The following is a 115,343-nucleotide window of genomic DNA, read 5'->3' on the forward strand; positions in this document are numbered from 1 at the left end:
GGTCGTCGCGGATGCTCTGAGCGGGTCGCGGATGCGCTGAGCGGTGGGCCGGCGGTGGTCGATGACCGCCGCCGGCCAGCACGACTCAGTGACCGCCGCCGGCCAGTACGAAGACGACGGCCACCCAGACGGCGGCGAGGGTGAAGCCCAGCGGGGCGACGTAGCGGCTCATGGACGGCTCCGGGTGGCGGCTGGACGGTCCGCAGGCGGGGGCGGACCGCAGGGGTAGGGACGCGCACACGAAGTCGTGACCGGGCGGCTCCCGGCGACCGTCCGGGATCGGACGGCGCGGCACACGCGCCTCGGCGTGGGCCGAAGCGGTGGGGGAGCGGAGCGGGGTCAGCTCGCCAGACTGAGTCGTGGCTCAGCGGGGCTGACCATCGGCCCGGCCACGACTGGGAGGATCGCTATCTCGCACAGCGATCACCTCCTGAAAGTCGGGCGGGCCGGAACGTCGATGATCGTACACCTGAGGTGACGCCGGGACGTACTCGGCCGACCGGCCGGTGGGCCCTCCACCGCCCGGCTGGCGCCGCTTCCCCGGGCGGCCCGCCGGCTGGCCCGCCCGCACGACCGTGACCAGCACCGCGGCGAGCAGCGGCAGCCAGCAGCAGCGGGCCAGCACCCAGCCCGGGTCGTCCGGCGCGGTGTGCAGCCCCGGCAGGGTCAGCCCACCGCGAGCTGTGAGCACGGTCACCGACACCAGCACCGGCTGATGCCACAGGTAGATGCGGACCGCCGAACGGTTCGCCTCGGTCACCGCCCGGTGCGGCAGCGGCCGGGTCAGCAACCGTTCCAGCGCCGGCCGAGCGAGCAGCGCCAGCCCGACCTGGGCGACCGCCAGGGCCACCGCCAGCAGCGATGGCGGGTTCAGGTTGGACACCCCCGCCCCGGGCACCCCGACCGCGCTCGCCGGGTAGCCCAGCGCCAGCAGTGCCGCCAGCGCGGCCACCCCACCGCCCGCCAGGGTGCCAGCCGCCCGCCGACCGGCCAGCCGCCCATCGGCGTGCGCCACGCCGAGCAGGTACGGCACCGACCAGGCCGCCACCACGGTGACCGGGGGTAACTGGGTGCCAGCCGGCAGCAGGCGCACGACCAGGTCGCCCACCGCGACCACGGCCACCGCCGGGGCGACGCAGCGTCCCAACCCCCATCGACGTACGGCGCCGCGCAGCGGACCTGTCGACGCGACCAGGAGGAGCAGTGGCACCAGGAACCACAGCGGGCTGACCGCGAGCCGCAGCGCGACGGTGAGCGTGTCGTCCGGGGTGCCGACGACGGTGGCGGCGAGCAGCACGGCGGCGCCCACGCCCAGCAGCGCCACCGTGGGCAGCAGCAGCCGGCGCAGTCGACGAGCCAGCCACCCGCCCGCGCCGCCCCGATGGTGGGCCAGCGAGCGGGCCGAGCCGAACCCGGCGGCGAAGAAGAACAACCCGAGCGTCTGCAACACCCAGGTGAACGGGGCCAGACCGGGCAGCGCGGTCAGCGGACTGGCCTGGTGCAGCCCACCGTCGTCGGCGAGCACCAGCCCGGTAACCAGCCAGTGCCCCAGCACCACCCCGCCGATGGCGTACACCCGCATCGCGTCGATGGCACGGTCGCGGCTCACCGGGCGTCCCCGACCCGGTCGGCGTCGGCGTCGCCCAGGACGACCGCCGCGACCGCGACCAGCGTGGAGCTGCCCGGCGCGAGGTAGTCGTCGTGCCCGGCCACCCCACCCACCGGCAACGCCCGGGCGCCGAACGCCGGGTCGCCCGGGCGGCGGCCGAAGCCGAGGCCGGGCAGTCGCACCGACGGCACCCGACGGATCCAGTCGGTGGGCGCCTCGGCCGCCCAGAACCGCCGCCCGCGCAGATCGTCGGCGTGCTGCACCCCGGCGCCGACGCCGCCGAGGCTGACCACGTCGCCGACCTGGGCCGGGGCGTCCGCCGCTGCCAGCGACACCACCAGCGCCCCGTAGCTGTGCCCGACCAGCGTGATCGTCGCCGCCGGGCTCCGCGCGGCCAGTTCCCGCAGCAGCACGGCCAGTCCGGCGGCGCCGCGCCGGGCGCTGACACCACCGGCGGCGGTCAACACCCCGTCGGGCGGGTCGTAGCCGAGCCAGGCCAGCACCGCGACCCGCGCCGCCGGGTCGACCGCCCGCAACTCCCGATAGAGCTGCCCGGCCTGCACCGCCGGTGCCCGGTGAGCCAGCCCGCCCAACCCCCGGTCGAAGTCGGCCAACGTGCTGCCCACCCCCGGCACCAGCACCGCGATCCGGTCCGCGCCGGCCAGGTCACCGAGCACCTCGACCGCGCGGCCGTCGCCGCGCGGGTCGAACATCAGAAACCGGCGCCCGTCGGCCGCCCAGTCCGCGTACGGGGGGCCGGCCGCGCGCATCGCCGCCGTGGTCCCCGGGTACGCCTCGACCAACCCCGCCGCCGCGACCGGCTCGGGTCGGGTCGGCAGGACCAGGTTCACGCCGAGCAGCGCGGCCAGCGCCACACGGCTGGCACCTCGTCGTCGCATCAGTTCTCCCTCCGGAATGTCGTCCGGAGGGAGAGTGCGCGGGTGGGGGGCGCCCGGTCGTCACCCCGGGGAGCCGTTCGGGGGCTGGCTCCGCGGGGCTACTCGCCGGCGGCCACCAGACCCGTCTCGTAGGCCAGCACGACCGCCTGGGCCCGGTCGCGCAGCCCCAGCTTCGCCAGGATCCGACCGACGTGTGTCTTCACGGTCTGCTCGGCCACCACCAGGTCACCCGCGATCTCCGCGTTGTTGCGGCCCCGAGCGATCAGCCTCAGCACCTCGGTCTCCCGCGGAGTGAGCCCGGCCAGGTCGGTGGGGCGCGGCCGGTGGCGGTCCGGGCGGGCCGCGAACTCGGCGATCAGTCGGCGGGTGACCGCTGGGGCGAGCAGTGCGTCCCCGGCCGCCACCACCCGCACCGCCTGCACCAGGTCGGCCGCCGGGGCGTCCTTGAGCAGGAAGCCACTGGCCCCGGCGCGCAGCGCCTCGTACACGTAGTCGTCCAGGTCGAACGTGGTGAGGATGAGCACCCGGGGTCGCTGCGCCGACCGGTCACCGAGCAGCTTGCGGGTGGCGGCCAGCCCGTCCATGACCGGCATCCGTACGTCCATCAGCACCACGTCCGGGTCGAGCCGGCGGGCGGCGGCCACGGCCTGCGCGCCGTCGGCGGCGTCCCCCACCACCAGCAGGTCCGGTTGGGCGGCGAGCAGCGCACCGAAGCCCTGCCGGACCATCGCCTGGTCGTCGGCGATCAGCACCCGGATCATCCGTTTCCGCCCTCCGTGTCGTACGGCAGTTCGGCCGCCACCGCGTAACCCCCGTCGGGTAGCGGCCCAGCGGTGAACGTACCGCCCAACGAGGTGGCCCGCTCCCGCATGCCGGTGAGCCCATGCCCGGCGCCGACGTCGGTGGTCGGTCGGACGTCGGCCGGGGAGTTTTCGACGCGTACCCCCAGACCGGACGGACCGACGCGGACGGTGACCCGCACCGCGGCCCCGGCCGCGTGTCGGGCCGCGTTGGCCAGGCCCTCCTGCACGATGCGGTACGCGGCCAGCCCGACCGGCGCGGGCACCCGGTCGTCGTCCACCGGCCCGGCGTCCAGCGTCACCGGCAGCCCGGCCCGGCGTGCCGCGTCCACCATCGCGTCCAGGTTGGTCAGATCCGGCTGCGGCGCGGTCTGCGGACCGGTCGACTCGCTGCGCAGCACCCCCAGCAGCCGGCGCATGTCGGTCAGCGCGTCGCGGGCCGAGGCGGCGATGGCGACGAACTCCGCAGCCGCCGGCGCCGGCACCTCGGTCAGCCGGTACGGCGCGGTCTCCGCCTGCACCGCGATCAGCGACATGTGGTGGGCCACCACGTCGTGCAGCTCCCGGGCGATCCGGGTGCGTTCCTCCAGCACCGCGCGGCGCTCCTGCTCGCGTTCGCTCATCTCGGTCTGCGCGGCCAGCGCGTGCCGGGACAGCCGGTTGCGTCGGATCAGGTCGCCGACGATCGCCAGCGCGCCGAGCAGCAGCAGGACGGCGACCAGGTTCTCGGGGTGGACAAAGGTGAGCACCGGCACCGTGCTGATCGTCACCACCCAGGCCAGCACCGGCCGGTCGACCCGCGCGACGACCACCGCCAGCACCGCGATCGACCCGAGCGCCAGCGGTGGGGTCCACGGCCAGGCCTGGTCGGCTGGCGCGTTGAACGTGCAGATCAGCAGGGCCAGCACCGTCAGCCGCCAGGCCAGCAGCGGACGCCGGGGCAGCGCCAGCAGCGGCGCCACGGTCATCGCGGCGAACAGCACCGCGATCGGCATCGGCAGGCCCCACTCGGTCTCCACGGTCAGCGTGATCAGGAAGAGGCCGAGGACGGCGAGCAGACCGACCGGGGCGGCGTAACGGGCCGGCCCGGGCCAACGGGCCAGCAGCGGCCGTTCGGGCCGGGCGTCCGGGCCCCACAGGGTCTGCCGCAAGGCGTGCAGGGCCGCGGCGATCGGTTGCCGGTTCACCACCGGGAGGCTACGGGCCGACCGCCTCGCGAGGCGTGCCACCAGGGGTTGATCCCGGTGTCGTACCCCGGTGTGACGCGACTCCCGTTAGCGCTTACCTGCCGGTAACGCCTAGGCTCCGACGCGTCCGTGCTGACCATTCGCAAGGGGGAACAGTGGCCCGTACCGTGCTGGTGACCGGGGGCAACCGGGGAATCGGCCTGGCCATCGCGCAGGCATTCGCCAAGCAGGGCGACCGGGTGGCGGTCACCCACCGCAGCGGCGAGGCACCGGAAGGGCTGTTCGGCGTGCGGGCCGACGTCACCGACGCGGCCTCGATCGACGCCGCGTTCACCGCCGTCGAGGCCGAGCTGGGGCCGGTCGAGGTGCTGGTCGCCAACGCCGGTATGACCGCCGACACGCTGCTGCTGCGGATGACCGAGGTGCAGTTCACCGACGTGGTGGACACCAACCTCACCGGCGCGTTCCGGGTCGCGAAGCGGGCCTCCGGCAAGATGCTCCGTGCCAAGTGGGGCCGCATGATCTTCATCTCCTCGGTGGTCGGCCTCGCCGGCGGCGCCGGGCAGGTCAACTACGCCGCCAGCAAGGCCGGCCTCGTCGGCGTCGCCCGCTCGATCACCCGTGAGCTGGGCAGCCGCAACATCACCGCGAACGTGGTGGCGCCCGGCTTCATCGACACGGACATGACCGCCGGCCTCACCGACGACCGCAAGGCGGAGATCCTCAAGTCCATCCCGGCCGGCCGGATGGCCAGCCCGGACGAGGTCGCCGCCGTGGTCACCTGGCTGGCCTCCGACAGCGCCGGGTACGTCTCCGGCGCCGTCATCCCGGTCGACGGCGGCCTCGGCATGGGCCACTGATCAGCGCTCTTCGACAACGTACGGAGGAACCCCCGGATGTCCGGACTGCTCGCCGGTAAGCGACTGCTCGTCACCGGTGTCATCACCGACGCCTCGATCGCCTTCTCGGTGGCGAAACTCGCTCAGGAGAACGGCGCGCAGGTCGTGCTCACCGGCTACGGCCGGCTCTCCCTGGTCGAGCGGATCGCCAAGCGGCTGCCCGAGCCGGCCCCGGTCATCGAGCTGGACGTGACCGACCCGGAGCACCTCGCCGGGCTGGCCGACCGGGTGCGCGAGCACGTCGACGGCCTCGACGGTGTCGTGCACTCGATCGGCTTCGCCCCGCAGAGTTGCCTGGGTGGCGGCTTCCTCGACGCACCCTGGGAGGACGTGGCGACCGCCCTGCACGTCTCCACCTTCTCGTACAAGTCGCTGGCCATGGCGGCGCTGCCGCTGATGTCGCCCGGCGGCGCGGTGGTCGGCCTGACCTTCGACGCGACGAAGGCGTGGCCGGTCTACGACTGGATGGGCGTGGCCAAGGCCGGCCTGGAGTCGGCGTCCCGCTACCTGGCGCTGCACCTGGGCAAGCAGGGCATCCGCAGCAACCTGGTCGCCGCCGGGCCGCTGCGCACCATCGCCGCGAAGTCGATCCCCGGGTTCGACCAGTTCGAGGACGCCTGGGCCGAGCGTGCCCCGCTGGGCTGGAGCCTCACCGACCAGGAGCCCGCCGCCCGGGCCTGCCTGGCGCTGCTCTCCGACTGGTTCCCGGCCACCACCGGCGAGATCGTGCACGTCGACGGCGGCTACCACGCCATCGGTTCCTGACGCGCCCGTGGCGACGCCCCCGGCCGCCGGACGCGTGACCCACGCATCCGGACCAGGGGGCGTCGCCGGGTGGTCCCGGCGGACCGGCAAGAATGACCCCATGTCGTACGACGCGGTGGTGCTGGTGTCCTTCGGCGGGCCGGAGCGGCCCGAGGACGTGATGCCGTTCCTGCAGAACGTGACCCGGGGCCGGGGCGTGCCGCCCGAGCGGCTGGCCGAGGTCGCCGAGCACTACCAGCACTTCGGTGGGGTGTCCCCGATCAACCAGCAGTGCCGGGACCTGCTGGCCGCCGTCCGCGCCGACTTCGCCGCGCACGGTCTCGACCTGCCGGTCTACTGGGGCAACCGCAACTGGGATCCGATGCTCGCCGACACCGTGACCCAGATGCGCGACGACGGGGTCACCCGTGCGCTGGCCTTCGTCACCAGCGCCTACGGGGGCTACTCGTCCTGCCGGCAGTACCAGGAGGACATCGCCGCCGCACGGGCCGCGGTCGGCCCGGACGCCCCGGTGATCGAGAAGCTGCGCCAGTTCTGGGACCATCCCGGCTTCGTCGAGCCGCACATCGACGCGGTCCGGGCCGCCCTGGGCCAGCTCGACCCGGCGAAGCGGGACAGCACCCGGCTGGTGTTCACCGCCCACTCCATCCCCACCTCGATGGCGGCCAACGCCGGCCCGCACGGCGGCCGGTACGAGGCGCAGCTGCGCGAGACCGCCCGCCTGGTGGCCGAGGCCGCCGCACCCGACCTGGCGTACGACCTGGTCTGGCAGAGCCGCTCCGGCCCACCCCAGGTGCCGTGGCTGGAACCGGACATCAACGACCACCTGGCCACCCTCGCGCAGGGCGGCACCACCAGCGTGGTGGTCAGCCCGATCGGGTTCGTCTCCGACCACCTGGAGGTCGTGTGGGACCTGGACACCGAGGCGCTGGAGACGGCCAAGCAGCTCGGTCTGGACTTCGTCCGGGCGGCCACCCCGGGCACCGACCCGCGCTTCGTGACCATGGTGCGTGAGCTGGTCACCGAGCGGACCGACCCGGACGGTGCGCAACTGCGCCGCCGCCTGGGCGAACTGCCGATGTGGGACACCTGTCCGACCGTTTGTTGCGTGCCGACCCGCCGCCCCTGACCTCTGAGGATCATCATGCAGGACCGCAAGCCCGTGCAGAGTTGGCTGACCGACATGGACGGCGTGCTGGTGCACGAGGGCCAGCCGGTGCCCGGCGCACCGGAGTTCATCAACCGGATGCGTGCCTCTGGCAAGCCGTTCCTGGTGCTGACCAACAACTCGATCTACACCCCGCGTGACCTGACGGCCCGGCTGAGCCGGATGGGGCTGGACGTGCCGGAGGAGTCGATCTGGTCGTCCGCGCTGGCCACCGGCCAGTTCCTCGCCGACCAGCGGCCGGGTGGCACCGCGTACGTCATCGGGGAGGCCGGGCTGACCACGGCGCTGCACGCCGTCGGCTACGTGCTCACCGACTTCGCCCCGGACTACGTGGTGCTCGGCGAGACCCGCACCTACAGCTTCGAGGCGATCACCAAGGCGGTCCGTCTGATCAACGACGGAGCCCGGTTCATCTGCACCAACCCCGACGTGACCGGCCCGTCCGTGGAGGGCGCCCTGCCCGCCGCCGGCTCGGTCGCCGCCATGATCTCCAAGGCGACCGGGGTGGAGCCGTACTTCGTCGGCAAGCCGAACCCGATGATGATGCGCTCGGCGCTCAACACGATCAATGCGCACTCGGAGAGCACCGCGATGATCGGCGACCGGATGGACACCGACATCCTGTGCGGCCTGGAGGCCGGGCTGGAGACCATCCTGGTGCTCACCGGGATCAGCAGCCGCACCGAGGCGGAGCGGTACCCGTACCGTCCGTCCCGGATCATCAACTCGGTCGCGGACCTGCTCGACGAGATCTGACGCCGTCGGCCTTGGCTCCGTGCTGGCGGCGGAACGCCACGAACGCCCCGCCGAGGAACACGACCTCGACGGCGGCGAGAACCCAACCGACGGCGGTCTCGACCACGGGTGCCTCCGGTCAGGGGCGCAGCGGGGCGTTGCAGGCGGCGACCAGCGCCTGGCGGCAGGCCGTGGTGAGGGGGCGGAGAGCCGCGTCCCGCTGCTGGGCCTCGTAGTTGTTGATCGCGCCCCCCGGCGCCGCGTGCCCGGCCAGCGCGAGCACCCGGTCGAGCACCGCGGCGCGGGCGAAGAGCCGGCGGGCCCGCGGGTCGAAGCCCGGTGGTAGGTCGGTGGCGCCATCCGGGCGGCGCAGAGCGGCCAGCGCGCCGGCCAGCTCGGGCCGCCACTGGGCCACGTCGAGGCGGGTCAGCGCGGCGGTCGTCTCGGCCAGCGCGGCGGCCAACTCGGCCTCTGCCTCGGCGGCGCCGGGCAGCGAGAGTGAGGCGGCGGGCGCGTTGGCCGGCAGCGGGTACACGCGCCAGAGCACCGTCTCGAAACAGTCCCCGGAGCCGGAGGTGTGCATCCGCACCTGGGGGATCAACCCGAGCCCGCCGGCGACCACCGCCTCGCCCGTGACCAGTGCCGCACCGGCGAAGTCGCCAGGGCCGGGCAGCCCTCGGGGATCGCCCGGCGCCGGCAGCACCAGGCGGATGTCGTCCGGGGAGAGCTTGGCCAGGGTGGGCAGCGCGGCACTCAGCGGGACGTCGGTCCAGGTGCCGGGGGCGTCCGCAACGAGGTGCTCCTCGTCGCCGGCGATGGCGTCGGCGACCTCGTCGTACGGCACCAACCCGGCGCGCCACGCGCGCACCCAGGCAACAAACCGGCTCGACCGGCGCGGCGTGAGTGTGGCCGCGCCCGTTGCGGGGGTGGACATGCCGAAAGGGTACGTGGTCACGACCGGCCCTGTCTCGACTGCCGCTCCGGCCGCCCTGCCTGCCCCGAACTGCCCCCTTCGTGCCACTGCCAACAGCCGCCACACCCCCTCACGCCCTCTACGCCCCTGCTCCGTCGATCGTGGAGTGGTGGTGGGCGGTAGCTGCTGATTCGGGCGTTTCGCGGGGCGCCACAACTGCACGATCGACCGGGTCGGGGGGTCGGGGGGGTGGCGGGCGGGTGGGGTTGGCGGTGTGTCGGGGTTGTTGTGGGGGGTGCCGGGTTTAGCGTGATCGACATGGCGGGGCGATACGGCGAGGACGTGTTGGCGGGGGACTGGCGGCGGCGGAAGGTCACGCCCGAGGTGGACGCCGAACCGGATCTCGTGGTGGAGGATGCCGACTCGGGGTTCTGCGGAGCGGTGGTGGGCTTCGAGGCTGGCGCTGTGGTGCTGGAGGATCGGCACGGCCGACGGCGCAACTTCCCGCTACTGCCGGCGGCGTTCCTGCTCGACGGCCGCCCGGTGACGCTGCGCCGCCCGACCCGTGCATCGGTGCCTGCGGCCCGTCGACGGACCGCGTCCGGTTCGGTGGCGGTGGACAACGTCCGCGCCCAGGTGGCCAAGGCCAGCCGGATCTGGGTGGAGGGCATCCACGACGCCGCGCTGGTCGAGCGGATCTGGGGCGACGACCTGCGGATCGAGGGCGTGGTCGTGGAGCCGTTGGACGGCATCGACGACCTCGGCACCGAGGTACGCGACTTCGGGCCCGGCCCGACCCGACGACTCGGCGTGCTCGTCGACCACCTGGTGCCGGGCAGCAAGGAGAGCCGGATCGTGGCCCGGGTGAACTCGCCGTACGTGCTGGTGACCGGGCACCCGTACGTGGATGTCTGGCAGGCGGTCAAGCCGGCGGCGCTGGGCATCGCGGCGTGGCCGGTGGTGCCGCCGGGGCGGCCCTGGAAGGAAGGGGTCTGTGCGGCCCTCGGGGTGGCCGAGCCCGCCGACATGTGGCGGCACATCCTGTCCCGGGTCAACAGCTTCGCCGATGTGGAGACCCCCCTGATCAACGCCATGGAACGCCTCATCGACTTCGTCACCGAAGCCCCCTGACCGCCTGATCCCCCTGATCCGCCCGGCGGCGGGTCAGGGGGCCTCGTCGGGGCTGCGCGTGAAGACGAACGTGGCGATGTCGACCGCCACCGCCCGTCCGCTGTCGTCGCGCAGCACCGACAGGATCTCGCCATTCTCCGGGCCGGAGCGTCCCCGCCAGCGGTCCGTCCCCTCGGCGGCGAACCGGCTCACCCGCTCACCGCGTACGTGGGCCACCAGGTCGCCCGCGTCCCAGCTCAGGTCCAGCGGAGTGCCCATCCACCACCAGCGGCCGGTCAGCTCGGCCAGCTCGGCCGCAGGCGCGGCGCTGGCCGGCCGCCACGGCTGCGGGAACGCCGGCTCGGCGTCCAGCACGGTGGTCAGCAGCCGGCGGCCGAGGCGGGTGATCGGGAAGCCGTACGAGTTGGCGAAGCCGACCACGGCGGTACGGGTGGGCCTGTGCACCGCGAGGGCGGCCACGTAGCCGGGCATCGAGCCGCCGTGCCCGACGTACACGCGCTCGCCGTCCCGGTAGAGCTCCAGCCCCAGGCCGTGCCCGCCGGTCCAGGAGTCGAGATCACTGATCACCACGGGCGCGCACATCTCGGTGAGCGTCCCGGCGGCCAGCACCGACGGATCCGGGTCGGCCAGGAACGCGGCCCACCGGCCCAGGTCCTCGATCGTCGACCAGAGCTGTCCGGCGGGGGCCATCGCACCGGTGTCGGTGCGGGGTTCCTCGCGCAGCGTGTCGTGCCACGGGTGGACGACGTAGCCCCGGGCGTACGGCTCGGTGGCCGCGTACGTGGTGCGCTGCATCCCCAGCGGGCCGAACAGCCGCTCGTTGAGCAGGTCGGCCCAGGGCGTTCCGGTGAGTCGTTCGAGCACCCCGCCGAGCAGCCCGTACGCCAGGTTGGAGTAGTGGTACGTCGTGTGCGGCGGGTAGGCGATCTTGTCGGCGGTCAGCCCGGCGAGCAGAGCGGCCAGGTCGGCACCGGCGGCCCGCTCCCACCAGTCGCCCTCGGGTTCGCGCTGCATGCCGCTGGCGTGCCCGAGCAGTTGGCGCAGGGTCAGCGTGCCGACGCCGGTGCCCGGCAGGTGTTGTTCCAGCGGGTCGTCCAGGGCCAGCCGGCCGGCGTCGCGCATCTGCATGATCAGGGTGGCGGTCATCGTCTTACTGATCGAGCCCAACCGGTACTGCAGGTCGACGTCCGGGCGGGGGTGCTCGCCGGCAGAGGCCAGATGGACCAGCGCCCCGTCGCGAACCACACCCAGCACCAGTGACGGGGCGCGACCGTCGATCTGCGCCTGGGCGACCTGGGCGTCGATCTGTCGGGCGGTCTCGGGCAGCAGGGTCAATGGGATCTCCTCGCTCATCGCCTCGGGCGGGCCACCGGTATGGGCTGTTTCGGCGGGCCAGGTGGGTTTCGCCGAGCCTACTGATCATCACGGGTCGGTCGCGCGTGCATTTGCGTGTCACGATCGTGGTGTGGACGCCGTGGTGTGGATCGTGTTGGGTGTGGTGCTGGTAGTCGCCGAGATCTTCACGACGACGCTCTTTCTGATCATGTTCGGGGCGGGCGCGTTCGCCGCCGCGGGTGCGGCCGCCCTGGGCGCGCCGGTCGCGGTGCAGGCGCTGGTCTTCGCGGTGGTGTCGGCGTTGAGCCTGCTGGTGGTCCGGCCGGTCATCCGGCGGCATCAGCGGACGGCGTTGGACAGCGGCGAGCAGCCGTTCGGTGTGGAGGCGATCGAGGGTTCCACGGCGTTGGTGCTGGAGCGGGTGGACGCCGAGCACGGTCTCGTCAAGATTGATGGCGAGCTGTGGAGCGCCCGGGCGTACGACACGACGCAGACTCACGAGCCCGGTCAACGGGTGCGGGTGATAAAGGTTCGGGGCGCGACCGCCCTGGTCTGGCAGGACGACGTTTCTTCCGCCGGCGAGCTGCCGGAAGCGAGAGGGTGAACGGGATGACGGTCATAGGCGTGCTGGTGATCGCGGTGGCGTTGATCGCTGTCGTGACGCTGGCCAAGGCGGTGCGGATCGTTCCGCAGCAACGCCAGGACGTGGTGGAACGGCTCGGCAAGTACAAGCGCACCCTCAGCCCCGGCCTCAACCTGCTGGTGCCGTTCATCGACGCGGTGCGTACCAAGGTCGACATGCGGGAGCAGGTGGTCAGCTTCCCGCCGCAGCCGGTGATCACCTCGGACAACCTGGTGGTCTCGATCGACACGGTCCTCTACTTCAAGGTGGTCGACTCGGTCCGTGCCACCTACGAGATCTCCAGCTTCCTGCAGGCCATCGAGCAGCTGACCGTCACCACGCTGCGGAACGTGATCGGCTCGCTGGACCTGGAGCGGGCGCTGACCAGCCGGGACGAGATCAACCGGCACCTTTCCGGCGTGCTGGACGAGACCACCGGCCGCTGGGGCATCAAGGTGACCCGGGTCGAGATCAAGGCGATCGAGCCGCCGGCCAGCATCCGTGACTCGATGGAGAAGCAGATGCGCGCCGAGCGGGACCGCCGCGCGGCCATCCTCACCGCGGAGGGGCACAAGCAGTCGCAGATCCTCACCGCCGAGGGTGAGAAGCAGTCGGCGGTGCTGCGGGCCGACGGTGACCGGCAGGCCCGGATTCTGCAGGCCGAGGGTCAGGCGAAGGCGATCCGGACGGTCTTCGACGCGATCCACCAGGCGAACCCGAGCCAGAAGGTGCTCGCCTACCAGTACCTGCAGGCACTGCCGCAGATTGCCCAGGGCAGCGCCAACAAGGTCTGGATCATCCCGGCCGAGCTGACCAAGGCGTTGGAGGGGATGGGTGGCGCGCTGGGTGGTCTGAGCCAGATGGTGGGGGATCTTCCCGCGCCGGAGGCGGCGGACCACGCGAGCCAGGTCGAGCGCGAGGCCGCGGAGGCCGCGCAGGCCGCGGCGGCCGCCGCCCAGCAGATCCACGACGAGGTACGCGTCGCCGAGGCGCAGGCCACCGGTGCGAAGGGGCCGCAGGGCCTGCCCGCGCCGGAGCCGGTCTCCCCGGCCAGCCTGGTCAACGACCCGAGCGACCAGCGCGAACGCGGCTGATCCCGTACACCGGCCGTCCGGCCGGGTAAATACGAAAAAGACTCATGGGGCGCTCCGATGCCTGCCACGATCGGTCCTAGGACGGGTGGTGACCAGGCAATCGGGGCGCCCCGGCGCGTCCCGCACCGCTCGTGGACGAGCGAGGTGACGCATGAAGGATCCGGCGAATCGGATGTGGTCCTCGGCCCCGGTGCCCGGCGCGCACGACCCGGTCGCCCCGCTGGGCTCCCGGCGCAGCGGTGGCGGGTTCGGCGTACTGCCCTTCGTTGGTGAGCCGACCCCGGCCGGCCCGGCGACAAACGCCAGTTGGGCCTGGTCGATACGCCGGTTCGCACGGGCGGCGGTGTGGCTGCTGCCCGCGTACGCCATCCTCTACGGCGCGGTGGCGATGGCCAGCGACGGCGGGGTGGGCAACGACCCCTATCCGGCCGACGGCCGGGCGGCGTACCTGATCGGTTGGGTGGCCGCGGTCTGGCTCGGCCTGCTCGCGCTGCTGGCTCTCACCGGGCTGCTGGCCGCGACGCGCAGCCGACGGATGGCCGCCGCCGGGCTGCTGGTCAGCATCGCCGGCACCGTGCTGATGCTGCCCTTCGCCGGGCTCGCCGAGCAGACGCCGGTCTTCGGCACCACCGCGCGTTCGCTGGTCCTGCTGGGCGCGACCTTCTACAGCGTGGGCTGGTTCCTCACCGGGTGGGCGGTGGCCCGTTCGGGCACGTTCAGCCTCGGCGACGGCGTCATGCTGATCATCGCCGCGCCACTGCTCGGCCTGGGTGGTGCGCTGATCGGCTCGCTGCAGACCTTCGGCGCGATCTTCGTGCTGATCGCCGGCATCGGCATCGGCTACCGCTCCGGCCGCCTGATGCCCCGCGAAACCGCAAGAGACGCCGCCAGCGCCAGCCTCTCCACCCCAAACCCCTGACACCTCACCGGGTGATCAAGAGGTTTGCGTCAGAAACGGCCTCCCTGCTGACGCAAACCTCTTGATCACCGAGCGGGCCGGGGCTGGGTGGGGCCGGGGCCTGGGAGGAGGGCAGCGGGGCTGGGTGGGGGCTGGTGGGGGGCCGTGAAGTTGCTGACAATTGGCCTGCGGGGGTGGTCGGTTGGCGGCTTTCGTGGCAATCCTGGGAAGCATGGCCGCCTCCCGCTCGCCGCTGTCGCGGCTGTTCACCGTGCTGCTCGCCGGCTTGCTGGCCGGGCTCGCCCTGGCAGTCGCCGCACTGCCGGGCAACCTGCTGCTCGGGTTGACCGCCCGCTCCGCGCTCGGGTCGTACGCCGCGTTGCCCGCCTCGCTGCGCACCCCGGCCACCCCGCAGCGCTCGTACCTCTACGCCAACGACGGCAAGACGCTGATCACCACGTTCTACGACGTGAACCGCACCGACGTGCCGTTGTCGGAGATCGCCCCGGTGATGCGGCAGGCGATCGTGGCGGCCGAGGACCGACGCTTCTACGACCATGGCGGCGCCGACCTGCGCGGTCTGGCCCGGGCACTGGTGGCGAACGTCAAGGGCGGCGGCACCGAGCAGGGCGGCTCGACGCTGACCATGCAGTACGTCCGTAACGTCCTCAAGACCGACCCCACCCGCACCGCCGAGGAGCGCGCCGCCGCCACCGACCCCACCGTCGGGCGCAAGATCCAGGAGATCCGGTACGCAGGCGCGCTGGAGAAGAGCCTCGGTAAGGACGAGATCCTCGACCGGTACCTGAACATCGCCTACTTCGGCTCCGGCGCGTACGGGATCGCGGCGGCCAGTCAGCGTTACTTCGGCAAGCCTCCGGCGCAGCTGACCCTCGCCGAGTCGGCCCTGCTCGCCGGCCTGGTGCAGTCCCCGGACGCGTACAGCCCGATCGACGGGAACAAGGACGACGCGCTGGCCCGCCGGTCGTACGTGCTGGACTCGATGGTCGCCACCGGCGCGATCACCGCCGCGCAGGCGGCCCAGGCGAAGACGGAGCCGCTGGCCCTGCACCCCACCACCCAGCCCAACGGCTGCACCGCCGTCTCCCAGGGTCACGACGACTGGGGCTACTTCTGCGACTACCTGCGCCGGTGGTGGGTGACCCAGCCGGCGTTCGGGGCCACGGTCGCCGAGCGCGAGCAGGCTCTGCGCTCGGGTGGTTACACCGTGATCACCTCGCTGGACCCGAAGGTCCAGGCCACCGCGCAGCAGCAGGCCACCAAGGTCTACGGGTACGACAACAAGCGCGCCCTGCCGATCGCGGCGGTCCAGCCGGGCACCGGGCAGGTGCTGGCGATGGCGGTCAACCGGCACTACAGCCTGGCCGGCAACCCGGCGGGGCAGGCCAACTACCCCAACACCGTCAACCCACTGATCTCCGGCGGCGCCAGCGTCGACGGGTACCAGGCGGGTTCGACGTTCAAGCTGTTCACCATGCTCGCCGCGCTCGAGGCGGGCCGCACCCTCTCCACCGGCTTCGACGCGCCCGCCAAACTGCCCACCCGCTACCCCGCCGAGGGCCCTGGCAGCTGTGACGGCCGCTGGTGCCCGGCGAACGCCAACCCGGACTGGATGGACGGGTACCGGATGATGTGGGACGGCTTCGGCCGCTCGGTGAACACCTACTTCGTCTGGTTGGCCGAGCAGGTCGGCCAGGACAAGGTGGTGGAGATGGCGCAGCGGCTCGGCATCACCTTCCGCGCCGACTCGGACGCCGCCTTCGCCAAGGACAACGCCGCGAACTGGGGTTCGTTCACCCTCGGCGTGGCCGCAACCACCCCGCTGGACCTGGCCAACGCGTACGCCACCGTGGCGGCCGAGGGCACCTACTGCACACCGGTGCCGGTGGTCTCGGTGACCGCCGCTAACGGTACGAAGGTGCCGGTCGGGCAGCCGTCCTGCAAGCGCGTCCTCGACGCCGACGTCGCCCGCGCCGCGACCGATGCCGCTCGCTGCCCGGTGGGCCAGCAGTCCGCGTACGGGCAGTGCAACGGCGGCACCGCCACCGGTGTGAACGACATCCTCGACGGCCGGCCGGTGGCCGGTAAGACGGGTAGCTCGGAGCAGAACTCCACCGAGACGTTCGTCGGCTTCACCCCGCAGGTCGCGGTGGCCGGCATCGCCGCCAACCCGGACGACCCGGCCGACGAGGTGGGCTCCGCGGTGCAGGCCAAGGTGATCGACGCGGTCGCCCGGGTCATCGCCACCGCCGTCAAGGGTCAGCCGGAGAAGGCGTTCGTCGCACCCAGCCACGAGCTGGCCGGCGACCCGCACCGCCCGGTGGAGCGCCCCGCCGTCCCGGACCGCGAACAGCCCACCGAGGATCCGCGTTCCCTCCTGCAACGCTGGCTCGACCGCCGCGGCTGACGCGCGCGGCACCCCTCGTACCCCCGCGATCTTGCACTTTGGGTTGTCGATGTGTGCTTCCTTGCCGCTTTCGTCGGGGCAGAAAGTGCAAGATCGCGGGGTAGGGCGGGGTTAGGGGCGGCGGCGACGGGGGCGGTAGCTGGCCATCGTCGCGGGTAGACCGCGCCGGATGATCCCGGCCCAGTCGGTGTCGCCGCGCAGCACCGCCGCCGCGGTCTTGCGGGCCTGCGCGGCGGTGAAGTGCGGCGGCAGCATCAGCTCGGCAGGGTCGACCAGGGCGTTGATGACCACCGGTCGGTCGGCGGCGAGCGCCCGATCCCAGACGTCGGGCACCTGCTCCGGCGAGTCGACCAGCTCGCCGTGCAGCCCGAGCACCTGTGCCCACTGGTGGTAGGCGATGTCCGGCAGCTGCTGGCTGTCCGGAAACATCGGCGTGCCCTCCGTGGAGCGCTGTTCCCAGCTGACGAACGCGAGATCCCGGTTGTTGAGCACCAGCACCACGAATCGCGGGTCGGCCCAGCTGCGCCAGTACTTGGCCACGGTGATCAGCTCGTTGACGCCGTTCATCTGCATGGCGCCGTCGCCGATCAGCGCGACGAGCGGTCGGCCCGGGTGGGCGAACTTGGCGCTCAACGAGTACGGCATCGCGCCGCCCATGGACAGCAGCGTGCCGGACAGGCTGGCCAGCATCCCGGGGCGGACCTGGATGTGGCGGGCGTACCAGGCGGTGGTGGTGCCGCAGTCCACGGCGAGCATCACGTCGTCGGGCAGCCGCTCACTGAGGGTGTGGAAGAGCAGTTGTGGGTTGAGCGGGTCGGCCGTCTGCTCGGCCAGGTCGCGTTGCACAGTGCGCCACGCCGCCGTGGCCTCGGCGACCTCGGCCCGCCAGGCGGTCGGCCCGGGGCCGGGGCCCAGCTCGCGCAGCAGCGCCCGCAGCGTGGGGCGGGCGTCGCCGGTCAGGTTCACCTCGGTCGGGTACCGCAGTCCGAGCTGGGTGCCGTCCACGTCGATCTGCACCGCGCGGGCCTGTCCGGGCTTCGGGTAGAACTCCGAGTACGGCATGTTGCTACCCACGATCAGCAGCCGGTCGCAGCCCGTCATCAGCTGCCAGCTGGGCCGGGTGCCGAGCAGGCCGATCGCACCGGTGACCCAGGGTTCCCGGTGGTCGACGGCGGTGAAGCCGAGCAGTGCGGTGGCGACTCCGGCGCCGAGCCGGTGGGCGATCTCGCGGACCTCGTCCTTCGCGCCGAGCGCGCCCTGCCCGACCAGCATGGCCACCCGCTGCCCACCGCTGAGCACCTCGGCGGCCCGGCGTATCTCCGCCTCCGGCGGCACCGTCGGCGTGCTGCTCGGTACGTTGCTGGTCTGGTAGTAGCCGTGCGCGTGCGGCGGGTCCGGGACGGCCGGCTCGTCCTGCAGATCCAGGGGGAGGATCAGGGCGGTGACGGTACGCCGGGCCAGCGCCGTGCGGCACGCCCGGTCGACCAGGTGGCGTACCTGCGCCGGGTGGTCGAGCTGGGCCAGGAACGCCGCCGCCACGTCCTTGTAGAGGGCGAGCAGGTCGACCTCCTGATAGTAGCCGCCGCCCTCGGCGGTGACCGCGGTGTGCCCGACCAGGGCGACGACCGGCTGATGGTCGAGCTTGGCGTCGTACAGACCGTTGAGCAGGTGGATGGCCCCCGGTCCGCTGGTGACCAGGGCGCAGCCCAGCGGTCCGCCGCCGTACTTGACGTGCGCGGACGCCGCGAAGCCGGCGGTCTCCTCGTGCCGTACCTGGACGAACTGGACCCGCTCGTCGGTGCGTTGCAGCGCGGAGGTGAGACCGTTGATGCCGTCGCCGGGATAGCCGAAGTAGCGGTGCACACCCCAGCTGAACAGCCGGGAGACGATGTGGTCCGCGACGGTCGGGTGCCGGGGTAGGGCGCCTGGTTCGCCCGGTACGGCGTGGTCAGCGCTCACCTGGCTGGTCCTTCCCGTCGGGTCCGGTACGGACCTCGCCATTCCCGTTACTTTCCGGACAAAACACCGCTCGGAAAGATAGTCGGACGGCCCCGGAGCGTGGCTCCGGCCGTCCGGCAGAATCGTCGGGTGCCCGTCCACCAGATCACCGACCCCGACGACGACCGGATCGCCGACTACCGCGCGCTCACCGACGTCGAGCTGCGCACCCGCTGGGAGCCACCGCACGGCCTGTTCATCGCCGAGGGGGAGTTGGTGCTGCGCCGAGCGCTGCGCGCCGGCTACCCGGCCCGGTCGTACCTGGTCGACGCCAAGCGGATCGACCAACTCGCCGACCTGGACACCGGCGACGCGCCGGTCTACGCGGCGACGCAGGACGTGCTGCAACGGGCCACCGGCTTCCACGTACACCGGGGGGTGCTGGCGTCGTTCCACCGCCGGCCGTTGCCGACGGCGGCCGAGGTGCTCGCCGCCGCGCGTCGGGTGGTGATCCTGGAGGACGTCAACAACCACACCAACCTCGGAGCGATCTTCCGGGGCGCCGCCGCCCTTGGCATCGACGCGGTGCTGCTGTCGCCAACCTGTGCCGACCCGCTCTACCGGCGGAGCGTCCGGGTCAGCATGGGGGAGGTCTTCGCGGTGCCGTACGCCAAGCTCGAGCGCTGGCCCGCGGGTTTGGACCAGGTGCGGGAAGCGGGTTTCACCGTGCTCGCCATGACGCCGGCTCCGGACGCCGTACCGATGCAGCGGCTGACCGCGGCGCAGCGGGAGCGGGCCGCGTTGCTCCTGGGCGCCGAGGGGCCCGGCCTCACCGAGGCGGCCCAGTCCGCCAGCGACGTACGGGTGGTGATCCCGATGCGGCGTGGGGTCGACTCGCTGAACGTGGCCGCGGCTGCGGCGGTGGCGTTCTGGGAACTGGGGCGCGACGATCCGCCGTTCGGTGGCGAGTAGATCACTTCCGCTTGCATGGCCATGCGTTCTATTGCATAATTTTCCCCGTGTCCAAGGTTCTCACCTCCCTGCCCACCGGCGAACGTGTCGGCATCGCCTTCTCCGGCGGCCTCGACACCTCAGTCGCGGTCGCGTGGATGCGCGACAAGGGCGCGATTCCCTGCGCCTACACCGCCGACATCGGCCAGTACGACGAGCCCGACATCGCCTCGGTGCCCGGACGTGCGCTCAGCTACGGCGCCGAGGTCGCCCGACTGGTCGACTGCCGGGCCGCCCTGGTCGAGGAGGGTCTGGCCGCATTGACCTGCGGTGCCTTCCACATCCGCACGGGCGGGCGGGCGTACTTCAACACCACCCCGCTGGGCCGGGCCGTGACCGGGACCCTGCTGGTGCGGGCGATGGTCGCCGACGACGTCCAGATCTGGGGCGACGGCTCGACCTTCAAGGGCAACGACATCGAGCGGTTCTACCGGTACGGCCTGCTGGCCAACCCGATGCTGCGCATCTACAAGCCGTGGCTCGACACCGCCTTCGTCACCGAACTGGGTGGGCGTAAGGAAATGTCGGAGTGGCTGCTCGAACGCGGCCTGCCCTACCGGGACAGCACCGAGAAGGCCTACTCCACCGACGCCAACATCTGGGGCGCCACGCACGAGGCGAAGACCCTGGAGCACCTCGACACCGGCATCGAGACGGTCAACCCGATCATGGGAGTCCGGTTCTGGGACCCGTCGGTGGAGATCCCGACCGAGGACGTCACCATCGGCTTCGACCAGGGCCGCCCGGTGACGATCAACGGCAAGGAGTTCGGCAGCTCGGTCGATCTGGTGCTGGAGGCCAACGCCATCGGCGGCCGGCACGGCCTGGGCATGTCGGACCAGATCGAGAACCGGATCATCGAGGCCAAGAGCCGGGGCATCTACGAGGCACCCGGCATGGCACTGCTGCATGCCGCGTACGAACGGCTCGTCAACGCCATCCACAACGAGGACACCCTGGCGAACTACCACAACGAGGGCCGCCGCCTCGGTCGCCTGATGTACGAGGGACGCTGGCTGGACCCGCAGGCGCTGATGCTGCGCGAGTCGTTGCAGCGTTGGGTCGGCACGGCGGTCACCGGCGAGGTGACGTTGCGGCTGCGCCGGGGCGAGGACTACTCGATCCTGGACACCACCGGCCCGGCGTTCAGCTACCACCCCGACAAGCTGTCGATGGAGCGTACCGAGGACTCGGCGTTCGGGCCGTCGGACCGGATCGGCCAGCTCACCATGCGCAACCTGGACATCGCCGACTCGCGGGCGAAGCTGGAGCAGTACGCCTCCCTCGGCCTGGTCGGCGGCGCGGCCCCGCAGCGGATGATCGGCGCCGCGCAGGCAGCCTCGACCGGGCTGATCGGCGCGATGCCACAGGGCGGCGCCGACGCCATCGCCTCCCGAGGCGTCGCCTCCGCCGAGGACGAGGCACTCGACCGCGCCGCGATGGAGTTCGGCGTCGACTGAGCCCGGCTCGCCCGCGTCGCCCCAGCATGTCGAGTTCCGGCGTCACGGACGGTAGCGTGTCGGCCGTGTTCCCTACCGTCCGTGAGGTCCTCGCCCTGGACCCGGTCCGCCACGGCGCGCCGCGCGTGGTCGCCGGAGACGCGGCGCTGGACCGGCCCGTCCGCTGGGTGCACGTCGCCGAGGTGCCGGACATCGCCACCCTGCTCGGCGGCGGCGAGTTGGTGCTCACCACCGGCATCGGCCTGCCCGGGGACGACGCGGGCCTACGCGCGTTCATCGGGGACCTGGCCGACGTCGGAGTCTCCGGGCTCGTGGTCGAGCTGGGCCGCCGCTACGTCAGCGGGGTGCCCCGGGTGATGGTCGCCGCCGCCGAGCGGCGGGGGCTGCCCCTGGTGGAGTTGCGCCGGGCCACCCCGTTCGTACGGATCACCGAGGCGGTGCACGCGCTGATCGTCGACGCGCAGCTCACCGAGCTGCGCGCCACCGAGGAGATCCACCAGCGCTTCAACGACCTGTCCGTCGAGGGTGCCGACGCCGCCGAGGTGATCCGGCAGGCCGCCGAGCTGTCCGGTTGCCCGGTGGTGCTGGAGAACCTGTCCCGGCAGGTGCTCGGGTACGACCCGGCGGGGGAGAGCGCCGAGCTTTTGCTCGACGGTTGGGAGCAGCACTCCCGGCGGATCCGACCGGCCGGGCGGACCGCGTACGACCTGGACAGCGGCTGGCTGGTGACGGTCGTCGGCGCCCGGGGGCAGGACTGGGGGCGGCTGCTGCTGCGTTGGCCCGCCAGCGGGGAGTCACCCATCACCCGGGCCAGCGAGCCGACCGCGGACGCCGGGCCGCCCACCCGGCTCACCATCCTGATCGAGCGGGCCGCGTCCACCCTCGCGCTGGGCCGCCTGATCCGCCGCGACGCCGAGGGGTTGGAGCGGCAGATCCACCGCACTCTGCTCACCGCGCTGCTCGACCACTCCCGACCGGTGGACGAGGTGGCGCTGCGGGCCAAGGCGCTCGGCGTGGTGCTCGACCGCCGGCACCTGGTTGGCGTGATGGTCCGACACCGGGCCGAGGACCCGGTCGGGGAGGGCGGCCCGGAGGCGGGTCAGGCCCGGCTGCGGGACCTGTCCGAGGCGGTCGGCCAGGCGCTGCGGGAGGCGAAGCTGACCGCGCTGACCAGCGCGGTCGACGACAACTCGGTGGGCGTGCTGTTGGCCCTGCCGGACCCGGCCGCCGAGGACCGCGCGCTGTCCGCGTTCGCCAGCGCACTACGTCGGGTACGCCTCGACGCCGGCACGGGCCGGGCAACGTCCGGCGCCGAGGTGTCCCGGGCCGCTTCCGGCACCGACGTTCCTCGGTCGGTGTTCGGCGCGGATGCGTCCCGGCCGGCGTCCGGCGCTGAGGCCGCGCGGCTGACCGCCGGTGCTGATCCGTCCCGAGGCGCGGGCGCTGCCCCGGGTGCGGTGATCGTGGCCGCCGGGTCCGGCGTGGGTAACCTGCGGGAGGCACGACGGTCGCTCGTCGAGGCCCGGCAGATCGCTGAGGCGGCCCGCCGGGACCGGCGGGACCTGCCCATCTTCCGGTTGCCGCACGTCGGCCTCGCCGGGCTGCTGCACCTGCTGCGCGACGAGCCCCGGTTGCAGACCTTCGTGGAGCGCGAACTCGGCGCCCTGCTGGAGTACGACGCCCGGCACCCCCGGGAGCAGTTGCTCGACACTCTGCGCGCGTACCTGGAGCAGGGACGCAACAAGACCGCCGGCGCCGCCGCCGCCCATCTGTCCCGGCCGGCGTTCTACGAGCGCCTGGCCCGCATCGCCCGCATCCTCGACGTCGACCTCGACTCCGTGGAGGCATCCCTGTCCCTCCACGTGGCCCTCCTGGCCCTGGACGCGGTCCGCACCCCCTAACTCCCTCGCCCCTTTCCCATGTTGATCAAGAGATTTGCGTCAGAAATCGCGCTCGTGATGACGCAAACTTCTTGATCAACCAGGGTGGGGGTGGGGTTAGGTGAGGGTGGTTAGGGCTTTGGCGTAGGGCGGGGGGATGTGGTTGGGGCCGCCGGGGGTGAAGACGTCGGAAGTGGCCACCGCGGACCAGGCCGTCGCCGGGACGGCGTCGACCAGGGCTCGGATCACCGGGGCGTCGCGCCACTGGTCCTGCTCGGCGAGCAGGCCGAGGGCCACCACCGACTCCTCGACCTCGCCCACGCACTCGAACGGCTTGTGCCCGTCCACGCCCAGCAGCTCCCGGTAGCCAGGGATCTGCTCCGGGTCGGCGAGCAGGTCGCCGCCGAAGATGTGGGTGACCCGCTCACGCGGCATGAACGGCGCCATGGCCAGGAAGACGAACCGGCACTTCGGGCAGTCACGGCACCAGCGCTCGCTCGCGTCGCGCAGCTTGAACGCGGCGTTGCAACTGGTCACCACGTCGTCGTACCGGGTGAACTCGGCGAACAGCCGGGCGATGTGCAGCTCGGACAGCGAGCGCAGCAGCGAGAAGTACGGCTCGGTCAGGCCGGCGTGCTCGGCCAGCGCCCCCCGCAGCAGCCCCTCCGCCTCGACGCCCTTGGACCACTGGTGGTTGATCTCGTGGCCGTTCCAGACCAGGTTGGGGTCGGACGCCGAGCGCTCGTTGGACATCACCACCGGGCCCAGCCCGTGCAGGACCGCAGTGGCCACCGCGATCAGCGAGTTGATCGCGGTGACCGGGATGTGCCCGTTCAGCGCACCGGCCGCGTTCAGGTCGAACAGCACCGGGTCGATCCGCCGCCGGGCGGCCAGCGGGACCAGCCCGGACGCCTCGTTCACCGAGACGATCACGTGGTTGGGGTTGACCGAGAACGGCACCGGGTCCAGCCCGGCGCGGCGCAGCGCCTCCAGGCTGACGATCGAGTCCTTACCGCCGCCGACCGCGGAGAGGGGGCGACGGTCGGAGTCGTCGTACACGCGTGGTGACTCCGGCGAGCCGGCCGGGACCTCCGGGCGCAGCTCCAGCACGTGCGGCAGTTGGTTGCGGTACGCGTACTCCGCGAGGCCCTTGGTGTAGACGGCCGTGACGTAGTCGACGGTGCCCGCGCCCAGCGGCGCCGGCAGCACGAGCCGGGGCGGTGCGGCGGCCTTGTAGTAGCTGACCCCGGCGACCAGGTGCAGCACCTCCAGCACCCGGCCGAGGGTTGCCACCGTCTCGTCCGAGGGCGGCTCCGCCGGCAGCGGAAGCGTGATCACCTCGGTGAACCGCTGCTCACCGGCCGGGCCGGTCAGGGCGTAGTCGAACAACACCTCACCGGTGGCGAAGTCGATCGAGTAGGACGGGAAGGTGAAGGCGTCCATCCGCCGGAGCTGCTCGTTGGGCACACGCCATACTAGGCCCTGGTTCGTCCGGCCGTGTCCGGACCGGGCCCGCCCTGCCGCCGCCGCGACCCCCGAGGAGAGCCCAGTGCGCCTGTCTGACCTGCGCGGACGTACCGTCGCCGTCTGGGGCACCGGCCGGGAGGGCCGGGCGGCTGTGACCGCGATCGCCGCGCACGGCCCGGCCGAGTTGGTGGCCGTCGACGACAGCGCGAACTTCCTCTCGCTGCCCTGGGACGGCCCGCTGGCCGAGGCGGCTCCGCTGGTCACCGGTGAGGCGGGCTTCGAACGGCTGGCCGCCGCCGACGTGGTGGTCCGTTCGCCGGGCGTGCCGCAGACCCACCCGTGGCTGGTCGAGCTGCGCCGACGCGGTGTGCCGGTGACCCAGGGCACCGCGCTGTGGATGGCCGATCACGCCGCGCGCACCGTCGGGGTCACCGGCAGCAAGGGCAAGAGCACCACCTCCAGCCTGATCAGTCACCTGCTGACCGCGATGGGCCGACCGAACGTCTTCGGCGGCAACATCGGTGTGCCGACCCTGGACCTGCCGGAGGCGGAGCTGTACGTGCTGGAGCTGTCCAGCTACCAGTGCAGCGATCTCACCGACTCGCCGCGGGTGGCCGTGGTCACCGCGCTCTTCCCCGAGCACCTCGACGCGCACGGCGGGGAGCGGGAGTACTACCGGGACAAGCTCAACCTGCTCGCCCACGACCCGCAGACGATCGTGGTCAACGGCGGCGACCCCCGGCTCGCCGCCGAGCTGGGTGAGTTGGCGGCGGTCCGGGCCGGTCGCCCCGACACCACCCACGTCGCTACCGGCGCCGACGGCACCCCCTGGTTCCACCTCGGGGACCAGCCGCTCTTCCCGCGTGCCGTGCTGCCCCTGGTCGGCCGGCACAACGAGGGCAACCTCTGCGTCGCGCTCGCCGTGCTCGACGCGCTCGGTGTGGACGTGGTGGCCGGCAAGGACTCTCTCGCCGTCGCGGTCGCCGAGTTCCAGGGGCTGGCCCACCGGCTCACCGAGATCACCGACCCGTCCGGGCTGACCTTCGTCGACGACACCCTGGCCACCAGCCCGTACGCGGCCATGCACGCCATCGACGCGTACGACGGGCGGCCGTTGACCGTGATCGTCGGCGGCAACGACCGAGGTCTGGACTACACGCCGCTGGCCGAGCACCTGGCGGAGCGGGAGCTGACGGTCATCGGCATTCCGGACAGCGGGACCCGCATCGTCGAGGCGCTCGCCGGCCTGCCCAAGGTGCGTACCGAGCTGGTCGACGACCTGGTGGACGCGGTGCGGCTGTCCCGGGAACTGACCCCGGCCGGTGGGGTGGTGCTGCTGTCCCCGGCCGCGCCGAGCTACGGCCGGTTCCGCAACTTCGAGCACCGCTCCGAGGTGTTCGCCCAGGCCGTCGCCGACACCGCGGGCTGACCCCGGCTCAGCGTAGGTCGTGCAGGGCGCGCATCGAGCGGATCGCCGAGCGGATCTCCTGGAGGTAGCGGCCCGGGGTGAGCGTCTGCTCGGGTAGGACCGCCAGGTCGGCCAGCCCCGGATCCACCCCGACGGTGTCGATGCCGCACCCGTAGGGCAGGGCCAGCGTGCGCAGCGCGTCGCAGTGCTGGAACGGCACGTAGATCGGCGCGGTGACCATCAGCACCTCGTCGCCCGGGGCGAGCTGGACGTGCCCAGCCCAGAACCGTTGCGTGTCGGCGGTGTGCGCCCGTCGCCGATCCGGTTCGCTGGACGGCGCGGCGAGCACCCGTACCGGTGGCAACCCGGCCGGCCGGTAGGTCCGCGACGACCAGGAGTGGTGCGGGTGGCCGGCGTCGACGCCGGCCTGCTCCGCCGGTGCGTCCACCCCGAACACCCGCCGGACCGCCGTGTCGAGCACGTCCACCTCGGTCTCGTCGGCTGGCAGGCCCGCGTCGGCCAGCGTCCGGCGTTCCCAGTCGGACAACGGCCGGAAGCTGCCGAGCACGGCGACCTCGCCGCTCACCGCCAGGCCGGCGCGCAGCAGGTGCGCGGCGTACCCGACGCGGCGTACGCACGCGTGTGCCAGGCCGCCGAGCACCACCAGATGGGCGTACGCCGCCCGGGCCGGCGGCACCGGGTGAACCATGCCGAGCGCGGTGGCCGTGCCGAGCACCAACTCTGCCGTCCCCGGGTCGAGGACCGGTTCCCGGGCGTCCGGGCGTTCCCGCCCCTGCCGGAAGTCCCAGTGTCGGGCCGAGAAGTCGTCCAGCCCGGCGAGCACCGCCGCCAGGTCTCCCACGGGGTGGTCACCGCCGAAGTGCCGGACCAGGCCGCGGAGCGGAGCGGAGTCGACCCAGGCCCAGATCTCCGCCGTGATCTGTTCGGCCACCAGTCCGGTCGGCAGGGCCGCGTCCGCTCCTCGCATCCGCCGGATGCTACCGGGCCGCCACGGCGGTGCCGGCGATGGCGCACTGTGTCTACCCTGGCGGAACGGGCGGATTGGAGGGTCTCGATGACCAATGTGTTGGTCCGTCGACGGTCGAGGGAACGCGGTGGCCGCTCCGACGGCTTCGCCCGTCTGGTGGCGCACACCGATCCGGTGGCGTTGGTCGGCATAACGCTGTCGATCACGCTCAGCGTCATGCTCGATCTCAGCAACGCCGCCTCCGGGGTGGAGTCCCTGCTGGCCGGCCTGATGGGCATCACCATCTCGCTGCTGGTGGACTCGCTGGCCCGCGCGGAGCGCCGCTTCCACCTGCGGACGCTGCTGGACGGCCCGCCCTGGCTGGTGCACGCGGTGCCCGAGGTCGTCACCGGGACCCGGGAGGCCGTCGAGCGGCATCCGGGAACCCGGGTCGCCGAGGAGGCCCGGCGTCGCTTCGAGCGGTTCCGGGCGCAGACCGAGCAGTTGCGCGTTGGGCGGATCATCCGGCCGGGTGACGACTGCCAGGACCTGCTCGGCGGCACGCGGGAGTGTGTGCGGCGGCTGGACGCGGTGACCAACGTGATGCCGAGGGCCAGCGGTGAGCTGAGCTGGTGGCGCAGCGACATCGGTCGGCACTACTGGGCGGCCAATGTCGAGGCGCTGGGCCGCGGCGTACGGATCACCCGGGTCTTCCTGCACGTCGGGCTGACCGACGAGCTGACCGAGCTGGTGCGGGCGCAGCGCCGCGCCGGGGTGCGGGTGGGGCTGCTGCCGTGGGGCGTGGTGGACGCCTCGCGGCACGTCAATCTGACCCTGTGGGACGGCACCGCCTGCTGGGAGGGCGTGATGAGCGCGCACGGTGAGATCACCGAGAACCAGTTCTCGGTCAACCCCCCGGACCTGGCCCGGTTGACCGACGTCTTCGACGTCTGCGTCGAGGCCGCGACCTTCCTCGACTGACCGCGACCGGAGGGCATGCGCGCCGATGACCGTCAGCGGAGTGTTGCTGGTGACGGCGGTGGTGTGGGCGGTCAGCCTGATCCGGTCGGTGCGCCTGCGGGCGTTCGTCTACAGTCTCCCGCTGCCGATGACGTTGGCCCTGGTGAGCACAGGGCACCGGGTGGAGGGCGCGCAACTGCTCGGGGTGCTCGGCCTCAACCTGTTCTTCGTCGTCGTGGCGGTCACCCACCACCGGTTGCGCTGGCCCATCCTGCTCGCCGATGCGGCCGGCATCGCCGGGTACGTGGCGTTCAGCGCGGGCCTGCTGGCCGTGCCGGTGCCGTTCGGGCCGGCGCTGGCCGGCACCGTGGCGCTCTGGGCGCTGGCGATGCTGCTGCTGCGCCGGCAGCACCTCGCCCCGGCGCCGTCGTCGAAGACCGAGTCGCAGCCGGAGACCGACACGCAGGCGGAGGCGGAGGCGGGGCAGCCGACTCGGCTTGCGGCGCCAGTCAAGCTGCTGGTGATCCTGGTCGGCGCGACGCTCACCGGGCTGCTCGGCGAGCTGCTGCGGGCGATGGTCGTGACCTTCCCGTACTCGGGGGTGCTGGTCGCCGTCGAGAGCCGCCGTGACCTGGTGGCGTTCAGCCGGCACTTCGCCCGCAACAGCCTGGCGCTGGCCGGCTTCCTGGCCGGGTACCACTGGTGGCAGGACCACTCGCCGGTCGACGCCTTGGTGGCCGGCTGGGTGGCCTTCGCGGTGCTCGCCGCGGCGCTGCACGCGCCGGCTCCCGGCGGCACGGCCCGACGCCGGGCGGCGCTGCCCGCCGGATGACGCCCCGCCGCTGGGCTGACGCACTGTCAGGAGCAGACGCGCGCTGCGCTACACAGTGGCAGTTGTCGACATCGGCCGCCGGTGGGAGCGTGCGGTATCCATGAATGCCGCTGAAGGGTTGCCATGATGACCGACGACCTGCTGGCCCGGCACCGGGCCGTGCTCCCGTCCTGGATGCCGCTCTACTACACCGAGCCGATCGAGCTGGTCGGCGGCTCCGGCCGCCGGGTCACGGACGCCCAGGGGCGCAGCTACCTGGACTTCTTCGGCGGCGTCCTGACCAACATGATCGGTTACGACATCCCGGAGATCCGGGAGGCGATCGAACGTCAGCTCGCCACCGGCATCGTGCACACCTCGACGCTCTACCTGATCCGCCAGCAGGTGGAGCTGGCCGAGAAGATCGCGAGGCGTTCCGGTATCCCGGACGCCCGGGTGTTCTTCACCAACTCCGGCACGGAGGCGAACGAGGCAGCGCTGCTGGTCGCCACCAACCACCGCCGCTCGCACCAGATCCTGGCCGTGCGCAACAGCTACCACGGCCGGTCGTACGCGGCGATGGGCGTCACCGGCAACCGCAACTGGTCGGCCAGCGGTCTCAACCCGCTCCAGGTGGCCTGGCTGCACTCGGGTGACCGGGTGCGCGGCCTGCTGGCGCGCCTGAGCGACGAGGAGCAGGTCGACGCGGCGGTGGAGGACCTGCGCGAGGTGCTGGCCACCCAGACCGCCGGTGACGTGGCGGCGCTGATCGCCGAGCCGATCCAGGGCGTGGGTGGCTTCGTACACCCACCGGACGGGCTCTTCGCCGGCTGGAAGAAGGTCCTCGACGAGCACGGCATCCTGTTCATCGCCGACGAGGTGCAGACCGGTTGGGGGCGTACCGGGGAGCACTTCTGGGGCTACCAGGCGCACGGGGTCACCCCCGATCTGCTCACCTTCGCCAAGGGCATCGGCAACGGGTTCGCGCTGGCCGGGGTGGTCGGCCGGGCCGAGGTGCTGGAGTCGGTGCCGGCGATCAGCTTCTCCACCTTCGGTGGCAACCCGATCTCCACGGCGGCCGGCAACGCGGTGCTCGACTACCTGGTCGAGCATGACCTCCAGGCGAACGCGGCCCGGGTCGGCGCGATCCTCGCCGACGGCCTGCGGTCCGCCGTGGGTGGTCTCGACTGCGTCGCGGAGGTACGTGGGAAGGGGCTGATGCTCGGCGTCGAGTTCGTCCAGCCGGGCACCACCGAGCCGGATCCGGCGCTGACCAACCGGGTCTTCGAGGCATGCCGGGAGGGCGGTCTGCTCGCCGGCAAGGGCGGCCTGTACGGCAACGTGCTGCGGATGGGTCCACCGTTGACGCTGACCGAGGACGAGGCCCGCGAGGGCCTGGCGATCCTCGTCGACGCGATCCGGTCGGCGGCGGGGGTGGCGGCATGAGCATCGCTCACTTCATCGACGGCAAGCGGGTCGGCGGCACGTCCGAGCGGCGCGGTGACGTGTTCGATCCGGCGACGGGCCGGCGTACCGCGGAGGTGGAGCTGGCCTCGACCGCGGACGTCGACGTCGCGGTGCTGGCCGCCGCCCGCGCCGCGCGGGCCTGGCGGGACGCGTCGCTGGCGAAGCGGTCGGCGGTGTTGTTCGCCTTCCGCGAGCTGGTGCACGCCCGCCGGGACCGGCTCGCCGAGGTGATCACGGCCGAGCACGGCAAGGTGCTCGCCGACGCCGCCGGTGAGGTGCAGCGCGGCCTGGAGGTCATCGAGTACGCCTGCGGCCTGCCGTCGGCGCTGCGCGGCGCGTTCAGCGAGAACGTCTCGACCGAGGTCGACTCGTACACGATCCGGCAGCCGCTCGGGGTCGTCGCGGTGATCTCCCCGTTCAACTTCCCGGTCATGGTGCCGCTGTGGTTCGTGCCGGTCGCGGTGGCGTGCGGCAACGCGGTGGTGCTCAAGCCGAGCGAGAAGGACCCGAGCGCGGCGCTGCTGCTGGCCGAGTGGTTCGCCGAGGCGGGCCTGCCCGACGGGGTGCTCAACGTGGTCAACGGGGACAAGGAGGCGGTCGACGCGCTGCTGGAGCACCCGGAGGTGCGCTCGGTGTCGTTCGTCGGCTCCACCCCGATCGCCCGGTACGTCTACCAGCGTGGAACCGCCGCCGGCAAGCGGGTGCAGGCGCTCGGCGGGGCGAAGAACCACATGGTGGTGCTCCCGGACGCCGATCTGGACCTGGCCGCCGACGCGGCGGTCAACGCCGGGTTCGGTTCGGCGGGGGAGCGGTGCATGGCCATCTCGGTGGTGGTGGCGGTGGAGCCGGTGGCGGACGCGTTGGTCGAGCGGATCGCCGCGCGGATGGCCGGTCTGCGTACCGGGGACGGTCGGCGGGGCTGCGACATGGGTCCGTTGGTCACCGCGGCGCACGCGGCAAAGGTGCGCTCCTATGTGGACGCCGGGGTGGCCGCGGGAGCGGTGCCGGTGGTGGACGGGCGGGACGTGACGCCGGACGGCGACCCGGAGGGTTTCTGGCTGGGCCCGACCCTGTTCGACCGGGTGACCCCGCAGATGTCGATCTACACCGACGAGATCTTCGGGCCGGTGCTCGGTGTGGTTCGGGTCGGTTCGTACGACGAGGCGGTGGAGTTGGTCAACGCCAGTCCGTACGGCAACGGCACGGCGATCTTCACCAACGACGGCGGTGCGGCCCGGCGCTACCAACACGAGGTGGAGGTGGGCATGGTCGGCATCAACGTGCCGATCCCGGTGCCGATGGCGTACCACTCGTTCGGTGGCTGGAAGGCCTCGCTCTTCGGTGACCTGCACGCGCACGGCGAGGATGGGGTGCGCTTCTTCACCCGGGGCAAGGTGGTCACCAGCCGGTGGTTGGACCCCCGGCACGGCGGGGTCAACCTCGGGTTCCCCACCCAGACCTGAGCAGTCGCAGCACGCCCGCCCCGGCCAGGTACGCCAGCAGCGCCGGGACGGGCGTGCCGAGCGGCTCCGAGGCCCCTTTCGGAGTCGTGGAGTTGATCACGAGTGCGGCCACCACGGCGGCGTAGCCGGCCACGCTCAACACCGTGCGGGGAGTGCCGCCCCGGCCGGCCCGGCGTCCGCCGCGGTGCCGGCTGCTGCGGGCCTCCACCGGCCCGAAGATGGCGACCAGCACCGCCAGGACGGCCGTGAGCAGCAGCAGCCAGGGCAACCGCCAGGCCCACCAGGCGGCGGAGTCGACCGTCGGGGTGGGCAGCGTTCCGGTCGCGTCGAGCAGCCCGATCAGCAGGATCGCGGCGGTCAGGTGCCAGAGGAAGGCGGTCAGCACCACCAGGTTGACCCCGATCACCAGCTGCCACGGGCCGGGGCGGCGCAGCAGGCGTTCCGCTGGGCCGCGCAGCAGCAGGATCAGGCCGAGTTGGCCGCTGGCGACGGCCAGCAGCGCGAGGCTGGGCGGCCCGGCGTTGTGCAGCCGCTCGCCGGGCACGTTCAGCATGGAGACCGGCCACGGGCCGGGCACGGTGAGCAGCAGCAACGCGGCCAGCCCGCTGGCCAGGAAGACCAGGCCGGCGCGGCGGGAGGTGGGCAGCCGGCGCCGGCGTACCCCCCGACGCTCGGGTGTCGGCGGCCCGGCGGGATCGGCCTGGCCGGGAGGCGCCGTGTGCGTGTCGTGCCAGGCGAAGCCGAGCTGGTGGACGGCCAGCCAACCGAACAGGTAGCTGCCGTAGCTCAGCGCCTCCGGCCCGGTCAGTCGGCCGAGGTCGCCGAGTCCGACAAGGGCGACCAGCACCAGCGGGACGGTCAGACCGAAGCGGCGGTGCAGTGCGTACATCGGTGGGGTGAGCACGACCACCGCCAGGTAGGCGGCCAGAAACCAGAGCGGGATGGTGGCGAACCAGAACACCTCGCGGATCCGGGTCGGGTCGGCGCCACCCACCCAGGCGACCGCCGCTGCGGCGGTGAGTACCAGCAGCAGCGTGCTGGTGGGGCGGATCAGCCGGGCACTGCGGTCGATCAGCCAGCCGGCGGGGTCGCCACCGCGGGCCCGCAGCCGGGTCAGTGAGATCGCGTTGGCGTACCCCCCGACCAGGAAGAAGACGGGCATCACCTGGGCCAACCAGGTCAGCGGGTACGCCCACGGCAGGTCGCCGAGCGCGGAACGCCCGGTGGCCTGCCCTCCGGCGTCGCGCCCGATCGCCGTCACGACCCAATGTCCGATAACGACCATGGTGATGGCGAGGGCGCGGAGCAGGTCGACGTACCGCTCCCGCCCTGCCGGGGTGCGCTCGGCGAGTCGGCGCAGACGGCGCATCGCCTCAGGCTAGGCGACCCGAGGGCGGCCGGTGGCGATAACGGTTCGACCGTCAGGACTTGAAGTCCGGGCCGGGCTGTCGTAGAAATTCTTCAGTAACAGCGCATGAACTGAAGAGAATCAACGTGCCTCGCGCGGCGGACGCCTTCCCCCAGAACCGGCGGCCCGCCCGACCCGACCCGAGGAGAGACCCGATGAACAGGCGTGACATCCTGCGGCGCAGTGCCGCGGCCGGCCTGCTGGCCACCCCCGCCGCCGGCCTGCTGACCGGCTGCGCCACCGGCGGTGGCGACGACAAGGGCGACACCGCCGCCTACCAGGGCACCAAGAGCGCGCAGAACCCGCTCGGCGTCAAGGAGGACGCCCCACTCGAGGTGGTGATCTTCGGCGGCGGGTTCGGCGAGGAGTACGCCAAGGCCCACGAGGCCATGTACACCGAGAAGTACCCGAAGGCGAAGGTCAAGCACTCCGCCACGCAGGAGATCAGCAAGACCCTTCAGCCGCGCTTCGTCGACGGCACCCCGCCGGACGTGGTCAACAACTCCGGCGCCGGCCAGATCGACTTCAACGGCCTGGTCAGCCAGAACGCCCTCGCCGACCTTGGCGAGCTGCTCGCCGCGCCGAGCCTCGACGTCCCCGGCAAGACGGTCAAGGACACGCTGCTGCCCGGCGCGGTCGAGGTCGGCTCGTACGACGGCAGGTTCCTGGTGCTGAACTACACCTACACCGCCTACGGCATCTGGTATTCCAGCAAGCTCTTCACCGAGCGCTCCTGGGAGTACGCGAAGACCTGGGACGAGCACATCGCGCTCTGCAAGCGGATCAAGGCCGCCGGCATCGCCCCCTGGACGTACGCCGGCCTGCACCCGCGCTACATGAGCTGGCCCCTGATCGCCACCGCGATCAAGCTCGGTGGCCCGTCGGTGGCGACCGCCATCGACAACCTGGAGCCGAACGCCTGGAAGTCCGACTCGATGAGGACCGCCGCCGACGCGTGGCACCAGATCGTCAAGGACAAGTACATCCTGGACGGCTCGTCCGGTCTGGATCACAAGCAGTCGCAGACCGCGTGGTGTCAGGGCAAGGCCGCGTTCATCTCGTGCGGCTCCTGGCTGGAGAGCGAGCAGAAGGACGTCACCCCGGCCGGGTTCAACATGACCATCGCGCCGACGCCGAGCCTGGGCAGCGGTGACAAGCTGCCGTTCGAGGCGATCCGGGGCACCGCCGGCGAGCCGTTCATGGTGCCGGCCAAGGCCCGCAACGTCGCCGGTGGCCTGGAGTACTTCCGGACCATGCTCTCCCGCAAGGGCGCGCAGGACTTCACGAAGAAGGTCGCCAGCCTCACCGTGGTCGCCGGCGCCACCGAGGGGGTCGAGCTGCCGTACGGGTTGACCACCGTGGTCAAGGCCCTCGACGCGTCCGGCGCCAACGGCTTCAACTGGGTCTACAACAACTTCTACCGCAAGCTGGAGCGCAACCTCGTCGACGCGGCGTGCGGCGAGTTCTTCAGCGGCCGGATCGGCCCCGCGGACTTCCTCGACCAGTGTCAGAAGGGCGCCGACTCGATCGCCCAGGACAGCTCGATCAAGAAGTACAAGCGAGCGGCCTGACGCGCTCGGCCGGTGGGGAAGAGATCCACCCCCACCGGCCGTACCCCAACGGATGAGGTCCTTCTCGTGAAACATGGCAAGTGGCCGCTGATCGTCACCTTCCTGGTGCCGCCGGTGCTGCTCTACGTCGTCTTCGTCGTCTCGCCGTACCTGCAGGCGTTCCAGATCTCCACCACCGACTGGCTCGGCTACTCGGCCGACGCCAACCCGGTGGGCCTGTCGAACTTCAAGACCCTGTGGCACGACGACTACGTGTGGAACGCGCTGAAGAACAACGCGATCCTGTTGGGCCTGGTGCCGGTGTTGACCATCGTGCTCGGGCTATTCTTCGCCACCATGCTCGCCATGGGTGGGCGCAAGGGCCGTGCCGGCGTGACCGGGGTACGCGGCGGGGCGCTCTACCGCACGGTGTACTTCTTCCCGCAGGTGCTCTCCGTGGTGATCATCGCGCTGCTCTGGAAGGAGGTGTACCACCCCAACCAGGGGCTGCTCACCAGCGCCGTACACGCGGTCGGCCTGCCCGCGCCGACCTGGCTCGGCGACCCGGCGACCGCCTTCTGGTGCGTCCTGGCGGTGATGGTCTGGAGCAACGTCGGCTTCTACGTGGTGCTGTTCGGCGCCGCGATGTCGGCCGTGCCGAAGGAGATCTACGAGGCGGTGCTGCTCGACGGCGCGTCCCGGTTCACCACGCTGCGGCGGGTCACCCTCCCGCTGCTCTGGGACACCGTCCAGGTCGCCTGGGTCTATCTGGCCATCTTCGCCCTGGACGGGTTCATCCTCGTGCAGCTGATGACCAACGGTGGGCCGAACTTCTCCACCGACGTGATCGGCGTCCGGATGTACGACACCGCCTTCGGCAGCGAGACCAAGTTCGGCTACGCCTCGGCGATCGGTGTGGTGATGTTCTTCCTGACCCTCTCGGTGGCGGTGCTGTCGCTGCGGGTCGGCCGGCGCGAACGGATCGAGTACTCGTGACCACCATGGATCAGCCCACCCGCACCGTCACCGCGCCGACGACGACCGTCGGTCGGGACCGCCCGGTGCGTCGGGAACTCGGCGTGGCCAACGCCCTCTCGCACGGCTTCCTGCTGCTCTGGGGCCTGCTCACCGTCCTGCCGCTGCTGTGGATGTTCATCAGCTCGTTCAAGACCAACGGCGAGATCCTCGCCGACCCGTGGGGCCTGCCCGGGGCGCTGCACCTGGACAACTGGGCGCGGGCCTGGACCGGCGCGCACATCGGCCGGTACTTCCTCAACAGCCTGGTGGTGGTGACCGGCTCGGTCAGCCTCACCATGCTGATGGGCGCCACCGCCGCGTACGTCTTCGCGCGGTACGAGTTCCGTGGCCGCCAGGTCGTCTACTACCTGTTCGTCGGCGGTCTGATGTTCCCGGTGTTCCTCGCCCTGGTGCCGCTCTTCTTCGTGGTCCGCAACGCCGGCCTCTTCGGCACCTGGACCGGGCTGATCCTGGTGTACGCGGCCTACTCGCTGCCGTTCACGGTGTTCTTCCTGACCGCCTTCTTCCGGACCCTGCCGACCTTGGTGGCGGAGGCCGCGATGGTCGACGGCTGCGGGCACTTCCGGCTCTTCTTCCGGGTCATGCTGCCGATGGCGCGACCGGGATTGATCAGTGTCGCGATCTTCAACTTCCTCAGCCACTGGAACCAGTTCCTGTTGCCGCAGGTGTTGATGCAGGGCGACGACTCCAAGTGGATGCTGGCGCAGGGGCTGTTCGCGCTCTCGGTCAGCCAGGGCTACGCCGGCGACTACGCGCGGCTCTTCGCCGGGCTGAGCATCGCGGTGCTGCCGGTGCTCGCGGTCTACGTGGCCTTCCAGCGGCAGGTGCAGTCCGGCCTGACGGCGGGCCAGCTCAAGTAGCCCGTGGCCACGCGCGGTGGTCAGGGAATGGGGAAGAGGCGGGCGTGCAGGGCGGCCGGGTCGGTGACCTCGGGCAGCTCGCGGGCGGCGAGCCAGGCCGCGGCGGCGGCCCCGTCCCCGGCGGTGCGCAGCGGCGCGTCCGGCCAGTGTCGGGCGATCTCGGTTCGGACGGCGGTGGCCAGCGGGGTGTCCGTGGTGAGTAGCCCGCCGCCGAGCACGATCGGTGTCACCGCGCCGGCGGGGCGGATCCGGCTCACGCTCTCGGCCAGATGCGCGGCGGCCTCGGCGATGAGTGCGACGGCGACGGGTTCACCGTCGTCGGCGGCGGTCACCACCAGCGGCGCCAGCCGGGCCAGATCGATGGGGGCTCGTCGGGTCACGGCCTGGACCGTGGCGTCCACGGTGTCCCGGGGGCGGGCGGCGACCTGGCCGGTGCCGAGCAGCTCGGTGAGCACCGCCGTGGCCAGCCTGCCGGGGGTGTGTCCGGCGTCCAGATCGGCGAGCAGCCGGCGCACCGACTCGCGACCGAGCCAGAAGCCCGAGCCGGCGTCGCCGAGAAGCCAACCGTGCCCGTCGGCGATCCGGTCGAGCCGCAGATCGTGGACCTGGGCGGTGATCGCCCCGGTGCCGGCGATGAGCACCGTTCCGTCCGGGGCGGCGGTGCCGGAGGCGTAGGCGACCAGGGCGTCGCCGTGTACCGCGTACGGGCAGCGCAGGCCGGCGTCGTGCCAGGCCTGGTCGAAGGCGGCCCGCCCGGCCGGGTCGGCGAGCAGCCGGGCCGCCCCGGCCAGCCCGATGGTGCCGGCGACCACCCGCGTCGGGTCGACGTCGGCGAGCGCCCCGCGCAGCGCGGTCAACAGTTCGGTGGCGGCGCGCTCGGCGCCGTGGCTGGTGGGGTTGCCACCGCCGGCCCGGCCGGTGCCGACGCGTTCGCCGGTGAGGGCCAGGGCGGTCGCCCGGGTGGACGTACCGCCGACGTCCAGACCAACCACGACGGTGTCGGGCATCGGCACTGGTCTCCTCGCGATGGGCGGCCATTGGGGCCTGTTCATGCTGGTCGGCGCGGTCGCGCGGAGCAAGGGCCGGCGGGCGCGGCGGGCTGTGCCCCAGGTAACAGTTTGAAAACTTCGCCCACAGTCTTGACACGGAGGGCCGTTCAGTAAGAACTTTTACCACTAACAGTTAACAGTCTTTTCGGAAAGGTGAGGCGACCCATGGTTGATCACGAGGTGGACACCGCCGCGGGGACCGCGGTGGTCGACGCCGACGCGATCGACCGGCGGAACGCCCTCGGATCAGCCTCCGACGGGGTGCTCGCCCGGGTCCGCAACGGGCTCGGCGAACTGACCGGCGCGCTGCGTCGGGTCGCCGAGCACGTGCTGAGCGACCCGGAGGCCGCGGCCCGCTCCACCATCGTCGAGTTGGCCGAGCGCAGCGGCACCTCACCGGCGACCATCACCCGCTTCTGCCGGGCGATGGGCTTCGAGGGGTACGCCGACCTGCGGCTGGGCATCGCCTCCGAGACCGGCCGGGCCCGCTCGGCCGGCTGGACCGTCGATATCGGACGCGAGATCCAGCCGAGCGACCCGCTCGCCCGGGTGCTCGACCAGATCATGGCCGCCGACACCCGGGCCATGCACGACACCGCCTCCCTGCTCGACCTCGCCGAGGTCGAGCGGGCCGCGGTGGCGATCGCCGGTGCCAGCAGGGTGAACATCTTCGGCGCCAGCGGCAGCGCGTTGGTCGGCGAGGAGATGCAGTTCAGCCTGCACCGCATCGGAGTGGCCGCGTGGGCGTGGAACGACGTGCACGAGGGTCTGGCCAGCGCCGCGCTGCTGCGTACCGGAGACGTGGCGCTGGGCATCTCGCACACCGGACAGACCCGCGAGACGATCGAGATGCTCGCCGAGGCGGGCAGCCGGGGCGCCACCACGCTCGCGCTCACCGGCTTCCCCCGCTCACCGTTGGCTGAGCTGGCCGACATCGTGCTGCTCACGGCCAGCCAGGCGACCACCTTCCGGCCGGACGCGCTCTCCGCCCGCCACCCCCAGCTGGTGGTGCTCGACCTGCTCTACATCGCCGTCGCCCAGCGCACGCACGACCGCGCGCACGCGGCCTTCCGGCGTACCGCGCAGGCCGTCGACGGGCACAAGGCAGCGAAGGGAGCCCTCTCATGATCAGCGCCCAGGGGTATGCGGACGCCGTCCGCCCGGTGCTCGACCGGCTGCTCGACTCGGAGGCCGACGGGATCACCCGGGCCGCCGATCTGATCGCCGACAGCCTGCGCGACGGCGGCGTGCTCCAGGCGTTCGGCGCCGGGCACTCCGAGGCGTTCGCCGCCGAGCTGGTCGCCCGGGCCGGCGGGCTGGTCCCCACCAACCGACTCTCGGTGCGGGACCTGGTGATGCACGGCGACGCCCCGCGCGATGTGCTCGCCGACCCGAAACTGGAACGCGACCCCTCCATCGCCCACCAGATCTACGCGCTCGCGGCACCCCAGCCGCGCGACGTGTTCGTGGTGGCGTCCCAATCCGGCATCAACGGCTCGGTGGTCGAGCTGGCGGCGCTGGTCACCGAGCGCGGTCACCCGTTGATCGCGGTCACCTCGGTCGAGCACACCGCACGGGTCGCCCCACGGCACCCGTCCGGGCATCGGCTCGCCGACCTCGCCGACGTCGTGCTGGACAACGGCGCGCCGTACGGCGATGCACTGCTGCCGCTCGAGGGCGGCGGCGCGGTCTGTGCGGTCTCCTCGGTCACCACGGCGCTGCTCGCGCAGCTGCTGACCGCGGAGGTCGTACGACGGTTCCACCAGGCCGGGGAGGTACCCCCTATCTACCTCTCCGCCAACGTCCCCGGCGGGGACGAGCACAACCTCGCCCTCGAGTCGCGGTACGCCGGGCGCCTCCGGCGTACCGCTTGACCCGAATTCCACAAGGAGAGACGACGATGTCGATTACCCCCGAACACCCGGCCGCACTCGACCGTCGCACGGTGCTGCGTCGCGCCGCCGCCGTGGGCATGCTCGCCACTCCGGCCATCGGCCTGCTCGGCGCCTGCGCCACCAGCAGCGGCGACAATGATAACGAGCAGGTCGCCGGCGGCACCAAGAGCGCGAAGAACCCGCTGGGCGTCAAGGAGGACGCCCCGATCGAGGTGATCATCTTCAACGGCGGCTACGGTGAGAAGTACGCCACCGACGTGCACGAGCCGCTGTACAAGACGGCGTTCCCCAAGTCCGAGGTCAAGCACCAGGCGACCCAGGCGGTCTCCACGGTGCTCCAGCCGCGGTTCGCCGGCGGCAACCCGCCGGAGTTCGTCAACAACTCGGGCGAGAAGTTCCTCGACTTCGGTGCGCTCGTCAACGACGGCCAGCTGCAGGACCTCACCGAGCTGTGGGACGCGCCGTCGGTCGACGACCCGAGCAAGAAGGTCCGCGACACCGTCATCCCGGGTGTTGTCGAGCAGGGCATGTTCAACACCGCCGACGGGGGGCGCAAGCCGTTCGTCCTGTACTACGTCTCGACGGTCTACGGCATCTGGTACTCCGGCAAGCTCTTCAAGGACAACGGTTGGACGGCGCCCACCACCTGGGAGCAGTTCAAGGCGCTGTGCGAGCAGATCAAGGCCAAGGGCATCACGCCGTACGGCTATGCCGGGTCGAACGCGGCCTACTACCAGTGGAACGTGATCCTCACGCAGGCCGCGAAGATCGGCGGCACCGATGTCCTGAAGAACATCGACAACCTGGAGGACGGCGCCTGGAAGCAGGACGCTGTCAAGCAGGCTGCGGAGGCGTGGGCCGAGATCGGCGCGAAGTACTCGGACAAGAGCTTCGAGGGGCTCAAGCACACCGACGTGCAGCTGCGGCAGAACCAGGGCAAGCTCGCCTTCTACCCGTCCGGCGACTGGCTGGAGAACGAGCAGAAGAAGGACACGCCGGCGGGCTTCACCTACCAGCTCATGCCGGTGCCCGGCCTCACCGCGTCGGACAAGCTGCCGGCGACCGCTATCCGGGCGGCCGGTGGCGAGGGATACTTCGTCTCGTCCAAGAGCAAGAACCCGCGTGGCGGGATGGAGTACATGCGCCAGATGCTCTCCAAGGCGGGCGCCCGGGGCTTCACCGAGACCGTCGGTGCGGCCACGGTGGTGCCGGCCGGCAGCGAGGGCTTCCAGTTCCCGCCGGGTGTCGCCAGCGCGCAGGCTGCGCTGAAGGCGGCCGGCAAGGACGTGTTCAACATGCTCTTCGACAACTGGTACAAGGAGCTCGACACGGAGGCGCGGACCGCCACCAACGAGCTGATGTTCGGCCGGATCAACGCGGACGCCTTCGTGGAGCGGATCCAGAAGCGCGCCGACGCGATCAAGAAGGACAGCTCCGTCGTCAAGTTCAAGCGCTGATCGGAGCGTAGGGATCATGCGGCACGGCAAGTACCCATTCGTGATCGGGTTCCTGTTCGCCCCGGTCGCGCTGTACGTGACATTCGTGATCTGGCCGTACGCGCAGGCGTTCCAGATCTCGATGACCAACTGGCGGGGGCTGTCCGCCCCGCAGTGGGTGGGCTTCGACAACTACCGGAGGCTGCTCGACGACGGGGCCTTCTGGAAGGCGGTCCAGCACCACGGCGTACTGCTGCTTGCCCTGCCGCTGATCACCATCGCCATCGCGCTGTTCTTCGCCTTCCTGCTCAACGTGGGCGGCAAGAGCAGCGGCGGCCAACGTCAAGGGGTCTGGGGGGCGAAGTTCTACCGGGTGGTGTTCTTCTTCCCCCAGGTCCTGGCGGTGGCGGTCATCGCGGTGCTGTTCCAGACGGTGTACCGGCCGAACGAGTCCGGCCTGATCAACGGTGTGTTGATGAAGTTCGGCCTGGAGCCGATCCTCTTCCTGGTCCGGCCGAACCTGGCCCTGTGGTCGATCATCGGGGTGCTGGTCTGGCAGGCCGTCGGCTTCTACGTGGTGCTCTTCTCGGCCGGGATGGCGTCCATCCCCGGTGAGATCTACGAGGCCGCCGAGATGGACGGGGCGTCGAAGGTGACCCTGTTCTTCCGGGTCACCCTGCCGCTGCTGTGGGACACCCTCCAGGTGGCCTGGGTCTACCTCGGCATCGCGGCGTTCGACTGCTTCGCCATCGTCGCCGTGCTCTCGGTCGACGGTGGCGGCCCGGACGGTGCCACCACGGTGCTGGCGATGGAGATCTACCGCAACGCGTTCGTCTACTCGAAGTACGGCTACGCCTCGGCGATGGGCGTGGCGCTGTTCTTCCTCACCATCACCTTCGCGGCGCTGACGCTGCGGCTCACCAAGCGGGAAAGCGTGGAGTACTGATGAATCCGCAGTCGACGCTGCCGCCGACCCCGGCGGCGCTACCGCCGAAGACCGGTGACCCGTCCGCCCCCGCCGGGCCGGGGCGTAAGGGCCCCCGCTCGGAGGTACGGCTCTTCGCCGGTATGGGGCACGTCGCGCTCGCCGTGTGGGCGGTGATCGTGATCGTGCCGATCCTCTGGACCTTCCTCGCCGCGTTCAAGAACACCAGCGAGATCTTCAGCAGCCCGTGGACGCTCCCGGCCGAGCTGCGCTGGGAGAACTTCGGGCGGGCCTGGACCAAGGCGAACGTCGGCAGGTACTTCCTCAACAGCCTGATCGTGGTGTCGTGCAGCACGTTCCTGACCATGCTGCTCGGCTCGATGGCCGCGTACGTGCTGGCCCGCTACAGGTTCTGGGGCAACCGGGCGGTCTACTTCCTGTTCGTCTCGGGCTTGGCCTTCCCGGTCTTCCTCGCCCTGGTGCCGCTCTTCTTCGTGGTGAAGAACCTGGGTCTGCTGGACACGCACACCGGCGTGGTGCTGGTCTACACCGCGTACTCGTTGCCGTTCACGGTGTTCTTCCTGGCCGCGTTCTTCAAGACGCTGCCGTCGTCGGTGGCGGAGGCGGGGATGATCGACGGTTGCGGGCACACCCGGTTGTTCTTCCAGGTGATGATGCCGATGGCGAAGCCGGGTCTGATCAGCGTCGCGATCTTCAACATCATCGGTCAGTGGGCGCAGTACCAGCTGCCGCTGGTGCTGCTCTCCAACGCCAAGGACAAGTGGGTGCTCACCCAGGGCATCGCCGACATCTCGGTCAACGCGGGCTACGAGGCGGACTGGTCCGGGTTGTTCGCCGCGCTGACCATCGCCATCCTCCCGATGATCATCGTGTACGCGGTGTTCCAACGCCAGATCCAGGCCGGCCTCACCTCCGGTGCGGTGAAGTAGGGCCCGTCACCGCTCGTCGATCTGGGTGTGCCAGGAGTGCCAGAGCGCCGCGTACGCCCCGTCGGCAGCCACGAGCTCGTCGTGGCTGCCGATCTCGGTGATCCGGCCGTCCGCCAGCACGGCGACCCGGTCGGCGTCGTGCGCGGTGTTGAGCCGGTGCGCGATCGCGATGACGGTCCGCCCGACGAGCACGGCGGCCAGCGCCCGTTCGGTCCGACGGGCGGTCGTCGGATCGAGCGCGGCGGTCGCCTCGTCGAGGATCAGCGTGTGCGGGTCGGCGAGCACCAGCCGGGCCAGCGCGAGCTGCTGGGCCTCGGCCGCGCCGAGTTGCCGGGCCCCGTCGCCGAGCTGGGTGTCCAGGTCGTCGGGCAGCTCGGCGTACCAGTCGGCACCCACGGTGACCAGCGCGGAGCGCATCTGCTCGTCGGAGGCGTCGGGCGCGGCGAAGGACAGGTTGTCGCGTACCGAGCCGATGAAGACGTGGTGCTCCTGGGTCACCAGGGCGATCCGGCGACGCCGCTCGGCGGGGTCGAGGTCGGTGACCGGGCGACCGCCGATGCTGACGACGCCCTGCCGCGGTGCGTCGATCCCGGCCAGCAGCCGGGCCAGAGTGGACTTGCCGGCACCCGACGGACCGACGACGGCGAGCCGCTCACCGGGTTGCACCTCCAGATCGATGCCGTGCAGCACGTCCTGCCCGCCGGAGTAGGAGAACCGCGCCCCCCGGACGACCAGCCGCTCGCCGCGTGACGAGGCCGTCGTGCCGGGCGGCTCCGGCGGGACCAGGCCGACGCCGAGCACCCGGGCGTACGACGCGAAGCCGCGCTGCGCCTGCTCCGTCCACTGCAGCAACCGGTCCAACGGGTCGATCGCCTGTTGTAGGTAGAGCGCGGCGGCGACCACCGCGCCGAGCGAGACCAGGTCCCTGGAGAGCAGGTAGCCACCGACGAGCAGGGTCACGGCGATCGGCAGCGGGTAACTGGCCTCGACGACCGAGAAGAACACCGTACGCAGCGCGAGGGTCGCCCGTCGGGCCCACCAGACCCGGGTGATGCGGGCGGTGCCGTGCCGGATCCGGTCGTCGGCCAGCCGTAGCGCCTCCACGGTGCGGGCACCCTCGGCGGTGGTGGTCAGCGTTTCGGTCAGTTCGGCGGCCGCCGCGCCCTCGGTGAGGTACGCGGAGCTGGCCCGCCGCAGGTACCAGCGGGTCACCGCCACGATCGACGGCAGCCCGGCCAGCGCCGCCAGCCCGAGCAGCGGATGCAGCAGGAAGACCGCGCCGAAGAGCAACGTCAACTGCACCGAGGCGATGACGATGGTGGGCACCACGTCCCGGACGGTGGTCCCGACCGTCGCCACGTCGACCGAGCTGCGGGTCGCCAGGTCACCGGAGCCGGCGCGTTCGACGACCGAGACGGGCAGCCCGAGGGTCCGGCGCACGAACTCCTCGCGAAGCTCGGCGACGGCTCGCTCCCCGAACCGGTGGCCGGCGTACTGGGCGTAGCGGGAGAGCAACGCGCTGACCAGGACGCATCCGGCGATCGCCAGCGCCAGTCGGTCCACCGTGGCCACGCCGGCGCCCGCGGTGACCCGGTCGACGATGGTGCCGAGCAGCCAGGGCGGGGCGAGCCCCGCGACCGCGGCGGCGCTGTGCAGCGCCAGCACGAGGCCGACCGCCCGGCGGTGCCGGCTGATCATGTCCCGCAGCGCTCGGCGTACGGTGCGGCGGTCGGCGACAGGCAGCCGGCTCACCGGTACGCCCCCTCGGTGTCGGCGGGCCGCTCGATTCCGGGATCCTCGCTGCCACGGGCCACCAGGTGCCGGTAGCCGGGGTCCTGGTCGAGCAGGTCGGCATGGGTGCCGGTGGCGGTGATGCGGCCCGCGCTCAGGTGCGCGACCAGGTCGGCCCGGCCGAGCAGCAGCGGCGACGTGGCGATCACCAGGGTGGTCCGTCCGGCCCGCGCGGCACGCAGCCGCTCGGCGATCCGCGCCTCGGTGTGCGCGTCCACCGCCGACGTCGGGTCGACGAGGATCAGCACCTCCGGCTCGGCGAGGAGCGCCCGGGCCAGGCGTACCCGTTGGCGCTGACCGCCGGAGAGCGTCCGGGCCCGGGTGTCGAGCGGGGTGTCCAGCCCGGCCGGCAGGGCGTCGACGATGTCCTCCGCCGAGGCGGTCCGCAGCGCCGCGCCGATCCGTTCGTCGTCGGCCCCGGCTTCGGCCGCGTGCAGGACGTCCCGCAGTGTCCCGGCGAAGAGGTACGAGTCGTGGTCGGCGACCAGGATCCGGGCGCGGACCTCGTCCAGGGCGATCCCGGTCAGCGGGACACCGCCCCAGGTGGTGTCGGCGGCGACGTACCGGCCGAGCCGGTCGGCCAGGGCCACGGCGGCTGCCGGGTCGTCTGCGGCCACCCCGGTCAACCGGCCGGCGCGCACGGTCAGCCCGGTCACCGGGTCGTGCAGGTCGGCGGGGCCGGCCGGCGCGGTTACGGCGTCGGGCCGGCGCGTGCCCGGAACCGAGCCCGGCCACCGACGACCCGGGCCGCCGACATCGTCGGGTGTCACGTTGAGCAGGTCGGCGATCCGCCGGGCCGCGACCCGACCCCGGATCAGCTGGTGACTGCCCTCCAGCAGGAACCAGACCGGCACGATCAGGGTCGCCACGTAGCCGTAGACGGCGACCAGTTCGCCGACCGTGACGTCACCGGTCACCGCCATCCGGGCCGTCAGCCACACCACCGCCGCGAGGAACAACCCGGGGATGGCGACCGTCGCCGCGTCGATCCAGCTGATGACCGCGCCGACGCGGTAGCCCTCGGCGCGCAGGTCCTGGGATCGGGCCGCGTACCGCCGAGCGAACAGGTCCCGGCCGCCGACCCCGGCGAGCACCCGCAACCCGGCCACGATGTCGCCGGATCGGGCGGTGAGCGCGCCCTGCTGTCTCCGGTAGATCGACTCCGCTCGTTCGAGTCGGCGCAGCAGTGGCCCGACGACCAGCCCGACCACTGGCACTCCCAGCAGCACACAGAGCGCGAGCATCGGGGAGATCGACCAGAGCACCACGGCGATGACCCCGTACGCGACGACCGCACCGACCCCCGGCCCGGTCAGCGTCAGCACCTGCGCCGCCCAGTCGATGTCGGAGCCGCCGATGGTGGACACCTCGCCCCCGGCGACCCGGCGCGGCAGCACCGCGCCGATCCGGGACAACTGGCGCAGCAGGATTTCCGCCGAGCGGGCCTTGGCGTCTTCCCGGATGAAGGTCATCGTGCGGTGCCGCATGATGCCCAGGAATGACAGTGCCACGCCCGCGACGACGATCGCCGCGACCCAGAACGCCAGGGCCCGGGTGTCGCGTGCGCGCAGGCCGTCGTCGACGGCGCGGGCGATCAGGTAGGGCCGGGCCGACAGCCCGACCATCCAGGCCGTCCCGAGCAGGCTGCCGCGCAGCACCCGCCAGGGTTGGCAGCGGACCAGCCACCACAGGTATCGCATCGGACCGCGAGTGTCCGGAGTGCCAGGATCGGGATGCGGGATCTGCGGAGGCACCCCGGTCACGCTACCGGCCGGCTCCGACACCCCACCGACCGGACGAACGTAAGGTGCGCCTCCTTTCCTGTCGGAGGGGAGAGGCAGAATCACGTTCGTGCTGGTGGCGGTGGTGTCCGACGAGCGGGGCGGGGGAGTGCTGTGCCCGCTGGACGCCATCGGTCGGCCGGTCGGCCCGACCGAGACCGTCGCCGATCTGGTCGCCGCGGTCGCCGCGCGCGAGGCCGCGGAGCACCCGCGCTGGGTCTGGTCGACCGCCGCCTCCGTCTACCCGGCGCTGCTGCGCGCCGGCGTCCGGGTCGACCGGTGCCACGACGTGGAGTTGACCGAGGCGCTGCTGCTCGGGCACGCCGGCCGCTGGGGCGAGCCCCGCTCGCTGGCCGCCGCCTGGGCCCGGTTGACCGGCGCGGCGGTGCCGCCGGACCCGCCGCCGCGCGCCGCCGCGCCACCCGGGCACGGCCAGGGCGCGCTCTTCGACACGCTGCCCGGCCCGCCGGGCCCGGGCATCGAGGCCCTGACCCAGGTATACGCCGACCAGCTCGCCCGCATCGCCACCACCGAGCATCCGGGCCGGTTCCGGTTGCTGGTGGCCGCCGAGTCGGCGGGCGCGCTGATCGCGGTGGAGATGGGTGCCGCCGGGCTGCCCTGGCGTGCCGACGTACACGACGAGATCCTCACCGAGCTGCTCGGCGAGGCGTCCCCGGTCGGTGGGCCGCCGCGCCGACTCGCCGAGTTGGCCGCCCGGATCGCCGATGCCTTCGGTGTACGCCGCCTGCACGCCGACTCGCCGGCAGAGCTGTTGAAGGCGTTCGCCCGGGTCGGGGTGGAGCTGCCCAACACCCGGGCCTGGGTGTTGCGCGGGGTGGACCATCCGGCCGTGCCGCTGGTGTTGGAATACAAGGAGCTCTACCGGATCTGGACGGCGCACGGCTGGTCCTGGCGCGAGCAGTGGGTGCGCGACGGCCGGTTCCAGCCGGAGTACGTGCCGGGTGGGGTGGTCTCCGGCCGCTGGGCCACCCGGGGCGGCGGTGCGTTGCAGATCCCGAAGGTGATCCGGCGTGCGGTGGTGGCCGATCCGGGCTGGCGGTTGGTGGTCGCCGACGCCGGTCAGTTGGAGCCTCGGGTGCTCGCCGCGGTCTCCGGCGACGCCCGGCTGGCGGCGGCGGGCGGCGCTGGTGACCTCTACGCCGCGCTGGCCCGTGACTCGTTCGACGGCGACCGGGCCCGGGCCAAGGTGGCCCTGCTCGGTGCGATGTACGGGCAGACCGGCGGTGCCGCCGTGCCCGCGTTGGCGGTGCTGAAGCGCAGTTACCCGACGGCGTTCGGTTACGTGGAGGCGGCGGCCCGCACCGGTGAGGCGGGTGGGTTGGTGCGGTCGTGGCTGGGGCGGACGTGCCCGCCCGGTTCGGCTGGCTTCGGTGATCCTGACGAGGTGCCAGCCGACCCGGACGGGGCGGCCGACCCGCACAGTCCCCGAGCCCGTGCCGCCCGGTCGCGGGGGCGCTTCACGCGCAACTTCGTCATCCAGGCCACCGCTGCGGAGTGGGCCTCCACATTGCTGGCCACGCTGCGGACGGAGTTGTCCGGCACCGACGCCGAGCTGGTCTTCTTCCAGCACGACGAGGTGGTCGTGCACGCCCCCGCCGATCAGGCGGACGCGGTCGCCGAGGCCGTCAACCGTTGCGGCGAGCGCGCCTCCGCGCTGCTCTTCGGTGCGACGCCGGTCCGGTTCCCGCTGGACCTGTCCATCGTCGGCTGCTACGCCGACGCGGCGTGACCGGCGCGGCGTCCGTGTCCGGGATGGTGTCGCCCCGGGTCTCGTCGGCGTCGTCCTGATCGTCGGAACAGGTCACGGCGGCCGTCCGGTGCATAACGGTTGTGCTATTTCTCCTTTTCGCCCCGCCACCCCCGGCTGGCCGTCCTCGTTGCAGTGTCCGTAGGAGGGGACGGACCGGTCACGGTCGGTCCCGTGCTGGAGGGGGCGCAGCTGAACCGGATCGCAGGAATGATCATCGCGGCGGGCGGGGGACGACGGATCGGTGGTCCCGAGGCGCTGCTGCACCAGGGCGAGAAGCCCCTGGTCAACCAGATGATCGACACGATGACCGAGGCGGGCTGCGAGCAGATCGTGGTCGTGTTGGGTGCCGCCGCCGATCAGGTCCGGGAGACCGCTGATCTCGGCAAGGCCACCGTAGTGATCAACAAGGCGTGGGGCACCGGGGTCGGTTCGTCGATCCGGGCCGGCCTGGCCGCCATGGACGACGAGGGAATCGAGGCGGTGGTGGTGGTCCCCGTCGACATGCCGGGCCTGACCGCCGTGGCGGTACGCCGGGTGGCCGCGCTGCCGTACCCGGACGTGCTGGTCTGTGCCACCTACGACGGGTTGCGGGGCTACCCGATGCTCTTCGGCCGCCGGCACTGGCCCGGCATCGCCACCCTGGCCAGCGCCGACGTGGGCGCCCGGCCCTATCTGCTGGCGCACAAGGACCAGATCGTCGACATCGCCTGCGATTCGGTGGCCGATGGCAGCCGGGTCGACACCCCGGAGTTGATGGCGCTCTACGGGCTCACCGTCCCGCCGCAGCGGGTCGGGGTCTAGGCGGGCGAGGGGGCGGGAGTGCCCGAGTGCGACGACGGATCGGACGCCGAGGTTGTCGAGCACCGCTGCCACCCGGTCCGCCTGGTCGGGCACCTCGTACGACGGCGAGGCCGGAGACCGGCCGCAGCCCGGGAGGTCCACCCGGATGACGTGGTGGTGGCCGGCGGGCGCAGGCACCACCGGATTCCAGGAGGCGCCCGAGAACCCCGATCCGTGGATCAGCAGCAGCGGCGGCGCCTCCCGCGGACCGTCGTGAACCACGTGCATGCCCTGCGACTGCGCAACGTCGTACTCGCTCATGGGAACGACGATGCCCGGGCCGCCGGTCGTCCGTCTTGGACAAATGTCCTCGGGTCCGGGGTCTAGGAGGCGTTGCGTGGCGCCTCCCGGAATGCGTGATGCCTGTGCGTCATCAAGATGACGCACAGGCATCACGCTCGTCAGGACATGGCCGTCAGTCCTGCGACTGGTCGAGCTTCCCGGTGGCGGCGAGCCGCTGGTACCAGTGGGCGCTGTCCTTCCAGGTGCGGACCTGGGTGTCGTAGTCGACCCGGATGATGCCGAAGCGGCGGTCGTAGCCGTAGCCCCACTCGAAGTTGTCCAGCAGCGACCAGACGAAGTAACCGCGCACGTCCGCACCCTGCGCGCGGGCGTCGGCCATCGCGCCGATGTGCCGGCGCAGGTAGTCGATCCGCCGGTCGTCGTGGATCCGGCCGTCGGCCGACACCACGTCGTCGAAGGCCGCACCGTTCTCGGTGATCATCATCGGCTGGTTCGGGTATTCGCGGTGCAGGCGCAGCAGCAGCTCGGTCAGGGCGGGCGGGTCGATGTTCCAACCCATCGCCGTGTACGGGCCGGGCTGCGGCAGGAAGTCGACGTTGTCGGCGGCGACCCACGGCGTCGAGGTGGAGGCACCGTGCCCGTCGGCGTCGGAGCGGGCCGACACCCCGTCCCAGGCCCGGACCAGGGTGCTGGAGTAGTAGTTCACCCCGAGCACGTCCAGGGGCACCGCGATCAGCTTCTCGTCACCGTCGCGGACGAACGACCAGTCGGTGACCGAGGCGGTGTCGGCGAGCAGGTCGGCCGGGTACGCCCCGTCCAGCATCGGGCCGAGGAACGCCCGGTTGGCCAGCGCGTCGATCCGCCGTACCGCGTCCTGGTCCGCGTCGGAGTCGGACGCACCCCGGATCACGTGCAGGTTCAGCGTCACCGACAGCTCGGCGGCCGGGGCCAGTTCCCGCACCACCCGGCCCGCCAGGCCGTGCGCCAGGTTGAGGTGGTGCACCGCGGCCAGCGCCGCCGCCGGCTCGGTGCGACCCGGCGCGTGCACCCCGGAGGCGTAACCCAGGTACGCCGAGCACCACGGCTCGTTCAGCGTCGTCCAGGTGTGCACCCGGTCACCCAACGCACCGACGATGCCGGCCGCGTACTCCTGGAAACGCAGCGCGGTCTCCCGCGCCGCCCAGCCGCCGCCGTCCTCCAACTCCTGCGGCAGGTCCCAGTGGTACATGGTCGCCACCGGGCGGACGCCCCGCTCCAGCAACCCGTCCACCAGCCGGGAGTAGAAGTCGATGCCGGCCTGGTTGAACCGACCCGAGCCGCCCGGCTGCACCCGCGGCCAGGAGATGGAGAACCGGTACGCGCCGAGCCCGAGGTCGGCGATGTGCCCGAGGTCGTCGGCCCAGCGGTGGTAGTGGTCGGCCGCCACGTCGCCGGTGTCGCCGTTCAGCGTCCGACCGGGTGTGTGGCTGTAGGTGTCCCAGACGGACGGCCCGCGCCCGTCCTCGGTGACCGCGCCCTCGATCTGGTACGCCGCCGTCGCCGACCCCCAGACGAAGCTCTCCGGGAAGTGGTGTTGCGTCATCGTTCAGTCCCCTGGATCTCGCAGCTGTAGCCCGTCGAGGTGCCGGCGACCAGTTCGGCACTGGCCGTCCCACCCTCGTAGCGCACGTCGAACTCGGCGCCCGGCCCGTCCCCGGGTGACGGTACCCGTACCCGGGTCTGTTGCCCTTCGGCCGGTGCGTACAGCCGCAGCCGCACATCGTCGGCCCACTCGTAGTCCGGTCGGTCGTTGCGGGCGCCGAACGGGATGACCGCACCCGGCCGTGCCAGCACCGGCAGGCTGTCGAACCCGTGCTTCTCGGTGACCCACGCCGGGCCGGTGACCTGCGCGCCCGTGACCAGGTGCGTCCAGGTGCCCCCGGGCACGTAGTAGGTGACGTCACCGTCGGCGCTGAGCACCGGGGCGACCAGCACGTCCGGGCCGAGCATGTACTGCCGGTCCAGGTGGGCGGCGGCCGGGTCGTCCGGGAACTCCAGGATCATCGGTCGCATCATCGGCGTCCCGTCGCGGTGCGCCTCCTCGGCGGCGGCCGCCAGGTACGGCATCAGGCTGAGTTTGAGCTGGGTGAAGTGCCGCAGCACGTCGACGGCCTCGGCGTCGAACGCCCACGGCACCCGGTACGAGCCCGAGCCGTGCAGCCGGGAGTGCGAGGAGAGCAACCCGAAGGCGACCCACCGCTTGAACACCACCGGGTCGGGGGTGCCCTCGAAGCCGCCGATGTCGTGGCTCCAGTAGCCGAAGCCGGAAGCGGCCAGGGACAGCCCGCCGCGCAGTGACTCGGCCATGGCGACGAAGGTCGACTCGCAGTCGCCGCCCCAGTGCACCGGAAACTGCTGCCCGCCGGCGGTGGCCGACCGGGCGAACAGCACGGCCTCGCCCTTTCCACGCTCGGTCTCCAGCAGCTCGAAGACCGCCTTGTTGTAGAGGTACGAGTAGTAGTTGTGCATCCGCTGCGGGTCCGAGCCGTCGTGCCACACCACGTCGGTCGGGATGCGCTCACCGAAGTCGGTCTTGAAGCAGTCGACGCCCATGTCCAGCAGCGCCTTGAGCTTGCCGGTGAACCAGCGGACCGCGTCCGGGTTGGTGAAGTCGACAAGCGCCATGCCGGCCTGCCACTTGTCCCACTGCCAGACCGAACCGTCGGGGTTGCGCACCAGGTAGCCGGCCTGCCGGCCCTCCTCGAACAGGTACGAGCGCTGCGCGATGTACGGGTTGATCCAGACGCACACCTTCAGGTCGCGCTCGTGCAGCCGGCGCAGCATCCCCTCGGGGTCGGGGAAGGTCGCCGGGTCCCAGACGAAGTCGACCCAGTGGAACTGGCGCATCCAGAAGCAGTCGAAGTGGAACACCGACAGCGGCAGCCCGCGCTCGGCCATCCCGTCGACGAACTCGGTCACCGTCTTCTCGTCGTACGAGGTGGTGAACGAGGTGGACAGCCACAGCCCGTACGACCAGGCGGGGATCCGGGCCGGACGACCGGTCAGCGCGGTGTAGCGGCGCAGCACGTCCTTCGGCTTGGGCCCGTCGATGACGTAGTAGGTGAGCGACTGCCCCTCGACACTGAACTGGTTCTGCGTGACGACCTCGGAGCCGACCTCGAACGACACGTGCTCCGGGTGGTCCACGAACACCCCGTAGCCGGCACTGCTGAGGTAGAACGGAACGTTCTTGTACGCCTGCTCGCTGGCGGTGCCGCCGTCGGCGTTCCAGATGTCGACGGTCTGCCCGTTCTTGACGAACGGGCCGAAGCGCTCGCCCAACCCGTACACCGTCTCGCCGACACCGAGGGCGAGCCGTTCGTGCACGTGCGGGCGGCCCTCGGCGTCGGTGACGATGCCGACGCTGCGCCCGGTGGACCCGGTGAGCAGCCGGTCGCCGTGCAGGAAGTCGACCCGCCACCCGTCGACGAGCGCGACCCGTGCGGTCAGCTCGCCGGTGGTCAGCGTCGCGCTGATCCCGGTGATGTCGACGGTGACCGGGTGCGTCTCGTCGGTGCTCAGCCCGAAGTGGGGCTCGCGGGGCAGCCCGCCGGTGTGGTGGGCGATGGTCACCCCGACGACGCCGGGGGCGGGGGAGAAGAACCGGACGGTGACCAGGGGCCGGTTGAGGGTGTCGCCGCGTCCGGTGATCTGACCGGTCGGGGCGAAGACGGTGAAACCCCGTTCGTCCGGCTCGACCGACTCGACGGTGCCGGGGCGCAGGACACTGACACCGGGGCGCAGTTGCCAGTACCCGTCGGTGAACTTCACTTCTCGGCTCCTGCCGTGATGCCGCGCGCCAGAGTGCGCTGGAAGATGAGGAAGAAGAGGATCGCCGGCACCAGGCTGATCAGCGCGCCGGCGTTGGTGGTCGGAGCGTCCATCAGCCGGTCGCCCTGAAGCGACGCGAGCGCGACCGGGATGGTCTGCGTCTGGTTGTCGATCAGCATGACCAGCGGGATGAGGAACTCGTTCCAGGTCCAGATGAAGAAGAAGATGAGCAGCACCGCGAGGGTGGGCCGCAGGTTGGGGAAGACCACCCGCCACAGCACAGTCCACTTGCCGGCACCGTCGAGCGCGGCGGCTTCGAGCAGCGAGCGCGGGAACGTGCCCAGCACCGAGGCGAGCAGGTAGGTGCCGAACGCGCTCTGGATCACGGTGAAGATGATGATCACCGCGAGTCGGGTGTTGTAGAGCCCGACCTCCTTGGCCACGTAGTACAGCGGGTAGATCAGCGCCTCCTGCGGCAGCATGTTGGCCAGCAGGAAGAGACCGACGATCCAGAGCCGCCCGCGGACCCGGCCGATGCCCAGGGCGTACGCGTTGAGCAGTGACACGGCGACGCCGAGCACCGCCACGGAGCCGGCGATGAGCGCCGAGTTCCAGAGCTTGAGCGGGAAGTTCACCTCGGTCCAGTAGGTCCGCAGACCCTTGGTGTAGAACTCCGTCGGCCAGCTCAGCGGGCCACCCGACGAGTAGTCACCGGGCGACTTGAACGCGTTGAGCAGCATGAACGCGAACGGCACCAGCATGGCGAGGGCGGCGAGCGTGACCAGGGTGAGCACGACCCAACGGCTCGCGCCGCGGTGGTGCCGATCGCGTACGGGCCGACGCGGCGCCACCGGTGCGGTGGTCGGAGTGAGTGTGACGGCCATGTCAGAACCCCCGGTCCCGGCGCTCGCTGCGGGCCTGCATCCAGATGAAGACCACGGCCACCACAACGATGATCAGTGTCAGCACGGTGGAGATGGCGGAGCCGTAGCCGACCTGGAGCTTCTTGAAGAACGTGTAGTACGCGAAGTACGACGGCACGTTCGTGGCGTTCTCCGGGCCGCCCCGGGTCAGGGCGAAGATCGGCCCGAACACCTTCAGGGCGGCGATGGTGCAGGTCAGGGCCACCACGAAGGTCTCCGGCCGGATCTGCGGGAGGGTGATCGCCCGGAACCGGTGCAGCCAGTTCGCGCCGTCGACCTCGGCCGCCTCGTACAGCTCCGGGTCGACCCGTTGCAGCGCCGCCATGAAGACGACCACCGGGTAGCCGATCTGCACCCAGATCATCACCGCCATCACGGCCGGCAGAGCGGTGTCCGGGTCGCCGAGCCAGTCGTGGCGTAGCGCGCCGAGGCCGACCGCGTCGAGCAGGCTGTTGAACGCGCCGTCGGGCCGCAGGATCCAGCCCCAGACGATGCCGGCCACCACGACGGGGAGCACCTGCGGGAGGTAGAAGGCGGCTCGCAGCGCCGCCGCGGTGCGGGGCTTGAACCGGCGGCCGATGACGTCGAAGAGCACCGCGGCGAGCAGCAACCCGAGCAGGGTGGGTACCACCACCATCGCGACGAGCATCCACACGGTGTTGCGGAACGACGCCCAGAACACGTCGTCCTGCAGCAACTGCTGGTAGTTGTCCAGGCCGACCCAGGTGGGGTCGCCGATGCCGGACCACTTGGTCAGCGACAGGTAGAGGGTGCCGACCAGCGGTGCGCCGATGACCAGGACGAAGAGCACTGCCCCGGGGAGCAGGTAGAGCCAGTACGCCGCGTTGCGGCCGCGACGTTTGCGGCCGGGCGTGGGCTGGGTGGGGGTCGCCGCCGGCTGCGCGGTGGCGAGGGTCTCGGAGACTGCCATGGAAGATCCTTCCCGGCGGGGCGGGCGGGCGCGCCGGTCGTACCGGTCGCGCCCGCCGCTCGCCGTGTCACTTGCCGGTGATCTCCTTGACGCCATCGGCGTACGGCTTGGCGATCGAGTCGAGGACCTGGTCGGGCGACTTGGAGCCGTTGATCAGGCCCTGGAAGCCGGCGACCAGCACGTCGTAGTAGCCGGGAACCGGCCAGTCCGGGTAGAAGGCGAGCCCGTCCTGCTTGCTGACCGTGTTGAAGTCCTCGATCAGCTTGCGGTCCTTGGGGTCGCTGATCTTCGCCGGGTCACCGGCGACCGGGACACCACCGTTGTTGCCGATCAGGTCCTGGATCTCCGGACGCAGGGTGATGTCGATGAAGTCGTACGCCAGGCTCTTGGCCTTGCTGTTCGCCGGGACCACCCAGAGGTTGCCGGAGGAGCCGGCCTGCAGGGTGTTGCCCGGGAAGAGGAAGGTGTCCCAGTTGGCCTTCATCTCGGCCTTGAACCGGCCGTACCACCAGCTGCCCGAGACGATCATCGGAACCTTGCCGCCGATGAACGCGGTGCCCATGTCCTCGGCCTTGAGGCTCGCCGAGTCCTTGGCGACGTAGCCCTTCCTGACCCAGTCGGCGAAGGTGTCCGCGCCGTACTTCAGCGGGTCGGCCTTGAAGTCGACCGGGTTCTTGTAGAGCTGGTAGTTGTCGACGAACTGCCGGTCGGCCTTCGACAGGGCGAGCTGGTAGAAGAGCTGACCGGCCGGGTACTCGGCGCCGGCCATGCCCAGCGGGGTGACGCCCTTGCCGACGAAGGTGTCCATCGCGGCGGTCATCTCGGACAGGGTGGTCGGGACCTTGACGCCGTTGCGCTGGAACAGGTCCTTGTTGTAATAGACCGTGACGTACTCGCCGTAGTTCGGCACGCCGAACCAGTTGCCCGAACCCATCACGCCCTTGTCGCTGTACCGGGCGGTGGTCTGCAGGCTGGGGCTGAGCTTGCCGGCCCAGCCGCGCTTGTCGGCCTCGGCGCTCAGGTCGGTGAGCAGGCCCTGGGAGGAGAGCAGCCCGGCGGTCGCGTTGCCCTTGTTGTACTCCATGATGTCCGGGCCTTCGGACGAGTTGATGATCATGCCAGCGTTCTGCTGGATCTGTTCGAACGCCTTGCGCTCGAAGCGGACCTCGACGCCCGGGTGCTCGGCCTTGAAGATCTCGATCGCCCGGTTCCAGCCGATCCCCATGGCGCTGTTCTCGCTCTCGTAGTGCCAGAGCTTGAGGGTCTTGGCCCCGCTGTCGTCCTCGCTGTCACCACCGCCGCAGGCGGCCACGGTGGTCGTCGCGGTCGCGGCCAGGGCGATCGCGGCGACGATCCGGCGGAATCGCTGCATTGCTATCCTCCTCGTTGAGTATCTAGCCGGTACTTCACTGGGTCCGTCGTCGCGTTGCAGCGCGGCGGCGGGCCGTTTTCGCTGGTCAGCCCCCGTCGGTCGAACTGGGACCGGAGGTGGCCAGTGCCGGCCGTCGTGGCGCGGCGGTCGATCCCCGGATCTCCAACGCGCACGGCAGCAGTTGCTGGTGACGTTGGTCGCCGGGACCATCCAGGTGGCGCAGCAGCGCCTCGATCGCGATCCGGCCGAGGGCCGAACCGGGTGACGTCATCGCGGTCAGCGCCGGGGTGGCCAGCTCGGCGACCTGCGGCGAGGTGACCATCGAGACGACCGAGACGTCGTCGGGCACCGACATCCCACGGCCGGTCAGCTCGCCGAGGATGCCGAAGATCGCGGTCTCGTTCATGGCCAGCACGGCGGTCAGGTCCGGAGCCTGCGCGAACGCGGCGGCCAGAGCGGCACGCCCGCCGGCGGCGCTGTCCTCGGCGGCGATCATCACCGGGTCGAGAGCGTGCCCGGTCATCGCGGCGACGAAGGCGTCCCGGGTGCGCAGCGCGGGCCCGTAACCGCTGGCCAGTGTGGCGGCGGAGTGGTTGACGTAGACGATCCGCCGGTGCCCGAGGCCGACCAGGTGCGCGACGGCCTCCCGGACGGTCTGGTCGAAGTCGATGTCGACGTAGGAGAGGGTGCCGGTGTCGCCGGTGCGGCCGATCAGCACCAGTGGCACGCCGGCCTCCTGGAGCACGGTGACCCGTTCGTCGGCGAGCTGGACCTCCATCAGCACGACGCCGTCGAGCATCCGCTGGCTGGCCAGCCGACGCAGGTCGTCGAGGTCGCCACCGCCGACCGGCGAGAGCACCAGGTGGTACCCGGCAGCGCTGGCCGCGGCGGCGGCACCGGTGACGAAGGCGGTCTCGGTGGCGCCGAGGCCGCGCTCGTCCATCGGCATCAGCAGGCCGAGGATCCGGCTGCGCCGGCTGGCGAGGCCACGGGCCATCGCGTTGGGCTGGTAGTCCAGCTCGGCCATCGCGGCGAGCACCTTGTTCCGGGTGGCCTGGGAGATCGGCCGGGTGCCGGTGAGCACGTACGAGACGGTGCTGACCGAGACGCGGGCGAGGCGGGCGACGTCGTGCATGGTGGCCACCGCGCACCTCCTCCGGCCTGGCGTGGGATCGCTCCCGAACCTTCGTCGAAACGCTTCGACGAAGCGGTTCGACAGGACGCTAGGCCACCTGTTACGGCGCCGTCAATAGCCGATGTCCAAAAGAAGTCGGGCCGCCGCGTGGAGGTGACCGGCGCGGCGGGTCAGGACAGGTCGAACAGGGTGGCGGCGCTGCCCCAGCAGACCGCGCGCAGCCAGTCGTCGCCCAGATCCAGCCGGGCCAACCCGGTCAACTGGTCGGCGTACGGGTAGGGGATGTTCGGAAAGTCGCTGCCGAGCAGCACCTTGCCGGCCAACCCCAGCTCGCGCAGCCGGGGCAGTTCATCGGCCGGGAAGGGGATGAACTGATCGAAGAAGGACGTGAACGCCATCGTGGTGTCCAGCCGGACCCGCTCGTAGCCCTCGGCGAGGTCCAGGAACGCCCGATAGTCCGGTGCGCCGAGGTGCGCCACCACGGCGGGCAGCCGAGGATGGCGGGCGAGCAGGGCGGCGAACTGCTCCGGCCCGGTGTGCGGAGTCCCCACCGGTGCGTGACCCGCGTGCACCACGACCGGCACACCCGCGTCGGACAGCATTCCCCACACCTGGTCCAGTGCCGGATCCGTCGGTGCGAAGCCGCCGACCTGCACGTGCACCTTGAACAGCCGGGCCCCACCGGCCAGCGCCGCCTCGACGTACCCGGGCGCGTCCGGTTCCGGGAAGAAGGTGGCCGAGGGCAGGCAGCCCGGGGTGGTCCGAGCGAACTCCAGCGTCCAACGGTTCAACTCCGCCGCCATGCCCGGTCGGTGGGGGTACGCCAGCGCGCTGAACGCCCGTACCCCGAGCCGGTGCAGGTACGCGACCCGCTCGGCGTCGCTCCACCGGTACCGGATCGGCCACTCGGTGCCGACCAGCGGGCCGGCCGCGTCGAAGTACGCCCACACCCGGCGTAGCAGGCGTGGTGGCAGGAAGTGCACGTGCACGTCGGCCAGCCCGGGCAGCCCCAGCGTGCGCCAGAAGTCCGGCACCCGCGCGTCGGCGGCTGGCGGTGGCTCTGGCGCCGCCTCGGTCATATCTCGATGTCGAACCGGCTCAGCACCGAGGGCGCGATCAGGCCGAGGGTGGCGAGCGCCGAGACGACGGTCAGGGCGATGCGCACCCCGACCACCTCGGCCTTGCTGCCGACACGCAGGGCGATGCTGTTCGGCAGACCGACCATCATCCACATACGCCGCTTGATCGGGATCGGCCACAGGATCGGCACGCCGGCTCGGGTGACCATGTCGCCGAGGATGTGCACGAAGCAGCCCACCCCCAGCGCGGTGCCGATCAGGGGATACCCGCGCCCGCCCGGGAGGTTGACGAAGGTGAACCAGGCCGCTCCGGCCGACGCGAGGGTCACGATGACCCAGCCGGCGCGCTCCGCCCACCTGTCGAACAGCCCGCGCAGGGCGAGGCCGAACATGAAGAACAGGATGGTGATCACCGCCCACTTGCCGTACGCGGCGCAGAGCGCGGTGGTGCCCCAGCCGATCAGCACGGTGAACGGCAGCGTGTGGGTCAGCGTCCGGTGCCCGTTGTTGCGGCGCGGGTCCTTGCTGAGCTTCGTGGCGTAGTAGACCCCCAGTGAGACCTTCTCCATCACCTCGGCGGCGAAGAGGGAGAAGACCCCGAAGGTGCGGGCCACGGTGGCCCCACCCTGGTTGCGGGTCACCTTGCCCGACATGTCGAGGTCGGGAAAGAGTGCGCCACCGGCGCACACCGCGGTGCCCACGGCCAACGCGAGCGGTGACTGGTGGTAGTCGGCGAACTGGTCCAGTGCCCAGGACCCTGCCAACCACACCGCCGCGCCAGACAGCGCGTGCTGCGGTCCCATCATCTCGGCTCACCCTCCCCAGGGATCTTGAGCGCCCAAAGCTACGCCACTGTAGTCAGCGCCGGCGCCGCAGGGGCATCACCCGGACGGTCCACAACGGACCGCGTCACAGGGCGGGGGTGAAGCTCTGCCGGATCATCGGCAAGTATGCCGCGTTGACCTGCCAGTCGAACTCTTTTGTCAACCAGGAGACGGTGTAGGAACGCTCAGCCGACGTGTTGGCCAGCAACCGGAAACTGTGCACCTGCTCGCCGGCGGCGTTCTCCCAGCCGCACTCCCAGACCGCGCCACCCTCGAAGATGTCCATCGCCGAGATGTCCACCTTGCGATAGCCGGGAAGCGAGCCGGCGGTGGTGAGTCGCGCCTCCTCGGCCTTCCAGTAGGCCACCGGGTCGGGCCGCGCCGGCCCCGCCTCCACGCTCAGCACCCGGGCCCCGTCGAGTTCCCGGAAGCAGGTCACCGCGCCCTCGGTCCAGCGCGCCCAGGCCACCGGCGCGGCGATCCGAAAACCGGTCGGGTCGTCGTGCCAGGTCCAGCCCTCACGCAGCCGGTACCGTGCGTCGGCCGGCGGCGACACCGACGCCACCGGCGTGGCCGCCGCCGGCGGAGGCGTCGAGCAGGCGAACGCGGCCGGCCTGGAGGTCGGCGCCCCGCCACCCGAGCCGGACGGTGGTGTCCGCTCGTCGTGGCGGTTGACCAGCGCCAGTGTGACGCCACCGGCGACGAGCAGCGCGGTGGCCGCACCACCCAGGGCGATCAGGCGCCGACGCCCGCGACGGCCGGGCCGGCTCGCCAGCTCTGCGGTCGGCGTCGCCGGAACGCCGAGCGGAGCCGGCGGGTCGAGCGGGTGGGGCGCGATGGCACGGCTCGCGCCGAGGACTGCCGCCACCGCCGAGGACCGGGGTGGCCGGGCGGGCTGCTCGGGGGTCGCCGCGGCGCCTCTCAGCAGCGGCTCCGCCTCGGCGGCGGTCAACCGTCGCCAGGGGTCGCGCTGCAACAGGCCGGTGAGGACAGGAGCCAACGGCCCGGCGCGGCGCGTCGGGTCCGGTGGTTCGGTGGCCAGCGCGCTGAGTGTCGCCATCGCGCTCGACCGGGCGTACGGCGACCGCCCCTCGACCGTCGCGTAGAGGGTCGCGCCCAGCGACCACATGTCGGTACGCGGGTCCGACACCCCTTCGCGGGCCCGCTCAGGGGCGACGTACTGCGGTGAGCCGAGCACCATGCCGGGCCCGGTCATCGCACCGTCGCCACCGTCGAAGGTGGCCAGCCCGAAGTCGGTGAGCACCACCCGCCCGTCGTCGGCCACCAGCACGTTGTGCGGCTTGATGTCGCGGTGCAGCACCCCGGCGGTGTGCGCGGCCCGCAACGCGGCGAGCACGGCCAGCCCGATCCGGGCGGTGCGCTGCGGGCTCAGGGGCCCCTCGTCGCCGATGATCTGCTGTACCGAGCGGGACGGCACGTACTCCATCACGATCCACGGGCTCTCCCGGTCGTGCACCACGTCGTAGATGCGCACCACGTTGGGGTGGTTGAGCCGTGCGGCGGTGCGTGCCTCGCGCAGGGTCCGCAGTCGCAGCCCCTCGCGTTCGGCCTCGGCCAGCCAGGACGGCGGCACGATCTCCTTCACCGCGACGTCGCGATGCAACATCTCGTCGCGAGCAAGCCACACCCGGCCCATTCCGCCGGTGCCGACCAGGTCGAGCAGCCGGTACCGACCCGCGATCAGCAAATGCTGCACGGTCGCTCCCCCTCGGTGACCCCGAGTTACACGATAGCCACCGATTCTGGCTTTATCATCCGCTGCGTGGCCTCGATCCACGCCAGACGGTGGTCCGTATCGTGACCATACGACGCAGGTCAGCGGGGTGGTCGGAAACTGTCTCGCACCGCCGTCCAGTCCGCGCCGGACCGGGTCCAGTCCCCGTCGTCGGTGATCCAGCCCAACGTCCAGCGGCTGGCCCCGACGACCTGTTGCCGGGCGTGCAGCCAGGCTCCGTACGGCGCCTGCCAGCGGCACTCCCACGCCGCTCCGCCGTCGCTCGCGGCAAGTCGGATCTCGTCGTACCCCGGCAGGGCCCCGGCCCTGGCCGCCGCGTCGCGGGCCGCCCGCAGCCGGGCCAGGGGATCGGCGGCACCGCCCTCGGCGACACTGAAGGCCCGGCCGGTCGCCGGGTCCTGGAAACACGCCACCGTGCCGTCGTGGGAGTAGTGCCACGTCGCCGGTACGGAGACCCGGAAGCCGGTCGCGTCGGCATGCCAGACCCAGCCGGGCGGCGGCCGGAACCGTTCGCCGGACGCCGGCGTGCCGACCGGTACCGGAGCGCCGACGACATCCGGGCGTACGCACGCGAACGGGGGCGGCGGGACGTCCCGCCCACCGGGCGGTGGGCCGGGCCGGCCGGGGCCGCCGGGGCCGCCGGGGCCGCCGGGGCCTCCACGGTCCGGCGGGCGGTACGACGGCGGCGCGGTGGACGAACTCGCCGTGTCGCTGGGCTCGTCGCCGGTGACGGCCAGCGCTGTGCCCACGCCGGCGGCGGCGGCCACCAGGAGCGCCACGACGACCAGCGCCCCCCGACGTGCCCTGGGCTGCCAGCCCGGTCGGGTGAGCACCGAGGCCGCAGGGGTCGGGCCCGGGTTGCCCGAGGAGGTGGGCGGATCAGGGTCGGGCAGCGGGACGGTGGGATCCTGGTCGGCTGTCGGGGCTCCGGTGAGCCGGCGGCTCGGATCCGCCGTCCGGTCCGCCGGGGCGGACAGCGGATCGGCGCGGCCGGTCGCCGCGGTGCTGAGCAACCTGCGGGCCCCGTCGTGGTCGAGGCGGTCGCGCGGGTCGCGACGCAGCAGCCCGGCGAGCACCGGCGCGAGCGGCCCGGCGTGCGGTGCCGGGTCGGGCGGCCCGGCGGCCAGTGCGCTCAGGGTGGCCATCGCCGTGCTGCGGGCGTACGGGGAGCGGCCCTCCACCGCGGCGTGCAGGGTCGCCCCGAGCGACCACAGGTCGGCGGCCACCGTGGACACCCCCTCGGCGGCCCGCTCCGGGGCGACGTACTGCGGGGAGCCGAAAACCATGCCGGGGCGGGTCATCGCGCCGTCACCGCCGTCGAAGGTGGCCAGCCCGAAGTCGGTGAGCATCACCCGCCCGTCGTGCGCCACCAGCACGTTCTGCGGCTTGATGTCGCGGTGCAGCACCCCGGCCGTGTGTGCGGCCCGCAGCGCGTCGAGCACGGCCAGGCCGATCCGGGCAGCTCGGGCCGGCTCCAGCGGCCCCTCGGCGTCCAGCACGTCCTGCAGGGTGCGGGACGGGACGTACTCCATGACGATCCATGGGCTGCCCTCGACCGGGATGACGTCGTAGAGCCGGACCACGGCGGGATGGTTGAGCCGGGCCGCGGCGCGCGCCTCCCGCAGGGTGCGCGAGCGCAGCTCGGCCCGCTCGTGGTCGGCGAGCCAGCTCGGCGGCACGATCTCCTTGACCGCGACCTCACGGTGCAGCATCTCGTCGCGGGCACGCCACACCCGACCCATGCCCCCGCGACCCACCAGGTCGAGCAGCCGGTACCGACCGGCGATCAGCACCTGCGCACGCTCCTCCTCACCGCGGTTCCGGGCTACACCCTAGCCAGCGGATCGGAAGTCACCTATCGGTCGTCCGACTCAGCTCAGCAGGCGGCGTGGTCGGCGCGGGCCAGCAGATTGCCCTCCGGAATGGAGATCCGGGTACGTTCGCCGGCCAGTCGGGTGGCGGCCCTCCGGGCCTGTAGCGGGCCGTGCTCCCGACGGGCCGCGGTGTAGCTGGCGGCGGTACGGGCCGCGATCGTGGCCCACCCGTACCGCTCGCCGACCATCGTTCGGGCCCGTCGGGCCACCCGGCGGGCGAAGACCTCGTCGCCGAGCAGTTGGCCGACCGCGCCGGCGAGCGCGTCCGGGTCGCTGTGCGGAAACGTCACCCCGGTCACGCCGGGCTCGACGATCTCGGCGAGACCGCCGGTGCGGGCCACGGCCAGCGGCGCCCCGGCGGCTGCCGCCTCCAGCGCCACCATGCCGAACGGTTCGTAGAGGCTGGGCACCACTGTCGCGTCGGTCGCGCCGAGCATCGCCGGCAGTTGGATGGTGTCGAGGAAGCCGGTGAACCGGACGGTCGAGCAGAGCGCCAGACGCCGGGCCTCCGCCTCCAACTCGGCGCGGTACGGGCCGTCGCCGGCGATCACCACGCGCAATCCCGGGTGCCGCTCGCGGAGCCGGGGCACCGCGTGCACCAGGTGCTGGACGCCCTTCTCGTAGACCAGCCGCCCGGCGTACCCGACCAACGGGCCGTCTCCGGCGAACCGCGCCCGGGCCGACGCGACCGCCCTCGGCCGGGCCCGCCAGGCTCGGCCGTCGACCCCGTTGGGCACCACGTCGACCTGTGCGGCCGGTACGTCGAACAGTGCGGTCACCTGCTCGCGCATGTACCCCGAACAGGTGATGACCCGGATGGAGGAGTTACTGAGCCAGTGCTCGACGCCGTGGATGGTGCGGTTCATCTCCTCCGGCAGCCAGCCCTGGTGCCGGCCCGCCTCGGTGGCGTGCATGGTGGTGACCAGGGGCAGGTCCAGGTGCTCGGCCAGGGTGATGGCGGTGTGGGCGACGAGCCAGTCGTGGGCGTGGATGACGTCGTAGGTGCCGGCTTCGGTGGCGCGTAGGGCGGTGCGGGTGAGGGTGTGGTTGAAGGCCATGGTCCAGGCCAGCAGGGAGCTGGTGGCGAGGGGGAAGGTGACGGGGTCTTCGGGGGCGCGCAGGATGCGGACGCCGTCGGCGTATTCCTCCAGGGGCGCGCCGTCGGCGTGCCGGGTGACGACGGTGACGTCGTGGCCGGCGGCGGCGAGGGCGACGGAGAGGGCGTGGACGTGTCGGCCGAGGCCGCCGACGAGCACCGGCGGGTACTCCCAGGACAGCATCAGCACCCGAAGTTGCCGGGCGGGGTGGATGCCGATCACGTGGGCGTCGGGTGACATGCGGCCCCCTCTGAATTGTCCCCGGGCGCGCGCCGACCGACACCGAAGTCGATGTCGCCGTCGCGTCTGGATCGGGGCCAATCCTGCCGGGATCGAGATAACCAGCGGCGACACGGCCGTTGCGGTCGTGTAAAGCGCTACTGGCCCTTTCGGCGCACCCGCAGCAGCTCGGCCACCGACCACGCCTGGAACGGGCAGCCGGTCGCGGCGTGCGGCGCGAGGCCGTCGGCCGTTTCGCTCACCGATCCTAACCCATATTCGGTCAGATGGGCTTCAATACCGACGAATGCATCATCGACTGACATCTTCCCCCGGCGACCGGCGTCCACGTACGGGCCGAGCAGCCACGGCCAGACCGTGCCCTGGTGGTAGGCCCCGTCCCGGTCGGCCGGGCCGCCCCGGTGCCGTCCCACGAACTCCGGCGAATCCGGGGCGAGGCTACGTGGCCCGAGCGGGGTGAGCAGCCCGCCCGCGATGCGGCGCAGCGTCACCTCGTCCGGCTCCATCGGCGCGTACGGCAGGGACCAGGCCAGCAGTTGGTTGGGGCGCAGCGCGTCGTCGTCGTGCAGGGCGGCCCCGCCCAGCGGGTACGCCGGCGCGGGCGCGTCCAGCACGTCGTGCAGCCAGCCGGTCGGCGCCGGGAAACGCTCCCGGAACGAGGTGGTCGCCTGCCCGTGCCGTCGCCACAGCTCGTCCGCGTCCTGTCCGGCCAGCTCGGTCAGCTCCGCGAGCCCGGCCAGCCCGTTGATCCACAACGCGTTGACCTCGACCGGCTTGCCGGTACGCGGGGTGACCGGGACGCCGTACACCCGGGCGTCCATCCAGGTCAGCGCGGTGCCCGGGGCGCCCTGGCTGAGCAGACCGTCGGCCGGGTCGACGGAGATCCCGTAGCGGGTACCGGCCACGTGGGCGTCGACGACCGTCCGCAGCGCGGGCAGCAGCTCGTCGCCGAGGTCGGTGTCACCGGTCACCGTGACGTGCCGGCTCACCGCGTGCAGGAACCACAGGGTGCCGTCGACGGTGTTGTACTCCACCCGACCGGTGTCGGCGGTGTTGGCCAACATCCCCTCGGACAGCGTCGCCGCGTACGCCCGCAGCAGCTCGCGCCCCTCGTCGGCGCGACCGGTGCAGAGGAACAACCCCTCGTACGAGATCATCGTGTCCCGCGACCAGGCCCCGAACCACGGGTAACCGGCCACCACGTCGACCGCCGTGCCCCCGGTACGCACCACGAACGCGTCCGCCGCCAGCGTGAGCGTCGCCTCGACCGGGTCCGCCGGCTTCGCCGTCGCCACCACCTGCCGGTTGCGCCGCCGGGCCGTCGACACGATCTCCGCGGCCGGCGGCGGTTCCTCGTCGAGCCGGCCGGCCCAGGCCCGCACCGACACCGTGTCGCCGGGGCGTTCCAGCTCGCCGACGAAGCGCCCCGCGTACCAGAGGTCCTCGTTCGGGTGCAGACCCCGGTTGGCCTCCTCGCGGTGGTGTACGCCCAGCCACCACTGCCCCTCGGGCGCCCAGCCCGGGCCGGCCAGCCGGTACGCGCCCTCGACCACCGCGCCGTCAGCCACCGGCTCGACCCGCGGGATCGGGCCGTCGGCCCGCCGTTCGCCGTGCGCGTCGCGCCAGGTGCAGGCGGCGGAGAGCTCCAACCGGACCGGCCCGCCGGCGACCAGCCGGTGCACCACCGCCACGCAGGAGCGACCGGGCAGCATGGCCAACTCCCGCTCGATCACCACCGCGCCGATGCGCCACCGCCACCGGGGCAGCCCGTCGGCCAGGTCGAAACGCTCCAGCAGCTCGAAGCCGCGCGGGTCCACGTCGCCGGAGGACCACTCGTGCGCGCCGAGCCGCACCCGCACGCCGGACGGCAGGGTGACCGCCGGATCGAGACTCACCAGTCCCACTCGGCGGGATGCCGGGGTTTCCCCGGGAACCACCAACAGACCGTGGTAACGACGCGTCCGCAGCCCCCCGACGGTGCCCGTCGCATATCCGCCGAGGCCGTCGGGCACCAGCCACTCCCGGCTGGCCGCGCTGGTCAGATCGCCGCAGACCTGCGGGCCGAAGTGAATGTCGATCAACTTTCCTCCACCGGCGGCGAGGTGTAACACGCCACGACGAGAATGGCCGCTGTGGTCAAGTACCGCGGCGACGTCAAAGATGTGCACGTGATCACTGACCGATCGTCCTCCGACGCCTCGCCACCCGACGCTGAGCGGCTCCGGCTCGCCCAGGCCGACTCGGGGGAGCAGGATTGGCGCGCATGGGGTCCCTATCTGTCCGAACGGGCGTGGGGGACGGTACGGGAGGACTACAGCGAGCACGGTACGGCCTGGGACTACTTCCCGCACGACCACGCGCGGTCCAGAGCCTACCGGTGGAATGAAGACGGGATGGCCGGCGTCTGCGACGACAGACAGACCTTCGCCTTCGCTCTCGCGCTGTGGAACGGCAAGGACCCGATCCTCAAGGAGCGGATGTTCGGCCTCGGCGGCGACGGCGGCAACCACGGCGAGGACGTCAAGGAGTACTGGTGGTACGAGGACTCCACGCCCACCCACTCCTGGATGCGCTGGCGCTACCACTACCCGCAGGCCGCCTTCCCGTACGACGAACTCGTCGCGGTGAACGCGTTGCGCGGCCGCGACGACACCGAGTACGAGCTGGTGGACACCGGGATCTTCGACGACGACCGGTACTGGGCGGTGACCGTCGACTACGCCAAGGCGTCCCCGACCGACCTCTGCATGGTGGTGACCGTCGCCAACCGCGGTGACCGGGCCGCGACCCTGCACGTCCTGCCCACCCTGTGGTTCCGCAACACCTGGGCGTGGGGCCTGCCCGGCGGGGACCGGATCCCCCGGCTGACCGGCCAGGGCACCCGGCTCGTCGGCGAGCACCGGGTGCTCGGCCAGCTGTTGCTGGAGGGCGACGGCGGCCCGGTTCCGCTGCTCTGTGACAACGACACCAACGCCGAACGGCTCTGGGGCCTGCCCGGCCGCTCGCCGTACCCGAAGGACGGCATCAACGACCACGTGGTCAACGGCGCGGCCACGGTCAACCCGGCGCGGGAGGGCACCAAGGGCGCGCTGCACTACGTGCTCGACGTGCCGGCCGGCGGGCAGCGCCAGATCCGGCTGCGGTTGACCCGTACCGCGTCGCCTCCGGCCGCCGCGCCGCCGCCCCCGGCCGACCTCAGTGACGGCTTCGAGGCCGTGGTGTGGGCGCGGCGGGCCGAGGCGAACCGGTTCTTCGCCGAGGTCATCCCGCCCGCCGCCACGTCCGACGAGGCGTTGGTGGCCCGGCAGGCCATCGCCGGGCTGATGTGGGGCAAGCAGTTCTACCACTTCGACGTCAAACGCTGGCTCGAAGGCGACCCGGGCTCCACGCCGCCGCCGGCCGGGCGCCGGCACGGGCGCAACAGCGCCTGGTGGCACATGACCAGCTTCGACGTCATCTCCATGCCCGACCCCTGGGAGTACCCCTGGTACGCGGCCTGGGACCTGGCCTTCCACTGCGTGAGCATCGCCCGGGTCGACCCGGGCTTCGCCAAGGAGCAACTGCTGCTCCTGCTCCGCGAGTGGTACCTGCATCCCAACGGGCAGATCCCGGCGTACGAGTGGGCGTTCGGTGACGTGAATCCGCCGGTGCACGCGTGGGCGGCGCTGAAGGTGTTCGAGATCGACGGCGGGCGGGACTACGAGTTCCTGGCCCGGGTGATGCACAAGCTGCTGCTCAACTTCACCTGGTGGGTCAACCGCAAGGACACCGGCGGTAACAACGTCTTCGAGGGCGGCTTCCTCGGGCTGGACAACGTCGGGCCGTTCGACCGCTCGGCGGCGCTGCCGGTGGCCGGTGTGCTGGAGCAGTCCGACGGCACCGGCTGGATGGCGATGTACGCGCTGAACATGCTGGACATGGCGATCGTGCTGGCCGAACACGACAGGACCTGGGTGGACACCGCCACCAAGTTCTTCGAGCACTTCGCGTACATCGCCGCCGCCGCGTACGAGCAGGGGTTGTGGGACGACGAGGACGCCTTCTTCTACGACGTGCTGCGCCTCGCCGACGGGACGAAGGTGCCGCTGAAGGTCCGTTCCGTGGTCGGGTTGCTGCCGCTGGCCGCCACCACCCGGCTCACCGCGAAGACCCTGCACCGCCTGCCGGAGTTGGGCGCCCGGTTGCGGTGGTTCCTCACCAACCGCCCGGAGTACGCCCAGGTGATCGGCACCCGCCGGCTGGGCCCGGACGGCCGCCAGCAGCGGCTGCTGTCCATGGTCGGCCCGGAGCAGGTGGTCCGGCTGCTGGCCCGGATGCTGGACTCCGACGAGTTCCTCTCCGACTTCGGCCTGCGTACGCTGTCCCGCGCGCACCTGGACAAGCCGTTCTCGGTCACTCTCGGCGGGCAGGAGTTCTCCGTCGGCTACGAGCCGGCCGAGTCGACCAGCGGCCTGTTCGGCGGCAACTCGAACTGGCGCGGGCCGATCTGGATGCCGACGAACTTCCTGCTGATCAGCGCGCTGCGTGACTACGCGGCGTTCTTCGGCGACGACCTTCAGGTGGAGTACCCGACCCGCTCCGGGGTGAAGTGCACTCTGGACGAGATCGCCGACGACCTCTCCGGCCGGCTGATCTCGCTGTTCACACAGGACGACTGGGGCCGACGGCCGATCTACGGCGCGTGCCGGATCTTCCAGACCCACCCGGACTGGCGGGACCTGATCGCCTTCCCGGAGTATTTCCACGGCGACAACGGGGCCGGGTTGGGTGCCTGGCACCAGACCGGCTGGACGGCCCTGGTCGCCGACCTGATCCTCACCCTGCGCCGCTGACGTCCTCGTGGAGGTTTCCCCAACCCCTGCTCGGCCGGGGTCGGCTGCTGGAAAGTAGCTGAGTGATGCCGGTCCGTATATCGCCCGTTCCTAGCCTCCACCCGACGTGTCTGTCTCCAGACCGGAGGAAAACGGGTGAAGAAGAGAATGCGGGGTCCCCTGATCGGGGGACTGGCGCTGGCCCTGGTGGCCACACTGGGCGGGATGGAGGTCCTACCGGACCAACATCCCAACGCTACGGACCGTGCGGACCGTACGGCGAGCGCCGCGGAGGACGAGGGTTTCCTCTCCCGGGTCGGTAAGGCCGCCGAAAGCCTGGTGGGCGGTGGCGGATCGGACCGGGCCAGGCCCGAGGCGATCAGCGCCGCGTTGGCGGTCCACGAGAAGCCGCCGCCGGCCAAGGTGTGGCCGCCGCAGAAGCGAGTCAAGGAGCTGACCGGCAAGCGCACCGCGAACAGCCGCGTCTACCAGCTCGCCGATGGGCGGACCCAGGCGGAGATCTCCGCGGTGCCGCTGCACTACAAGGATTCCAAGGGCCGCTTCCAGCCCATCGACACCATGGTCAGGCCCACCAACGACAAGGGCTACGTCCAGGGAAACCGGACCAACACCTTCACCAGCCTCTTCGGTGACAGCTCCAAGGAACTGGTCCGCTTCGAGCAGAACGGCCGCAGCATCGAGCTGGGCCTGGCCGGGGCCGCCAAGGGCGTGAGCCCGAAGGTCACCGGTTCGACGGTCACCTACCGGGGCCTGGCCGGCGGTGCGGACGTCGTCTACGACGTCACCGCCACCGCCCTCAAGGAAAAGATCGTGCTGCGCAAGGCCCCCGCCGGGCCGGTGTCGTACACGTTCACCCTCGACACGGCCGGCCTCACCGCGCAGCAGCGCCAGGACGGCTCCATCGCGTTCCTGGGTCCGGACGGCGGTGAGCCGGTCTTCGTGATGCCGGCGCCGTTCATGTACGACGACAAGGACGACACGTCGTCGCCGCACGGCAAGGTGTGGAGCGACAAGGTCTCCCAGCGCGTGCAGCAGATGTACGGGCAGACGACGGTCACGGTGTCCGCGGACGCCGCGTGGCTGGCCGACCCGGCCCGGGTCTACCCGGTGGTGATCGACCCGACCATCAAGATCCAACCGGTGCCGGACGACGCCCAGGACGTGGCCATCTACTCGGGTGCCACCACCACGAACTACAACGACACCTACCAGTTGAACGTGGGCACGACCGCAACGGCCGCCTGGCGTTCGTTGCTGAAGTTCGACCTGGACACGATCCCGGACAACACGTCGATCGACGACGCCCAGCTTCAGCTGTACTACTCGCAGACCCACACCGACTGGGCCTACGACGTGCCGATGCAGGCGCACCGGGTGACCGCGGACTGGACCGACGACACCGCGACGTGGGCCACCATGAGCGACAAGCTCGCCGGTGCACCGGCGGCGAACACCGTCACCAAGGACGACGGCGACGCCGGCACCTCGGTGACCGGGTCGTGGCCGTACTCCAGTAACACCACGTTGGCGCCGAAGGGGATCAACGGCGACTACAAGTACCACTCCAGCAGCCTCTCGACGGACACCCACACCTGGGTGCCGACCATCACCGAGTCGGGCAACTACCAGGTCGAGGTCCACTATGTAGGCGAGTCGGACCGGCCGACGAATGCCCCCTACACGGTGTACTACTCGGGCGGGTCAAAGAAGTACGAGGTGAATCAGACCACCCCGACTGCCGCCGGCAAATGGCTGACGCTGGGCACGCATCCGTTCGTGGCGGGCACCACCGGCAAGGTGGTCCTCAACGGCGTGCCGGGCACCACCGCCAACGCCGACGCGGTGCGGTTCACCAAGGCCGGCGCGGTGAAGCAGTACGCCAAGTCCAGCGTGTGGAACTCCTTCCCGGTACGCAACGTGGTGCAGGAGTGGGTCAACGGCACGGCCAACTACGGGTTCATGGTCAAGGCGCTGGACGAGGCGACCAAGGGTCGCGGCGGGCCGATCTACGAGGCTTCGGAGTACGCCTACAACAACGACCGCCGGGACTTCAACCTCCCGAAGCTGGTCGTGACGTACGGCCGGCAGGGTGTCACGGTGAACCCCCCGACGACGATCGCGTCGACGGGTGCGCTGCTGGACTGGCCGGCGTACGCCGACCCGTCCACGTCGACCGGTGACGACATCGTCGAATACCAGGTGCACCGCAGTGTCCACCAGAACTTCGTTCCGTCGGCGACGACGCTGATCGCCCCGGTCTCCACCGGCACCAGGACGTATCAGGACACCACGGCGGTGCCGACGGCGGCGGACAACACCGACCCGATGGCCCGGAAGTTCTACTACTACATGGTCGCGGTGAAGACCCGCGACGGGCAGCTGCTCGCCGGCCCGACGCAGCAGGCGATGCTGCCGAAGGCGGGCCAGATCACCCGGATCTACCGCACCGGTCAGACCGACACGACCCTGTCGGCGGGACGGCCGACGGAGAACGTGGACGTCTACGACGGTGACCCGTACGTCAGCCCGGGCAACAACTCGCCGTACTACGGCGACACCCGCGGCCTGGTCAAGTTCCCGACCCTGACCGGCATCCCGGCCGACGCCAAGATCGTGAACTCCGAGCTGCGGATGTACAACACGTACCTGTACCCGGGCACGGACACCGACGAGTACGTCGACGTCTACAAGCTCAAGCGAGCCTTCAACGAGACGTCGGCAACCTGGAACAGCTACGACGGCACCAACGCGTGGACCACCGCCGGTGGCGACTACGACACCGCGTGGAAGGCCAGCTTCAACGGGTTCACCAACGACCCGGAGTGGGAGACCTGGGACGTCACCAACGCGGTCGACGGCTGGGTGAAGACCCCGGCCAGCAACTACGGTCTGCTGCTGCGCCAGCGCGACGAGGCGAACCAGACCGCGCGGGCGATGCTGCTGTCCTCCGAGGGCGCCGAGCCGCTGCTGCGGCCGACGTTGGAGGTCACCTACCTGGAGCAGACCGCCGAGTCGACCTACTACGCGGCCGCCACGCCGACGCTGACCACGCCGAACTCGACGTACAGCGTGCCGGTGACCCTGTCGAACCCGACGTTGGCCGCCTGGAACCCGAGCGACTGGGAGCTGGCGTACGACTGGAAGCGGGCCGACGGCACCACCGACGGCGCCGACACCACCTACGAGCTGAAGACGCCGCTGCCCAAGAGCATCCCGGCCGGTGGCACTGTCGACGTGACCGCGCAGGTGAAGACCCCGCCGTCGTCGACGGAGGGGAACAAGCGCACCGACTACGTGCTGCAGTGGGACCTGCGCAACAAACTGACCACCAAGAAGCTGTCGGAGACCGTCCCGGCGATCACGCCGCTGCCGCAGAACGTGGCGGTGGAGGAGCCCACTTCGGACCAGCTGGGTCTGGAGAAGTTCTACTCGTACGCGGGGAAGAACACCGGCGCCGGCGGCACCCTGATGAACAACCTGTACGCCGGCAACACCGTCTGGTCGTACAACGCGCTCAACAACCCGTCGCGGGGTCTGGCGACGTTCGTCCGGATGTCGTACAACTCGTTGGACACCACCGACAGCGTCGCCGGTTTCGGCTGGTCGCTGCAGGCGTCGTCGATGATGCGCCTGGGCACCCCGCTGGACTTCCACCCCAACCCGAACCCCACCAAGGTGACGCTCACCGATGGTGACGGCACCAGCCACTGGTTCACCTGGGACGCGGCGGCAAACGAGTGGAAGAGCCCCAAGGGTGTCCACCTGTACCTGGAGAAGGTGACCAGTCTCGACTGCAAGCCGAACACGCAGGAGCCGCGGGCATGGCGGTTGACCAAGCCGGACCGCACGGAGTTCTACTACGACTGCGAGGGCTTCCTCACCAGCACGGTCGACAACAACGGCAACACGATGACGTTCACCTACGAGGAGCGCAAGTCCAACAACAAGCCGACCAAGTTCCTGCGGTACCTCACCGACGCGGCCGGCCGGAAGACCCTCACCATCGACTACTACGCCAAGGGCCAGTCGTTCGACTACATCAACGACACCACCTGGACGCGGCAGTCGGGCACCAACCTGACCAACCCGAAGATCATCGACCACGTCTCGCAGATAACCGACATCTCGGGGCGCAAGCTCACCTTTACCTACACGGACAAGGGTCTGCTGGGTGAGCTGATCGATGGTGCGGGGTCGACCAACGGCACGCCGAAGACGTTCAAGTTCGCCTACGACATGACGCAGGGGAACAAGAACGTCAAGCTCGTCAAGGTCACCGACCCGCGCGGCAACCCGACCAGCCTGGTCTACAACTACCCGCAGACCGGCGACGACCCCATGTTCCACTGGACGACCAAGTCCTACTCCGACCGGCTCGGCCACCCGACCCAGTTCGGCTACGTCGACCCGGACGGCCCGCAGGGCAAGAACATCAACGCCACGGTCACGGACGCAGACAACCACGCGACCGCGTACCAGATGGACGGCTACGGCCGGCCCGTCCAGACCACCAATGCCAAGTCCGAGATCACGAAGCTCGGTTGGGACGACGACCACAACGTCGTCCGCCTCGAAGAGGCCAACACCGCCGTCTCCACCTGGACGTACGACCAGAAGACCGGCTACCCCCTGGAGACCAGGGACGCCGAGGCGGTGAAGAACAACACCCCGGGCACGGTCCTGACCTACCAACGCCAACTCAACGGCTACGTCGCCGAGCCGGTCACCAAGACCAGCCCGGAGGGACGGAAGTGGACCTTCGGGTACGAGGCCGACGGTGACCTCGCCTCGGTCACGGACCCGAAGGGCAACACCACCGCCGACGAGAATGACTACACGACCCACTACACGTACGACGAGTGGGGGCAGACGCTGACGGCGACCGACGCCAACGGCAACACCACCACCAACGCCGGCTTCGACCCCAACGGCTACCCGCAGACCATCACCGACGCCCTCACCAAGTCGACGACGTTCGTCTACGACGAGCGCGGCCAGGTCCTCAAGGTCACCGACGCCCTCGGCAAGGACACGACCCAGACTTACGACACCTTCGGCCGCCCTCTGCTGAACAAGGTCCCGAAGAAGCAGGCGGCCGGCGAGTTCATCACCACGCCGGCACCGGAGTACGACGCCAATGACAACGTCACCAAGGCGACCGCACCCAACGGCGCCGTCTCCACCGCGGTCTACGACGACGCTGACCAGATCGTCTCCGCGACCGCACCGAAGGACTCCGACTTCGCGCCGGGGCGGACGACCACCTACACGTACGACAAGACCGGTCACGTTCTGACCACCACGGAGCCGAAGGGCTACGGCACCACCGGCTACACCTCCACCAACACCTACAACGAGATCTACCAGTTGACCGACGTGGTCAACGCCCTCGGCGACAGGATCTCCTACCGCTACGACAACGTCGGCAACGTGGTCATGGTCATCGACCCGAAGAAGAACGCGACCGCCGACCCGGACGACTACTCCGCGAAGTACGCCTACGACCGCCGGCACCGGCTCGTCTCGGTCACCGACGCGCTCGGCAAGACCAGCTCGACCACCTACGACAAGGACTCGCTCACCCTCACCGTCCGTGACGCCGAGGGCAACGAGACCCTCAACGTGTACGACGAGCGAGGCAAGCAGGTCGAGGTCAAAGTCCCCCACTCCAGCACCGGCGACGGCATCGTCTACCGGACCACCCGCTACGAGTACGACCAGGTCGGCAACACCGTCCGGGTGATCACCCCGCGGGGCACGCAGACGGCGAACCCTGACGACTTCGCCGCCCGCACGGAGTACGACGCGCTGAACCGGCCGGTCAAGCAGTTCCAGCCATACGACCCGGCCGATGGCCGGTACAGCAACGCCGAGGTCTACACGCAGACCTTCTACGACGAGGTCGGCCGGGTCAGCAAGATCTCGCTGCCGCCGTCCGAGGGGCAGACGGCCCGCAACGAAACCACCCACACCTACTTCGACAACGGGTGGGCCCAGTCCTCCACCGACCCGTGGGACATCGTCACCACCTACGACTACGACGAACTCGGCCTGCAGACCTCCCGCACGCTGACCTCGGCGGACGGGGACACCAGCCGCACGATGGGCTGGTCGTACTACCCGAACGGAGCCCTGAAGGCGAAGACCGACGACGGTGTGCCGGTCGGCAGCGCGGTCCCGCTGGTCGACAACTCCGACGTCCAGCACGTCACCACGACCGGGACGTGGGACACCGCCGAAGCTGCCGGGCAGCAGGGCATCGACCACCAGGTGCATGCGGCGGGCGCAGGAACGGACACGTTCACCTGGACGCTGAATATCCCGAAGGACGGCAGGTACACCGCGTACGTCAAGTTCCCGGCCGTGGCCGGGGCAGCGACCGCCGCGAAGTTCTCGCTCACGCACAGCGGCGGCACCACGGACAAGACCGTGGACCAGACCAGCGGGGCGGGGACCTGGCTCAGCCTGGGAGCCTTCGACTTCACCCAGGGCAACGGCGCCAAGTTGACCCTGGCCCAGAACGCCGACGGCGTCGTGGTCGCCGACGGAGTCAAGCTCGTGCGCGACACGTCCGGGGAGATCGACGAGGAGAAACACGACTTCCGGTACGCCTACGACCTCAACGGCAACCTGACGTCGATCGAGGACAACTCGCCCGGGGCAGCGATCGACGCGTATACCCTCGCCTACACCGAGCTTAACCAGGTCAAGTCGGTGACCGAGGCGGTCAATGGCGAGGCGAAGCGGACGACGAGCTACACGTACGACCCGCTCAACAACCCGTTGACGGTCAGCCACCCGAAGCAGTTCTCCAAGTACACCTACGACCTGCGGGAGAAGGTCGCGTCGGTGTCCGTCGGCGACTCGGTCGACGACCTGTCGCCGGCGGTCTCGTCGTACACCTACACCGACCGCGGACAGTTGGCGACCGAGACCAAGGGCAACGGCAACGTCGTCACCACCGCGTACTACGCCGACCAGTCGGTGCGCAGCTCCATTGAGAAGAAGGCCGACGGCTCGGTGGTGGCCTCGCACACGTACGAGTACGACGCCAACGGCAACAAGGCGAGGGACGTCGCGGCGAAGATGAACGCCGACAACCACTCGGCGATGCTCTCCTCCACCACTGACTTCTCCTACGACCCGGCGGACCGGATTGCCAAGTCGGTCAAGACCGGCAACGGCGCCAATACCGAGACGTACGTCCACGACGACAACGCCAACGTGATCAGCCAGAGTGCCAACGGCGTGTCGACAACGTTCCGCTACGACCGCAACCGGCTGCAGACCTCGACCACAGACGGGGCGGTCTCCGGATTCACCTACGACCCATTCGGCCGGCAGGAGTCGGTCACCCGGGGCGGCCAGGTCGTCTCCCGCAGCGTCTACGACGGCTTCGACCGGGTCATCGAGTCCCAGCAGCGTGATGCCGGCGGCACGACGAAGTCCACGAAGTACACCTTTGACCCGCTGGACCGGACCCTGTCCACCGCGGCCGACGGCAAGACCACCGACTACACCTACCTGGGCCTGTCCGATGAGGTCCTGCTCGAAGAGGTGAACGGGCAGCTCAGCAGGTCGTACCAGTACAGCCCGTGGGGACAGCGCCTGTCACAGGTCAAGCACAACGACGACGGGACGAGCGAGGACAGCTACTACGGCTACAACAGCCACACCGACGTCGAAACGCTGACCGGCGCGGACGGGGACACCAAGGCGACGTACGGGTACACCGCCTACGGCAATGAGGACAAATCCGAGTTCACCGGCATCGACAAGCCCGACCCGGCCAACCCCACCAAGGAGCAGTACAACTCGTTCCGGTACAACGGCAAGCGGTGGGACCCGAACTCGGAGACCTACGACATGGGCTTCCGGGACTACTCCCCTGGGCTCAACCGCTTCACCACCCGGGACATGTACAACGGCGCGCTGGCCGACATGGGGCTGGGCAGCGACCCGTTCACCGGCAACCGGTACGCCTTCACCGGCGGCAACCCGATCAGCAACGTGGAGATCGACGGGCACTTCGCCATCGCGGCCGCGCTCCCGATTCTTGCGGTCGTGGTGGTGGTCGTGGTGGCCTACGTCGTCATCAGGGAAGCCGTCAGGGAGGTGGCCGAGGAGGTCCAGTCCTGGGACTGGACCGAGGACGAGGCGGAGCCCGAGCCCACGCCGACCCGCCGCCCGCCGGGCCCTGGCACCGATACCGACACCGACGAGAAGGGGGACTGCACCCGTGACGGCAAGGGCTGGGTCGCGCACGGCGACACCGACGCGGGCAACGGCAACCGTGCCACCGGTGTGGAGGCCTGCCTGACCGCGGAGAGCATCGAGGGTGGAACGGAGACGACCGACACAGTCAGGCCGCCGGGATACAACTGGGCCCGCCGGACCGTCGGTCACCTCGGAAGTCGCAACGTGCCATACGACGTCAACAACTGCCACCTGCTCGCCAATCAGCTCGGCGGGTCGGGCACCGATCCGAAGAACCTGGCCACGTGTTCCGCGCAGGCCAACTGGAGGGGCACCAGCAAGGGCACCAGCATGGCCATATACGAGGGCCAGGTCCGACGAGCGGTCGAAGTAGGCAAACAGACGGTCCACTACACCGTGACGCCGCTCTACGACGCCAACCGCACGGTGCCGGTCGGCTTCCACATCACCGCCTATGGCACGAATCCTGACGGCACACCTGGCATCGCGATCGACGACATCGTTCCGAACACGTACAACGGGACTAACCTCGGAGCGTTCAATGATCCCAACACCGGTGCTCCGGTACCAACTGGGGGCATGAGTTGATCGCCGAGCTGAGGAGACGTGATGCCTGAACCAGCGGAGTTGGAGGCGCTGTTGCGTCTCATGCCGCCCGTGACGGAGAGCGACACGGTGGTCGACTGGGACGAGATCGCCGAGTCCTGGGGGAGAGCCTTCCCGGCCGCGTACCAGCGCTTCATCGCAATCTATGGAGCGGGGATGATCGAGGACTATCTGGTGATCGGTACACCGGAGCCCTGGGTCGAACCGCCCGACGGGGACGGCGCTGACATGCGTGCCGGCACGGCGTTCGCCAGGGTCCTGTGGCAGGATGGCCGTAAGGAGCATGACCTTGAGGGCGCGACCCCACGGCTGATCCTGTGGGCCGTGGACTCCAGTGGCGACAACCTGTGCTGGGACGCCTCCGATCCGGACCCCGAGAAATGGCCGGTGCTGCTCTACAACCGCGGCAAGGCCATCTGGCGTCGCTACGACTGCGGCATGGTCGAGTTTCTCGTCCGCCACCTGGAAGGCGACTTCCCTGCCTGTCCTCTGGGTGACGTCAGCCTTTTCGGCCGTAGGAGGGCCACCTTCCTGACCCGGACGGAGTACATGCGCCGGCTGCGATCCGGGGTGGACCCGTGGACCGGCGAGCCCGACCCCTACGCCGGCATGTACAACTACGGATAGCACGACCACGAGTTGAGGCCCGGCCGATGACGGCCGGGCCTCAACCGACTACGTGCTGGACTGAACGTCTCCGGCACCATCTCGTACCGGGTCACCAGGTACGAGTACGACCAGGTGGGCAACACGACCAAGGTCATCAGTCCGAGGGGTGTGGCGACCACCGACGACCCGGACGACTTCGCCCAGGTCACGGTCTACGACGCGCTGAACCGGGTGAAGGAGACCCAGTCGGCGTACGACAAGGACGACGCCCGCTACACCACTGCCGACAAGACCACCTACACGTACGACGAGGTGGGCCGACTGGCGACGATGTCAGCGCCACCGTCGGCGGGGCAGTCGGTGCGCAACGACACCATGTACAGCTACTACGACAACGGGTGGGCGAAGTCCTCCTCGGACCCGTGGGACATCGTCACCTCGTACGATTACAACGAACTGGGTGCGCAGACGGCCCGGATGTTGACGTCGGCGGGCGGCTCTTCCAACCGGACCATGAGCTGGTCGTACTTCCCGGACGGGAAGCTGAAGGCCCGTTCCGGGCGCTTGCCTCGGCGCCGCTCTGGATTCTGGCCAAAACCGCATATCCGAGGTGATTGCTGATGTGTCAGTCTGAATAAGGGGCAGAGGTGTCGATTGGAGATCGGGGCGGCTCCTACCTCCTGATCCACGCCATAGGTCGCCTCCGGGGCAACCTATGATGCTGTAGGCAACTTCTCGAGCCAATATTTTGACCCCGACAGTGGTCGCAGTCGCAGAACCAGATTACGAAGCGTCTCGACAAGGCGTACTACGTTTTGGTGGATGTATCGCAGTTTACGCCAGAGCAGGTAGTGAAGGTGGAAGAGTTTATTGCTCCGCTTGGGGGCGAGTTTTCACGGTTGGAGGGCCGCAACGGACATGGCAGGCTTGATTTCTTTGTCGGAAAGTCGAGACCTGGCATGGTCGGCACCGTCATGGCTCTTTGGCTGGGTGGTTCGCCGGCTATCGCGGAGTCTTGTAGACAAAAGTGCGGCTGGCGCGCTTGATGAAGTTGTAGATAAGTGGTGGAGGCGCCGGAGGCGGCCCGAAGGTCACCAAGACCAACGGACTCGACCCGGGCGATAGAAACCTGCGTAGGGATTGGGAGTCCAACGGTACGACTTATCAGTTCAACACGGGGCACGGATTCACCGTCCGCATCGCACTGGTACGGATCTGCTGAGCGCCAACCTCACCCCGGACCAGGTCGAGCAGGCGATCATCGCTGATATCGAGAAGTTCAAGTCGGGTGGCGGTGCGCTTCCCCAAGTCGGGCGAAATGTGGGCACGGCGGAACGCGCGATCGATGTGGATGGGAAATCGATCACCTACAACGCAGTCCAGATCGGTCCTGATAGGGTCGGCGTCAGCACATGCTGGCTCAACTGACGGGGATGTGGAGGCCGAGTGGAAACATTGCTTGACCTGGCTCGGACGTTGTCGTCGGGTCAGTTCGGCGAGCGCGGTCTGGCCGAGGTCAGGAACATCGAGCAGGAGTTCGTCGAGGTGATCACATTCACACCGGCGGATGAAATCGTCGCCGTGCTCCATACCGTGCTCGCCGAGGATTGGATGGGCCTACCGGTGTGGGCGCGCAATCTCGCGTACCGGATGGCCTGTCTACAGAGGCCGGACGACGTGGCTCTGCTGAGAGAGGCGGCGACGGATCTGCGAAACTTCGGTCCCGACTGGAATGAAATCGCCGCAGCGTTGAATGAAAGAGCGGAATCGCTGGAGAAGGATCAGGATTGAGAATGGCGACGATGCCCACCGGATGTCCATCCGGTGGGCATCGTTCCGCACAGTCGTTTCATGATCGATAGTGGCGGGGAGTGATGATGCCCGCGTTGGCGTGTCGGATATGGGCGAAGCTCCGTTGAGATCGAGCGCATGGGCTGGGTGGATATGGGGATGTGGGGAGTTCCCTGGCGGTCAACCCCCGAGGCGGTCTCTACACCGACCGGGGCGAAAAGCTCGAGGAGGTCAAGGGCAACGGCGACACCGTCGACTACTCGTACTTCCTCGACGGGATGTTGAAGTCCCAGACGGAGAAGAAGTCGAATGGGACGACCCTGGTCTCCGAATCGGTCCTCGACTACGATCTCAACGGCAACCGGTCGCACGACGTCACCAAGAAGATGAACGCCGACAACCACGGCGCTTATCTGACGCCATCCTGAAAATGACCTTCAAGGCACTCCGCCATGTCAGCCTCGACCCCGGCCAGATCGGCAGTGTCGTCGCCGCCGCGCTGGTACTCCTACATATCGAACACGGCCACACCACCTGACCCCAGACGGCGACCGGCCGTCCACTGGCAATGGCTCAGTGGGCGATCGCCAGCGCGAACGGGACCGGTCCCAAGGCGGTGATGAGCGGGCGGACCATGAGCACAAATGACTCTGGCCACCAGGCAGTTTCGACGCCGCCGAGGTCGATGATCCGCTGTGGTGCCCAGCGAAGGTCGGTGAGCATCCCCGCCACCGTCTTCTTGGCATCCGCGTCGTCGCCACATAGGAAGGTCGACGGCGGTACGGCCAAGCTGACGGGGTCAGCCATCAACGCCGCCGGTCCCACCGTGTTCAGCGCCTTGACCACGCGAGTATCGGGAAGCAGGCGTTGAAGCTCCGCGGCGAGGTTGTGGTAGAGCAGGCGGGACGCGAAGCCGTCCGGCCCCTGCTCCACGGCGTTGGCGATGTCAACGAGCACCTTGTCGGCCAGGGCTTGGCGCAACCCCCCGAGTACCTCGACGGACACCACACCGGGTAGCGCGTTGACGACAATTTCAGCAGCGGCGGCCGTGATTCCAGACGGTCGCGGCCCAGACTGGGACCGCATAGCGGAGGAGTTACGAAAGCGGGCTGACGCCGCGGAGGAATAGGATTTGGAAATTCTGACCAAGCTGCGCTGCTGCCTAGCCGAGCGACGACGATCGTGCAGAAGTCTGTGCGGGAGTGGCGGCGTCGGTGGACCGTACGTGGTGCGTCGTGCACGTTCAACTATGAGCCGTAGAACGGGGCGACCCGGGTCGAAAAGATCGGGGCAGCATGTCGTTCGAGGTCAGGTCGCGATCGGGTAGTCCAGCTCCGCCGCCCGCTCCCGCAGATCCGCCAGTCGCTTCCGCGGATTGAGCGCCCGGATGACCTCATCGGTCAGGGGCTGCAGCGTGAGGATCTGCTCGACCACGGTTCTGTCCAGCTCGAGGTCGTAGACCGACCAGGCGTACTCCAGGTACTCCTCCGGGGCGCCATCGCACAGGATGTCGAGCAGCCAGGCCCCGTCGGGATCGGTCTCCTCGTCGTCGGCGGGCGAAAGGTCGATGCCCTCGCCCGCGTGCCACCGGTCGTCCGCGGAGCGCCGCCAGAGCACGAACGTGGCGTCGAGCGTGCCGTCCTCGTGGCAGAACGCGGGCTCGCGCACCAGCGGGGCGAACTGTTGGGGCAACCCCTCCAGCAGGCCGGGCCACAGTTGGCCGCCGGTGTGGTTGTGCATTGGTGAATCGTGGTAGACGCCGCGGATGAAAGCGCCGTCGGCGGTGAAGACGATGTCGTACTCCTCGCCGCTGCCGGTGCGCATCGAGGCCACTTCGCTCTCGTCCCGTCTTCGGCTGTAGTCGTAGTAGACGCCGCCGATGATCGAGTCCAGCATCGCCAGGGCTCGGGAGCGGTCGCCGACCGCATCGATTGGTGGCAGCTTGGCGGCTGTGTCGTAGACGGTCACCAGGCAAGCCTACGAGTCGGCGCCGGCGGATTCCGCGATGGATTGGCCCCATCCCGGGGCTGCGACGGCGACCCAAAAGCTGATTGCGCGAGGGATGGCCGAGAGTCGACAGCTCTGGGATTGGCGCGGTCGGGCAAGCCTCTTTCAGTCATTGCGCTTGCCGTTGGATGAAGAGTCCTGGCGTGTCGTGGTCGAGAGTCGACGTTGCTGCGGGCCGGCTGGCCGCCTCGGTCTGGCGGTCGCGCGGGTGCTGGTCGACGGGTTTGATCAGGAGGCGGTCGGTTCCCAGATCAGGATCTGACGGTGGTGGCTGAAGCCGTTGCGCAGGTAGAAGTCGACCGCGCGGCGGCCGGAGTGGACGGTCACGTGCAGCAGCCTTCGCGCGCGGGCCTCGGTCAGGATCGCGGCCATGAGCGCACCGCCGATACCGCGGTTACGGTGCTCCTCGCGGACCTCGACGGACTGGATGTCGCCGTACCACCGGTCCAGCGACTCGTTACTGGGCACCCGTTGCGCGAGGAGGAGCCAGGCGGCGCCGACGACGTGCCCGTCGATCTCGGCGACGAACGGCAGGTGCGTGTCCGCATGGGCGCCCACCCAGTCGGCGTATGCGCTGAGATTGTCCCCATCGATACCGCGTAGTTCCGCGAGCGCCGCCACGTCTGCCGCGCTGGCTCTCCGCACGATCACCCGGCGGAGTCTAGGCGAGTCCGTCGTTGGCGGTGCCCCCAGCCGGCCGGGCTGCAGAGGTACTGGCAGTTCTCCGTCCGTCCGGCCGTGCCCGGGTACCGTCTGCCCGGGCCAAGATCCCGGCTGAAGGCTGCCGCTAAACGTTGCCGACGCTGGCCAGGGTTTCGGCCAGTACCAGGGGATTGAGGTAATCGCGGTACGAGACGACCAGGCCGTCCCTGATCCGCAGAACGGCGATGATCGTCTGGTGCAGTGGTGCGCCGGTGGGGATCACGGTGCCGTGAGCCTCGTACTCGACGATCGCCACCTGCGGGTCGGTGGTCTCGTGGATCACCGTGTTGCGGTAGTCGTCGAACTTGACGAGGCCGTTGGCTTGCGCGGTGAGGAACTCGCGGATCTGGTCGCGGCCCTCCACGCGGCCCGGGATGCCTGCTGGTCGGTACGGCCACTCGATATAGCCGTCCGACGCGAACAGGTTGACGAACGCCTCGGTGTCCTGCTCGCGGCTCGCGCGCAGGATCTGCTCGACGACTTCCCGTGACGTGGCGGTCATGACCACTCCGTTTCGTTCAACGCTCGTTGATTGAACGAGCGTAGAACGTAAGAAGCCGTCGGTCAACGGCCGTAGAATGAACCCGTGACCGAGTCGAGCGCCCGCCCCACCAGAGCGCAGCAGCGCCTCCTGAGCGAGGAGCGCATCCTCGCCGCGGCCCGCCAGATCTTCGCCGAGCTCGGCTACGACCGGACCACGATCCGGGCTGTGGCATCGGCTGCCGGTGTCGACGCCGGTCTGGTCATGCACTACTTCGGCAGCAAGGACCTGCTCTTCGCCCGGGCCGTCGAGGTGCCCGCCGACGAGTTGCCCGCCGGCACCTCAGGCGAGGTGGCCGAGGCACTACTCACGTCGCTGGGCCGACGCCTGACCGGCGAGCCGGTGGCCTCCCTGGCGGTGCTGCGCTCGATGCTCACCAATGCCGACGCCGCCGATCGGTACCGAGCCGCCGGGGAGCCCCAGCTCCACCAGCTCACCGAGGCGATCCCGACACCCGACGCCGACCTGCGCGCGAGCCTGCTCAGCGCGATCATCCACGGCGTGATAGCCGAGCGGTACCTGCTGCGCCTCACGCACCTGGCGGACGCCTCACCCGAGCAGATCATCGACCTGCTGCGCCCGTGCTTCCAAAGCCTGACCACACCTCCACCGGCGTCGATGGAGCCGCTGTAGGTGACCGTGGCGTCCGCCGCCTTGGCGATACGCTTCGGCCGAGATCTCGAACCACGCCTGCCGTACAAGAAGGTGTTTTGAGCTGTTCTCCATGACGCTGGCGAGACTTGAGTTCATTGGCCGATGTGGAATAGCCCGTTCGAGTAGTGCGCCAAGGCGTGGGGCAAGCTCGAGGGGTTGGCGATCTGCGGCACGGTCAGCGACCATCGGCGTCGATGAAGCGGCGATCATGGCGCGGCCGGTGGCCGTGATGCGGATGTTCAACGATGGGTTTTTCACGTCGCGAGAGGGCCTCGATGAGGTTCAGTTGGGCGGCGGCCGGCCAGGGTGCGTGCAGGCAGCGTCCTGGACGCCCGTGCTCACCGAGATGGACGTGCAGTCCGTCGGGCGCGACGTGGCGCGCGGCAGGTTCTGGGAAGCGATAGCCGCGCCGCCTGATCGGGTGCATGACGATCACCAAAGCAACATTTGCACCTATCAGGGTGCCGAGATGTGCGCCCCGGCACCGCCATCGGTTGTGCCGAACTCACGACCGAACAGCAGACCGGCAGGGAAGGGCGGCGAGTAGCCAGGGCCACCAGCGGATCGGCCCGCACGTTGTTCCCGCCGAACCCGAGTCCTCTGGTTGGAAAGCCCGTGCGCATTCGGCTATGGTGCCCCATGCCCGGCTCGGTAGATCACGCACCCTTCTGGCAACAGCTGACGATTTCCCCGTGTATCGGTTACGGCTCGACTGGCGCGGGCAGCTTGTTCTGTAGTCACCCCCTTTCTCCGCAAAGTGGATGATCTTCTCGCTTTCACGACGGACGCTACGGGTAGGGATCGTGGTAATGCCGGTCGGGTTGGAGGCGCAGATGTCGCGCCGGAGCGTCCTCCCCGCCAATTTCGTTACATCGACACGCCGTCGTGAAACATAGACGTTTGTCACCCTGATGTCGCCCCACGCAAGTCTTGTCGTGCCGCTGCGCCGCCGCCTAGCCTGAGCGCGCTCAAGGTTCAACGGGGGAGCGGTGAGATGAAGATCGATGTCCGACTGCTGGGCACTGTGGAGCTACGGGTCGACGGCAAGCTCGTGACGGTGGGCGCCGCAAAGCGTCGGGCGGTGCTCGCCGGGCTTGCCCTCGATGCGAACCGGCCGGTCTCGCTGGACCGGCTTTCGGACATGGTCTGGGCCGGTCCTACCCCTGCGTCGGCGGTGGCGAACCTTCGCTCCCATGTGGCCGGCCTGCGCCGCGCGGTCGGCGACCGGATCGTCGCCCACCCGGGCGGGTACGAGCTGCGGTTGGCCGCGGGTGAGCTGGACGTCGTCGAGTTCCTCCAACTGGCGGCGGACGCCCGGGCGGGACGAGACAACGTTGCCCCGGTGGCCGTGATCGGCCGGCTCACCGATGCCCTCGCCCAGTGGCGCGGGCCGGCCGGTGGAGGCGTGCCGCGCAGCACCTCCTTGGACAACAGGTGGGCGACGCTGGACGAGCAGCGGCTGCAGATCTTCGAGGAGTTGGCCGAGGTCCGGCTGACCGTCGGTGAGCACGCCGACCTGCTCGCCGGTCTGCGTGAACACCTCGCGGCGCATCCGCTGCGGGAACGTGCGTGGGGTCAGCTGATGCTCGCCCTCTACCGGTGCGGCGACACCCCCGCCGCGCTGTCGGCGTACCGGGCCGCCCGAGACAGCCTCTACGACCAGCTCGGCATCGAGCCGGGCAGCGAGCTGGCGACACTGCACCGCGCGATGCTCGACCGGTCACCCGAGCTGAGCTGGGCGCCGCCTGTGGTGGCCGAGCCGGTCGTTGTCGCCCGGACGCCGGAGCCGGCCGTCGACGAGGGCCAGGTGGCACCCCGTGAGCTGCCGGCGGACCTGGTCACCTTCGTGGGGCGTACCCGGGAACTGGCCGACGTGGTCGCCGCGGTGACCGGCCCGACGCCCGCCGTCGCGGTCGTCTGCGGGCCCGCTGGCGGCGGCAAGTCCGCGCTCGCGGTCCGCGCCGCCCACACCGCCGCGGCTGCCTTTCCCGACGGCCAGGTCTACGTCGACCTGGGGTACCGGACCGAGGTGTTGGGCGAGGAGGTCGTCGCCCGGGTGCTGCGCAGCCTCGGCGTCGCCGCCGCCGACGTCCCGCAACACCAGGAGGAGCGGGCCGGCCGGCTCCGCTCCCGGCTTGCCGGTCGCCGCGTCCTTCTGGTGGTTGACGGGGTCACCCACGCCGCGCAGGTACGCCCGCTGGTCCCCGCCGGTCCCGGGCCCGCGCTCGTCGTGGTCGGCCAGCGCCAGCTGCAGAGCCTCGACGGGGTACGCCGGATCACGGTCGGCGTGCTCGGTGACGCCGACGGGCGGGCCCTGCTCGGCGCGCTGGCGGGCCCGGAGCGCCTCGACGCCGATCCCGCCGCGACCCGCGAGCTGCTCCGGCACTGCTCCGGCTCGCCCCTGGCCCTGCGGGTCGCCGGCGCCCGATTGGCCGGCCGGCCGGCGTTGCCCATGAATCGACTGGTCGAGCAGATCGGCGACGGGCGTCGCCGGCTGGACTGGTTGGCGCACGGTGACCTCTCCATGCGGGATCGACTCGCCACCGGCATCGCGGCGGTCCGCTCGGAGGATGAGGTGGCCGGTCGGCTCTTCGAACTGCTCGGCGGCGCACCGGACGGGCAGCTGCTGCCGGACGGCGCCGCGGCGCGGCTCGGCGTCAACACCGAACGGGCGTGGCGGGCACTCGAGGAGCTGATCGACACGCACCTGGTGTACCTCGATGAGCCGGCCGGGTACCGGCTCCCTGCGTTGGTCCGCGAGTACGCCGCCGAACTGGCCGCGCTGCCGTCCGTGCCCCTGCAGCCGATCAACGGGTGGCGGTCGCTCCCGACGGCGGTCCGGCGCTGACCCGGCTTGCTCGGGCACTGCGGAAGGGATACGGACGGGACGATCGGTCAGGTGGTGACGAGGCCGAGTTCGGCGAGTGCGCCGGCAGGATCGGCTGACCTGGCTGACCTGGCCAGGGCCCGACCTGGGCCCTGGCCGGGACGCACAGGGTGGCGAAGTCGGCCGACAGGCACGTCCGTGGCGCTGCTCGCCCCTCGTGTGTCGGTGCGACCTCGTAGGCTCTCGGCCACGTCGTCGAAGGGATTGCCGTGGAAGACCCGACGGGTGTCGCAGCGCTGACCAGGATCCTGCCTCCAGATCTCGGCGCGGACGAGGAAATCGACTGGTCGGCAGCAGAGGCGCGGTGGGGCACGCGGTTCCCGCACGACTACATGGCCTTCATGGCCACCTACGGCGCCGGCTCGTTCGCCGAGGTCAGCATCCTCATGCCGCTGCCCAAGGAGTACATCCAATGGGACCCCGGGACCTTCGAGGAGGAGACGGAGAACGCCCGATATACCTGGGAGGAACTGGGCGGTCAGCAAGGCCTCGACATCGACCCGAAGCACATCCTCGCCTGGGGCGTCACGTCGGGCCCCGACATCCTGTGCTGGCTGACCACCGACCCCGACCCGGACCGGTGGCCCGTCCTGGTCTGCGGCCGACATACCGAGCAGGACTTCACGATCTTCCCCTGCGGCATGGTCGAGTTCCTCCGCCGGCTGCTTTCAAACGAGCACGACCCCTACCCTCTCAGCATCGACCTGCGCAACGCCTCGCCGCGCTACGTGCACTGGCTCGAGAGCCAAAGGCGCTGGAAAGCGGGCTTGGACCCCGACTCCGGCGCACCACGATCAGCCGACCACTAGACGCGGTCAGCCCGCCGGGCGTTCCAGCGGTAGCGGCGGAAGGCTGCGACGGCAACGGCCACAGCGACGAGCAGCGCGGTGGCACCCTTCCAGGAGCGCTCGAACCATGACCGGTTGTCGCCGACCGCCGCTTCGCCGGCAGTCATCAGCCACAGGCCCACCCACGCCCATTGCCAGCCCCGTGGACGGGAGAATGTCTCGGGCGGGTCGGAGATTGCGACGAACACGGCAACCGCGGCGCCGACGACCACGATCACCGGCGCGCCGATGCGCGAGATGACCTCCCACAGGGACACGGACCAATCCTGGCAGCCTGCCGGTTCGAGTCACCAGAGTCGACTGTGCCCGACGCTTCGCCCGTGACGTCCCGGCTGGTGCCCAGGCGAACGCCGAACCGAGTCGCAGGTTCGCTGTGTCAGGTCAGCCGGTGAAGGGCTCCGGTCGAGTCGGCCCCAGCCACGTAGGTGGTCCCCTGGGAAAAGTTGTCGCACAGGGAGCGTGAGACCACCCCGAGCCGTTGACGACGTACTAGTACGGAGGTGTGGGTGTCTCCGGTGGGTGCCGACGTGACCGTCGCGCGTCCGCGCCAGCGACGCCGAGCAGTACCGCGGCGGCGGCCGTGCCGGCGGTGAGCGGCTGCAGGTGGAGCGCGACCGGTGTCAGCAGGCCGAGGGTCAGCAGGCCGGCTATCCGGGAGCGGGAGATCCTGGCGAAGGTCTGGTACTCGAGGGCCGATCGTCCGGCGAGAAAGAGCACGGGGCCGCCGAGGATGGCGATGAGCCAGGCCGCCGGGAGGTGCGCGAGCGGCTCGGTGATGAACAGTTCGAAACCGACGCCGGTGAGCACGATCCCAGAGATCATGACCATGTGGGCGAACGCCATCTCGGTCGCGAGCCGGGCCGCGTTCGCCGCGCGACTGATGGCGGCATCCAGCAACCCTCCCGCGACGTGGAAGTAGATCCGCCAGAGCAGGACGGTGGTCGCCAGCGCCAGGATGAAACCACCCGTCTGCTCGACGTGGAATTCGCTGCCGCTGAACGCCAGTCCGATGACGAAGATCGCCTCACCGAGTGCGAGAAGGAGGAACTGTTGGTACCGCTCGGCCAGGTGCTCGGCCGCGATCGCCCGGACGCCGAGCCGTTGCGCGCCGAGCCGGGGCGTGGGCCATCCAAGGAACAGTCCGGTGTAGTCGATCAGCACCGCGATGGTCCAGAGCGGCCCACGGACAGTGCCCGAATTGACCAGACCACCGATGACCCAGAGCGGTGTGCTCATGCCGAGCCAGAACAGGATTCGGATGGACTGCTGCGGATCGGGTCGGCCGTGCCCGGCGACGTAGAAGTACACGACCCTGCCGATTTGGAGGGTCACGAACGTGATGGCGAAGAGGGAGGCCCGTGCGCCGAAGCCGTCGGGCACCGCGACGGCCATCGTCATGGCGCCGACCAGCGTCATGACGATGACGGTCTGGACGATCGGCGCCTCCGGGTCCAGCCAACTTGTCGACCAGACCGTCAACGACCAGACCGCCCACAGTGCCAGGAACAGCAGCAGGGCCTGACCGAGACCCGCGTACACGCCCCGCTGGCCGTCGGTGAAATCGGCGATCATCCGGATTGAGATCCGGGTGAGTGCGAAGACGAAGACCAGGTCGAGAAAGAGTTCCAGAAATGTTGCCCGCTGGCGACTGGCCTCGCTGCGCAGCAGCCCGTTGCTGCCCTGCTCTCTCATCGGTCCGCCACGGGCCGGTGCCGCCGAACGACCACGTGCCCTCCCGTCGCGGTGATCTCCTCGCCTAACGAGCCAGGGGCCGGCTGCGGCACGTGGGCAGGTCACCCCGCAGTCACCAATCCGTCACCAGATGACTACGGCAGGTGTCCGCCCTTACGCTCGTGTGCGTGCCCGGACCTGCCGAGAAGGCCACCGAACAGGACCGGCGTGACCTCATCGTCACGGTCGCGCGAGAGTTGGCCGAGGCGGAGGGCTGGGTGGGGGTGAGCACCCGCAGGCTGGCCGAGCGGGCCGAGATCGACATCGGCGACATCTACCGGCACTTCCCGGATCTGGAGGCGCTGCTCGCCGCCGTCGCCGTGTGTGCCTTCGCCGATCTGGCCGCCGACCTCGCGGAGGCGCACGCGGAGGCTGCCGGCGGTCCCGAGGGGGCGTGGCCGGCGGTCGCGACCGCGTACCTGGACTTCGCGTACGCGAATCCGGAGGTCTATGACGCGATGCTCGCGCTGACCCCCGACCTGGCCTTCGGCGTCGATGGCGTGCCGGCCGCGCCGCGGGCCGTCTTCGGCGAGCTGCGGGCGGCCCTGGCACCGTTGGCCGAGGGGCGTGACCCGGACACCCTCGCCGAGGTGGGCTGGAGCCTGCTGCACGGCGTGGTGATGCTGACCCGGGGCGGCCGGCTGCGACCCGAGGGGCAGGAGGAGCGGGAGGCGCTGATCGCGGAACGGCTGCTGCGGTGGCCGTGCCCGGCGGACGGAAACTCGTTGGGCGCGTCGGGTGACGTGCCCTAGAGTTCCGCACCGCGGCGAGCGTGATCGCGAGGAGGCGGCATGACAGCGGAGCAGGTGGCCCGTCGACGGGCGCAGGTGTTGATCTTCGACGCGGACGACACGTTGTGGGAGAACAACGTCGTCTTCGAGCGGGTGATCGACGACTTTCTGGACTGGCTCGACCATCCCACCCTGGACCGGGCGCAACTGCGGGCCGTCCTCGACGACATCGAGCGCGCCAACGCGGTGGCGCACGGCTACGGCAGCAAGGTCTTCCTGCGCAGCCTCGCGGAGTGCCTGGAGCGGCTGCGTGAGCGGCCGGCCACCGACGCCGAGCGCCAGGAGATCGACCGGCTGGCGGTGGCCCTGATCGAGCACCGGGTGGAGCTGATGCCCGGCGTGGCGGACGCGCTCGACGAGTTGGCCGGCCGGCACGAGCTGCTGCTGCTGACCAAGGGGGACCAGGCGGAGCAGCAGCGCAAGCTTGACGCCTGCGGGCTGCTGCACCACTTCCGAGCCGCACACATCGTCGCCGAGAAGGACGTCGATACGTACCGGTGGCTGATCCGGGAGCACGGCTTCGCCCCGGCCGGCGCCTGGATGATCGGCAATTCTCCGAAGTCGGACATCCTGCCGGCGCGGGCGGCCGGGCTGAACGCGGTGTTCATTCCGAACGAGAACACGTGGGTGCTGGAGGACGACGAACTGGACCCGACCGACGGCGGTGTGCTGCGGCTCGCCGCGTTCCGTGACCTGCTGCGGCACTTCTGACCGCAGCAAAACCCGAACAGCGTCAGCGATCATGGTCGCGTTACGCCGGCATGCCTGATTTTCACCTTGGGATCAGTCACGCCGTCAGCCGTCCACCATGGCTTGTCCGGCCGGTCGGAGCCTGCCTAACCTGGGCCGGCGCTCACGGCCTTCGGGGTGTGCCGGGGGCGTGGCGGCGTTCGGCGGGTGGGCACCGTGGAGCTGAGTGCGGAGCGGCTGGCTTTCCCCCGTTACCCGCGCGTGGCGTCGTGCCACGCCCGCGCGGTGGGGTGCTGAGCTTTCGCTCCCGTGCCGGACGGCCGAGGGTCAGGGCCGGGTAGTTGCGGACCCGGTCCTGACCCAATCCACGAATCGACCACCCTGGCGATATTGAGGGAGGTTTCCGTGGGTGAGGGTCAGGGTGCGGAAGCTGGGTACCCGGGTTTCACGGTGATGCGTCCGCCTCGCCTCCTGGCGAACGTCGGCACGCTCAAGCGCATCGCGGTGGCCAAGCTGACCCGAATCCGGGGTGCCGGCCAGGGTTGTCAGAATCCTTCGCGTCGGACGATCGCCACCGCCACCCGGCAGAACTCGTCCATGTCCGGGTTGAAGGCGGCCGCGATGTCGGGATGCAAACCCGAGCGGGTCTCGTCCAGCAGCCGCTGGCAGACCTGCTCGACCGGCTCCCCGCCGTAGTCGGCGCGGACCCGTTCGGTGGCCGCCTGAAGCGCCGAGGTCAGCTGCTCCTCCAGCGGGCCCTGCAGCTTCTGCTGCACAGGGTCGAGCCCGCGGGGGTCGAGCGTGACATGTGGCTCCGACATCGGTGCTCCCTTCGTCGGCGTCCGCGGTACCCCACCGCGGACGTCGGTCAAACCCCGTTCGGTACGGCGGCGACCCGCACCTGGTATGAGAAGTCCTCCGCCGGCTCCTCGTGGTACGACAATCGGCGGATCTGCCGGTCGTCGTCGTAGAGGGCGACGTCCACCAGGACACCGAGGTGGGCCAGGCCGATGCTCGACACCCGCTTCTTGTCCTGCAGCACCGCGCAGACGCCGCCGAGCAGGGTGCTGGCGTCGGCCGTACGGTGCCCGGGCGGGCAGCGCAGGAGCAGGTCCACCTCGATCGGCCCGGGCAACGGCGTCCAGCCGGTGCGCTGGGCCGCCGCGAGAGCGGCTTGGAGCAGGGTGCGGACCCTCGTCGCCTGCCGATGCCCGGCGGCGAAGATGGACAACGCTTCGGTCTTGACCGGTGGCAGGCCGCTCACCTCGAACGTCAGGGCGAGAGCGCGGGTGTCCTGCACGACGGCACCTCCTCGTTGGGACGATCCTGCCGAACCGGGGGAGCGGCGGTGGGACGTTCCCGCGATTACCAACCGATCGGGCAGGGCTGGGATCGGCCGGAGGCGTGTCGACGGCGGCGGCGAACGCGCTGGCTGCGGCGCTAGGAAAACGCTAGCCGACGCTGCCCGCGCTGGGTAGTCGGTCGTTCACCCGGTGGGACGCGGTGCGAAAGCGCAGAACTCGTTGCCCTCAGGGTCAGCCAGCACCCACCACCAGTGCGCCTCGTCGAGCGGCTCCCGCAGCAGTGTCGCGCCCGCCGTGATCAGCGCCATCGGCTCCGGGTCGGCCAGCTCGACGTCCCAGTGCAGCCGGTTCTTGACCGTCTTGGGCTCGGGCACCCCGTCGAACACCCAATGATCCCAGGGGAAGCCGGACGCGCCGGTCACCGACGCGTCGGTCGACCCGTACTCGACGGTGCCGCCGAGCACGCCGGCCCACCAGGTCGCCTGGGCGGCCGGGTCGGCCGAGTCCACGATCAGCTCGAACGGGCCCGGCCGGGTGCCCTCTCGGGCCGGGAAGGCGCAGAACGGGTTGCCTTCCGGGTCGTCCAGCACCCACCAGTCGGCGTCGCCGGCCGGTTCGCGGACCAGCCGGGCGCCGGCCGCGAGCAGGGCCGCCGGGTCCGCGTCGGTCATCCGCAGATCCAGGTGTACGCGGGTCTTGCCGGTGCGTGGTTCCGGCACCCGGTTCACCCAGATCGACTCCGCGTCCGAGCGCGCCGAGCGGGGGTCCACCCGGGTGTCGTCGTCGCCGGCGTCGGCCACGTCGCCGTCGAGCACCCGGGCCCAGAAGGCGCCCAGTGCGAGCGGGTCGGCGGCGTCCAGGCAGAGATCCTTGAAGCGTGCGAGCACCCTGCCAGCATGCCAGGTCTCGCCGCCGCAGCGAGCGCCCCGATGGTCAGCAGTTCGGGGGTACCGGGCGTGATCGACTCCGCTTTCTGGAAGCTGGGGCATCTCGGCGTGGTGATAGCGCGATTTCCAGGAAGCCGAGTCGATCACGCACGCGGCGTCGGCGCAGGGCAAAGACGGCGACTCGCTGCGCAGACGCTCGCTGTGGCAGCCAGGTTTCGCGACTTCGCAGGTGGGGCAGAGTAGCCGCACAGAGCATCCGGGCCGAGATGTTTCCGCAGCTAGCCGGCTCGGAACCGTCTCGCCGTGCGCCGGGGCACGGATGCCCTCCCCGGTCTTCGCCGAAGAGAGGGGGAGGGCGATGACGGACCCCGAAACGGCTCGACACCGACGCCGGCCGATGTTTCGGCTTGGGGCGGCGGCTGCCGCGTTGGCGCTGGTCGCGCCACTGGCCGCGTGCGGCGCCGACGACGGTGGGGGCGGTACGCCCACGCTCAACCTGTACTACCCGCCCGAGCAGAACCTGCAGAAGGTCGTCGACGACTGCAACGCGCAGGCACAGGGGCGGTACGAGATCGCCTACCGGGTGCTGCCCCGGCAGGCCGACGACCAGCGGGTGCAGATGGTGCGCCGGCTGGCCGCCGAGGACACCGGCATGGACCTGCTCGGTCTCGACGTCACCTGGACCCAGGAGTTCGCCAGCGCCGACTGGATCCGCGAGTGGACCGGCCAGGACAAGGCCGAGGTCGAGCAGGGCACCCTCGCCGGGCCGCTGGACACCGCCCGCTACCAGGGCAAGCTGTACGCGGCGCCGAAGAACACCAACGTCCAGCTGCTCTGGTACCGCAAGGACCTGGTGCCTCAGCCGCCGACGACCTGGGACCAGATGATCAGTGCGGCGCAGCAGCTCAAGGACCAGGGCAAGCCGTACCAGGTGCTCACCATGGGCGCCCAGTACGAGGGTCTGGTCGTCCTCTACAACACCCTCGCCGAGAGCGCCGGTGGAAAGATCCTCAACGACGACGGCACGCAGGCCGTGATGGACGAGGGCACCGTTCGAGCGCTGGAGCAGCTCAAACGCTTCGCCACGTCGGGCGTGACCTCGCCGTCGTTCAGCAACGCCACCGAGGACCCGGTCCGGCTGGAGTTCCAGTCCGGCGCGGGTGCGTTCCAGGTGAACTGGCCGTTCGTCTATCCGGCCCTGCAGGAGGCGAACCCGGAGCTGGCCACGCAGGTGGGCTGGGCCCGGATCCCCGGCGTCGACGAGGGCACCCCCAGCAAGGTCACCATCGGCGGGGTCAACCTGGCGGTCAGCGCCTATTCCCAGCACCCCGAGCTGTCCTTCGAGGCGGCCCGGTGCATCCGTGACGCCGAGCACCAGAAGTTCTCCGCCATCAACGATGGCGTGCCGCCCACCATCGAGGCCGTCTACGACGACCCGGAGATGACCGAGGCGTACCCGATGAAGGACACCATCCTGGAGGAGCTGAAGGAGCCGGCGACCCGCCCGCTGACCCCGGCCTACCAGAGCATCTCCACCGTGATGTCGGCGATCCTGTCGCCGCCGTCGGCGATCCGTCCGCAGCAGACCGCGGACGAGCTGCGCGGTGCCATCGCCGACGCCCTCCAGTCGAAGGGGGTCCTGCCGTGAGCATCAACGCCACGCCGACCGGCGCCGATGTCGCCGCCGAGGAGACCCGCCGGCCCGCCACCGTACCGAAGCAACGCGGTGGTCGCCGCAAGCCGCCGCTGAGCGAGAACAAGAAGGCCGAACGCAGGCTCGGCTGGCTGCTCTGCGCGCCCGCCGCGCTGGTCATGGTCGCGGTCACCGCGTACCCGATCATCTACTCGGTCTGGCTGTCGGTGCAGCGCTTCGACCTGCGCTTCCCGGACCAGCGCGAGTTCATCGGGCTGGAGAACTACGTCACCGTGCTCAGCAACGAGTTCTGGTGGACCGCGTTCGGGGTGACCATGCTGATCACGGTGGTCACCGTAGCCGTCGAGCTGGTGCTCGGCATGGGGCTGGCGCTGATCATGCACCGTACGTTGGTCGGGCGGGGCATCGTGCGCACCTCGGCGCTCATCCCGTACGGGATCGTCACCGTGGTCGCGGCGTTCTCCTGGCGGTACGCCTGGACGCCCGGCACCGGCTACCTCGCGAACCTGTTCAGCGACGGGGCGCCGCTCACCGAGCGGGCCAGCTCCCTGGCGATCATCATGCTGGCGGAGATCTGGAAGACCACCCCGTTCATGGCGCTGCTGCTGATGGCCGGGCTGGCGCTGGTCCCGGAGGACCTGCTCAAGGCCGCCTCCACCGACGGCGCCACCGCCTGGCAGCGGTTCACCAAGGTGATGCTGCCGGTGATGAAGCCGGCGATCCTGGTCGCGTTGCTGTTCCGCACGCTGGACGCGTTCCGGGTCTTCGACAACATCTTCGTGCTGACCGCAGGCGGCAACGAGACCTCGTCGGTGTCGATGCTCGCCTACAACAACCTGATCCGGGGTCTCAACCTCGGCATCGGCTCGACGATGTCGGTGCTGATCTTCATCACCGTGGCGATCATCGCCTTCATCTTCGTGAAGCTGTTCGGCACCGCTGCCCCGGGCAGCGACGACGGGGAGAGGCGCTGACATGGCCACCGGTACCGAGACCACCGCCCGCGCCCGGCTGCGCTGGGGCCTGCTGGACGTCCTCGTGGTCGTCTTCGCGCTGATCCCCGTCCTGTGGATCGCGTCGCTGTCGTTCAAGACGCCGGCCACCCTCACCGACGGGAAGTTCATCCCCCGCGAGTGGACGCTGGACAACTACAAGACCATCTTCGACACCGACCAGTTCGTCCGGGCGCTGGTCAACTCGATCGGCATCGCGCTGATCGCCACCATGATCGCGGTGGTGCTCGGTGCGATGGCCGCGTACGCGATCAGCCGGCTGGACTTCCCCGGCAAACGCCTGCTGGTCGGCGTCTCCCTGCTGATCGCGATGTTCCCGCAGGTGTCGCTGGTGTCGCCGCTGTTCGAGATCGAGCGTCAGCTCAAGATCTTCGACACCTGGCCCGGGCTGATCCTGCCGTACATCACCTTCGCGCTGCCGCTGGCGATCTACACGCTGTCGGCGTTCTTCAAGCAGATCCCGTGGGACCTGGAGAAGGCCGCAAAGATGGACGGCGCCACCCAGGGGCAGGCGTTCCGGCGGGTGATCGCCCCGCTGGCGGCGCCCGGCCTGTTCACCACCGCGATCCTGGTCTTCATCTTCTGCTGGAACGACTTCCTGTTCGCCATCACGCTGACCTCCACCGAACGCGCCCGTACGGTGCCGGTCGCCCTGTCGTTCTTCACCGGCGAGTCGCAGTTCGAGGACCCCACCGGGGCGATCTGCGCCGCCGCCGTGGTGATCACCATTCCGATCATCCTGTTCGTCCTCTTCTTCCAGCGCCGCATCGTGTCCGGCCTGACCTCCGGCGCAGTCAAGGGATAGGTGGTAGTCATGGCTGACATCGTGCTCGACAAGGTGAGCAAGAGGTTCCCGGACGGGACCGTCGCCGTGCAGGACGTCGACCTGGAGATCGCCGACGGCGAGTTCGTGATCCTGGTCGGCCCCTCGGGCTGCGGCAAGTCCACCACCCTCAACATGATCGCGGGCCTGGAGGACATCAGCTCCGGTGAGCTGCGCATCGCCGGTCAGCGCGTCAACGACAAGGCCCCCCGGGACCGGGACATCGCCATGGTGTTCCAGTCGTACGCGCTGTACCCGAACATGACCGTGCGGGAGAACATGGCGTTCCCGCTGCGGCTGGCGAAGCTGGACAGGGAGACCATCAACCAGAAGGTCGACGAGGCGGCGAAGGTGCTGGAGCTGACCGCGCTGCTGGACCGCAAGCCGGCCAACCTCTCCGGCGGGCAGCGTCAGCGGGTGGCGATGGGCCGGGCGATCGTCCGGCAGCCGAAGGCATTCCTGATGGACGAGCCGCTGTCCAACCTCGACGCGAAGCTGCGGGTGCAGATGCGCACGGTGGTGTCCCGCCTGCAGAAGCAGCTCGGCACCACCACCGTCTACGTCACGCACGACCAGACCGAGGCGATGACCCTCGGCGACCGTGTGGTGATCATGCGCGGGGGCGCGGTGCAGCAGGTCGGCCCTCCGCAGGAGCTGTACAACCACCCGCGCAACCTGTTCGTGGCCGGCTTCATCGGCTCGCCGTCGATGAACTTCCTGCATGCCGCCGTGCAGGACGGTGGGCTGCACACCGCTCTCGGTGACGTACCGCTCGGCGACCGGATGCGCCGCGAGCTGGAGGCGGCCGACGCGCCCCGTGAGCTGATCCTCGGCATCCGGCCCGAGCACTTCGAGGACGCCGAGCTGGTCGACGAGGACACCCGCCGCCGGGGCATGGAGTTCGAGGCGCCGGTGGACATCGTCGAGTCGATGGGCTCGGACAAGTACGTCTACTTCACCGTGGAGGGGGAGCGGGCCAGCGCCGCCGAGCTGGAGGAGTTGGCCGCTGACGCCGGTTCGGCGGACTTCGCCGGCGCCGGCGGCAACCTGGTCACCCGGCTGTCCGCCGAGTCCCCGGTCGCGGAGGGGCAGTCCCGCCGGGTCTGGTTCAACCTGGAGAAGATCCACCTGTTCGATCCGGCCACCGGCCGCAACCTGACCCTGCACGAGGGTCGGGCAGCCGGCGCACTCGCCGACTGACGGCGTCCACGGTGGTGGGACCGGTGGGTTCGCCCGCCGGCCCCGTCGGGTCCTGCGCGGCGTGCGCGGCCATGGCAAGGTGGTCGCAGGTCGCGTCGTGAAGCGGGGTACGGGATGAACCGACGACTGGCCGCGCTGGCCAACGCGCACGGCGTGTCCACCTGGTACGAGGACTGGCGACACCGCCGTGTCGAGGTCGCGCCGGAGACCGTCGTCGGTGTGCTCGGCCTGCTCGGCGTGGACGCCACCAGCCCGGCGGCCATCGCCGACGCACTCGCCGCCGCCCGCGCGGTCGATCGGGGCGCACTGCCGGACACGGTCGTGCTCGCCCACGGCGACACCCGGGCACTGCCCGGCCCGGGTGTGGTGACGCTCGAGGACGGTGGCCGCCGCTCGGTCGACGGCGAGCTGCCGGCGGACCTGCCACTGGGTTGGCACCGGCTGGCCTGCGCCGGCCGGGAGGTGACGCTGGTCGTGGTGCCCCGTCGGCTGCCGGTGCCGCCACACACCTGGGGTTGGACGCTCCAGCTCTACGCGCTCACCTCGGAACGCTCCTGGGGCATGGGCGACCTGGGCGACCTCGCCGAGTTCACCGAATGGGCGGGTGCCAACGGCGCGGGGCTGGTGCTGCTCAACCCGCTGCACGCGGTCGGGCCGGCGCACCCGGTCGCCACCTCACCGTATTCGCCGGCCAGCCGACGCTTCGTCAACCCGCTCTACCTGCGGGTCAGCGACACCGCCGCGTACCGTGCGGCGGACCCGGCGACCCGTGTGGTCGTCGACGCGTTGCGCCCCGACCGCGGTGACCTGATCGACTACGACGAGGTGTGGGCCGCCAAGCGGCACGCCCTGGAGCTGCTGTACACGTACGCCCAGCCGGTGGACCTCGCCGCGGACCCGGCGCTGGTCACCTTCGCCACCTGGTGCGCGCTGGCCGAGCGGCACGGCAACGACTGGCGTGCCTGGCCGGCGGAGCTGCACCACCCGGACGCCCCGGCGGTCGCCGAGCAGCGCCGGCAGCTCGCCGACCGGGTGGCCTTCCACGCCTGGCTGCAACACCTGTGCGACGAGCAGCTCGACGCCGTGACGGCGGCGGCCCGGGCGGCCGGGATGCCGGTCGGCGTGGTGCACGACCTGGCCGTCGGCATCGATCCCGGCGGCGCGGACGGCTGGCAGCTCACCGACGTGCTCGCCCAGGGCGTGCGGGTCGGCGCACCGCCGGACGACTTCAACCAGCTCGGCCAGGACTGGGGGCTCGCGGCCTGGCGCCCGGACCGGCTCGCCGCGACCGGGTACGCGGCCTACCGGGACATGCTGCGCCGGACCCTGCGGCACGCGGGTGGCCTGCGGGTCGACCACGTCGCCGGCCTGTGGCGGCTGTGGTGGGTGCCGCCGGGTGCCGGGGCGGCCGAGGGCACCTACGTCCGTTACGACGCCGAGGCGATGCTCGGCATCCTCGCGCTGGAGGCGCACCGGGCCGGCGCGGTGGTGGTCGGTGAGGATCTCGGCACGGTCCAACCGGCGGTGACCCGGGGGTTGCGCGCGCGCACCATGCTCGGCTCCACCGTGCTCTGGTTCGCTCGCGACGACGAGGGTGACTTCATTTCACCGGCCCGGTGGCCGCGAAACGCCCTCGCCACGATCTCCACTCACGACCTGCCCACCGCGCCGGGCTTCCTGACCGGTGAGCACGTACGGGTGCGCGACGAGTTGAAGCTGCTCGGCACCGACGTGGCGGTGGAGCGGGCCCGAGCCGCCGCGGACCGGGAGCGGCTGCTGGCGATGCTGCGCGCCGAAGGGCTGCTGCCCGACCCGGCGCTGCCGTCGGATCCGGCGACGCCCGACCCGGCGCCGACGCCCGACGACGGCGAGGTGGTGGTGGCGATGCACGCCGCGCTCGCGGCCAGCCCGACCCGGCTGCTCGGCGTCTCCCTCTATGACGTGCTGGGCGAGGTACGCCAACCCAACATGCCCGGGACGGTCGACGAATACCCGAACTGGCGACTGCCCCTGCCGGCCGGCGTCGCGCAGATCCGCACGGACCCCCGGGTGGCCCGGATCGTCGACCTGCTCAGCGCCGCCCGCCCACGACGTGCCGACGCTCAACCGCCCGGCCCGGCGGAGGAATGACGTCGGCTCAGCCCGGCCAGTCGAAGCGGGGCGGCAGCCCGAGGAAGTCGGCGTACCTCCCCAGCGCCTGCTCCACCCGGGCCCGCGCGGCGGCGTCGAGCGTCGTCAGCGGCCGGATCGTCACGGTGACGGCGGACCGGCCGACCTTGCGCTTCCACACGCCCACCACCCGACCGGCGCGGACCACCGTGGCCTGGAAGATGCCGTTGTTGCCCGGCACGACGGCCGCTTGGTGCGCGGGGTCGAGCATCAGCGTGCGGTCCCGGTAGCCCAGCAGGTATTCGTCGAAGCCCGGCAGGGCCAGCACCTCGTCCGCCAGGGTGCGGGAAGCGTCGGCCAGTGCCGCGTCGACGTGCATCGGCTCGCCTTCGACCCGCACCGTGGTGAGCGCGTCGCCGGCTGCGGCCAGCCCCCGCCGGGCGTCGGTCAGGGTGAGGCCGCTCCACCCGGCGAACTCGCGGTCGGTCACCGGCCCGTGCCCGCGTACGTAGCGGTGTGCGAGCAGGGCCAACGCCTCCTCCCGGTCGAGCCGGCGTGGACCGGGCGCCCACTCGTCGAGTAGTGCGAAGGTCTGCTCGGTGCCGATGTGCGGGGCCACGCAGATCACCCCGCGCACACTCGCATACCACAGCAGGTGGTAGCCGCGCTGCCCGTCGGTGCCCAGGCCGGCCGCGCGTAGGGTGGCCAGGCACTGCGCCCGGGTGAGCCGGCCCCCGCCGGCCAACGCGGCGCCGAGAACGTCCACCGCCCGGTCCGCGTCGGCCTCGGCGAGCCCGAGCTGCGCCCGCCGGGTCGCCGAGCCGGCCAGCGAGCGGACGCCGGTCAGCTCCAGCATCCAGCGGGCGTCGGCGGGTGGAACGAGGTGCACGGTGCCCCGCATCGGCCAGGTGCGCAGTGCCTCGCGTCGCTCCAGTGCCGCCTCGAGATCGGCGACCGACCGCCCGGGTAGCCGGGCGCCCAGCGACCAGAGGCCGCTGGCCAGGTCCTGTGCCTGCATCGCGCCGAACCACTCGACGACGTCGGCGACGGTGCCGGGTCGGGTGCTCGGGTGCGCGCGCAGCAGCAGGCTGGTCATCCGCAGCGCCAACGCGTCGGCCGCGCTGAGGTCGACAGGCATCGGACGCCCCTTTCCGGTGGCCGGGGGCACCAGCCTAGGGCCGGCCACCGACACTCTGCCCAGGCCAGGCGTAACGGCGGCCGTCGGGGGAATGCGGCTCGCCGGAAGTGCGCGCGCCGCGCGTACGGAAGGGAGTCCCATGACTGCCGCAAGCGAGCCGGCCCGGGGTGCCGGCGTACAGGCCGGATCTCGGACCCACCGGGGGGACGCGCGCGCCAAGACGAGCGCGGCCGCCACCTTCGCTCTGGTCTTCGGCGTTGCCGGCCTGCTCAGCGTGTTGACCGCGATCCTGGCCTGGGTCGGGCTGGTGCTCGGGATCATCGGGATCATTCTGGGCATCGTCGGGCTGAAGATGGCCGCGCGACCAGGGGTGACCGGCCGGGGTGTGGCCATCGGCGGCCTGGTGCTGAGCATCCTGGCGGTGCTGATCGGTCTGGGCCTCGCCGCGGGCATCACCACCTTCATCAACAACGAAGGCGCGGTGGACCGCCTCCAGCAGCAGGTGGACGACCTACGCGACAAGCTCGACTGACCGCAGGTGGGCGGTCGAGCGTTCGGGCACGCACCCGTGAGCGTGATGCCTCCCGGTCATCTTGATGACTCAGAGGCATCACGCTCACCGGGGTGCAGGGCCGGACGCGGCGGAGCGGCCGCCGGTCACGGGCGGAGGTCCCAGTAGGGTGGGCGACGTGCTCCGCCAGGTCATCGCGATCCGTTACGTCACCCCGCTGCGCGAGGGTGGGTCGCTGCCTGGCGTGGTGGAGGCCGACGACCTGGGCACGTACGTGGCCAAGTTCCGGGGCGCCGGCCAGGGGCCCAAGGCGCTGATCGCCGAGGTGATCTGCGGGGAGCTGGCCCGCCGCCTGGAGCTGCGGGTGCCCCCGCTGGTGGTGCTCGACATCGACCCGGTGATCGGCCGGGCCGAGCCCGACCAGGAGGTGCAGGAGCTGCTGCGCAACAGTGGCGGCGCCAACCTGGGGATGGACTTCCTGCCCGGGGCACTCGGCTTCGACCCGGTGGCGCACCCCGTCGACCCGATGCTGGCCTCCCGGGTGCTCTGGTTCGACGCGTACGTGGAGAACGTCGACCGGAGCTGGCGTAACCCGAACCTGCTCGTCTGGCATCGAGAGCTGTGGCTCATCGACCACGGCGCCTGCCTGTACTTCCACCACAACTGGCCGCGGGCCGAGGCGGCCGTGCACCGGGCGTACCGGGCCGACGACCACGTGCTCGGGCCGTACGCTTCCCGGCTGGCCGAGGCCGACGCGGAGCTGGCCCCACGGGTCACCCCTGAGTTGCTCACCGAGGTGCTGGCCCTGGTGCCTGACGAGTGGCTGACGGCTTCCGACTTCGAGACGGCCGACGACGCGCGGGCCGCGTACCTGGACCACCTGTCGGCCCGGGTCGCCCGCACCGCCGACTGGTTGCCGCAGGGGGGCGCGGCATGAGGCATCCGTTCGAGTACGCGCTGATCCGGCTGGTGCCCCGCATCGAGCGCGGCGAGCAGATCAACGTCGGGGTGCTGCTCTACTGCCAGCAGCGTGACTTCCTGGCCGCGCGTACGCACCTGGACGCCGACCGCGTCCGCGCGCTGGCACCCGACGTCGACCTGCCGGCGGTGGCCGCGGTGCTCGGCTCCTGGGATCGGACCTGCTCCGGCGACGGGCCCGCGACCCGGATGCGGCTCGGCGAGCGGTTCCACTGGTTGGCGGCGCCGCGCAGCACGATGATCCAGACGGGGCCGGTGCACACCGGTCTCACCGTCGACCCGGCGGCCGAGCTGGAGCGACTGATGGCGGCGCTGGTCAGCTGAGCGGTGGGTGGGTGACCGGCGCAGTCCGATCGCGCTGGGCGGGCCACTGATCGCGCTGCGCCAGCCCCGTTGCTGGCGGAGCGCGATCCCCCGTTCAGGTGCCCGGTGCCGGGCGGCGGCTGATATCCGCCGGCACCGATGGCATCAGGATCGCCGTCCGCGCGGGGTGCGGGGCCGGAACCACCCGGAAGTTGCGGAAAACTTGAGCCCGGCGGACCGGTAATGGGAGCGCCTGCCGTTAGAGGTCGCGCGCAGCGGGTAGTCGCGGGAGTTGACCCGAGACGAGAAGGGGAACATCTGATGGCTGCCCAGACCAAGGTAGCGGTGATCTACTACAGCGCCACCGGCACCACGTACCAGATGGCGCAGGCGGTGTGCGAGGCCGCCGGGGAGGCTGGTGCCGAGGTGCGCCTGCGCAAGGTGCGCGAGCTGGCGCCGGACGAGGCGATCCGCTCCAACTCCGGCTGGCAGGCGCACCAACTGGAGACCCAGGACGTACCCGAGGCGATGGTCGACGACATGGCCTGGGCGGACGTGGTGATCTTCGGCGCGCCGACCCGGTACGGGATGGTGGCCGCCCAGCTCAAGCAGTTCATCGACACCTCCGGGCCGCTCTGGGCGCAGGGCGGGCTGGCCAACAAGGTCTACTCCGCCTTCACCTCGACGGCCACCTCGCACGGCGGGCAGGAGACCACGCTGACCTCGCTCTTCACCGTCTTCTACCACTGGGGCGGGATCGTGGTCACCCCCGCGTACACCGACACCAGCCAGTTCATCGCCGGTAACCCCTACGGCGCCTCGCACACGAGCAACAACGGGGAGATCCCGCCGGACGCCGTGGCGCTCGGCGCGTGTGCCCTCACCGCCCGACGCGCCGTGCAGATCGGGACCGCGCTCAAGGCGGGTCTGGCCGGCTGACGGCAGCGGACGACCGGTGGCACGGGCGGGGGCTCTCAGCCCGTCCGCGCCACCGGTCGATCCAGCCCTACCCCGAGGCAGGGCGACTATGCACGGCCGCCCATCGCGGACAGCTCGTCCGGATGCGAAGCCGGCAGCAGGTCGCTCAACAGCTCGGTCAGCACACCGAGTCCGTCCGGGCTGAGCACCGACTCCGGGTGGAACTGCACCCCGGCGAAGCCGCGGCCCCGCAGGGCGTGCACGGCACCGTCGTCCGTGTCCCGGGCCAGCTCCACCGGCCCGTACGCGGTCGCCAGCCGGTCCACCTCGGCGCGGGCGGTGAACGTCGAGTAGAACCCGACCCGGCGGGTCCTGCCGAAGAGCCCCACCTCCCGCTGCAACCCCTGATAGGGCGCCTCCCGGCGGTGCAGTGGCAGCCCCAGCAACCCGGCCAGCACCTGATGGCCGAGGCACACCGCCAGGGTGGGACGGCCGGTTGCCAACAGCCCGGACAGCATTCCGCGTAGTGCCGCCATCTTCGGCTCGTCCCGGCTGCCGGGGTCGCCCGGTCCGGGACCGACCACCACCAGGTCGTAGGGGTCGACGGGGCCGCTCGCGTGCCACGGTCGCATGGTCACCGCGAGACCCAACGCGCCCAGTTGGTGGGCCAGCATCCCGGTGAAGGTGTCCTCGGCGTCCACGATCAACGCGCGGCGACCGACCAACCCGGGTAGCCCTGGCGCGTCCGGCGCCCGCTGGTCCAGCCAGAACCGCGCCAGCGGTGCGTTGCGCGCGGCCAGCGCGTCGCGTACCGCCGGGTCGTCGGCCAGCCGCGCGACCGGCCCGCCGCCGCCGGTGGGCGCCGCCGGGCCGAGGCCGAGCGCGGCCAGCACACCGGCGGCCTTGGCGTGCGTCTCAGCCACCTCACCGGCCGCCGTCGAGTGCCGGACCAGGGTGGCGCCCACCGGCACCCGCAGTCGGCCGGTGGGGGAGATCTCGGCGGTACGGATCAGGATCGGGGCGTCCAGCGTCTGCCGGCCGGCCTCGTCATGGCCGAGCAGGGCCAGCACACCGGCGTAGTAGCCCCGGCCCCGACGCTCGTGCCGGGCGATCACCCGGCAGGCGTTCTCCATCGGGCTGCCCGTCACGGTGGGGGCGAACATCGTCTCGCGCAGTACCTCCCGCACGTCACGGGTGCCCCGCCCGGCGAGCAGGTACTCGGTGTGCGCCAGGTGCGACATCTCCTTCAGGTACGGCCCGATCACCTGGCCGCCGTGCTCGGCGACGGTGGCCATCATCTTCAGCTCCTCGTCGAGCACCATGTACAGCTCCTCGACCTCCTTCGGGTCGGCGAGGAAGCGCAGCAGCGCCGCCCGGTCCGGGGTGTCACCGGCGGAACGGAAGGTGCCGCTGATCGGGTTCATCATCACCAGCCCGTCGTCGACGCTGACGTGCCGCTCCGGGCTGGCGCCGACCAACGTCCGTGCGCCGGTGTGCACCACGAAGGTCCAGTACGCGCCGCGCTCGGCGACCAGCAGCCGGCGCAGCGCGGCCAGTGCGGCCACCAGCGGTGGGCCCTGCACGGTGGCGTGCAGGGTGCGGTGGATGACGAAGTTCGCGCCCTCGCCGCGACCGATCTCCTCGACCAGCACCCGCTGCACGGTCCGCGCGTACTCCTCGTCGGTGATGTCGAAGGCGGCGTCGGTGGTGCGGACCGGCTCGTCGGGCAGCGTGGCCAGGGCCTCGGCCAGGGCGATCCGCCGATGCTCGCGAACCTGGAGGCACTCCAGCGGTGCGCCGTCGTCGACGCAGGCGAAGCCGCGCTCGGTGATCTGCCGGTACGGCACGAGGGCCAGCGTCCGCGCCCCGGACGTGCCCGGCGTCAGCGGGATGTCGGCGAGGCGTTCGACGGTGTCGACGGGGCCGGTGAACAGCTCCAGTTCGTCCGCGCCGTCGCGGCGCAGCAGCGCGAAGGGGCCAGGGTCGACACCGTTGGCGACGGCGGCGAGCAGGTCGGTCAGGTGGGTCATCGGAGTCTCCGTCGGGCCGGGGCCGCCGGTGGGGCGGCCATCCGGCCGGGAGATCCGGCGACCGCCTCGATGGCGGCCGCGTGGATGAAGCTACGCGCGGGAGATGGCCGCCGGGTCGGCGGGCCACCAGGAGGTCAGATGCGCGGGCATGTGATCCACCCTACGCGCCCGTCGCCCGGCTGACACCGGGTAATTTGACCGGCGATGAACATTCTCGCGCTCGACCTGGGCACATCCTCGGTACGCGGGCTGGTACTGGACGGGGACACCCGACCGCTGCCCGGCGCCCTGGCCCGGCGCAAGGTCGACCTCGCCATCGGCGACGACGGCACCGGCACGCTGTCCGGTCCCGACTACCTCGCCTCCCTGGTCGAATGCCTGGACGAGCTGACCGACGCGGGGCACCTGCACGATGTCGACCTGGTGGCGGTCTCCGCCCAGTGGCACTCGGTGCTTCCGCTGGACCGTGACGGCGCTCCGCTCGGCCCGGTGATCACCTGGCTGGACACCCGGCCCGCGCCGACCGGCGGTACGGCGGGGCCGGTGGACCCGGACGACTTCCACCAGCGCACCGGCTGCTGGTGGCACCGCTCCTACTGGTCGATGCGGTTGCCCTGGTTGCGTGAGCGGTGCGGCACCCCGATCGCCCGGTTCGTCGGTCTGCCCGAGTACGTGCTGGGCGAGCTGCTCGACGCGGCGCCCATGTCGGTCTCGCAGGCCTCCGGGACCGGTCTGCTGGACCTGCGCACCATGCGTTGGGACGAGGAGGCGCTGACGCTGGCCGGGGCGCGACCGCAGGAACTGCCGGCCCTGGGCGAGCTGGACTGGCACGGTCGGCTCCGGGCCGACAGGGCCCGCCGTTGGCCGCAGCTGGCCCGGGCCCGGTGGTCACCGCCGGTGGGTGACGGTGGAGCGTCGAATGTGGGTTCCGGCTGCGTCGACCCGAGCCGGGCCGCGGTCACCGTGGGCACCTCCGCGGCCGTACGGCTGATGCAGCGCATCCCGGCCGGCGAACCGATGCCGCGGCTTCCCGAACGGCTGTGGCGTTACCGGGTCGACCACGACCACGTGGTGACCGGTGCCGCGTACGCCAACGGCGGCAACCTGTTCGCCTGGGCGGACCGGGAGCTGCGGTTGCCCCGGGGCGCGGAGCTGGACGCGGCGCTGGCGCTGGTGCCGGTGGGCGGCGGCCGACCGGCCGACCCCCGCTTCGGTGGTGACCGGGCGCCCGGCCTGGCACCGGCGGGCACCGGCGAGGTGCGCGGGCTCAGCTTCAGCACCACCTCGGTGGACATCCTGGCCGGGCTGATGCAGGGGTTGTGCGAGCTGGTCGTCGAGGATCTCGTGGTGCTGGAGTCCACGATCGACAAACCGGTCGGTGTGGTGCTCGGCGGGGGTGCGGTGGCAGCCTCGGTGTGGTGGCGGCAGGCCTTCGCCACCACGCTCGCACCGCGACCGGTGTCGCACCAACGCAACCCGGAGATCGGCGCCACCGGGGCGGCGCTGGTGGCGCTGGGCCGGTTTGGTGCCGCGAACCAGCTCGCCGACATCGGCCGGACGGACGAGCTGGTTTTGCCGACCACGACAGGACGTTCCCACCCGCAGTATCCTTCCTGAACCTCCGTGTCGCCCGGGCCGTTGACAGCGCTCCCGAGCCTGGTTGGATGGACTGCGCTCCCCGGACTGCGGTGGACGCGGTAGGACGGAGGAGGCAGGGTGGCGGTAGGTCCCGACCCGGCGAACGGCGCGGTGTCGAACCATCGCCGGCGCCGGTTCGACGTCCGAGTCGTTCCACACCGGCGTCGGTCGCCGTTCCGGTTGCGGGACTGGCGGATGAGCACGAAGCTCGCCACCGTGCTGGTGGTGCCGTCGGTGGCGTTCCTGGTGCTCGCCGGTCTGCAGACCAGCGCGCTGGTGGGGCGGACGACGGCGTTGAACGACTTCTCCCGGCAGGTCGGCATCGGCCGGCAGATCACCGCCGTGGTGGACCAGCTCCAGCAGGAGCGCGACCGCTCCGCGGGGGAGTTGGGTGAGCTGCGCAGGGGCGGCGACCGGGCGGCCACGGCGAGCAACCTGAAGCCGTTGCAGGCTGCCTCCGACCGGGCCATGGCCGACCTGAGTCGGGCGGCCGCGCCGCTGGCGGATGCGGACGCGTCCTGGCGGGTGGCCTTCTCCGAGGCGCAGGAGGCGTACGACCAGGTGATCGATATCCGCCCGGCGATCCCGCCGGCGGTGCTCAGCAGCGACACCATCCTGAGCAACTACCACCGGGCGGTCGGCGCGCTGCTCGACCTGCTCGCCGAGCCGAACCCTGGTCAGGAGCAACCGGCGTTGAACGACGCGGTGCTGCGCTACGTCCAGCTGGCCCGGGTCAAGGAGCTGTCCTCCCGGGTGCGGGCGCAGCTCTACGCCGCCGCCCGCGCCGGCGGGTACGGCACCGAGGACCGGGTGCTCCTCACCGACCTGCGCGCCCAGCAGCTGACCGCGCTCGGCGCGTTCCGGGTGGCCGCGACGACCGACCAGATCCGCCGGTACGACGAGACCTCGGTGGCCCCGATGTTCCTGGTCGCCACCCGGCTGGAGGAACGCAGCCTGCCGGTTGGCGGCGCGTCGCCGGAGGTGTTGCCATCGGAGCAGTGGTGGGCGGCGAGCCAGCAGCGCCAGGAGCTGCTGCGGCAGCTTGAGGCGGGCGTGCTGGACGACGCCGTGCGGCAGGCCGACGATGCCAGCGAGGGTCAGTTGCGGACCACCCTGCTGGTCGTGGGCGGGGTCGTCGCGGTTCTGTTGGTCGCCCTGCTGATCTCGTTGCTCGTCGGTCGGTCGGTGGCCCGGTCGATGCGGTTGTTGCGGAGTCAGGCGCTGCGGATCGCGCAGGTTGAGCTGCCGGATGCCCTGGACCGCCTGAGGACGGTCACCGGCGGGGTGCCCGGCATCGAGGTCGCGCCGGCGGTGGTCCGCTCGCTCGACGAGATCGGGGAACTGGCCGAGGCGTTCGTGGCGGTGCACCGCAGCGCGGTCACGGTCGCCGTCGAGCAGGCGCTCATGCGGCGCAACGTCAACGCGATGTTCGTCAACCTGGCCCGTCGTAGCCAGGTGCTGGTCGAGCGTCAACTGGAGCTGCTGGACGACCTGGAGCGTGAGGAGAGCGACCCGGACCAGCTGGAGAACCTGTTCAAGCTCGACCACCTGGCCGCTCGTATGCGGCGTAACGACGAGAGCCTGCTGGTGCTCGCCGGCACCGACTCCACCCGCCGGTGGAACCGGCCGGTCGGTCTCGGCGCGGTGCTGCTGGCCGCCGCCGCGGAGATCGAGCAGTACCAGCGGGTCCGCATCGAGTCGGTGGCCGACGTGTACGTGGTCGGGCACGCCGTCGGTGAGCTGGTGCACCTGCTGGCCGAGCTGCTGGAGAACGCCACGTCCTTCTCCCGCCCGGACACCGCCGTCGTGGTGACCGCCCGGGTCGAGGCCGCGACCGCGCTGATCGAGATCGCCGACCGTGGCCTGGGCATGAGCCCGGCCGGGTTGGCTGAGGCGAACGCGGTGCTGGCCAGCCCCCCGGCCGCGGACGTCGCGGCGGTGGAGCGGATGGGTCACTTCGTGGTCAGCCACCTGGCCGCCCGGCTGGGCGTACGCGTGCGGCTGGACGGCGGCCAGGACGGCCTGGTCGCCCGACTCTCGTTGCCCGCGGTGTTGCTGGCCCCGGCGGGCGCGGTGGAGCTGGATCCGCCCGCGCCGGCCCGGATGCTGGCGACGAGCGCCACCCAGGGATGGGCCTCGCAGCCCGGGGCCCCCTGGGACGCCGGTGTCCCCGTGCCGGGTGTCGCGGCGCGGGACCTGCCGGTGGCCGGCCGCCCGCCGGGCGTCGCCGTGCCGCGCCAGGCCCGTCCCGTGCCGGTGCGCGCCGAGGACGTGCTGGCCCCGGGCGCTGCCCGCGACGACGGCGGCTGGTGGTCGCGGCAGGGCCCGTCCGCGCCGACGGTGCCCGCGCCCGCGGTGCCGCCGGCCGTCCCGGTGACCGCCGGCACGAATGAGCGCGGGCTGCCGGTGCGGGTGCCCATGGCGCAGTTGTCCGCGGTCACCCGCTCGGCACAACCGGTGCCGGCGGCGACCCGCGATGACCCGGACCCGGAGGCGGTCGGCGGCATGCTCTCCCGGCTTTACAGCGGAGTGCGGCGCGCCGAGGCCGAGGACACCACCGAGATACCCGTGCCACCGTCCGGGGGGCACGACGAAGGGGGACGACGACAGTGACGACGTTGAGCCAGGAGGCGCGTGACCTGAGCTGGCTGGTGAGCGCGTTCGCGGAGCGGGTGCCGGGTGTGGCGCACGCGGTGGTGGTCTCCTCCGACGGGCTGTTGGTGGCGATCTCCGACAACCTGCCCCGCGACAACGCGGACAAGCTCGCCGCAGTGACCTCCGGCCTGATGAGCATCACGGCGGGCGCGGCCCAGATGTTCGACGGCGATGTCGTCAAGCAGACGGTGGTCGAGATGGGCCGTGGCTACTTCCTGGTGATGCAGGTACGCGACGGTTCGATCCTGGCCACGCTGGCGGCCGGGGACGCCGACATCGGGGTGGTGGGTTACGAGATGGCCCGGCTGGCCAAGCAGGCGGGGGAGATGCTCACCCCGGCGCTGCGGGCGGAGTTGCAGCAGGCGTTGCCCCGCTGACGGGTCCGGCCGTGTCCCGGACGGTTACCGGCTCACCGGAGCCGAGCCGTCCGGGCCGGCCGTCCGGGTGGTGCTCAGAAGCCGCCGTCGGCGATGACGGAGCGGTACCAGGTCGCGCTGCTCTTGAGTACCCGCCGCTGGGTCGGGTAGTCCACGTAGACCAGTCCCCACCGCTGGTCGTACCCTTCGGCCCACTCGAAGTTGTCCAGCAGTGACCAGACGTGGAAGCTCTCCAGCGGCACCCCGGCGGTGAGGGCCCGGTGCGCGGCGGCGAGGTGGTCGCGCAGGAAGCTGATCCGACCCGCGTCGTGGACGGTGCCGTCCGTGGCCAGGGTGTCCGGTGTGGGCAGCCCGTTCTCGGTGATGGTGAGCGGGATCGGGCCGTAGTCGCGGGTGACCCGGGTCAGGATGTCGTACATCCCCTCGGGGTAGATCTGCTGCCACTCGGCCTCGGAGGTCGCCCAGCGGTGTTCGGTGCCGCCGTCGGCGGTGACGTAGATGGGCGTGTAGTACTGCACGGCCAGCAGGTCGACCGGTGCGGAGATGATCGCGAGGTCGCCGTCGCGGATGCCCTGGACCATTCGGCTCTGCGGCCCCAGGTCGGCCAGCACGTCCTCCGGGTAGCTGCCCTTGAGCAGGGAATCCAGGTAGAGGCGGTTCTCGTAGCCGTCGTGGAGGCGGGCGGCGGCGGCAGCCTGCGGGGAGTCGTCGGCGGGGTAGCAGGGGTGCAGGTTGAGCGCGGGGCCGATCCGGCTGGCGCTGCCGGTGGCCCGCAGCGCGCCGACCGCGAGCCCGTGCGCGAGTTGTAGGTGGTGGGCGACCAGGTAGGCGGCGTCCGGGTCCTGTCGGCCCGGGGCGTGGTGGCCGATGAGGTAGCCGTTCTGCACCACGGTCTTGGGCTCGTTGACGGTGAGCCAGGCCGGCACCCGGTCGCCGAGGGCCCGGAAGACGGCGTCGGCGTAGTCGGCGAAGCGGTGGGCGGTGTCGCGTGACTCCCAGCCGCCGGCGTCCTGCAGTGCCTGCGGGAGGTCCCAGTGGAACAGGGTGGCCATCGGGCTGATCCCGCGCTCGTGCAGGCCGTCGATGAGCCGGCGGTAGAAGTCGAGCCCGCGCTGGTTCGGCGCGCCGGTGCCGTCGGGCTGGATCCGTGGCCAGGAGATGGAGAAGCGGTAGCTGCGCAGCCCGAGGTCGCGCATGAGGTCGAGGTCCTCGGCGTACCGGTGGTAGTGGTCGGCGGCCACGTCGCCGGTGTCGCCGTTGCGGGTGCGCCCCGGGACGCGGCTGAAGGTGTCCCAGACCGACTCGCCGCGCCCGTCCTCTTTGGCGGCGCCCTCGATCTGGTACGCGGAGGTGGCCGCGCCCCAGCCGAAGTTGTCCGGGAAGCGCAGCGGGCCGGCGGGCCCGGTGGGTATCGACATGGATTCTCCTCATGGATACGGGGCCACCGCCGAGGTTCGGGAGCGCTCCCATGATAGGGCAGGAGCGGCCGGCCCGGTCAGCCGGCCGTCGTGGCGGCCGGCGATGGCGGGTTGCGGCGGTTCGGACCCCGAGCAGCGAACGAGGCCGCCGGGGCGGCGCGGCGCGCCTGTCCCGTCGGCCTCTTTTCCTATCGTGTACGGGGGTTTAGTGTGGGGACGGGGGAGGGCAACCCCCGTCCCCACCGTAACTGCACACACACGGGTGGAATTTGGGTCCTGCCGTGCGTGTCGCGCGGGAGCCGGGCCACGCGAGTGGCTGTGGTTCCACCTCCCTCCAATGGCGGGACGATGGCTGACGGCGGCGTCCGGGCTGGCCCGTCGTCAGCCCTCGGGCTGGTTCCCCGGGCCCGTCAGAGACGTTCCCGGCGATCTTCTAGTTGGAACCTTGTCGATGGAAGCGCTCCCATCGACCGTTGTTGCGACTGTAACGCCCGTCACGCCTTTGTGAAAGACCCAAAACGAGATCGAAACAAGGAGCTGATCCGCCCAACCGTGCGCTTGTTGTGGGAGCGCTTCCATGGCAGACTGTCGATTCAACGCGACAGGAGCCAGACTCGCGTGAGCACGGGTCCGCCGAGGGCAGCCGGCAGCACCACCTCCGGTCACGGTCACCCGATGGCAGCCGGCGGGACCCCCTCCCGCGTAGGCCGCACCGCCCCACCCCGGCCGGGCCCGGGGGAGACCACCTTCCCGGCGCCTCGAATCTCCCGCGGACCACCACCCTCGCGGGCAGGCGCCTCGCCGGGGACCGTCCCGGCCTGGTCCGAGGAGACACCGCGCACATGAGACAACTGGCACGACGCCGTCGAGTGGCGATCATCGCCGCCGCCGCCGCGCTCGCCGTCGGCGGGGTGACCCTGCCCGCTGGCGCCGCGCAGGCCGCACCCGCCTGCGACGTGGTCTATGCGACCAATGACTGGAACACCGGCTTCACCGCCAACGTCACCATCAAGAACCTGGGCGACCCGGTCAGCGGCTGGACGCTCAAGTGGACCTTCCCGACCAGCGGTCAGCGGGTCACCCAGGGCTGGTCGGCCAGGTTCAGCCAGTCCGGCAGTGAGGTCACCGCGACCAACGAGTCGTACAACGGCAACCTCGGCACCGGGGCCTCCACCACCATCGGCTTCAACGGCGCCCACTCGGGGAGCAACCCGAAGCCCACCTCGTTCACCCTCAACGGCACTCCCTGCAACGGCACCCCGGCCAACCAGCCGCCGACGGTCTCCCTCGGCCTGCCGACCGGGCCGTTCACCGCGCCGGCCGACGTGCCGCTGACCGCCACCGCCAGCGACCCGGACGGGACGATCAGCAAAGTCGAGTTCTACCGCAACGGCCTGCTGATCAACACCGACACCACCGCTCCGTACGCCTACACGCAGGAGGACCTGCCGGCCGGCAGCTACACCGTCCAGGCCAAGGCGTACGACAACGCCAACGGCGTCGGGGTCGCCGAGAAGGCGTTCACCGTCACCGCCGCCACCGGCCCGACGCTGGTCGCCACCCCGTCCGCGGTGAGCGTCAACGAGGGTGGCACCACCACCTTCAACCTGAAGCTCAGCGCCGCGCCGACGGCCAACGTGCCGGTCACCCTCACCCGCACCGGCGACACCGATGTCACGGTCTCGCCGGCCACCGTCACGCTGACTCCCAGCAACTGGAACACCGGGGTCACCGTCACGGTCGCCGCGGCGGAGGACACCGACACCGCCGGCGGCACCGCCACCGTCACCGCCTCCGCCACCGGTCTCGCCCCGCTGGCGGTTGCCGCCACCGAGATCGACAACGACACCCCCGGCGGCGACAACGCGTACATAGCGAAGTTTCTCGAGCAGTACGGCAAGATCAAGAACTCGGGATACTTCAGCCCCGAGGGCGTGCCGTACCACTCGGTGGAGACGCTGATCGTCGAGGCGCCCGACCACGGGCACGAGACCACCTCGGAGGCGTTCAGCTTCTGGCTCTGGCTGGAGGCGAACTACGGGCGGGTCACCCAGAACTGGGCGCCGTTCAACAACGCCTGGCTCGTGATGGAGAAGTACATCATCCCGACGCACGCCGACCAGCCGACCGCAGGCTCCGCCGGCACCCCGCAGTACGCCGCGGAGTACAACCTGCCCAGCCAGTACCCCTCGGCGCTGAACCCGAACATCCCGGTCGGGCAGGACCCGCTCCGCTCGGAGTTGCAGTCCACCTACGGCACCGGCGACATCTACGGCATGCACTGGCTGATGGACGTCGACAACACCTACGGCTTCGGTCGCTGCGGCGACGGCACCACCAAGCCGGCCTACATCAACACCTTCCAGCGGGGCACCCAGGAGTCGGTGTGGGAGACCATCCCGCAGCCGTCCTGCGACACCTTCGCGCACGGCGGCCAGTACGGCTACCTCGACCTGTTCGTCAAGGACACCGGAGCGCCCGCCAAGCAGTGGAAGTACACCAACGCCCCGGACGCCGACGCCCGCGCCGTGCAGGCCGCGTACTGGGCGCTGACCTGGGCCAAGGCGCAGAACAAGCAGGCCGATGTGGCGGCCACCATCGCGAAGGCCGCCAAGATGGGTGACTACCTGCGGTACGCCATGTTCGACAAGTACTTCAAGAAGATCGGCAACTGCGTCGGGGCCAGCACCTGCCCCGCCGGCAGCGGCAGGGACTCGGCGCACTACCTGATGTCCTGGTACTACGCCTGGGGCGGCGCGTACGAGACCAGCCAGAACTGGTCCTGGCGGATCGGCTCCAGTCACAACCACTTCGGCTACCAGAACCCGTTCGCGGCCTGGGCGCTGACCAACACCCCGGAGCTCAAGCCGCAGTCGCCGACCGCGGTCACCGACTGGACCAAGAGCTTCGAGCGGCAGCTGGAGTTCTACACCTGGCTGCAGTCCGCCGAGGGCGGCATCGCCGGCGGCGCGACCAACAGCTGGGACGGCAGCTACGCCCAGCCGCCGGCCGGCACCAGCACCTTCTACGGCATGTTCTACGACGTCGACCCGGTCTACAACGACCCGCCGTCCAACCAGTGGTTCGGCATGCAGGCCTGGTCGATGCAGCGGATCGCCGAGCTGTACCTGCAGACCGGCAACGCGAAGGCCAAGGAACTGCTGGACAAGTGGGTGCCCTGGGCGATCGCCAACACCACCGTCGGCACCAACTGGTCGATCCCGTCGGACATGGCGTGGACCGGCCAGCCGACCACCTGGAACCCGTCCAGCCCGCAGCCCAACACCAACCTGCACGTCGAGGTCATCAGCAAGGGCCAGGACGTCGGCGTCGCCGCCGCCTACGCCCGGACCCTGATCGCGTACGCGGCCAAGTCGGGCAACATGGCGGCCAAGGACACCGCCAAGGGGCTGCTCGACGCGCTGTCCGCCGCCAGCGACGCCAAGGGTGTCTCCACCACCGAGAAGCGTGGCGACTACCGGCGCTTCGACGACACCTACAACGCCTCCACCGGGCAGGGCCTCTACGTGCCGCCGGGCTGGACCGGGGAGATGCCGAACGGCGACGCCATCGCCGCCGGCAAGAGCT

General features: G+C 70.9%; 91 protein-coding genes and 1 pseudogene (2 of these 92 only partly in view). 52 read left to right on the plus strand and 40 right to left on the minus strand.

The features are described 5' to 3' along the window. Positions 1–20 carry the 3' end of a VWA domain-containing protein gene (locus ACQEUX_RS02090; RefSeq protein WP_433040236.1) on the plus strand. 931 nt of this gene lie to the left of the window's left edge, so only the last 20 of its 951 coding nucleotides appear in the window; its start codon lies off the left edge, out of view; it ends in the stop codon at positions 18–20. Between the two features lie 65 nt (positions 21–85). Here ACQEUX_RS02090 and ACQEUX_RS02095 read toward each other — a convergent pair whose 3' ends face one another. The 5 genes from ACQEUX_RS02095 to ACQEUX_RS02115 form a co-directional block, all read right to left on the minus strand. After that, positions 86–295 carry a hypothetical protein gene (locus tag ACQEUX_RS02095; protein WP_433040239.1) on the minus strand — a complete coding sequence of 70 codons (210 nt, stop codon included), beginning with the start codon at positions 293–295 and terminating at the stop codon, positions 86–88. Positions 296–364: 69 nt separating this feature from the next. Further along, positions 365–1,609 carry an acyltransferase family protein gene (locus tag ACQEUX_RS02100; protein WP_433040242.1) on the minus strand — a complete coding sequence of 415 codons (1,245 nt, stop codon included), beginning with the start codon at positions 1,607–1,609 and terminating at the stop codon, positions 365–367. After that, complete coding sequence (locus tag ACQEUX_RS02105; RefSeq protein ID WP_433040245.1) at positions 1,606–2,508, minus strand: alpha/beta hydrolase; 903 nt, start codon at positions 2,506–2,508, stop codon at positions 1,606–1,608. The genes ACQEUX_RS02100 and ACQEUX_RS02105 overlap by 4 nt, the downstream gene beginning before the upstream one ends. Before the next feature lie 98 nt (positions 2,509–2,606). After that, positions 2,607–3,269, minus strand: a complete 663-nt coding sequence (locus ACQEUX_RS02110; RefSeq protein ID WP_433040248.1) for a response regulator — start codon at positions 3,267–3,269, stop codon at positions 2,607–2,609. Then, a complete protein-coding gene (locus ACQEUX_RS02115; RefSeq protein ID WP_433040251.1) occupies positions 3,266–4,495 on the minus strand; it encodes a sensor histidine kinase in 1,230 nt (409 codons plus the stop codon). The genes ACQEUX_RS02110 and ACQEUX_RS02115 overlap by 4 nt, the downstream gene beginning before the upstream one ends. Before the next feature lie 155 nt (positions 4,496–4,650). Here ACQEUX_RS02115 and fabG point away from each other — a divergent pair, with 155 nt between their 5' ends. The 4 genes from fabG to ACQEUX_RS02135 all read left to right on the plus strand — a co-directional run bounded on the left by fabG (position 4,651) and on the right by ACQEUX_RS02135 (position 8,083). Then, entirely contained in the window at positions 4,651–5,355 is a 705-nt protein-coding gene (gene fabG, locus ACQEUX_RS02120; protein ID WP_433040254.1) for a 3-oxoacyl-ACP reductase FabG, read from the plus strand. A gap of 36 nt (positions 5,356–5,391) precedes the next feature. Next, on the plus strand, positions 5,392–6,159 hold the full coding sequence (gene fabI, locus ACQEUX_RS02125; protein WP_433040257.1) for an enoyl-ACP reductase FabI: 768 nt from the start codon (positions 5,392–5,394) through the stop codon (positions 6,157–6,159). A gap of 100 nt (positions 6,160–6,259) precedes the next feature. Then, entirely contained in the window at positions 6,260–7,288 is a 1,029-nt protein-coding gene (locus ACQEUX_RS02130; protein WP_433040260.1) for a ferrochelatase, read from the plus strand. A 15-nt stretch (positions 7,289–7,303) separates the two neighbouring features. Beyond that, positions 7,304–8,083, plus strand: coding sequence for an HAD-IIA family hydrolase (locus ACQEUX_RS02135; protein ID WP_210786389.1), 780 nt, complete (start codon positions 7,304–7,306; stop codon positions 8,081–8,083). 118 nt (positions 8,084–8,201) lie between these two features. Here the strand turns inward: ACQEUX_RS02135 and ACQEUX_RS02140 are convergent, their stop codons facing one another. Next, on the minus strand, positions 8,202–8,996 hold the full coding sequence (locus ACQEUX_RS02140; protein WP_433040264.1) for a hypothetical protein: 795 nt from the start codon (positions 8,994–8,996) through the stop codon (positions 8,202–8,204). Between the two features lie 297 nt (positions 8,997–9,293). Between ACQEUX_RS02140 and ACQEUX_RS02145 the strand changes: the two genes are divergently transcribed. After that, positions 9,294–10,106: a DUF3097 domain-containing protein gene (locus tag ACQEUX_RS02145; RefSeq protein WP_433040267.1), complete on the plus strand. Its 813-nt coding sequence runs from the start codon at positions 9,294–9,296 to the stop codon at positions 10,104–10,106. Positions 10,107–10,139: 33 nt separating this feature from the next. Here ACQEUX_RS02145 and ACQEUX_RS02150 read toward each other — a convergent pair whose 3' ends face one another. Next, positions 10,140–11,441 carry a serine hydrolase domain-containing protein gene (locus tag ACQEUX_RS02150; RefSeq protein ID WP_433049521.1) on the minus strand — a complete coding sequence of 434 codons (1,302 nt, stop codon included), beginning with the start codon at positions 11,439–11,441 and terminating at the stop codon, positions 10,140–10,142. 130 nt (positions 11,442–11,571) lie between these two features. Here ACQEUX_RS02150 and ACQEUX_RS02155 point away from each other — a divergent pair, with 130 nt between their 5' ends. The 4 genes from ACQEUX_RS02155 to ACQEUX_RS02170 all read left to right on the plus strand — a co-directional run bounded on the left by ACQEUX_RS02155 (position 11,572) and on the right by ACQEUX_RS02170 (position 16,483). Then, a complete protein-coding gene (locus ACQEUX_RS02155) occupies positions 11,572–12,045 on the plus strand; it encodes an NfeD family protein (RefSeq protein ID WP_433040270.1) in 474 nt (157 codons plus the stop codon). A gap of 5 nt (positions 12,046–12,050) precedes the next feature. After that, the gene (locus tag ACQEUX_RS02160) at positions 12,051–13,157 is read left to right on the plus strand and encodes an SPFH domain-containing protein (RefSeq protein ID WP_433040273.1); all 1,107 of its coding nucleotides are present in this window, start codon (positions 12,051–12,053) and stop codon (positions 13,155–13,157) included. A gap of 151 nt (positions 13,158–13,308) precedes the next feature. Next, positions 13,309–14,076 (plus strand): hypothetical protein, encoded by a 768-nt coding sequence (locus ACQEUX_RS02165; protein WP_433040276.1) that lies wholly within the window; start codon positions 13,309–13,311, stop codon positions 14,074–14,076. Positions 14,077–14,287: 211 nt separating this feature from the next. Beyond that, positions 14,288–16,483, plus strand: coding sequence for a transglycosylase domain-containing protein (locus ACQEUX_RS02170; protein WP_433040279.1), 2,196 nt, complete (start codon positions 14,288–14,290; stop codon positions 16,481–16,483). Between the two features lie 111 nt (positions 16,484–16,594). On the opposite strand, the gene ACQEUX_RS02175 is transcribed toward ACQEUX_RS02170, so the two are convergent. Next, positions 16,595–18,484, minus strand: a complete 1,890-nt coding sequence (locus ACQEUX_RS02175) for a thiamine pyrophosphate-requiring protein (protein WP_433040282.1) — start codon at positions 18,482–18,484, stop codon at positions 16,595–16,597. Positions 18,485–18,520: 36 nt separating this feature from the next. Between ACQEUX_RS02175 and ACQEUX_RS02180 the strand changes: the two genes are divergently transcribed. The 3 genes from ACQEUX_RS02180 to ACQEUX_RS02190 are packed head-to-tail and all read left to right on the plus strand — an operon-like array spanning position 18,521 to position 22,793. After that, on the plus strand, positions 18,521–19,393 hold the full coding sequence (locus tag ACQEUX_RS02180; protein WP_433049524.1) for a TrmH family RNA methyltransferase: 873 nt from the start codon (positions 18,521–18,523) through the stop codon (positions 19,391–19,393). 47 nt (positions 19,394–19,440) lie between these two features. Beyond that, the gene (gene argG, locus ACQEUX_RS02185; RefSeq protein WP_433040285.1) at positions 19,441–20,892 is read left to right on the plus strand and encodes an argininosuccinate synthase; all 1,452 of its coding nucleotides are present in this window, start codon (positions 19,441–19,443) and stop codon (positions 20,890–20,892) included. A 56-nt stretch (positions 20,893–20,948) separates the two neighbouring features. Further along, positions 20,949–22,793 carry a PucR family transcriptional regulator gene (locus tag ACQEUX_RS02190; RefSeq protein WP_433040288.1) on the plus strand — a complete coding sequence of 615 codons (1,845 nt, stop codon included), beginning with the start codon at positions 20,949–20,951 and terminating at the stop codon, positions 22,791–22,793. A 96-nt stretch (positions 22,794–22,889) separates the two neighbouring features. On the opposite strand, the gene ACQEUX_RS02195 is transcribed toward ACQEUX_RS02190, so the two are convergent. Then, entirely contained in the window at positions 22,890–24,239 is a 1,350-nt protein-coding gene (locus tag ACQEUX_RS02195; RefSeq protein ID WP_433040291.1) for a hypothetical protein, read from the minus strand. Between the two features lie 82 nt (positions 24,240–24,321). Between ACQEUX_RS02195 and murD the strand changes: the two genes are divergently transcribed. Continuing rightward, positions 24,322–25,668 (plus strand): UDP-N-acetylmuramoyl-L-alanine--D-glutamate ligase, encoded by a 1,347-nt coding sequence (gene murD, locus ACQEUX_RS02200; RefSeq protein WP_433040294.1) that lies wholly within the window; start codon positions 24,322–24,324, stop codon positions 25,666–25,668. A 7-nt stretch (positions 25,669–25,675) separates the two neighbouring features. Here murD and ACQEUX_RS02205 read toward each other — a convergent pair whose 3' ends face one another. After that, a complete protein-coding gene (locus ACQEUX_RS02205) occupies positions 25,676–26,635 on the minus strand; it encodes a hypothetical protein (RefSeq protein WP_433040298.1) in 960 nt (319 codons plus the stop codon). Between the two features lie 87 nt (positions 26,636–26,722). On the opposite strand from ACQEUX_RS02205, the gene ACQEUX_RS02210 reads away from it, so the two are divergent. The 4 genes from ACQEUX_RS02210 to ACQEUX_RS02225 all read left to right on the plus strand — a co-directional run bounded on the left by ACQEUX_RS02210 (position 26,723) and on the right by ACQEUX_RS02225 (position 31,315). Further along, positions 26,723–27,595: a hypothetical protein gene (locus ACQEUX_RS02210; RefSeq protein WP_433040301.1), complete on the plus strand. Its 873-nt coding sequence runs from the start codon at positions 26,723–26,725 to the stop codon at positions 27,593–27,595. A 25-nt stretch (positions 27,596–27,620) separates the two neighbouring features. Continuing rightward, positions 27,621–28,406: a hypothetical protein gene (locus ACQEUX_RS02215; protein ID WP_433040304.1), complete on the plus strand. Its 786-nt coding sequence runs from the start codon at positions 27,621–27,623 to the stop codon at positions 28,404–28,406. A 123-nt stretch (positions 28,407–28,529) separates the two neighbouring features. Then, positions 28,530–29,831 (plus strand): aspartate aminotransferase family protein, encoded by a 1,302-nt coding sequence (locus ACQEUX_RS02220; protein WP_433040307.1) that lies wholly within the window; start codon positions 28,530–28,532, stop codon positions 29,829–29,831. Further along, positions 29,828–31,315, plus strand: a complete 1,488-nt coding sequence (locus tag ACQEUX_RS02225; protein ID WP_433040310.1) for a CoA-acylating methylmalonate-semialdehyde dehydrogenase — start codon at positions 29,828–29,830, stop codon at positions 31,313–31,315. The genes ACQEUX_RS02220 and ACQEUX_RS02225 overlap by 4 nt, the downstream gene beginning before the upstream one ends. On the opposite strand, the gene ACQEUX_RS02230 is transcribed toward ACQEUX_RS02225, so the two are convergent. After that, positions 31,287–32,684 (minus strand): acyltransferase family protein, encoded by a 1,398-nt coding sequence (locus ACQEUX_RS02230; RefSeq protein WP_433040313.1) that lies wholly within the window; start codon positions 32,682–32,684, stop codon positions 31,287–31,289. The genes ACQEUX_RS02225 and ACQEUX_RS02230 overlap by 29 nt on opposite strands. 194 nt (positions 32,685–32,878) lie before the next feature. Between ACQEUX_RS02230 and ngcE (ACQEUX_RS02235) the strand changes: the two genes are divergently transcribed. From ngcE (ACQEUX_RS02235) to ACQEUX_RS02245, 3 genes are all read left to right on the plus strand, one after another. Beyond that, a complete protein-coding gene (gene ngcE / locus ACQEUX_RS02235) occupies positions 32,879–34,294 on the plus strand; it encodes an N-acetylglucosamine/diacetylchitobiose ABC transporter substrate-binding protein (RefSeq protein ID WP_433040316.1) in 1,416 nt (471 codons plus the stop codon). Positions 34,295–34,360: 66 nt separating this feature from the next. Beyond that, on the plus strand, positions 34,361–35,269 hold the full coding sequence (locus ACQEUX_RS02240; RefSeq protein ID WP_433040319.1) for a carbohydrate ABC transporter permease: 909 nt from the start codon (positions 34,361–34,363) through the stop codon (positions 35,267–35,269). Positions 35,270–35,274: 5 nt separating this feature from the next. Then, complete coding sequence (locus ACQEUX_RS02245; protein ID WP_433049527.1) at positions 35,275–36,171, plus strand: carbohydrate ABC transporter permease; 897 nt, start codon at positions 35,275–35,277, stop codon at positions 36,169–36,171. A 20-nt stretch (positions 36,172–36,191) separates the two neighbouring features. Here the strand turns inward: ACQEUX_RS02245 and ACQEUX_RS02250 are convergent, their stop codons facing one another. Then, on the minus strand, positions 36,192–37,178 hold the full coding sequence (locus ACQEUX_RS02250; RefSeq protein WP_433040322.1) for an N-acetylglucosamine kinase: 987 nt from the start codon (positions 37,176–37,178) through the stop codon (positions 36,192–36,194). Positions 37,179–37,385: 207 nt separating this feature from the next. On the opposite strand from ACQEUX_RS02250, the gene ACQEUX_RS02255 reads away from it, so the two are divergent. From ACQEUX_RS02255 to ACQEUX_RS02275, 5 genes are read left to right on the plus strand one after another with little or no spacing between them, the layout of a single operon-like run. Beyond that, on the plus strand, positions 37,386–38,348 hold the full coding sequence (locus ACQEUX_RS02255; RefSeq protein ID WP_433040325.1) for a MurR/RpiR family transcriptional regulator: 963 nt from the start codon (positions 37,386–37,388) through the stop codon (positions 38,346–38,348). Then, the gene (locus tag ACQEUX_RS02260; protein ID WP_091403970.1) at positions 38,345–39,094 is read left to right on the plus strand and encodes a sugar isomerase domain-containing protein; all 750 of its coding nucleotides are present in this window, start codon (positions 38,345–38,347) and stop codon (positions 39,092–39,094) included. The genes ACQEUX_RS02255 and ACQEUX_RS02260 overlap by 4 nt, the downstream gene beginning before the upstream one ends. Positions 39,095–39,120: 26 nt before the next feature. Then, complete coding sequence (gene ngcE, locus ACQEUX_RS02265; RefSeq protein WP_433040330.1) at positions 39,121–40,572, plus strand: N-acetylglucosamine/diacetylchitobiose ABC transporter substrate-binding protein; 1,452 nt, start codon at positions 39,121–39,123, stop codon at positions 40,570–40,572. A gap of 16 nt (positions 40,573–40,588) precedes the next feature. Then, positions 40,589–41,497 (plus strand): carbohydrate ABC transporter permease, encoded by a 909-nt coding sequence (locus tag ACQEUX_RS02270; RefSeq protein ID WP_433040333.1) that lies wholly within the window; start codon positions 40,589–40,591, stop codon positions 41,495–41,497. Continuing rightward, positions 41,497–42,426, plus strand: coding sequence for a carbohydrate ABC transporter permease (locus ACQEUX_RS02275; RefSeq protein ID WP_433040336.1), 930 nt, complete (start codon positions 41,497–41,499; stop codon positions 42,424–42,426). Before ACQEUX_RS02270 ends, ACQEUX_RS02275 begins: the two co-directional genes overlap by 1 nt. A gap of 6 nt (positions 42,427–42,432) precedes the next feature. Here the strand turns inward: ACQEUX_RS02275 and ACQEUX_RS02280 are convergent, their stop codons facing one another. Both ACQEUX_RS02280 and ACQEUX_RS02285 read right to left on the minus strand, forming a co-directional pair. Continuing rightward, on the minus strand, positions 42,433–44,124 hold the full coding sequence (locus tag ACQEUX_RS02280) for an ABC transporter ATP-binding protein (protein ID WP_433049530.1): 1,692 nt from the start codon (positions 44,122–44,124) through the stop codon (positions 42,433–42,435). 50 nt (positions 44,125–44,174) lie between these two features. Next, the gene (locus tag ACQEUX_RS02285; RefSeq protein ID WP_433040339.1) at positions 44,175–45,917 is read right to left on the minus strand and encodes an ABC transporter ATP-binding protein; all 1,743 of its coding nucleotides are present in this window, start codon (positions 45,915–45,917) and stop codon (positions 44,175–44,177) included. A 151-nt stretch (positions 45,918–46,068) separates the two neighbouring features. Here ACQEUX_RS02285 and ACQEUX_RS02290 point away from each other — a divergent pair, with 151 nt between their 5' ends. Next, on the plus strand, positions 46,069–47,748 hold the full coding sequence (locus tag ACQEUX_RS02290; RefSeq protein ID WP_433040342.1) for a bifunctional 3'-5' exonuclease/DNA polymerase: 1,680 nt from the start codon (positions 46,069–46,071) through the stop codon (positions 47,746–47,748). 228 nt (positions 47,749–47,976) lie between these two features. Beyond that, the gene (locus ACQEUX_RS02295; protein ID WP_433049533.1) at positions 47,977–48,570 is read left to right on the plus strand and encodes a nucleotidyltransferase family protein; all 594 of its coding nucleotides are present in this window, start codon (positions 47,977–47,979) and stop codon (positions 48,568–48,570) included. A 27-nt stretch (positions 48,571–48,597) separates the two neighbouring features. Here ACQEUX_RS02295 and ACQEUX_RS02300 read toward each other — a convergent pair. The 13 genes and pseudogenes from ACQEUX_RS02300 to ACQEUX_RS02360 form a co-directional block, all read right to left on the minus strand. Further along, positions 48,598–49,002: pseudogene (locus tag ACQEUX_RS02300) on the minus strand (alpha/beta fold hydrolase); the annotation flags it as partial. Between the two features lie 22 nt (positions 49,003–49,024). Beyond that, positions 49,025–50,434 carry a GH1 family beta-glucosidase gene (locus ACQEUX_RS02305; RefSeq protein ID WP_433040345.1) on the minus strand — a complete coding sequence of 470 codons (1,410 nt, stop codon included), beginning with the start codon at positions 50,432–50,434 and terminating at the stop codon, positions 49,025–49,027. Further along, the gene (gene yicI, locus ACQEUX_RS02310; protein WP_433040348.1) at positions 50,431–52,662 is read right to left on the minus strand and encodes an alpha-xylosidase; all 2,232 of its coding nucleotides are present in this window, start codon (positions 52,660–52,662) and stop codon (positions 50,431–50,433) included. The genes ACQEUX_RS02305 and yicI overlap by 4 nt, the downstream gene beginning before the upstream one ends. Continuing rightward, entirely contained in the window at positions 52,659–53,546 is an 888-nt protein-coding gene (locus ACQEUX_RS02315; RefSeq protein WP_433040351.1) for a carbohydrate ABC transporter permease, read from the minus strand. The genes yicI and ACQEUX_RS02315 overlap by 4 nt, the downstream gene beginning before the upstream one ends. A 1-nt stretch (position 53,547) precedes the next feature. Beyond that, entirely contained in the window at positions 53,548–54,516 is a 969-nt protein-coding gene (locus ACQEUX_RS02320; RefSeq protein ID WP_433040354.1) for a carbohydrate ABC transporter permease, read from the minus strand. 67 nt (positions 54,517–54,583) lie between these two features. After that, positions 54,584–55,888 (minus strand): ABC transporter substrate-binding protein, encoded by a 1,305-nt coding sequence (locus tag ACQEUX_RS02325; protein WP_433040357.1) that lies wholly within the window; start codon positions 55,886–55,888, stop codon positions 54,584–54,586. Between the two features lie 85 nt (positions 55,889–55,973). After that, entirely contained in the window at positions 55,974–57,023 is a 1,050-nt protein-coding gene (locus tag ACQEUX_RS02330) for a LacI family DNA-binding transcriptional regulator (protein WP_433049536.1), read from the minus strand. A 170-nt stretch (positions 57,024–57,193) separates the two neighbouring features. Next, on the minus strand, positions 57,194–58,102 hold the full coding sequence (locus ACQEUX_RS02335) for an amidohydrolase family protein (RefSeq protein WP_433040360.1): 909 nt from the start codon (positions 58,100–58,102) through the stop codon (positions 57,194–57,196). Beyond that, entirely contained in the window at positions 58,099–58,908 is an 810-nt protein-coding gene (locus ACQEUX_RS02340) for a metal-dependent hydrolase (protein ID WP_433040363.1), read from the minus strand. Before ACQEUX_RS02340 ends, ACQEUX_RS02335 begins: the two co-directional genes overlap by 4 nt. A gap of 103 nt (positions 58,909–59,011) precedes the next feature. Then, positions 59,012–60,583 carry a protein kinase domain-containing protein gene (locus ACQEUX_RS02345; RefSeq protein ID WP_433049539.1) on the minus strand — a complete coding sequence of 524 codons (1,572 nt, stop codon included), beginning with the start codon at positions 60,581–60,583 and terminating at the stop codon, positions 59,012–59,014. A gap of 179 nt (positions 60,584–60,762) precedes the next feature. Continuing rightward, the gene (locus ACQEUX_RS02350) at positions 60,763–62,475 is read right to left on the minus strand and encodes a protein kinase domain-containing protein (RefSeq protein WP_433040366.1); all 1,713 of its coding nucleotides are present in this window, start codon (positions 62,473–62,475) and stop codon (positions 60,763–60,765) included. An 83-nt stretch (positions 62,476–62,558) separates the two neighbouring features. Then, positions 62,559–63,893: a glycosyltransferase family 4 protein gene (locus ACQEUX_RS02355; protein ID WP_433040369.1), complete on the minus strand. Its 1,335-nt coding sequence runs from the start codon at positions 63,891–63,893 to the stop codon at positions 62,559–62,561. Positions 63,894–64,030: 137 nt separating this feature from the next. Continuing rightward, positions 64,031–65,974 carry an amylo-alpha-1,6-glucosidase gene (locus tag ACQEUX_RS02360; protein ID WP_433040372.1) on the minus strand — a complete coding sequence of 648 codons (1,944 nt, stop codon included), beginning with the start codon at positions 65,972–65,974 and terminating at the stop codon, positions 64,031–64,033. 42 nt (positions 65,975–66,016) lie between these two features. Here ACQEUX_RS02360 and ACQEUX_RS02365 point away from each other — a divergent pair, with 42 nt between their 5' ends. The 6 genes from ACQEUX_RS02365 (at position 66,017) to ACQEUX_RS02390 (ending at position 80,376) form a co-directional block, all read left to right on the plus strand. Beyond that, on the plus strand, positions 66,017–68,725 hold the full coding sequence (locus tag ACQEUX_RS02365) for an MGH1-like glycoside hydrolase domain-containing protein (RefSeq protein WP_433040375.1): 2,709 nt from the start codon (positions 66,017–66,019) through the stop codon (positions 68,723–68,725). A gap of 135 nt (positions 68,726–68,860) precedes the next feature. Further along, entirely contained in the window at positions 68,861–77,530 is an 8,670-nt protein-coding gene (locus tag ACQEUX_RS02370; RefSeq protein ID WP_433040378.1) for a DNRLRE domain-containing protein, read from the plus strand. Positions 77,531–77,551: 21 nt separating this feature from the next. Next, a complete protein-coding gene (locus ACQEUX_RS02375; RefSeq protein WP_433040381.1) occupies positions 77,552–78,175 on the plus strand; it encodes a hypothetical protein in 624 nt (207 codons plus the stop codon). A 114-nt stretch (positions 78,176–78,289) separates the two neighbouring features. Beyond that, positions 78,290–78,778, plus strand: coding sequence for a hypothetical protein (locus tag ACQEUX_RS02380; protein ID WP_433040384.1), 489 nt, complete (start codon positions 78,290–78,292; stop codon positions 78,776–78,778). A gap of 825 nt (positions 78,779–79,603) precedes the next feature. Then, positions 79,604–79,948 (plus strand): hypothetical protein, encoded by a 345-nt coding sequence (locus ACQEUX_RS02385; protein ID WP_433040387.1) that lies wholly within the window; start codon positions 79,604–79,606, stop codon positions 79,946–79,948. A 161-nt stretch (positions 79,949–80,109) separates the two neighbouring features. Continuing rightward, positions 80,110–80,376, plus strand: a complete 267-nt coding sequence (locus ACQEUX_RS02390) for a hypothetical protein (protein ID WP_433040390.1) — start codon at positions 80,110–80,112, stop codon at positions 80,374–80,376. A 145-nt stretch (positions 80,377–80,521) separates the two neighbouring features. Here ACQEUX_RS02390 and ACQEUX_RS02395 read toward each other — a convergent pair whose 3' ends face one another. From ACQEUX_RS02395 to ACQEUX_RS02410, 4 genes are all read right to left on the minus strand, one after another. Further along, the gene (locus ACQEUX_RS02395) at positions 80,522–80,956 is read right to left on the minus strand and encodes an NADPH-dependent F420 reductase (RefSeq protein ID WP_433040393.1); all 435 of its coding nucleotides are present in this window, start codon (positions 80,954–80,956) and stop codon (positions 80,522–80,524) included. A 300-nt stretch (positions 80,957–81,256) separates the two neighbouring features. Further along, a complete protein-coding gene (locus ACQEUX_RS02400) occupies positions 81,257–81,916 on the minus strand; it encodes a hypothetical protein (RefSeq protein WP_433040396.1) in 660 nt (219 codons plus the stop codon). Positions 81,917–82,183: 267 nt separating this feature from the next. Beyond that, entirely contained in the window at positions 82,184–82,606 is a 423-nt protein-coding gene (locus tag ACQEUX_RS02405; protein ID WP_433040399.1) for a GNAT family N-acetyltransferase, read from the minus strand. Between the two features lie 136 nt (positions 82,607–82,742). After that, positions 82,743–83,159, minus strand: a complete 417-nt coding sequence (locus ACQEUX_RS02410; protein WP_433040402.1) for a nuclear transport factor 2 family protein — start codon at positions 83,157–83,159, stop codon at positions 82,743–82,745. A gap of 84 nt (positions 83,160–83,243) precedes the next feature. Between ACQEUX_RS02410 and ACQEUX_RS02415 the strand changes: the two genes are divergently transcribed. After that, complete coding sequence (locus tag ACQEUX_RS02415) at positions 83,244–83,831, plus strand: TetR/AcrR family transcriptional regulator (RefSeq protein WP_433040405.1); 588 nt, start codon at positions 83,244–83,246, stop codon at positions 83,829–83,831. Positions 83,832–84,027: 196 nt separating this feature from the next. On the opposite strand, the gene ACQEUX_RS02420 is transcribed toward ACQEUX_RS02415, so the two are convergent. Then, positions 84,028–84,288, minus strand: coding sequence for a hypothetical protein (locus tag ACQEUX_RS02420; RefSeq protein WP_433040408.1), 261 nt, complete (start codon positions 84,286–84,288; stop codon positions 84,028–84,030). A gap of 558 nt (positions 84,289–84,846) precedes the next feature. Between ACQEUX_RS02420 and ACQEUX_RS02425 the strand changes: the two genes are divergently transcribed. Together ACQEUX_RS02425 and ACQEUX_RS02430 are read left to right on the plus strand one after the other, a co-directional pair. Continuing rightward, entirely contained in the window at positions 84,847–86,700 is a 1,854-nt protein-coding gene (locus tag ACQEUX_RS02425) for an AfsR/SARP family transcriptional regulator (RefSeq protein ID WP_433040412.1), read from the plus strand. A gap of 248 nt (positions 86,701–86,948) precedes the next feature. Then, the gene (locus tag ACQEUX_RS02430) at positions 86,949–87,548 is read left to right on the plus strand and encodes an SMI1/KNR4 family protein (protein WP_433040415.1); all 600 of its coding nucleotides are present in this window, start codon (positions 86,949–86,951) and stop codon (positions 87,546–87,548) included. Here ACQEUX_RS02430 and ACQEUX_RS02435 read toward each other — a convergent pair. Both ACQEUX_RS02435 and ACQEUX_RS02440 read right to left on the minus strand, forming a co-directional pair. Beyond that, on the minus strand, positions 87,545–87,844 hold the full coding sequence (locus tag ACQEUX_RS02435) for a hypothetical protein (protein ID WP_433040418.1): 300 nt from the start codon (positions 87,842–87,844) through the stop codon (positions 87,545–87,547). The two genes, ACQEUX_RS02430 and ACQEUX_RS02435, sit on opposite strands and share 4 nt — an antisense overlap. A 232-nt stretch (positions 87,845–88,076) precedes the next feature. Continuing rightward, complete coding sequence (locus ACQEUX_RS02440) at positions 88,077–89,279, minus strand: low temperature requirement protein A (protein WP_433040421.1); 1,203 nt, start codon at positions 89,277–89,279, stop codon at positions 88,077–88,079. Between the two features lie 167 nt (positions 89,280–89,446). Here ACQEUX_RS02440 and ACQEUX_RS02445 point away from each other — a divergent pair, with 167 nt between their 5' ends. Then, entirely contained in the window at positions 89,447–90,070 is a 624-nt protein-coding gene (locus ACQEUX_RS02445; protein WP_433040424.1) for a TetR/AcrR family transcriptional regulator, read from the plus strand. 39 nt (positions 90,071–90,109) lie between these two features. Beyond that, positions 90,110–90,820, plus strand: coding sequence for an HAD family hydrolase (locus tag ACQEUX_RS02450; protein WP_433040427.1), 711 nt, complete (start codon positions 90,110–90,112; stop codon positions 90,818–90,820). A 524-nt stretch (positions 90,821–91,344) separates the two neighbouring features. Here the strand turns inward: ACQEUX_RS02450 and ACQEUX_RS02455 are convergent. The 3 genes from ACQEUX_RS02455 to ACQEUX_RS02465 all read right to left on the minus strand — a co-directional run bounded on the left by ACQEUX_RS02455 (position 91,345) and on the right by ACQEUX_RS02465 (position 92,990). Continuing rightward, the gene (locus tag ACQEUX_RS02455; protein ID WP_433040430.1) at positions 91,345–91,620 is read right to left on the minus strand and encodes a hypothetical protein; all 276 of its coding nucleotides are present in this window, start codon (positions 91,618–91,620) and stop codon (positions 91,345–91,347) included. A 47-nt stretch (positions 91,621–91,667) separates the two neighbouring features. Then, positions 91,668–92,099: a hypothetical protein gene (locus tag ACQEUX_RS02460; protein ID WP_433040433.1), complete on the minus strand. Its 432-nt coding sequence runs from the start codon at positions 92,097–92,099 to the stop codon at positions 91,668–91,670. Positions 92,100–92,285: 186 nt separating this feature from the next. Then, on the minus strand, positions 92,286–92,990 hold the full coding sequence (locus tag ACQEUX_RS02465; RefSeq protein ID WP_433040436.1) for a VOC family protein: 705 nt from the start codon (positions 92,988–92,990) through the stop codon (positions 92,286–92,288). A gap of 358 nt (positions 92,991–93,348) precedes the next feature. Between ACQEUX_RS02465 and ACQEUX_RS02470 the strand changes: the two genes are divergently transcribed. The 5 genes from ACQEUX_RS02470 (at position 93,349) to malQ (ending at position 99,810) form a co-directional block, all read left to right on the plus strand. Continuing rightward, a complete protein-coding gene (locus tag ACQEUX_RS02470; RefSeq protein WP_433040439.1) occupies positions 93,349–94,638 on the plus strand; it encodes an ABC transporter substrate-binding protein in 1,290 nt (429 codons plus the stop codon). Then, positions 94,635–95,618, plus strand: a complete 984-nt coding sequence (locus tag ACQEUX_RS02475) for a carbohydrate ABC transporter permease (protein WP_433040442.1) — start codon at positions 94,635–94,637, stop codon at positions 95,616–95,618. The genes ACQEUX_RS02470 and ACQEUX_RS02475 overlap by 4 nt, the downstream gene beginning before the upstream one ends. Before the next feature lies 1 nt (position 95,619). Further along, positions 95,620–96,462: a carbohydrate ABC transporter permease gene (locus tag ACQEUX_RS02480; RefSeq protein ID WP_433040445.1), complete on the plus strand. Its 843-nt coding sequence runs from the start codon at positions 95,620–95,622 to the stop codon at positions 96,460–96,462. A gap of 9 nt (positions 96,463–96,471) precedes the next feature. Further along, a complete protein-coding gene (locus tag ACQEUX_RS02485; RefSeq protein WP_433040448.1) occupies positions 96,472–97,680 on the plus strand; it encodes an ABC transporter ATP-binding protein in 1,209 nt (402 codons plus the stop codon). A gap of 114 nt (positions 97,681–97,794) precedes the next feature. Continuing rightward, a complete protein-coding gene (gene malQ, locus ACQEUX_RS02490) occupies positions 97,795–99,810 on the plus strand; it encodes a 4-alpha-glucanotransferase (RefSeq protein ID WP_433040451.1) in 2,016 nt (671 codons plus the stop codon). A gap of 7 nt (positions 99,811–99,817) precedes the next feature. Here the strand turns inward: malQ and ACQEUX_RS02495 are convergent, their stop codons facing one another. Next, positions 99,818–100,927 (minus strand): winged helix DNA-binding domain-containing protein, encoded by a 1,110-nt coding sequence (locus ACQEUX_RS02495; protein WP_433040453.1) that lies wholly within the window; start codon positions 100,925–100,927, stop codon positions 99,818–99,820. A gap of 139 nt (positions 100,928–101,066) precedes the next feature. On the opposite strand from ACQEUX_RS02495, the gene ACQEUX_RS02500 reads away from it, so the two are divergent. From ACQEUX_RS02500 to wrbA, 4 genes are all read left to right on the plus strand, one after another. Beyond that, entirely contained in the window at positions 101,067–101,459 is a 393-nt protein-coding gene (locus tag ACQEUX_RS02500; RefSeq protein ID WP_433040456.1) for a hypothetical protein, read from the plus strand. Positions 101,460–101,616: 157 nt separating this feature from the next. Then, positions 101,617–102,375 carry a HipA family kinase gene (locus tag ACQEUX_RS02505; protein ID WP_433040459.1) on the plus strand — a complete coding sequence of 253 codons (759 nt, stop codon included), beginning with the start codon at positions 101,617–101,619 and terminating at the stop codon, positions 102,373–102,375. Continuing rightward, entirely contained in the window at positions 102,372–102,740 is a 369-nt protein-coding gene (locus tag ACQEUX_RS02510; RefSeq protein WP_433040462.1) for a DUF3037 domain-containing protein, read from the plus strand. Before ACQEUX_RS02505 ends, ACQEUX_RS02510 begins: the two co-directional genes overlap by 4 nt. Before the next feature lie 300 nt (positions 102,741–103,040). Continuing rightward, a complete protein-coding gene (wrbA, locus tag ACQEUX_RS02515; protein WP_433040465.1) occupies positions 103,041–103,658 on the plus strand; it encodes an NAD(P)H:quinone oxidoreductase in 618 nt (205 codons plus the stop codon). 86 nt (positions 103,659–103,744) lie between these two features. Here the strand turns inward: wrbA and ACQEUX_RS02520 are convergent, their stop codons facing one another. Then, on the minus strand, positions 103,745–105,667 hold the full coding sequence (locus tag ACQEUX_RS02520; RefSeq protein ID WP_433040468.1) for an anthranilate synthase family protein: 1,923 nt from the start codon (positions 105,665–105,667) through the stop codon (positions 103,745–103,747). Between the two features lie 204 nt (positions 105,668–105,871). On the opposite strand from ACQEUX_RS02520, the gene ACQEUX_RS02525 reads away from it, so the two are divergent. From ACQEUX_RS02525 to ACQEUX_RS02535, 3 genes are all read left to right on the plus strand, one after another. Further along, positions 105,872–107,284 carry an FGGY family carbohydrate kinase gene (locus tag ACQEUX_RS02525; RefSeq protein WP_433040471.1) on the plus strand — a complete coding sequence of 471 codons (1,413 nt, stop codon included), beginning with the start codon at positions 105,872–105,874 and terminating at the stop codon, positions 107,282–107,284. A gap of 99 nt (positions 107,285–107,383) precedes the next feature. Next, a complete protein-coding gene (locus ACQEUX_RS02530; RefSeq protein ID WP_433040474.1) occupies positions 107,384–109,918 on the plus strand; it encodes a nitrate- and nitrite sensing domain-containing protein in 2,535 nt (844 codons plus the stop codon). Beyond that, a complete protein-coding gene (locus ACQEUX_RS02535) occupies positions 109,915–110,337 on the plus strand; it encodes a roadblock/LC7 domain-containing protein (RefSeq protein ID WP_252418275.1) in 423 nt (140 codons plus the stop codon). Before ACQEUX_RS02530 ends, ACQEUX_RS02535 begins: the two co-directional genes overlap by 4 nt. Positions 110,338–110,411: 74 nt before the next feature. Here ACQEUX_RS02535 and ACQEUX_RS02540 read toward each other — a convergent pair whose 3' ends face one another. Next, entirely contained in the window at positions 110,412–111,755 is a 1,344-nt protein-coding gene (locus tag ACQEUX_RS02540; RefSeq protein ID WP_433040478.1) for a GH1 family beta-glucosidase, read from the minus strand. Positions 111,756–112,606: 851 nt separating this feature from the next. Here ACQEUX_RS02540 and ACQEUX_RS02545 point away from each other — a divergent pair. Beyond that, positions 112,607–115,343 carry the 5' portion of a glycoside hydrolase family 48 protein gene (locus tag ACQEUX_RS02545; protein WP_433049542.1) on the plus strand. The gene runs 164 nt beyond the window's last position, so 2,737 of the gene's 2,901 nt are visible here — the first part of the coding sequence; its start codon is at positions 112,607–112,609; the stop codon falls past the right edge of the window.

The organism is Micromonospora sp. CA-259024 (assembly GCF_050936255.1).
Classification (GTDB): Bacteria; Actinomycetota; Actinomycetes; order Mycobacteriales; family Micromonosporaceae; genus Micromonospora.

Bases quoted from the DNA above. Each gene is read 5' to 3' on its own strand.
- ACQEUX_RS02105 (WP_433040245.1), bottom strand. From the start codon at position 2,508: ATGCGACGACGAGGTGCCAGCCGTGTGGCGCTGGCCGCGCTGCTCGGC.
- ACQEUX_RS02110 (WP_433040248.1), bottom strand. From the start codon at position 3,269: ATGATCCGGGTGCTGATCGCCGACGACCAGGCGATGGTCCGGCAGGGC.
- fabI (WP_433040257.1), top strand. From the start codon at position 5,392: ATGTCCGGACTGCTCGCCGGTAAGCGACTGCTCGTCACCGGTGTCATC.
- ACQEUX_RS02130 (WP_433040260.1), top strand. From the start codon at position 6,260: ATGTCGTACGACGCGGTGGTGCTGGTGTCCTTCGGCGGGCCGGAGCGG.
- ACQEUX_RS02135 (WP_210786389.1), top strand. From the start codon at position 7,304: ATGCAGGACCGCAAGCCCGTGCAGAGTTGGCTGACCGACATGGACGGC.
- ACQEUX_RS02140 (WP_433040264.1), bottom strand. From the start codon at position 8,996: ATGTCCACCCCCGCAACGGGCGCGGCCACACTCACGCCGCGCCGGTCG.
- ACQEUX_RS02145 (WP_433040267.1), top strand. From the start codon at position 9,294: ATGGCGGGGCGATACGGCGAGGACGTGTTGGCGGGGGACTGGCGGCGG.
- ACQEUX_RS02160 (WP_433040273.1), top strand. From the start codon at position 12,051: ATGACGGTCATAGGCGTGCTGGTGATCGCGGTGGCGTTGATCGCTGTC.
- ACQEUX_RS02165 (WP_433040276.1), top strand. From the start codon at position 13,309: ATGAAGGATCCGGCGAATCGGATGTGGTCCTCGGCCCCGGTGCCCGGC.
- ACQEUX_RS02170 (WP_433040279.1), top strand. From the start codon at position 14,288: ATGGCCGCCTCCCGCTCGCCGCTGTCGCGGCTGTTCACCGTGCTGCTC.
- ACQEUX_RS02175 (WP_433040282.1), bottom strand. From the start codon at position 18,484: ATGGCGAGGTCCGTACCGGACCCGACGGGAAGGACCAGCCAGGTGAGC.
- ACQEUX_RS02205 (WP_433040298.1), bottom strand. From the start codon at position 26,635: ATGCGAGGAGCGGACGCGGCCCTGCCGACCGGACTGGTGGCCGAACAG.
- ACQEUX_RS02210 (WP_433040301.1), top strand. From the start codon at position 26,723: ATGACCAATGTGTTGGTCCGTCGACGGTCGAGGGAACGCGGTGGCCGC.
- ACQEUX_RS02215 (WP_433040304.1), top strand. From the start codon at position 27,621: ATGACCGTCAGCGGAGTGTTGCTGGTGACGGCGGTGGTGTGGGCGGTC.
- ACQEUX_RS02220 (WP_433040307.1), top strand. From the start codon at position 28,530: ATGATGACCGACGACCTGCTGGCCCGGCACCGGGCCGTGCTCCCGTCC.
- ACQEUX_RS02225 (WP_433040310.1), top strand. From the start codon at position 29,828: ATGAGCATCGCTCACTTCATCGACGGCAAGCGGGTCGGCGGCACGTCC.
- ACQEUX_RS02230 (WP_433040313.1), bottom strand. From the start codon at position 32,684: ATGCGCCGTCTGCGCCGACTCGCCGAGCGCACCCCGGCAGGGCGGGAG.
- ngcE (WP_433040316.1), top strand. From the start codon at position 32,879: ATGAACAGGCGTGACATCCTGCGGCGCAGTGCCGCGGCCGGCCTGCTG.
- ACQEUX_RS02245 (WP_433049527.1), top strand. From the start codon at position 35,275: ATGGATCAGCCCACCCGCACCGTCACCGCGCCGACGACGACCGTCGGT.
- ACQEUX_RS02250 (WP_433040322.1), bottom strand. From the start codon at position 37,178: ATGCCCGACACCGTCGTGGTTGGTCTGGACGTCGGCGGTACGTCCACC.
- ACQEUX_RS02255 (WP_433040325.1), top strand. From the start codon at position 37,386: ATGGTTGATCACGAGGTGGACACCGCCGCGGGGACCGCGGTGGTCGAC.
- ACQEUX_RS02260 (WP_091403970.1), top strand. From the start codon at position 38,345: ATGATCAGCGCCCAGGGGTATGCGGACGCCGTCCGCCCGGTGCTCGAC.
- ngcE (WP_433040330.1), top strand. From the start codon at position 39,121: ATGTCGATTACCCCCGAACACCCGGCCGCACTCGACCGTCGCACGGTG.
- ACQEUX_RS02270 (WP_433040333.1), top strand. From the start codon at position 40,589: ATGCGGCACGGCAAGTACCCATTCGTGATCGGGTTCCTGTTCGCCCCG.
- ACQEUX_RS02275 (WP_433040336.1), top strand. From the start codon at position 41,497: ATGAATCCGCAGTCGACGCTGCCGCCGACCCCGGCGGCGCTACCGCCG.
- ACQEUX_RS02280 (WP_433049530.1), bottom strand. From the start codon at position 44,124: ATGATCAGCCGGCACCGCCGGGCGGTCGGCCTCGTGCTGGCGCTGCAC.
- ACQEUX_RS02285 (WP_433040339.1), bottom strand. From the start codon at position 45,917: ATGCGATACCTGTGGTGGCTGGTCCGCTGCCAACCCTGGCGGGTGCTG.
- ACQEUX_RS02295 (WP_433049533.1), top strand. From the start codon at position 47,977: ATGATCATCGCGGCGGGCGGGGGACGACGGATCGGTGGTCCCGAGGCG.
- ACQEUX_RS02305 (WP_433040345.1), bottom strand. From the start codon at position 50,434: ATGACGCAACACCACTTCCCGGAGAGCTTCGTCTGGGGGTCGGCGACG.
- ACQEUX_RS02315 (WP_433040351.1), bottom strand. From the start codon at position 53,546: ATGGCCGTCACACTCACTCCGACCACCGCACCGGTGGCGCCGCGTCGG.
- ACQEUX_RS02320 (WP_433040354.1), bottom strand. From the start codon at position 54,516: ATGGCAGTCTCCGAGACCCTCGCCACCGCGCAGCCGGCGGCGACCCCC.
- ACQEUX_RS02325 (WP_433040357.1), bottom strand. From the start codon at position 55,888: ATGCAGCGATTCCGCCGGATCGTCGCCGCGATCGCCCTGGCCGCGACC.
- ACQEUX_RS02330 (WP_433049536.1), bottom strand. From the start codon at position 57,023: ATGCACGACGTCGCCCGCCTCGCCCGCGTCTCGGTCAGCACCGTCTCG.
- ACQEUX_RS02335 (WP_433040360.1), bottom strand. From the start codon at position 58,102: ATGACCGAGGCGGCGCCAGAGCCACCGCCAGCCGCCGACGCGCGGGTG.
- ACQEUX_RS02340 (WP_433040363.1), bottom strand. From the start codon at position 58,908: ATGATGGGACCGCAGCACGCGCTGTCTGGCGCGGCGGTGTGGTTGGCA.
- ACQEUX_RS02345 (WP_433049539.1), bottom strand. From the start codon at position 60,583: ATGGGCCGGGTGTGGCTTGCTCGCGACGAGATGTTGCATCGCGACGTC.
- ACQEUX_RS02355 (WP_433040369.1), bottom strand. From the start codon at position 63,893: ATGTCACCCGACGCCCACGTGATCGGCATCCACCCCGCCCGGCAACTT.
- ACQEUX_RS02365 (WP_433040375.1), top strand. From the start codon at position 66,017: ATGGCCGCTGTGGTCAAGTACCGCGGCGACGTCAAAGATGTGCACGTG.
- ACQEUX_RS02375 (WP_433040381.1), top strand. From the start codon at position 77,552: ATGCCTGAACCAGCGGAGTTGGAGGCGCTGTTGCGTCTCATGCCGCCC.
- ACQEUX_RS02410 (WP_433040402.1), bottom strand. From the start codon at position 83,159: ATGACCGCCACGTCACGGGAAGTCGTCGAGCAGATCCTGCGCGCGAGC.
- ACQEUX_RS02425 (WP_433040412.1), top strand. From the start codon at position 84,847: ATGAAGATCGATGTCCGACTGCTGGGCACTGTGGAGCTACGGGTCGAC.
- ACQEUX_RS02440 (WP_433040421.1), bottom strand. From the start codon at position 89,279: ATGAGAGAGCAGGGCAGCAACGGGCTGCTGCGCAGCGAGGCCAGTCGC.
- ACQEUX_RS02450 (WP_433040427.1), top strand. From the start codon at position 90,110: ATGACAGCGGAGCAGGTGGCCCGTCGACGGGCGCAGGTGTTGATCTTC.
- ACQEUX_RS02455 (WP_433040430.1), bottom strand. From the start codon at position 91,620: ATGTCGGAGCCACATGTCACGCTCGACCCCCGCGGGCTCGACCCTGTG.
- ACQEUX_RS02470 (WP_433040439.1), top strand. From the start codon at position 93,349: ATGACGGACCCCGAAACGGCTCGACACCGACGCCGGCCGATGTTTCGG.
- ACQEUX_RS02480 (WP_433040445.1), top strand. From the start codon at position 95,620: ATGGCCACCGGTACCGAGACCACCGCCCGCGCCCGGCTGCGCTGGGGC.
- ACQEUX_RS02485 (WP_433040448.1), top strand. From the start codon at position 96,472: ATGGCTGACATCGTGCTCGACAAGGTGAGCAAGAGGTTCCCGGACGGG.
- malQ (WP_433040451.1), top strand. From the start codon at position 97,795: ATGAACCGACGACTGGCCGCGCTGGCCAACGCGCACGGCGTGTCCACC.
- ACQEUX_RS02495 (WP_433040453.1), bottom strand. From the start codon at position 100,927: ATGCCTGTCGACCTCAGCGCGGCCGACGCGTTGGCGCTGCGGATGACC.
- ACQEUX_RS02500 (WP_433040456.1), top strand. From the start codon at position 101,067: ATGACTGCCGCAAGCGAGCCGGCCCGGGGTGCCGGCGTACAGGCCGGA.
- ACQEUX_RS02510 (WP_433040462.1), top strand. From the start codon at position 102,372: ATGAGGCATCCGTTCGAGTACGCGCTGATCCGGCTGGTGCCCCGCATC.
- wrbA (WP_433040465.1), top strand. From the start codon at position 103,041: ATGGCTGCCCAGACCAAGGTAGCGGTGATCTACTACAGCGCCACCGGC.
- ACQEUX_RS02520 (WP_433040468.1), bottom strand. From the start codon at position 105,667: ATGACCCACCTGACCGACCTGCTCGCCGCCGTCGCCAACGGTGTCGAC.
- ACQEUX_RS02525 (WP_433040471.1), top strand. From the start codon at position 105,872: ATGAACATTCTCGCGCTCGACCTGGGCACATCCTCGGTACGCGGGCTG.
- ACQEUX_RS02540 (WP_433040478.1), bottom strand. From the start codon at position 111,755: ATGTCGATACCCACCGGGCCCGCCGGCCCGCTGCGCTTCCCGGACAAC.